This is a genomic window from Enterobacter sp. BIDMC109, from assembly GCF_001037885.1.
GTDB lineage: Bacteria > Pseudomonadota > Gammaproteobacteria > Enterobacterales > Enterobacteriaceae > Enterobacter > Enterobacter hormaechei_C.
On the sequence record NZ_KQ090002.1, the window covers coordinates 211,407 to 303,726 of the forward strand.

Annotated in this window: 113 protein-coding genes (1 of these 113 running past the window's edge); 81 read left to right on the forward strand and 32 right to left on the reverse strand. The window is 54.9% G+C overall.

Annotated features, from left to right (window positions below):
* Positions 1-286, reverse strand: the beginning of a protein-coding gene (gene gntX / locus SK62_RS00930; protein ID WP_047718151.1) for a DNA utilization protein GntX. The gene continues 395 nt to the left of window position 1, outside the view; 286 of the gene's 681 nt are visible here — the first part of the coding sequence; it begins with the start codon at positions 284-286; the stop codon falls past the left edge of the window.
* A 36-nt stretch (positions 287-322) separates the two neighbouring features.
* On the opposite strand from gntX, the gene bioH reads away from it, so the two are divergent.
* Positions 323-1,105 (forward strand): pimeloyl-ACP methyl ester esterase BioH, encoded by a 783-nt coding sequence (bioH, locus tag SK62_RS00935; RefSeq protein WP_039269602.1) that lies wholly within the window; start codon positions 323-325, stop codon positions 1,103-1,105.
* On the opposite strand, the gene feoC is transcribed toward bioH, so the two are convergent.
* The 5 genes from feoC to greB form a co-directional block, all read right to left on the reverse strand.
* Positions 1,080-1,316, reverse strand: coding sequence for a [Fe-S]-dependent transcriptional repressor FeoC (gene feoC / locus SK62_RS00940; RefSeq protein WP_039269603.1), 237 nt, complete (start codon positions 1,314-1,316; stop codon positions 1,080-1,082). The two genes, bioH and feoC, sit on opposite strands and share 26 nt — an antisense overlap.
* Positions 1,317-1,327: 11 nt before the next feature.
* The gene (feoB, locus tag SK62_RS00945) at positions 1,328-3,646 is read right to left on the reverse strand and encodes a Fe(2+) transporter permease subunit FeoB (RefSeq protein WP_045328496.1); all 2,319 of its coding nucleotides are present in this window, start codon (positions 3,644-3,646) and stop codon (positions 1,328-1,330) included.
* Positions 3,647-3,676: 30 nt separating this feature from the next.
* Positions 3,677-3,904: a ferrous iron transporter A gene (feoA, locus tag SK62_RS00950; protein ID WP_015571441.1), complete on the reverse strand. Its 228-nt coding sequence runs from the start codon at positions 3,902-3,904 to the stop codon at positions 3,677-3,679.
* Between the two features lie 319 nt (positions 3,905-4,223).
* The gene (locus SK62_RS00955; RefSeq protein ID WP_047718154.1) at positions 4,224-6,554 is read right to left on the reverse strand and encodes a Tex family protein; all 2,331 of its coding nucleotides are present in this window, start codon (positions 6,552-6,554) and stop codon (positions 4,224-4,226) included.
* 87 nt (positions 6,555-6,641) lie between these two features.
* Positions 6,642-7,115, reverse strand: a complete 474-nt coding sequence (gene greB / locus SK62_RS00960; protein WP_017384149.1) for a transcription elongation factor GreB — start codon at positions 7,113-7,115, stop codon at positions 6,642-6,644.
* A 228-nt stretch (positions 7,116-7,343) separates the two neighbouring features.
* Between greB and ompR the strand changes: the two genes are divergently transcribed.
* The gene (gene ompR, locus SK62_RS00965; RefSeq protein ID WP_001157751.1) at positions 7,344-8,063 is read left to right on the forward strand and encodes an osmolarity response regulator transcription factor OmpR; all 720 of its coding nucleotides are present in this window, start codon (positions 7,344-7,346) and stop codon (positions 8,061-8,063) included.
* On the forward strand, positions 8,060-9,406 hold the full coding sequence (gene envZ / locus SK62_RS00970; RefSeq protein ID WP_003861615.1) for a two-component system sensor histidine kinase EnvZ: 1,347 nt from the start codon (positions 8,060-8,062) through the stop codon (positions 9,404-9,406). Before ompR ends, envZ begins: the two co-directional genes overlap by 4 nt.
* 91 nt (positions 9,407-9,497) lie before the next feature.
* Here envZ and pckA read toward each other — a convergent pair whose 3' ends face one another.
* From pckA to SK62_RS00995, 5 genes are all read right to left on the reverse strand, one after another.
* A complete protein-coding gene (pckA, locus tag SK62_RS00975) occupies positions 9,498-11,114 on the reverse strand; it encodes a phosphoenolpyruvate carboxykinase (ATP) (RefSeq protein ID WP_015571439.1) in 1,617 nt (538 codons plus the stop codon).
* Between the two features lie 379 nt (positions 11,115-11,493).
* Entirely contained in the window at positions 11,494-12,372 is an 879-nt protein-coding gene (gene hslO, locus SK62_RS00980) for an Hsp33 family molecular chaperone HslO (protein WP_023304550.1), read from the reverse strand.
* A gap of 24 nt (positions 12,373-12,396) precedes the next feature.
* The gene (hslR, locus tag SK62_RS00985; protein ID WP_017693863.1) at positions 12,397-12,798 is read right to left on the reverse strand and encodes a ribosome-associated heat shock protein Hsp15; all 402 of its coding nucleotides are present in this window, start codon (positions 12,796-12,798) and stop codon (positions 12,397-12,399) included.
* Positions 12,795-13,478, reverse strand: a complete 684-nt coding sequence (gene yrfG / locus SK62_RS00990; protein WP_000550486.1) for a GMP/IMP nucleotidase — start codon at positions 13,476-13,478, stop codon at positions 12,795-12,797. The genes hslR and yrfG overlap by 4 nt, the downstream gene beginning before the upstream one ends.
* Positions 13,479-13,542: 64 nt before the next feature.
* Positions 13,543-15,681, reverse strand: a complete 2,139-nt coding sequence (locus SK62_RS00995; RefSeq protein WP_047718158.1) for an intracellular growth attenuator family protein — start codon at positions 15,679-15,681, stop codon at positions 13,543-13,545.
* 327 nt (positions 15,682-16,008) lie between these two features.
* On the opposite strand from SK62_RS00995, the gene nudE reads away from it, so the two are divergent.
* Positions 16,009-16,569, forward strand: coding sequence for an ADP compounds hydrolase NudE (gene nudE / locus SK62_RS01005; protein WP_003861622.1), 561 nt, complete (start codon positions 16,009-16,011; stop codon positions 16,567-16,569).
* A 94-nt stretch (positions 16,570-16,663) separates the two neighbouring features.
* Here nudE and mrcA read toward each other — a convergent pair whose 3' ends face one another.
* Entirely contained in the window at positions 16,664-19,216 is a 2,553-nt protein-coding gene (gene mrcA, locus SK62_RS01010; protein WP_017693864.1) for a peptidoglycan glycosyltransferase/peptidoglycan DD-transpeptidase MrcA, read from the reverse strand.
* 120 nt (positions 19,217-19,336) lie between these two features.
* Here mrcA and pilM point away from each other — a divergent pair, with 120 nt between their 5' ends.
* From pilM to trpS, 12 genes are all read left to right on the forward strand, one after another.
* Entirely contained in the window at positions 19,337-20,110 is a 774-nt protein-coding gene (pilM, locus tag SK62_RS01015; protein ID WP_017384153.1) for a pilus assembly protein PilM, read from the forward strand.
* Positions 20,110-20,601, forward strand: coding sequence for a PilN domain-containing protein (locus SK62_RS01020; RefSeq protein ID WP_017384154.1), 492 nt, complete (start codon positions 20,110-20,112; stop codon positions 20,599-20,601). Before pilM ends, SK62_RS01020 begins: the two co-directional genes overlap by 1 nt.
* A 63-nt stretch (positions 20,602-20,664) precedes the next feature.
* The gene (locus tag SK62_RS01025; protein ID WP_176601538.1) at positions 20,665-21,057 is read left to right on the forward strand and encodes a HofO family protein; all 393 of its coding nucleotides are present in this window, start codon (positions 20,665-20,667) and stop codon (positions 21,055-21,057) included.
* Positions 21,047-21,451: a HofP DNA utilization family protein gene (locus SK62_RS01030; protein ID WP_020480530.1), complete on the forward strand. Its 405-nt coding sequence runs from the start codon at positions 21,047-21,049 to the stop codon at positions 21,449-21,451. The genes SK62_RS01025 and SK62_RS01030 overlap by 11 nt, the downstream gene beginning before the upstream one ends.
* On the forward strand, positions 21,363-22,601 hold the full coding sequence (gene hofQ / locus SK62_RS01035) for a DNA uptake porin HofQ (protein ID WP_047718160.1): 1,239 nt from the start codon (positions 21,363-21,365) through the stop codon (positions 22,599-22,601). Before SK62_RS01030 ends, hofQ begins: the two co-directional genes overlap by 89 nt.
* 286 nt (positions 22,602-22,887) lie before the next feature.
* Positions 22,888-23,409 (forward strand): shikimate kinase AroK, encoded by a 522-nt coding sequence (gene aroK / locus SK62_RS01045; protein ID WP_003861630.1) that lies wholly within the window; start codon positions 22,888-22,890, stop codon positions 23,407-23,409.
* 57 nt (positions 23,410-23,466) lie between these two features.
* The gene (aroB, locus tag SK62_RS01050; protein ID WP_017693868.1) at positions 23,467-24,555 is read left to right on the forward strand and encodes a 3-dehydroquinate synthase; all 1,089 of its coding nucleotides are present in this window, start codon (positions 23,467-23,469) and stop codon (positions 24,553-24,555) included.
* A gap of 92 nt (positions 24,556-24,647) precedes the next feature.
* Positions 24,648-25,952 (forward strand): cell division protein DamX, encoded by a 1,305-nt coding sequence (gene damX, locus SK62_RS01055; protein WP_047718162.1) that lies wholly within the window; start codon positions 24,648-24,650, stop codon positions 25,950-25,952.
* 67 nt (positions 25,953-26,019) lie between these two features.
* Positions 26,020-26,832: an adenine-specific DNA-methyltransferase gene (gene dam, locus SK62_RS01060; protein WP_015571432.1), complete on the forward strand. Its 813-nt coding sequence runs from the start codon at positions 26,020-26,022 to the stop codon at positions 26,830-26,832.
* A gap of 39 nt (positions 26,833-26,871) precedes the next feature.
* A complete protein-coding gene (gene rpe / locus SK62_RS01065) occupies positions 26,872-27,549 on the forward strand; it encodes a ribulose-phosphate 3-epimerase (protein ID WP_003861634.1) in 678 nt (225 codons plus the stop codon).
* On the forward strand, positions 27,542-28,303 hold the full coding sequence (gph, locus tag SK62_RS01070; RefSeq protein WP_017384158.1) for a phosphoglycolate phosphatase: 762 nt from the start codon (positions 27,542-27,544) through the stop codon (positions 28,301-28,303). Before rpe ends, gph begins: the two co-directional genes overlap by 8 nt.
* Positions 28,296-29,300 carry a tryptophan--tRNA ligase gene (trpS, locus tag SK62_RS01075; RefSeq protein WP_015571430.1) on the forward strand — a complete coding sequence of 335 codons (1,005 nt, stop codon included), beginning with the start codon at positions 28,296-28,298 and terminating at the stop codon, positions 29,298-29,300. Before gph ends, trpS begins: the two co-directional genes overlap by 8 nt.
* Positions 29,301-29,437: 137 nt before the next feature.
* On the opposite strand, the gene SK62_RS01080 is transcribed toward trpS, so the two are convergent.
* The 5 genes from SK62_RS01080 to tsgA all read right to left on the reverse strand — a co-directional run bounded on the left by SK62_RS01080 (position 29,438) and on the right by tsgA (position 35,571).
* The gene (locus SK62_RS01080) at positions 29,438-29,608 is read right to left on the reverse strand and encodes a YhfL family protein (protein ID WP_008503029.1); all 171 of its coding nucleotides are present in this window, start codon (positions 29,606-29,608) and stop codon (positions 29,438-29,440) included.
* 142 nt (positions 29,609-29,750) lie between these two features.
* Positions 29,751-31,124 carry a siroheme synthase CysG gene (gene cysG, locus SK62_RS01085; RefSeq protein ID WP_045328514.1) on the reverse strand — a complete coding sequence of 458 codons (1,374 nt, stop codon included), beginning with the start codon at positions 31,122-31,124 and terminating at the stop codon, positions 29,751-29,753.
* Between the two features lie 134 nt (positions 31,125-31,258).
* Positions 31,259-31,585 (reverse strand): nitrite reductase small subunit NirD, encoded by a 327-nt coding sequence (nirD, locus tag SK62_RS01090; RefSeq protein ID WP_015571429.1) that lies wholly within the window; start codon positions 31,583-31,585, stop codon positions 31,259-31,261.
* The gene (gene nirB, locus SK62_RS01095) at positions 31,582-34,125 is read right to left on the reverse strand and encodes a nitrite reductase large subunit NirB (protein ID WP_047718164.1); all 2,544 of its coding nucleotides are present in this window, start codon (positions 34,123-34,125) and stop codon (positions 31,582-31,584) included. The genes nirD and nirB overlap by 4 nt, the downstream gene beginning before the upstream one ends.
* Positions 34,126-34,386: 261 nt before the next feature.
* Positions 34,387-35,571 carry an MFS transporter TsgA gene (gene tsgA, locus SK62_RS01100; RefSeq protein ID WP_047718165.1) on the reverse strand — a complete coding sequence of 395 codons (1,185 nt, stop codon included), beginning with the start codon at positions 35,569-35,571 and terminating at the stop codon, positions 34,387-34,389.
* 278 nt (positions 35,572-35,849) lie between these two features.
* On the opposite strand from tsgA, the gene ppiA reads away from it, so the two are divergent.
* The 4 genes from ppiA to SK62_RS01120 all read left to right on the forward strand — a co-directional run bounded on the left by ppiA (position 35,850) and on the right by SK62_RS01120 (position 39,014).
* Entirely contained in the window at positions 35,850-36,422 is a 573-nt protein-coding gene (gene ppiA / locus SK62_RS01105) for a peptidylprolyl isomerase A (protein ID WP_000920483.1), read from the forward strand.
* Between the two features lie 105 nt (positions 36,423-36,527).
* On the forward strand, positions 36,528-37,112 hold the full coding sequence (locus tag SK62_RS01110; RefSeq protein ID WP_026080671.1) for a putative adenosine monophosphate-protein transferase Fic: 585 nt from the start codon (positions 36,528-36,530) through the stop codon (positions 37,110-37,112).
* Positions 37,113-37,142: 30 nt separating this feature from the next.
* Positions 37,143-37,706, forward strand: coding sequence for an aminodeoxychorismate synthase component 2 (gene pabA, locus SK62_RS01115; protein ID WP_017384162.1), 564 nt, complete (start codon positions 37,143-37,145; stop codon positions 37,704-37,706).
* Between the two features lie 87 nt (positions 37,707-37,793).
* Positions 37,794-39,014 carry a bifunctional acetylornithine/succinyldiaminopimelate transaminase gene (locus SK62_RS01120; RefSeq protein WP_023295528.1) on the forward strand — a complete coding sequence of 407 codons (1,221 nt, stop codon included), beginning with the start codon at positions 37,794-37,796 and terminating at the stop codon, positions 39,012-39,014.
* Here the strand turns inward: SK62_RS01120 and SK62_RS01125 are convergent.
* On the reverse strand, positions 39,011-41,098 hold the full coding sequence (locus tag SK62_RS01125) for a YccS/YhfK family putative transporter (protein ID WP_032104001.1): 2,088 nt from the start codon (positions 41,096-41,098) through the stop codon (positions 39,011-39,013). The two genes, SK62_RS01120 and SK62_RS01125, sit on opposite strands and share 4 nt — an antisense overlap.
* A gap of 57 nt (positions 41,099-41,155) precedes the next feature.
* The gene (gene crp, locus SK62_RS01130; protein ID WP_000242758.1) at positions 41,156-41,788 is read right to left on the reverse strand and encodes a cAMP-activated global transcriptional regulator CRP; all 633 of its coding nucleotides are present in this window, start codon (positions 41,786-41,788) and stop codon (positions 41,156-41,158) included.
* A gap of 310 nt (positions 41,789-42,098) precedes the next feature.
* Here crp and SK62_RS01135 point away from each other — a divergent pair, with 310 nt between their 5' ends.
* Positions 42,099-42,503, forward strand: coding sequence for an OsmC family protein (locus SK62_RS01135; protein ID WP_015571423.1), 405 nt, complete (start codon positions 42,099-42,101; stop codon positions 42,501-42,503).
* Between the two features lie 86 nt (positions 42,504-42,589).
* Here SK62_RS01135 and SK62_RS01140 read toward each other — a convergent pair whose 3' ends face one another.
* Genes SK62_RS01140 through SK62_RS01150 form a run of 3 tightly spaced genes read right to left on the reverse strand, consistent with a single transcriptional unit; the run spans position 42,590 to position 44,727 of the window.
* Complete coding sequence (locus SK62_RS01140) at positions 42,590-43,459, reverse strand: phosphoribulokinase (protein ID WP_003861663.1); 870 nt, start codon at positions 43,457-43,459, stop codon at positions 42,590-42,592.
* A 30-nt stretch (positions 43,460-43,489) separates the two neighbouring features.
* The gene (locus SK62_RS01145) at positions 43,490-43,708 is read right to left on the reverse strand and encodes a YheU family protein (RefSeq protein WP_014171926.1); all 219 of its coding nucleotides are present in this window, start codon (positions 43,706-43,708) and stop codon (positions 43,490-43,492) included.
* Positions 43,708-44,727: a hydrolase gene (locus SK62_RS01150; protein ID WP_017693875.1), complete on the reverse strand. Its 1,020-nt coding sequence runs from the start codon at positions 44,725-44,727 to the stop codon at positions 43,708-43,710. Before SK62_RS01150 ends, SK62_RS01145 begins: the two co-directional genes overlap by 1 nt.
* A gap of 228 nt (positions 44,728-44,955) precedes the next feature.
* On the opposite strand from SK62_RS01150, the gene mdcA reads away from it, so the two are divergent.
* The 8 genes from mdcA to mdcH all read left to right on the forward strand — a co-directional run bounded on the left by mdcA (position 44,956) and on the right by mdcH (position 52,002).
* Entirely contained in the window at positions 44,956-46,611 is a 1,656-nt protein-coding gene (gene mdcA / locus SK62_RS01160; RefSeq protein ID WP_015571421.1) for a malonate decarboxylase subunit alpha, read from the forward strand.
* The gene (locus SK62_RS01165; RefSeq protein ID WP_023295527.1) at positions 46,611-47,468 is read left to right on the forward strand and encodes a triphosphoribosyl-dephospho-CoA synthase; all 858 of its coding nucleotides are present in this window, start codon (positions 46,611-46,613) and stop codon (positions 47,466-47,468) included. The genes mdcA and SK62_RS01165 overlap by 1 nt, the downstream gene beginning before the upstream one ends.
* A gap of 9 nt (positions 47,469-47,477) precedes the next feature.
* Complete coding sequence (mdcC, locus tag SK62_RS01170) at positions 47,478-47,777, forward strand: malonate decarboxylase acyl carrier protein (RefSeq protein ID WP_000411786.1); 300 nt, start codon at positions 47,478-47,480, stop codon at positions 47,775-47,777.
* Positions 47,770-48,603, forward strand: coding sequence for a biotin-independent malonate decarboxylase subunit beta (locus SK62_RS01175; RefSeq protein WP_017384167.1), 834 nt, complete (start codon positions 47,770-47,772; stop codon positions 48,601-48,603). The genes mdcC and SK62_RS01175 overlap by 8 nt, the downstream gene beginning before the upstream one ends.
* Positions 48,603-49,403, forward strand: coding sequence for a biotin-independent malonate decarboxylase subunit gamma (gene mdcE / locus SK62_RS01180; protein WP_032620995.1), 801 nt, complete (start codon positions 48,603-48,605; stop codon positions 49,401-49,403). The genes SK62_RS01175 and mdcE overlap by 1 nt, the downstream gene beginning before the upstream one ends.
* Positions 49,404-49,526: 123 nt before the next feature.
* The gene (locus tag SK62_RS01185) at positions 49,527-50,486 is read left to right on the forward strand and encodes an AEC family transporter (protein ID WP_000222846.1); all 960 of its coding nucleotides are present in this window, start codon (positions 49,527-49,529) and stop codon (positions 50,484-50,486) included.
* 2 nt (positions 50,487-50,488) lie between these two features.
* A complete protein-coding gene (locus SK62_RS01190) occupies positions 50,489-51,106 on the forward strand; it encodes a malonate decarboxylase holo-ACP synthase (protein ID WP_017384169.1) in 618 nt (205 codons plus the stop codon).
* The gene (mdcH, locus tag SK62_RS01195) at positions 51,106-52,002 is read left to right on the forward strand and encodes a malonate decarboxylase subunit epsilon (protein WP_017384170.1); all 897 of its coding nucleotides are present in this window, start codon (positions 51,106-51,108) and stop codon (positions 52,000-52,002) included. The genes SK62_RS01190 and mdcH overlap by 1 nt, the downstream gene beginning before the upstream one ends.
* Positions 52,003-52,087: 85 nt before the next feature.
* On the opposite strand, the gene SK62_RS01200 is transcribed toward mdcH, so the two are convergent.
* Both SK62_RS01200 and SK62_RS01205 read right to left on the reverse strand, forming a co-directional pair.
* Positions 52,088-53,020, reverse strand: a complete 933-nt coding sequence (locus SK62_RS01200; RefSeq protein WP_017384171.1) for a LysR substrate-binding domain-containing protein — start codon at positions 53,018-53,020, stop codon at positions 52,088-52,090.
* Between the two features lie 15 nt (positions 53,021-53,035).
* Positions 53,036-54,940 carry an ABC transporter ATP-binding protein gene (locus SK62_RS01205; RefSeq protein WP_045333837.1) on the reverse strand — a complete coding sequence of 635 codons (1,905 nt, stop codon included), beginning with the start codon at positions 54,938-54,940 and terminating at the stop codon, positions 53,036-53,038.
* 132 nt (positions 54,941-55,072) lie between these two features.
* On the opposite strand from SK62_RS01205, the gene kefG reads away from it, so the two are divergent.
* The 4 genes from kefG to slyD all read left to right on the forward strand — a co-directional run bounded on the left by kefG (position 55,073) and on the right by slyD (position 58,328).
* Positions 55,073-55,624 carry a glutathione-regulated potassium-efflux system ancillary protein KefG gene (kefG, locus tag SK62_RS01210; RefSeq protein ID WP_003861686.1) on the forward strand — a complete coding sequence of 184 codons (552 nt, stop codon included), beginning with the start codon at positions 55,073-55,075 and terminating at the stop codon, positions 55,622-55,624.
* The gene (gene kefB / locus SK62_RS01215) at positions 55,624-57,429 is read left to right on the forward strand and encodes a glutathione-regulated potassium-efflux system protein KefB (protein WP_032103994.1); all 1,806 of its coding nucleotides are present in this window, start codon (positions 55,624-55,626) and stop codon (positions 57,427-57,429) included. Before kefG ends, kefB begins: the two co-directional genes overlap by 1 nt.
* Positions 57,430-57,442: 13 nt before the next feature.
* The gene (locus SK62_RS01220) at positions 57,443-57,643 is read left to right on the forward strand and encodes a YheV family putative zinc ribbon protein (RefSeq protein WP_003861689.1); all 201 of its coding nucleotides are present in this window, start codon (positions 57,443-57,445) and stop codon (positions 57,641-57,643) included.
* Positions 57,644-57,737: 94 nt separating this feature from the next.
* Positions 57,738-58,328 carry a peptidylprolyl isomerase gene (slyD, locus tag SK62_RS01225; RefSeq protein ID WP_003861691.1) on the forward strand — a complete coding sequence of 197 codons (591 nt, stop codon included), beginning with the start codon at positions 57,738-57,740 and terminating at the stop codon, positions 58,326-58,328.
* Positions 58,329-58,379: 51 nt separating this feature from the next.
* Here the strand turns inward: slyD and SK62_RS01230 are convergent, their stop codons facing one another.
* Complete coding sequence (locus tag SK62_RS01230; RefSeq protein WP_003861693.1) at positions 58,380-58,598, reverse strand: protein SlyX; 219 nt, start codon at positions 58,596-58,598, stop codon at positions 58,380-58,382.
* Between the two features lie 238 nt (positions 58,599-58,836).
* Between SK62_RS01230 and fkpA the strand changes: the two genes are divergently transcribed.
* The 11 genes from fkpA to bfr all read left to right on the forward strand — a co-directional run bounded on the left by fkpA (position 58,837) and on the right by bfr (position 67,038).
* Entirely contained in the window at positions 58,837-59,655 is an 819-nt protein-coding gene (gene fkpA / locus SK62_RS01235) for an FKBP-type peptidyl-prolyl cis-trans isomerase (protein ID WP_003861695.1), read from the forward strand.
* A 167-nt stretch (positions 59,656-59,822) separates the two neighbouring features.
* A complete protein-coding gene (locus SK62_RS01240) occupies positions 59,823-60,545 on the forward strand; it encodes a helix-turn-helix transcriptional regulator (RefSeq protein ID WP_003861697.1) in 723 nt (240 codons plus the stop codon).
* The gene (tusD, locus tag SK62_RS01245; protein WP_015571410.1) at positions 60,545-60,931 is read left to right on the forward strand and encodes a sulfurtransferase complex subunit TusD; all 387 of its coding nucleotides are present in this window, start codon (positions 60,545-60,547) and stop codon (positions 60,929-60,931) included. The genes SK62_RS01240 and tusD overlap by 1 nt, the downstream gene beginning before the upstream one ends.
* Positions 60,931-61,290, forward strand: a complete 360-nt coding sequence (tusC, locus tag SK62_RS01250) for a sulfurtransferase complex subunit TusC (RefSeq protein ID WP_003861700.1) — start codon at positions 60,931-60,933, stop codon at positions 61,288-61,290. Before tusD ends, tusC begins: the two co-directional genes overlap by 1 nt.
* A gap of 7 nt (positions 61,291-61,297) precedes the next feature.
* Positions 61,298-61,585, forward strand: a complete 288-nt coding sequence (tusB, locus tag SK62_RS01255; protein ID WP_015571409.1) for a sulfurtransferase complex subunit TusB — start codon at positions 61,298-61,300, stop codon at positions 61,583-61,585.
* A gap of 124 nt (positions 61,586-61,709) precedes the next feature.
* Positions 61,710-62,084 carry a 30S ribosomal protein S12 gene (gene rpsL / locus SK62_RS01260; protein WP_000246815.1) on the forward strand — a complete coding sequence of 125 codons (375 nt, stop codon included), beginning with the start codon at positions 61,710-61,712 and terminating at the stop codon, positions 62,082-62,084.
* A gap of 96 nt (positions 62,085-62,180) precedes the next feature.
* Complete coding sequence (rpsG, locus tag SK62_RS01265; protein ID WP_003861706.1) at positions 62,181-62,651, forward strand: 30S ribosomal protein S7; 471 nt, start codon at positions 62,181-62,183, stop codon at positions 62,649-62,651.
* Positions 62,652-62,747: 96 nt separating this feature from the next.
* A complete protein-coding gene (fusA, locus tag SK62_RS01270) occupies positions 62,748-64,862 on the forward strand; it encodes an elongation factor G (protein ID WP_006812195.1) in 2,115 nt (704 codons plus the stop codon).
* Between the two features lie 69 nt (positions 64,863-64,931).
* Positions 64,932-66,116: an elongation factor Tu gene (tuf, locus tag SK62_RS01275; protein WP_017693880.1), complete on the forward strand. Its 1,185-nt coding sequence runs from the start codon at positions 64,932-64,934 to the stop codon at positions 66,114-66,116.
* Between the two features lie 178 nt (positions 66,117-66,294).
* Positions 66,295-66,489: a bacterioferritin-associated ferredoxin gene (bfd, locus tag SK62_RS01280; protein WP_003863268.1), complete on the forward strand. Its 195-nt coding sequence runs from the start codon at positions 66,295-66,297 to the stop codon at positions 66,487-66,489.
* A gap of 72 nt (positions 66,490-66,561) precedes the next feature.
* The gene (gene bfr, locus SK62_RS01285) at positions 66,562-67,038 is read left to right on the forward strand and encodes a bacterioferritin (RefSeq protein WP_003863270.1); all 477 of its coding nucleotides are present in this window, start codon (positions 66,562-66,564) and stop codon (positions 67,036-67,038) included.
* Here bfr and SK62_RS01290 read toward each other — a convergent pair.
* Entirely contained in the window at positions 67,022-67,495 is a 474-nt protein-coding gene (locus tag SK62_RS01290) for a prepilin peptidase (protein ID WP_017693881.1), read from the reverse strand. The genes bfr and SK62_RS01290 overlap by 17 nt on opposite strands.
* Positions 67,496-67,875: 380 nt before the next feature.
* Between SK62_RS01290 and rpsJ the strand changes: the two genes are divergently transcribed.
* The 31 genes from rpsJ (at position 67,876) to SK62_RS01445 (ending at position 82,705) form a co-directional block, all read left to right on the forward strand.
* Positions 67,876-68,187, forward strand: coding sequence for a 30S ribosomal protein S10 (rpsJ, locus tag SK62_RS01295; RefSeq protein WP_001181005.1), 312 nt, complete (start codon positions 67,876-67,878; stop codon positions 68,185-68,187).
* Positions 68,188-68,219: 32 nt separating this feature from the next.
* Positions 68,220-68,849, forward strand: coding sequence for a 50S ribosomal protein L3 (rplC, locus tag SK62_RS01300; protein ID WP_003863274.1), 630 nt, complete (start codon positions 68,220-68,222; stop codon positions 68,847-68,849).
* A 10-nt stretch (positions 68,850-68,859) separates the two neighbouring features.
* Positions 68,860-69,465, forward strand: coding sequence for a 50S ribosomal protein L4 (rplD, locus tag SK62_RS01305; RefSeq protein ID WP_000424395.1), 606 nt, complete (start codon positions 68,860-68,862; stop codon positions 69,463-69,465).
* Positions 69,462-69,764 (forward strand): 50S ribosomal protein L23, encoded by a 303-nt coding sequence (gene rplW / locus SK62_RS01310; protein WP_000617546.1) that lies wholly within the window; start codon positions 69,462-69,464, stop codon positions 69,762-69,764. The genes rplD and rplW overlap by 4 nt, the downstream gene beginning before the upstream one ends.
* Before the next feature lie 17 nt (positions 69,765-69,781).
* Positions 69,782-70,603, forward strand: coding sequence for a 50S ribosomal protein L2 (rplB, locus tag SK62_RS01315; RefSeq protein ID WP_000301859.1), 822 nt, complete (start codon positions 69,782-69,784; stop codon positions 70,601-70,603).
* Positions 70,604-70,619: 16 nt separating this feature from the next.
* Positions 70,620-70,898, forward strand: a complete 279-nt coding sequence (gene rpsS, locus SK62_RS01320) for a 30S ribosomal protein S19 (protein ID WP_001138117.1) — start codon at positions 70,620-70,622, stop codon at positions 70,896-70,898.
* A 14-nt stretch (positions 70,899-70,912) separates the two neighbouring features.
* The gene (gene rplV, locus SK62_RS01325) at positions 70,913-71,245 is read left to right on the forward strand and encodes a 50S ribosomal protein L22 (protein WP_002919773.1); all 333 of its coding nucleotides are present in this window, start codon (positions 70,913-70,915) and stop codon (positions 71,243-71,245) included.
* Between the two features lie 17 nt (positions 71,246-71,262).
* The gene (gene rpsC / locus SK62_RS01330; RefSeq protein ID WP_000529945.1) at positions 71,263-71,964 is read left to right on the forward strand and encodes a 30S ribosomal protein S3; all 702 of its coding nucleotides are present in this window, start codon (positions 71,263-71,265) and stop codon (positions 71,962-71,964) included.
* A gap of 12 nt (positions 71,965-71,976) precedes the next feature.
* Entirely contained in the window at positions 71,977-72,387 is a 411-nt protein-coding gene (rplP, locus tag SK62_RS01335; RefSeq protein WP_002919759.1) for a 50S ribosomal protein L16, read from the forward strand.
* A complete protein-coding gene (rpmC, locus tag SK62_RS01340) occupies positions 72,387-72,578 on the forward strand; it encodes a 50S ribosomal protein L29 (protein ID WP_003863282.1) in 192 nt (63 codons plus the stop codon). Before rplP ends, rpmC begins: the two co-directional genes overlap by 1 nt.
* Entirely contained in the window at positions 72,578-72,832 is a 255-nt protein-coding gene (rpsQ, locus tag SK62_RS01345) for a 30S ribosomal protein S17 (RefSeq protein WP_002438707.1), read from the forward strand. Before rpmC ends, rpsQ begins: the two co-directional genes overlap by 1 nt.
* 166 nt (positions 72,833-72,998) lie before the next feature.
* On the forward strand, positions 72,999-73,370 hold the full coding sequence (gene rplN, locus SK62_RS01350) for a 50S ribosomal protein L14 (RefSeq protein WP_002919748.1): 372 nt from the start codon (positions 72,999-73,001) through the stop codon (positions 73,368-73,370).
* 10 nt (positions 73,371-73,380) lie between these two features.
* Positions 73,381-73,695, forward strand: coding sequence for a 50S ribosomal protein L24 (gene rplX, locus SK62_RS01355; RefSeq protein ID WP_003863287.1), 315 nt, complete (start codon positions 73,381-73,383; stop codon positions 73,693-73,695).
* A 14-nt stretch (positions 73,696-73,709) separates the two neighbouring features.
* On the forward strand, positions 73,710-74,249 hold the full coding sequence (gene rplE, locus SK62_RS01360; protein WP_003863290.1) for a 50S ribosomal protein L5: 540 nt from the start codon (positions 73,710-73,712) through the stop codon (positions 74,247-74,249).
* A 14-nt stretch (positions 74,250-74,263) separates the two neighbouring features.
* Positions 74,264-74,569 carry a 30S ribosomal protein S14 gene (gene rpsN / locus SK62_RS01365; RefSeq protein ID WP_003863291.1) on the forward strand — a complete coding sequence of 102 codons (306 nt, stop codon included), beginning with the start codon at positions 74,264-74,266 and terminating at the stop codon, positions 74,567-74,569.
* A gap of 30 nt (positions 74,570-74,599) precedes the next feature.
* Positions 74,600-74,992 carry a 30S ribosomal protein S8 gene (gene rpsH, locus SK62_RS01370; RefSeq protein ID WP_006178918.1) on the forward strand — a complete coding sequence of 131 codons (393 nt, stop codon included), beginning with the start codon at positions 74,600-74,602 and terminating at the stop codon, positions 74,990-74,992.
* A gap of 12 nt (positions 74,993-75,004) precedes the next feature.
* Positions 75,005-75,538, forward strand: a complete 534-nt coding sequence (gene rplF / locus SK62_RS01375; protein ID WP_006178917.1) for a 50S ribosomal protein L6 — start codon at positions 75,005-75,007, stop codon at positions 75,536-75,538.
* Between the two features lie 9 nt (positions 75,539-75,547).
* Positions 75,548-75,901, forward strand: a complete 354-nt coding sequence (gene rplR, locus SK62_RS01380; protein ID WP_003863297.1) for a 50S ribosomal protein L18 — start codon at positions 75,548-75,550, stop codon at positions 75,899-75,901.
* A gap of 14 nt (positions 75,902-75,915) precedes the next feature.
* The gene (gene rpsE, locus SK62_RS01385) at positions 75,916-76,416 is read left to right on the forward strand and encodes a 30S ribosomal protein S5 (RefSeq protein ID WP_003863299.1); all 501 of its coding nucleotides are present in this window, start codon (positions 75,916-75,918) and stop codon (positions 76,414-76,416) included.
* 6 nt (positions 76,417-76,422) lie between these two features.
* Complete coding sequence (gene rpmD, locus SK62_RS01390; RefSeq protein ID WP_003863301.1) at positions 76,423-76,602, forward strand: 50S ribosomal protein L30; 180 nt, start codon at positions 76,423-76,425, stop codon at positions 76,600-76,602.
* A gap of 3 nt (positions 76,603-76,605) precedes the next feature.
* On the forward strand, positions 76,606-77,040 hold the full coding sequence (gene rplO, locus SK62_RS01395) for a 50S ribosomal protein L15 (RefSeq protein WP_003863304.1): 435 nt from the start codon (positions 76,606-76,608) through the stop codon (positions 77,038-77,040).
* A 7-nt stretch (positions 77,041-77,047) separates the two neighbouring features.
* Positions 77,048-78,379, forward strand: a complete 1,332-nt coding sequence (gene secY / locus SK62_RS01400) for a preprotein translocase subunit SecY (RefSeq protein WP_003863305.1) — start codon at positions 77,048-77,050, stop codon at positions 78,377-78,379.
* Positions 78,380-78,410: 31 nt separating this feature from the next.
* On the forward strand, positions 78,411-78,527 hold the full coding sequence (rpmJ, locus tag SK62_RS01405) for a 50S ribosomal protein L36 (RefSeq protein WP_000868187.1): 117 nt from the start codon (positions 78,411-78,413) through the stop codon (positions 78,525-78,527).
* A 146-nt stretch (positions 78,528-78,673) separates the two neighbouring features.
* Positions 78,674-79,030 carry a 30S ribosomal protein S13 gene (rpsM, locus tag SK62_RS01410; protein WP_003863308.1) on the forward strand — a complete coding sequence of 119 codons (357 nt, stop codon included), beginning with the start codon at positions 78,674-78,676 and terminating at the stop codon, positions 79,028-79,030.
* Positions 79,031-79,046: 16 nt separating this feature from the next.
* Positions 79,047-79,436 (forward strand): 30S ribosomal protein S11, encoded by a 390-nt coding sequence (gene rpsK / locus SK62_RS01415; protein ID WP_003863312.1) that lies wholly within the window; start codon positions 79,047-79,049, stop codon positions 79,434-79,436.
* 32 nt (positions 79,437-79,468) lie between these two features.
* Complete coding sequence (rpsD, locus tag SK62_RS01420; RefSeq protein WP_003863314.1) at positions 79,469-80,089, forward strand: 30S ribosomal protein S4; 621 nt, start codon at positions 79,469-79,471, stop codon at positions 80,087-80,089.
* Positions 80,090-80,114: 25 nt separating this feature from the next.
* Complete coding sequence (gene rpoA / locus SK62_RS01425; RefSeq protein WP_002919219.1) at positions 80,115-81,104, forward strand: DNA-directed RNA polymerase subunit alpha; 990 nt, start codon at positions 80,115-80,117, stop codon at positions 81,102-81,104.
* Positions 81,105-81,144: 40 nt separating this feature from the next.
* Complete coding sequence (rplQ, locus tag SK62_RS01430) at positions 81,145-81,528, forward strand: 50S ribosomal protein L17 (RefSeq protein ID WP_001216368.1); 384 nt, start codon at positions 81,145-81,147, stop codon at positions 81,526-81,528.
* A 107-nt stretch (positions 81,529-81,635) separates the two neighbouring features.
* Positions 81,636-82,004: a DnaJ family domain-containing protein gene (locus SK62_RS01435; protein ID WP_023295520.1), complete on the forward strand. Its 369-nt coding sequence runs from the start codon at positions 81,636-81,638 to the stop codon at positions 82,002-82,004.
* A 2-nt stretch (positions 82,005-82,006) separates the two neighbouring features.
* Positions 82,007-82,432, forward strand: coding sequence for a Zn(2+)-responsive transcriptional regulator (zntR, locus tag SK62_RS01440; protein ID WP_003863328.1), 426 nt, complete (start codon positions 82,007-82,009; stop codon positions 82,430-82,432).
* 57 nt (positions 82,433-82,489) lie between these two features.
* Entirely contained in the window at positions 82,490-82,705 is a 216-nt protein-coding gene (locus SK62_RS01445; RefSeq protein WP_017383729.1) for an alternative ribosome-rescue factor A, read from the forward strand.
* On the opposite strand, the gene mscL is transcribed toward SK62_RS01445, so the two are convergent.
* From mscL to def, 5 genes are all read right to left on the reverse strand, one after another.
* Entirely contained in the window at positions 82,706-83,119 is a 414-nt protein-coding gene (mscL, locus tag SK62_RS01450; protein ID WP_003863335.1) for a large-conductance mechanosensitive channel protein MscL, read from the reverse strand. It abuts the gene before it with no gap.
* Positions 83,120-83,265: 146 nt separating this feature from the next.
* The gene (trkA, locus tag SK62_RS01455) at positions 83,266-84,642 is read right to left on the reverse strand and encodes a Trk system potassium transporter TrkA (protein ID WP_003863337.1); all 1,377 of its coding nucleotides are present in this window, start codon (positions 84,640-84,642) and stop codon (positions 83,266-83,268) included.
* A 22-nt stretch (positions 84,643-84,664) separates the two neighbouring features.
* Complete coding sequence (rsmB, locus tag SK62_RS01460; RefSeq protein ID WP_047718863.1) at positions 84,665-85,951, reverse strand: 16S rRNA (cytosine(967)-C(5))-methyltransferase RsmB; 1,287 nt, start codon at positions 85,949-85,951, stop codon at positions 84,665-84,667.
* Positions 85,952-86,003: 52 nt separating this feature from the next.
* Positions 86,004-86,951 carry a methionyl-tRNA formyltransferase gene (gene fmt / locus SK62_RS01465; RefSeq protein ID WP_047718856.1) on the reverse strand — a complete coding sequence of 316 codons (948 nt, stop codon included), beginning with the start codon at positions 86,949-86,951 and terminating at the stop codon, positions 86,004-86,006.
* A 24-nt stretch (positions 86,952-86,975) separates the two neighbouring features.
* Positions 86,976-87,485 carry a peptide deformylase gene (def, locus tag SK62_RS01470; RefSeq protein ID WP_015571402.1) on the reverse strand — a complete coding sequence of 170 codons (510 nt, stop codon included), beginning with the start codon at positions 87,483-87,485 and terminating at the stop codon, positions 86,976-86,978.
* Positions 87,486-87,612: 127 nt separating this feature from the next.
* Between def and dprA the strand changes: the two genes are divergently transcribed.
* From dprA to SK62_RS01500, 6 genes are read left to right on the forward strand one after another with little or no spacing between them, the layout of a single operon-like run.
* Positions 87,613-88,737 (forward strand): DNA-protecting protein DprA, encoded by a 1,125-nt coding sequence (gene dprA / locus SK62_RS01475; RefSeq protein WP_047718860.1) that lies wholly within the window; start codon positions 87,613-87,615, stop codon positions 88,735-88,737.
* Positions 88,709-89,182 carry a DUF494 family protein Smg gene (gene smg, locus SK62_RS01480; RefSeq protein WP_000460665.1) on the forward strand — a complete coding sequence of 158 codons (474 nt, stop codon included), beginning with the start codon at positions 88,709-88,711 and terminating at the stop codon, positions 89,180-89,182. Before dprA ends, smg begins: the two co-directional genes overlap by 29 nt.
* 26 nt (positions 89,183-89,208) lie before the next feature.
* Positions 89,209-89,763 (forward strand): DNA topoisomerase family protein, encoded by a 555-nt coding sequence (locus tag SK62_RS01485; protein ID WP_017383725.1) that lies wholly within the window; start codon positions 89,209-89,211, stop codon positions 89,761-89,763.
* Positions 89,756-90,328, forward strand: coding sequence for an L-threonylcarbamoyladenylate synthase type 1 TsaC (gene tsaC, locus SK62_RS01490; RefSeq protein WP_017693886.1), 573 nt, complete (start codon positions 89,756-89,758; stop codon positions 90,326-90,328). The genes SK62_RS01485 and tsaC overlap by 8 nt, the downstream gene beginning before the upstream one ends.
* 4 nt (positions 90,329-90,332) lie before the next feature.
* Entirely contained in the window at positions 90,333-91,151 is an 819-nt protein-coding gene (gene aroE / locus SK62_RS01495) for a shikimate dehydrogenase (protein ID WP_032104911.1), read from the forward strand.
* The gene (locus tag SK62_RS01500) at positions 91,148-91,396 is read left to right on the forward strand and encodes a DUF1488 family protein (RefSeq protein WP_015571398.1); all 249 of its coding nucleotides are present in this window, start codon (positions 91,148-91,150) and stop codon (positions 91,394-91,396) included. Before aroE ends, SK62_RS01500 begins: the two co-directional genes overlap by 4 nt.
* Here SK62_RS01500 and SK62_RS01505 read toward each other — a convergent pair.
* The gene (locus tag SK62_RS01505; protein WP_023295516.1) at positions 91,372-91,926 is read right to left on the reverse strand and encodes a gamma carbonic anhydrase family protein; all 555 of its coding nucleotides are present in this window, start codon (positions 91,924-91,926) and stop codon (positions 91,372-91,374) included. The genes SK62_RS01500 and SK62_RS01505 overlap by 25 nt on opposite strands.
* Between the last annotated feature and the right edge of the window lie 394 nt (positions 91,927-92,320).

The window sequence follows — 92,320 nt, forward strand, 5'->3', positions numbered from 1 at the left end:
ACAGGCGTGCCAGGGGCTGCGCCAGTGCAGTCTGGCTGGAAAACTTAAACTGATGAACCAGACGACTCAGCGGCAAAACGTAATCATCCACCGCCACCAGCGCGCTCCACGGCGGCGCTTTTTTCAGGCAACGGCCGCAGGGGAGCGTCTGGCTTACGGCAGGCAAGCCGCATTGCGGACAGCCCTTCAGGTAACCCAGTGCTCGCGTGCAAACGGAACAGACGCCCCACGCGCTCATCGCAAGTGGCATTCGGCATAGCCAGCATAAGCCGGGCACTGTTAGCATACGCAACCTCCATGTGAAAAAAGAGAACGTTAACTGATGAAGACGCTGTGGTGGCAGACCGTTGGGACGGGAAATTGTCATCTTGTGCTGCTGCACGGATGGGGACTGAACGCCGAAGTGTGGCGTTGCATAAGTGAGGAACTGGCCTCGCAATTCACGGTACACCTGGTGGATCTACCGGGCTATGGACGTAGCCACGGCTACGGCGCGATGACGCTCGACGACATGGCGGAGCAGGTTCTGGAGGCGACGCCGCAAAAAGCCGTCTGGCTCGGCTGGAGCCTGGGCGGGCTGGTGGCAAGCCAGATTGCGCTGCGCCATCCTGAACGGGTCCAGGCGCTGATCACCGTTGCCTCATCACCCTGTTTCAGCGCCCGCGAGGCGTGGCCGGGCATCAAACCTGAGGTGCTGGCCGGGTTCCAGCATCAGCTGAGCGAAGACTTCCAGCGGACGGTGGAGCGTTTCCTGGCATTACAGACGATGGGAACAGAAACCGCCCGTCAGGATGCGCGGACGCTGAAGCAGACGGTGCTTTCTCTGCCGATGCCGGAGGTTGAGGTGCTGAACGGAGGGCTGGAAATCCTGAAAACGGCCGATCTGCGCGAGCCGCTGGCGTCGTTAACGGTGCCGCATCTGCGTATTTATGGCTATCTGGATGGACTGGTTCCGCGCAAGGTGGTTCCGCTGCTGGATGCGCTGTGGCCGGAGAGTAAATCAATGGTGGTTGCCAAAGCGGCACATGCGCCGTTCATCTCTCATCCTGCTGAGTTTTGTTCGGCGCTGTCCGGTTTTATCAGCGAAGCGTCCACCACTCCCTGAGACAGGCTTTACCTTCAGGACAACTCTTACAACTGCCGGACAGACAACCGTCCGGCTCTTCCTGGATGCGCACGGCTTTCCCCATCGCCTCCAGCCTTTCCAGCATGGCATCGATCATCGGCTGCGGCGTATGCAGGCTGAGGCTAAGCTGCTTCGCCTCCATTCGTCCCTGTAACGCCAGTAAGTCACGAATCTGAATCAACGATGCCATCTTTCTTCCCCTCAGTGACAGTCGCCCGCAGGGCTGCTACAGCAGGTCGTCGGGGTTTTGCGCGTTGCCAGCAGGTTAACGTCAACGCGGCTACGCGCCCGGCGCAGCAGGCCAATCACCATCACGTTAAACAGGATCACCGCGAGGATACAGACCAGGCTGTAGCGCGGATGCTGGCTGTAATTGACGGCCTGATAAAACACGGTCGCCAGCGAGTAGGCAATGTTCAGCCCCCACAGAATGGAGAAGCCCATCCAGCCGCGGCTGGACTCACGGGCAATGGCGCCCATGACCGAGATGCACGGAATATAGAGCAGGACGAAGATCAGGTAGCTGTAGGCCGCCGACGCGCTGCCAAATTTCTGGCCCATCACGCCCATTGCTCCGGTCGCCATTTCGCCGTCGCCTTTGCTGGCTTCAATCGGGTTCGCCAGTACGCTCAGGCTGAAGGTGTCTTTCAGGCTCTGCCAGGTTTCTTCCACCGCGCCAAGCAGTTCATCGCCGAGGTTGAACGCTGCCGGATTAAATTCCTCTTCCTGGATGTTTTCCGCGGTGTAAAGCGTGTTCAGGGTGCCGACAACCACCTCTTTTGCCATCGCGCCGGTGAACAGGCCCACGGTTGCCTGCCAGTTGTCTTCCTGAACGCCAATCGGTTTGAAGACCGGCGTAATGATCCGGCTGACGGAGGCCAGGGCAGAGTCATTAATGTTGTCCGCGGCCTGGCCGCTCAGAGTGAAGCTGTTCAGGGCGCTCAGGAAAATGCTGACCACCACAATCACCTTACCGGCGCGCAGAACGAAGCCCTTCAGGCGCTGCCATGTCTGAATAATCAGGCTTTTCAGATGCGGAACGTGATAAACCGGCAGTTCCATCACGAACGGCGACGCTTCGCCACGCATGATGGTGTGCTTCAGCATCAGGCCGGTGAGAATAGCCATCACGATACCCAGCACATACAGGGAGAAGACGGCCAGCGCCCCTTCCTGACCAAAGAACGCCGCGGCAAAGACCGCGAAGATCGCCAGCCGCGCGCCGCAGGACATGAACGGCGCCATCATGATGGTCATCAGGCGTTCGCGCGGGGCATCCAGCGTACGCGCGCCCATGACTGACGGCACGTTACAGCCAAAGCCGACAATCAGCGGCACGAAGGATTTGCCCGGCAGCCCCAGCGCCTGCATCAGGCGGTCCATCACGAAGGCGGCGCGCGCCATGTAACCGGAATCCTCAAGGAAGGAGAGGAACAGGTACATCATGCCGATCTGCGGCACCAGCGGCAGGACGGTATTGATCCCGCCGCCGATCCCCTGCGCAAGGAAGATGGTCAACCATTCCGGGAAGTGGAGGGTGTAGCCCAGCCACTGAATACCGTGCACGAAGATAGCGACAGAGCCGCCATCAAAGATAGGTTGTAATGCACCGCCGATGTTAATGGCGAGCAGGAACATCACATACATCACCAGTAAAAAGATCGGCAAACCGAGGAAGCGGTTGAGCACAATCTTATCCACGGCGGCGGTGAAGCGGCTGGGTTCAGCGGTTAATGCATTGCTGACCACGTCACAGATAGCGGCAATGGCCTGATAGCGCGCATCCGCAATGTGCAGGGCCGGGTCATCCAGCTCGTCGCTCAGGCGAGCCTGTGCGACGTCCAGCTTATCCGCCGCATCGCCTGCGTAGGCGCGGCTGTAGATATCACCTTCCAGCATTTGCAGGCCAAGCCACAGACGTTGTCTGGCGGGCATGCTGTTGTCCATCTCCTGCGCCAGCTGCCCGGCTTCGCGCAGCAGCGGCTGGGCGTAGTGCACCAGTTCGACGTCGGCATTGCCCGTGTGGCGGTCAATCGCCAGCTTCAGGGCGTCAATGCCGCGCGCGCGGGTAGAAACCAGCGGAACCACCGGGCAGCCCAGACGGGTGGAGAGGGCATCGACGTCGATGCGCAGCTTTTGCTTCTCCGCGATGTCGAGCATGTTAAGCGCCACGATGCAGGGAATACCCAACTCCAGCAGCTGTAACGTGAGATACAGATTTCGTTCGAGGTTGGAGGCATCCACCACGTTGATAAGCAGATCTGCGTCGCCGCTCAGAATATAGTGGCAGGCAATTTGCTCATCGAGAGAGGTCTGCGATGAAATCGTGGTGAGGGAATAGGTCCCCGGTAAATCAACCAGCGTGACCTGATTATCTGTCGTGGTGAACTGGCCTTCTTTGCGTTCCACCGTCACGCCTGCCCAATTTCCCACACGCTGGCGTGCGCCGGTTAACTGATTAAATAAGGTTGTCTTGCCGGAATTAGGATTGCCAATTAAGCCAATAGTTAATTTTTTCATTGTAGTAGACTCACTGAAACCGCTGGCTTGTTAACGGGATAAAGATTCAATTTCAATTAATGCGAGATCTTTTTTACGCAGAACCAGATTAACGCGTCGGGTTTCGATATGAACTGGATCGCCCAACGGCGCAACGCGCACAACCTGGAATGATGAGCCGGGTAGCATGCCCAGTGACAGGAGCTTCTGCCGATAGGCCGGGCTTATCTCACGGGTAAAACCGATAATTTTCCACGCACTGTCTGGAGTGAATTGCATAGCGCCTGATTCCACGATAGGTTAAATAATCTACACTGCGATGATAATGAGAATAGTTTTTATCAGCAATAATAAAAATGTGACGGGATGTTGTTAATTGTATTAATTTGCGGTCTGCTTGACCTTGCTCAATATTTTCGAAATTGAGGTGAAAATAAAAAGAGGGCTATTTGTTAATGAGGTGATAATTCGTGGTTTAAATATGGATACAACATATTTATTTTAATTCCCTGCGGCCTGCTTGCCGGGCGGCACTGCGTTTGCCCGGCCTACAAAACCGTAGGCCCGGTAAGCGTCGCGCCACCGGGCATTTACAGCATTAGCGTTTCTTACCCATCGCCGCTGCCAGCGCATCCATCATCGCGCTGTTGCCCGCCGGCTGTGCGTCACGTCCGCGTGGCTTCGCGGCTTTCGCTGCCGGACGCTGCTGTTCACGGCCACCGCCATTACCGCCACGGCGCGAGTTAGTGTCGCCCGGCTGCTCGTCCAGACGCATGGTCAGGGCAATACGCTTGCGCTGGAGATCCACTTCCAGCACTTTCACCTTCACGATGTCGCCCGCTTTGACCACGGTGTGCGGATCTTCAACGAACTTGTCGGCGAGGGAAGAGATATGCACCAGACCATCCTGATGCACGCCGATATCCACAAACGCGCCAAAGTTGGTGACGTTGGTTACCGCCCCCTCCAGCACCATGCCCGGCAGCAGGTCGTTCATGGTTTCTACGCCCTCAGCAAAGGTCGCGGTTTTAAACTCAGGGCGCGGATCGCGGCCCGGTTTTTCCAGCTCTTTGATGATGTCAGTGACCGTCGGCACGCCGAACTGTTCGTCGGTGAAATCCACCGCTTTCAGGTTACGCAGCGCGCTGCTGTCGCCCATCAGGTCTTTCAGCGCTTGCCGGGTGGCGGCCAGGATGCGCTCAACAACAGGGTACGCTTCCGGGTGAACGGTAGAGGCATCCAGCGGGTTATCGCCGTGGTTGATGCGCAGGAAGCCCGCGCACTGCTCAAATGCTTTTGGCCCCAGACGGCTCACCTTCAGCAGCTGCTGGCGGTTCTGGAACTGACCGTTTTCATCACGCCAGGCGACGATATTCTGCGCCATCATACGGGTCAGGCCCGCCACGCGGGTCAGCAGGGGCACGGAAGCGGTGTTCAGGTCCACGCCGACGGCGTTAACACAGTCTTCCACCACCGCATCCAGCTTACGCGCCAGCTGCGTCTGGCTCACGTCGTGCTGATACTGGCCCACGCCGATGGATTTCGGGTCAATCTTCACCAGCTCCGCCAGCGGATCCTGCAAACGACGGGCGATAGAGACCGCACCGCGCAGGGAAACGTCCAGATCCGGGAACTCCTGCGCTGCCAGTTCCGAGGCGGAATAGACAGATGCCCCCGCTTCACTGACGATCACTTTCTGCGCCGTCACTTTCGGGAACTGCTTCTGCACGTCGAGATAGAAACGTTCAGTTTCGCGGGACGCCGTACCGTTACCGATGGCAACCAGCTCAACGTTGTACTTCTCGCACAGCGCGGCGACGACGACAGCCGCTTTCGCTGCCTGACCAGTGTGCGGGTAAATGGTGTCGGTGGCAACCAGCTTGCCGGTGCCGTCAACCACGGCCACCTTCACGCCGGTACGCAGACCCGGATCGAGACCCATGGTGGCGCGCAGGCCAGCTGGCGCCGCCATCAGCAGGTCGTGCAGGTTACGGGCGAAGACGTTGATCGCTTCGTCTTCGGCGCGCTCGCGCACGGTGCCCATCAGCTCGGTTTCGAGGTGCATCAGCACCTTGATGCGCCAGGTCCAGCTCACCACGCCTTTGCGCCAGCTGTCCGCCGGGGCGTTGTTCAGGCGCAGGCCCAGATGGTCGATAATGATCTGCTCGCAGTGGCTCTCTTTTGGCGGCTCGTCAAACTGTGGATCGGCATTCAGGGAGAGTTGCAGCACGCCTTCGTTACGGCCGCGGAACATCGCCAGCGCGCGGTGAGACGGCGCGGTAGAAATGGGTTCGTGGTGATCGAAGTAGTCGCGGAATTTCGCGCCTTCTTCCTCTTTGCCGGACACCACGGTGGAGACGATATGCGCGTTCTTCCACAGGTAATCACGCACTTTGGCCAGCAGCGCCGCGTCTTCGGCGAAGCGCTCCATCAGAATGTAGCGAGCGCCGTCCAGCGCGGCTTTGGTGTCTGCTACGCCTTTATCGGCGTCGATAAATTTGGCGGCTTCGGTTTCCGGATCGTGGGACGGTTCGTTCCACAGCAGATCGGCCAGTGGCTCAAGGCCGGCTTCGATCGCAATTTGCCCGCGCGTGCGGCGCTTCGGTTTGTACGGCAGATAGAGGTCTTCGAGCTCGGTTTTACTCAGGGTACCGTTAATGGCTTTTTCCAGGTCACTGGTCAGCTTGCCCTGCTCGCCGATAGATTTGAGGATCGCCTGACGTCGGTCTTCCAGCTCGCGAAGATAGCCCAGACGGGTCTCCAGGTTTCGCAGCTGCGTGTCATCCAGACCGCCGGTGACTTCCTTACGATAACGTGCAATAAACGGCACGGTGTTCCCTTCATCAAGCAGGCGAACGGCAGCTTCTACCTGTTCGGCTCTGGCCTGAAGTTCACCCGCAATAATGCGGCAGAGCGACTCTTTCATCATGGTCAGTTCATCTTGTGGATCGAAAATCAGGGGGATAGTTATACGGGCTGACACCAAAAAATGCCAGCCGGGGAGGGCGCTCTCGGACTATTTAACATACTCGATTTCGTTGACGTACCAGCTTGCTTCACCCGCAGGCGTCTGGACAACGGCTAAATCGCCTACCTCTTTTTTCAGCAGGGCGCGGGCCATGGGTGAGTCGATAGAAATGTAATCCTTACGACCGAAAATTTCATCGTAGCCGACGATACGAAAACGCAGGGTGTCGCCGCTGTCGTTTTCAATTTCGACCCACGCGCCGAAGAAGACTTTACCTTCCTGCTGCGGGGAGTAATCGACAATTTTGAGATTCTCGAGGCACTTCGTCAGGTAGCGTACCCGGCGATCGATTTCGCGCAGCCGCTTTTTATTGTACTGGTAGTCCGCATTCTCGCTGCGGTCGCCCAGGCTTGCTGCCCAGGTGACTTTTTTGGTCACTTCCGGACGCTCTTCGCGCCACAGGTAATCCATCTCTTTTTTGAGTTTCTCGTACCCTTCACGGGTGATCAGAGGCGTTTTCATGGTGCAGCCTTTAATGCCGGTTAACTGTCTTTGCGCACAATACGTAGCGCACAGTGTAACAGACAAGATTAATAATGATTTATGTGATGAAATGAACAGATAAGCTGCTGTTAAATATGCTTTGTAACAATTTCGTCTAGAATTTATACCAGAATTTGCTGGTCGAACCCGTGCACTTTTTTAGAATACGCTGTTCCAGGCTTATCCGAACCTTTGGGAGTACACACAATGCAAGAGAACTACAAAATTCTGGTCGTAGATGACGACATGCGCCTGCGTGCGCTGCTGGAACGTTATCTGACCGAGCAGGGCTTCCAGGTTCGTAGCGTCGCGAACGCGGAACAGATGGATCGTCTGCTGACGCGTGAATCTTTCCACCTGATGGTGTTGGACCTGATGCTGCCTGGCGAAGACGGGCTCTCTATTTGCCGCCGTCTGCGCAGCCAGAGCAACCCGATGCCGATCATCATGGTGACGGCGAAGGGTGAAGAAGTTGACCGCATTGTCGGCCTTGAGATCGGCGCTGATGACTACATTCCAAAGCCGTTCAACCCGCGTGAACTGCTGGCGCGTATTCGCGCCGTGCTGCGTCGTCAGGCGAACGAGCTGCCGGGCGCGCCATCTCAGGAAGAGGCCGTCATTGCATTCGGTAAGTTCAAGCTGAACCTCGGCACCCGTGAAATGTTCCGTGAAGATGAGCCAATGCCGCTCACCAGCGGCGAGTTCGCGGTGCTGAAAGCGCTGGTCAGTCACCCGCGTGAGCCGCTCTCCCGTGACAAGCTGATGAACCTGGCGCGTGGTCGTGAATACTCCGCGATGGAGCGTTCTATCGACGTGCAGATCTCTCGTCTGCGCCGCATGGTGGAAGAAGATCCGGCGCATCCTCGTTATATTCAGACCGTGTGGGGTCTGGGCTACGTGTTTGTTCCGGACGGCTCTAAAGCATGAGGCGAATGCGCTTCTCGCCGCGAAGTTCGTTTGCCCGCACGCTGTTATTGATCGTCACCCTGCTGTTTGTCAGTCTGGTGACGACCTACCTGGTGGTGCTGAACTTTGCAATCCTGCCGAGCCTTCAGCAGTTTAATAAGGTGCTGGCATACGAAGTGCGTATGCTGATGACCGACAAACTGCAACTGGAGGACGGCACGCAGTTGGTTGTTCCCCCGGCGTTCCGTCGGGAAATCTACCGTGAGCTGGGCATTTCTCTCTACTCGAACGAAGCGGCGGAAGATGCCGGCCTGCGCTGGGCGCAGCACTATGAATTCCTTAGCCAGCAGATGGCGCAGCAGCTTGGCGGCCCGACGGAAGTGCGCGTTGAGGTCAATAAAAGCTCGCCGGTTGTCTGGCTGAAAACCTGGCTGTCACCCAACATCTGGGTGCGCGTTCCGCTCACCGAGATTCATCAGGGCGACTTCTCGCCGCTGTTCCGATACACCCTGGCGATCATGCTGCTGGCCATCGGTGGCGCATGGCTGTTTATTCGTATCCAGAACCGACCGCTGGTCGACCTGGAGCATGCGGCATTGCAGGTCGGTAAAGGTATTATCCCACCGCCGCTGCGTGAGTATGGCGCATCGGAAGTGCGCTCGGTAACGCGTGCGTTTAACCACATGGCGGCAGGCGTTAAACAGCTGGCGGACGACCGTACGCTGCTGATGGCGGGGGTCAGCCATGACCTTCGCACCCCGCTGACGCGTATCCGGCTGGCAACAGAGATGATGGGCGAGCAGGATGGTTATCTTGCAGAGTCCATCAACAAGGATATCGAAGAGTGTAACGCCATCATCGAGCAGTTTATCGACTACCTGCGCACCGGGCAGGAGATGCCGATGGAGATGGCGGATCTGAATGCGGTTCTGGGCGAAGTGGTTGCCGCCGAAAGCGGCTACGAACGTGAAATTGCGACCGACCTTCAGGCAGGTGAGATTCAGGTACGTATGCACCCGCTCTCCATTAAACGCGCGGTGGCGAATATGGTGGTCAACGCGGCGCGCTACGGCAACGGCTGGATCAAAGTCAGCAGTGGTACGGAACTCAACCGCGCCTGGTTTCAGGTGGAAGACGATGGTCCGGGCATCAAGCCTGAGCAGCGTAAGCACCTGTTCCAGCCATTTGTGCGCGGCGACAGCGCGCGCAGCACCAGCGGAACCGGCTTAGGCCTGGCGATTGTGCAGCGTATTGTTGATAACCATAACGGACTGCTGGAAATTGGCACCAGCGAGCGGGGCGGTTTGAGCATTCGTGCGTGGTTACCGGTGCCGGTTTTACGGGGGCAGGTGAAAGAGAGTTAAAAAAGGGGGGCCTGATGCCCTCACCCCGGCCCTCTCCCACGGGGAGAGGGAGAAAACATTAAAAAAGGCAACTTTCGTTGCCTTTTTGCTTTTACCTTGGTCCCGCACTCACCAGCGCAGCACCGGCCGGGGTGTCGGTGTACTTCTCGAAGTTTTCGATAAACAGTTTCGCCAGCGATTCAGCCTTCTCACGCCACTGTTCCGGTGAACCGTAGGTGTTACGCGGATCCAGGATACGTGTATCCACGCCCGGCAGCGCTGTTGGGATCGCCAGATCGAACATCGGCAGCGTAAAGGTCTCAGCGTTATCCAGCGAACCATCCAGAATCGCGTCGATGATGGCGCGTGTATCTTTGATGGAGATACGTTTGCCCGTACCGTTCCAGCCGGTGTTCACCAGGTACGCCTGGGCGCCGGATGCCTGCATGCGTTTCACCAGCACTTCCGCGTACTGCGTTGGGTGCAGCGACAGGAACGCCGCGCCGAAGCAGGCGGAGAAGGTTGGGGTTGGCTCGGTCACACCGCGCTCGGTACCCGCCAGTTTAGCGGTAAAGCCGGAGAGGAAATGGTACTGCGTCTGGCTGGCGGTCAGGCGGGAAACCGGTGGCAGCACGCCGAACGCATCCGCGGTCAGGAAAATCACCTTCGTGGCATGACCCGCCTTCGATACCGGCTTGACGATGTTCTCGATGTGGTAGATCGGGTAAGAGACGCGGGTGTTTTCCGTTTTCGAGGCATCGTCGAAGTCGATAGAACCATCAGCACGCACGGTGACGTTTTCCAGCAGCGCATCGCGGCGAATCGCGTGGTAGATATCCGGCTCTGCCTCTTCCGACAGGCGAATGGTCTTCGCGTAGCAGCCGCCTTCAAAGTTAAACACGCCGTCATCATCCCAGCCGTGTTCATCGTCGCCAATCAGACGACGTTTTGGATCGGTGGACAGCGTTGTTTTACCGGTGCCGGAAAGGCCGAAGAACACTGCTACATCGCCTTTTTCCCCGACGTTCGCCGAGCAGTGCATGGAGGCGATACCGCGCAGCGGCAGCAGGTAGTTCATGACCGAGAACATCCCTTTCTTCATTTCGCCGCCGTACCAGGTACCGCCGATCAGCTGGATACGCTCGGTCAGGTTGAAGGCGATGAAGTTTTCGGAGTTCAGACCCTGCTCTTTCCACTGCGGGTTGGTGCATTTCGCGCCGTTCATCACGATAAAGTCAGGGGTGAAGTCTTGCAGTTCTTCATCGGTCGGACGAATGAACATGTTCTTCACGAAATGCGCCTGCCAGGCCACTTCAGTAATGAACCGTACGGAGAGACGGGTGTCGGCGTTAGCGCCGCAGAACGCATCAATAATAAACAGACGCTTGCCGGAAAGCTGATGGGTGACAAGTCCTTTCAGATGCTGCCAGGTTTCCGGGGAGAGCGGTTTGTTATCGTTCTTCCCTTTGCCCTTATCAGCCCACCACAGCGTATCGCGGGTGGTGTCGTCTCGGACGATATACTTATCTTTAGGCGAACGACCGGTAAAAATACCCGTATCGACGGCGATAGCACCCAGGTTCGTCAACACACCGCGCTCGTATCCTTCCAGTGCCGGATTGAGCTCTTCCTGATACAGCGTATCGTAATCGGGGTTGTAGACCACTTCCTGGACGTCGTGAATACCATAAGCCTTGAGATCTTGCGGGGTTAAACCATTAACACGCATATCACTGCTCCTTAGCCAATATGTACTGCCTGAAATTGTAGGGTTTTTCTGGGGATGTTAACCGCGACGGGGCTCATAGATTTACGTATCTGGTCAAAACCCTTACTAACGGAAAACGCTGCGACTCCAGTCACAGGGCGGGCAGATTATCGCAGGAATCGCTTTTTGGATGGGGAAAATGTTCTTAAAAGGTTAATCTCTGGTGAATTTATCCAGAAGAATGTGAATGTAATCGCATACATGTAAGAAAATTACGTAAGGGTTACATTGGGAAAACGATTCAGCTTGGGTGGCGTTTTTTACCCCTCACCCAAAGGGGTGAGGGTGTTCAAGTTCCCTCTCCCCGTTGGGGAGAGGGTTAGGGTGAGGGGAAAGAGGTTTAGTGAACCTGCGGGTCCGCTGGAGAGGCGTTATTGCGGATCTCCGCGATATCCATGGAATTGAACACGTAGTGCGTACCGCAGTAATCACAGTGCATATCGATCTCACCGTCTTCCGCCATGATGCTGTCGATCTCTTCATCCGGCAGCGTTTTCAGGGCGCCAGCACAACGCTCGCGAGAGCAGGTGCACTTAAATTCCACATCCTGCGGATCGTAAACCGTCACTTCTTCTTCGTGGTACAGACGCCACAGCACGTCGGTCGCCGACAGGGTGAACAGCTCTTCCGCTTTGATGGTTTCCGTCAGCGTTGCCAGATGCTCGAAATCATTGGTCTGCGCATCCTGCGCAGGCAGAACCTGAAGCAGCATACCACCGGCAGCAGGCTGACCATCCACTTCACCGGTGCGGATGAACAGGCGGGTTGGCAGCTGTTCGGAACGCATGAAGTAATCTTCCAGGCAGGCGGCAAGCGTGTCGCCTTCCAGACCGACCACGCCCTGATAGCGCTCACCCTCTTCAGGCGAGATCGTGATAACCAGGTAGCCATTTCCGACCAGCGTTTTCAGATCCGCATTTTCAGGAATATCGCCCTGAACGCGCGCCACGCCGCGCATCTGCTGCTGGTTATTGCCGTTGATCACCGCCAGCGACATCGGGCCATCACCCTGCAACTGAACGGTAATATCGCCAGCGAACTTCAGCGTGGCGGTCAGCAGGCTGGTGGCAACCAGCAGTTCGCCCAACAGGGTTTTCACCGGCAGCGGGTAGTTGTGGTTTTCCAGAATCTGTTTCCAGGTTTCGGATACGGTGACCAGCTCGCCGCGCACGGCGAATTGTTCAAACAGATAGCGGTGTAATTGGTCGTGTTGGGCCATTTTCATCTCTCGTGCAGGTGAGGGTTACTCGCTCTCACCGTGTTTAAATTTCATCAGATCGCGGCGCTCTTTTTTATCCGGTCGCCGGTCCGGGTGAGGCATGGTCAGCGCATTCATCTTGCGCGCCAGCGCGGTTTTCTCGCGCTTCTCTATGCTTTCGGCCGTCTCTTCATACAGCAAAACGGCTTCGGTTGCGGGCCGCCGCTGCTCGGTAATGGCTTTCACCACCACCGTTTTCTCATCGTTGCCCTGGCGAAGCGTTAGCGTGGCATTCAGTTCAACCAGCTTGCTCGGTTTGCTGCGCTGACCGTTGTAATGCACCTTTCCGCCATCAACCATTTCACGGGCAAGGGCGCGCGTTTTGTAAAAACGGGCGGCCCACAGCCATTTATCCAGTCTTACCCCATCAGCGGGTTTTTCTTTCATGGCGTCTCCTTCACGGTGAGTGAGGGGATCATCCGGCGATAGTCGTTCAGCCCCGGATGTCGCAGATAGCTTTTTTCAGCCAGGCCGGAATCCGGATTGGTCACGCCCAGACAATAGCGAATGCCAAAAGCGGCCGCAGAATCCAGAATCGGCTCGCTGTCGTCAATAAACAGCGTGCGTTCCGGCTGTAAACCGGTCTCTTCCACCACGGCATGCCACAACCGCTGATCCTCTTTCGGATAACCAAATGTGTGGGTGGAAAGCAATAAATCAAGGTGTGAAGCAAGACCGGTATGTTCCAGCTTCACGGCCAGGTTATGGGGATGCGCATTCGTCAGCAAAATGCGGCGCTTACCGCAGGCTTTCAGCGCATCCAGGAACGGGACCGTATCGTCGCGCAGTACGGCGCGTGCGCCCTGGGCGGTGGTCATGGCACAAATATCCAAACCGAGTCGCTCGCTCCAGTAGTCAAGACAGTACCAGTTTAGCGTATGCTGCACCGCGCTATATTGCGAACGAATGAATTCCTGCGCTTCCGCCGGGGAGATCCCCTGCTGTTCACCGTATGTTTCCGGGACCAGCTTTTGCCAGAAATAGTTATCAAAGGCGAGATCAAGCAGCGTGCCGTCCATATCAAGCAGGACGGTATCGACCGCCTGCCAGTCGATATTAAGATGCATAAGGGGGAACTCCAGCCAGAAGAAACGTGCGCGACAGGGTAGCACAACTTGTCGCGCAGGGACGTTATCCGATCAGGCTCTCGGAAGAGGAGATCAGTTTCGGGTTCAGGCAATTTTCGTAGTAGGCCTGGATTTCTGCCAGCCGCGTGCGGGAACGCTGATAGCGGCGTACGGCCTGATAACCGTTCCAGACAATGCACGCCAGCATTGCAATCAGCAGCAGGGATGTCCCTATATAGCGCCACAGGCCAGCGCTATCCGGCATACGGTGCAGGCCAATATGACGCGTGCCGTTGGCGTCGGTAAAGAGGGTGGTGACGATCCCTTCCGCGCTGAATGGCGTCTGCATCAGCATCTGCGCCAGACGCTGGAATTCGCTCCACTGCTCCTGGGCAGGATAGTCATAGAGCGAAACCTGCGGATAAGGTTGATCCACCAGGTCGCTGCCTTCATCGCTGGCAATCACAAAACCGCCGGGCGCCGGGCTGTTAAGCGCCTGGGCAGCACGGGTGGTTTCACGCATCACGAAGGGGGCGGTAGAGGTCGCCACCAGGTTATCCAGCGACTCGGCGCTGACCGGACGCAGAAGCACGTTCACACCGTCCAGGCGTCCCGCTTCGGCGCGTTTCACCAGCGCGTCCCAGTCTTTGCTGTTGCCGAGGTTGACCAGCGCGTTCTTGAGCCGGATACAGTCATCCTGGGCGGAACAGAGATCCTCTGTTTTCAGGACGATTTCGCCAAAGTCATCCAGCAGTACCATGCCCGACTTCTGAATAGCCGAACGCAGGGCAGGGCTGACGCGAGAATCATCATCCGGTTTTGGATGGAGCTGGCGATTAATCGTCTGGGTGAGCGCAGTGGCCTTGTTGACCACATCCGATTCCGGCAGCGGCAGCGGAGAGGCGTCATTCCAGATGATCTGAGAGCAGTCGAACGGCGCGAACGGCGAGTTCTGGCGCGTGTTCCAAGCGCCCGGCGTGTGGATATTACACATCCCGGTGCCTTTGAGGCGCAACGTATCCCCCACGCGTACACCCGCTTCTTCGAGCTGCTGTACGCTGGTGGCTTCCACAGTTTGCGCCCCTTTGATCCACGACAGGGTAAATTTAATCGGCATATCCAGCGGCACGAAGAGCAGCAGCATGACGAAGATTAACGCGGCACCACCGGCAATCACCGCGCTGCGGAGCCAGTGCTGAAGCGGGAAGTTTTTCACTTCGTCGTGCAGGGATAAGTAGCGCCCCTGGCGTACAACGTGGCGGTCGAGATAGATATCAATATCCGTTTTGTGGCCAAGGTCCTGCGCAATCCACGGCTGCCAGTGGCGCGGATAGATAAGATCGATGATCCCGAGCGAGATATTGTTGATATGTTCCTGATCGTTCTCACCGAACAGTCCCCAGCGTTTTGGGGTTCCGCGCAGGCAGTGAATTTCGCGTAATGACGTTTTTGCCGGCGGAGCAAATATGCCCCACAGCCCGGCGGCCAGAAGCAGTACTGCGCCACCCGCGAGCCACGGAACAAACACGTCCGGCGTCAGCAGGCAGATGAAAAAGAGCAGGAACGAGGCGACAATCAACACCGCTTCGCGAATGCCATCCGGGCGGCTCAGGACGTACTCTTCATGCGTCTCCTGGCGGATGTTCAGCAGTTCGATCTGCTCAGTCTCTTCACCGCGAATAGAGGCCTGCGTTCCGCTTGCGCGTTCCAGCGCAAAGCGTGGCGCTTCCTGAACATATTCGCTCAGAGTATGACCATTGAGGGAGATAACCAGCGGCAGCGTATCGGTATGGATGAGCTCGACGCTGTTTTCGTCGTTAATATACTGCTCCCAGAAGGGAGGCAGGTGCACTTCAACAGAGTCGAGATAGTAACGCCACTTGTTGGGATCGTCGGTTGTAATGCCGTAGCGGGTAATGGAGCGCGTTACGCACAGAACGGTGTCACTTTGGGCGTTCAGGTTGAGCGATACGGGGGCGGCGCTGGCGCCGGTAGGGCCAGGCGAAAGCCGGGATCGATTCAGCGTGTCGAGATACTGCTCAACGGTGCTGCGTTCCTCTGGCGAAAGCTTGCGCGTGTTTGCCCCGGCAAACGCGTTCAAAAAGGGCAGCCGATAACGGCGATGTACGCGGCGCATGAATACCCACACCGCAATCGACGCGCAGGCCAGCACAGCAGCGAGAAAAATCAAAATGGTGCTCATGCTTTCCCCATCTTACTTATCTTCTTACAGGTGTTGTCAGTCGCACCTTTTGTACAATGAATGAGATTCTGTGGTCGGCTATCGGCAAGTATGGAGTCTAACTTGAGCATGTTGACGCGCATCCCAGTGACCGGTAATGATAACAAAGCCTGTTCCGGCGCGATATCAGCAAATTCCTGGAAACATTTCAACCTCTTGACATTTGTTTTGAAATGAGAATCGCCTACAGTTACGTTGCATAAATGTAAATAAAGAGCAATTGACATTGCCGAAACCGTGCGGCGTATCGCACAATAAAGCCAGTTCACCCAGCAAAGACCCGTCAAGATGACCAAACCCTTACAAAAGCCCACCATTCTGAATGTTGAAACCGTCGCGAAATCGCGTCTGTTTAATGTCGAAAGCGTGGATCTGGAGTTCAGCAACGGTGTGCGTCGTGTTTATGAGCGTATGCGCCCCTCCTCGCGTGAAGCGGTGATGATTGTGCCCATCGTCGACGAGCACCTGATCCTCATTCGTGAATACGCCGTGGGCACAGAATCCTACGAGCTGGGCTTCTCCAAAGGACTGATCGACCCGGGTGAAACGGTGTTTGAAGCGGCAAACCGGGAGCTGAAAGAAGAGGTCGGTTTTGGCGCGAAAGAGCTGACGTTCCTGAAAAAGCTGAGCATGGCACCGTCCTATTTCTCCAGCAAAATGAACATCGTTGTCGCGGAAGATCTCTATCCTGAATCGCTGGAAGGAGACGAGCCGGAACCGCTGCCGCAGGTTCGCTGGCCGCTGGCTCATCTGATGGATTTGCTGGAAGATCCTGACTTTAACGAGGCGCGCAACGTGAGCGCACTGTTCCTGGTGCGGGAATGGCTGAAGGGGCAGGGGCGTTTGTAGCGCCACCATTAAAAACGGCAACCGAAGGTTGCCGTTTTGCATTGACGTTGTAGGCCGGGTCAGGCGTAGTCGCCACCCGGCTTTTTTGTTGGCGTCAGAACAGCTCGTGCGTTTCGCCGTTATCAATCAATTCCGTACCCACCTCATGCACTGCCTGCGTGGTTGGCTGAGTGCCCTCGATGAAATACTCGGCACGGCTGTTACCGCCATTCGCGAGCTGTCCGGTACTGCGGTCGATATTCACCGTCACCACGCCCGGTGGAGGCGTTAGCGGCTGCTCTGGTACGCCCTCGAGAACGGCCTTCATGTATGCATCCCAGGCAGGTTGCGCACTCTTCGCGCCGCCTTCGTAACCGGAAATCTGATCTTTAATCGCGCCAGAGGCGGTCGTGCGCCCCAGATCGCGGCGGTGATCGTCAAAACCAATCCAGACGGAGGTGACAACCCCCGGGCCATAACCTGAGAACCAGGCATCTTTTGAACTGTTGGTTGTCCCGGTTTTTCCGCCGATGTCGTGGCGCTGCAAATCGCGGCCCGCTCGCCAGCCGGTGCCTTGCCAGCCCGGTTCACCAAAGATGTTGGTGTTCAGTGCGCTCTTAATCAGGAACGACAGCGGCGTGCTGATCACGTGCGGGGCATACTCCTGCGCGCCACTCTGGGCGACCAGCGCCTGATTGGCCTGTTCCAGCTGCGGCTGCGGCACCGCCAGATTCTGACGTTCCTGAGAGATCGCCACATCTTCCATATCCTTGTTTTCCAGGACATTGGATTTTGGCGTGTCGCCGTAAATCACCGGAATATCGCATTCAGGGCAGGCAATTTTCGGTTTCGCTTCAAACAGTACGCCGCCCTGATCGTTCTCTATTTTGCTGATGAAATACGGATCGACCAGGAAGCCGCCGTTCGCCATCACCGAGTAGCCTCGCGCAACCTGGAGCGGCGTAAAGGACGCGGAGCCGAGCGCCAGAGATTCAGTATGAACGATGTTTTGCGCCGGGAAGCCAAAGCGTTGCAGATACTCTGCCGCATAATCCACGCCCATCGCACGCATCGCGCGAACCATGACCACGTTCTTCGACTGGCCAAGGCCCTGGCGCAGACGGATAGGGCCAGCGTATTGCGCCGGAGAGTTCTTCGGCTGCCAGTCAGAGCCCGCACCGGCATCCCAGCGGGAAATTGGCACGTCGTTGAGAATGCTGGCGAGAGTCAGCCCCTTATCCATCGCCGCGGTATACAGGAACGGTTTGATGTTCGAACCAACCTGACGCAGCGCCTGGGTCGCGCGGTTAAATTTGCTCTGGTTGAAATCGAACCCGCCAACCAGCGCCATCACGGCGCCGTTCTGCGGATTGATGGAGACCAGCGCAGAGTTTACGTCCGGCACCTGCGCCAGCCACCAGGCATCACCGACCTGACGCACCCAGATTTGTTGTCCGGTTTGTACGACATCGGTCACTTTACGTGGCGTAGGCCCCTGAAGGGTGTCAGAACGGTATGGACGCGCCCAGCGGACACCCTCCATGCGCAGCGAAACGGATGTGCCATCGGCCATCATCGCCACTGCTTCCTGTGGATCGGCCTGGGTGACGACCGCCGGACGCAGCGGGCCATAGGTCGGCAGCGCTTTCAGGGAATCCGTGATTTTTTTACTGTCCCATGCGCCTTCACCCACTTTCCACAGCACGTTGGACGGGCCGCGATAGCCGTGACGCATATCGTAATCCATCACGTTATTACGCACCGCCTGCTGGGCAGCCTGCTGCACCTTGCGGGTCACGGTGGTATAGACGCGATAACCATCTTCATACGCTTTATCACCGTAGCGACTCACCATCTCCTGGCGAACCATTTCAGTGAGATACGGTGCAGAGAAAGCAATTTCCGGCGCATGGTAATTGGCGTCAATAACGTCGCTGCGCGCCTTATCGTACTCAGACTGGCTGATATAGCCTTCGCTCAACATACGCGACAGCACCACGTTACGGCGCGCGGTGGCGCGGTCCAGCGAGTAGAGCGGGTTAAACGTGGATGGCGCTTTTGGCAGGCCGGCAATGGTCGCCATTTCGCTCAGCGTGAGCTGATCGATCGGCTTACCAAAATAGACCTGAGCCGCAGCCCCTACGCCATAGGCGCGGTAGCCCAGATAGATCTTGTTGAGGTAAAGCTCAAGGATCTCGTCTTTGCTCAGCAGTTGCTCAATGCGGATCGCGAGGAACACCTCTTTGATCTTACGCATCAGCGTCTTTTCCGGGCTGAGGAAGAAGTTACGCGCCAGCTGCTGGGTAATGGTACTTGCCCCCTGAGAGGCATGACCGGAGAACAGCGCCACGCTTGCCGCACGGAAAATACCGACCGGATCGACACCGTGGTGCTCGTAAAAACGGCTGTCCTCGGTGGCGATAAAAGCCTTCACCATCACGGGTGGAATTTGATTTAAGGTCAGAGGGATACGACGTTTCTCGCCGTATTGCGCCATCAGTTCACCATCGGCGCTATAGACCTGCATAGGGATCTGAAGCCGCACATCACGAAGCGTGGCGACATCAGGGAGTTGCGGCTCGACATATTTGTACAAACCAATAATCGAGCCTGCTCCCAGCAGAATGCAACAGACTGCAAGGATCAATAAATACTTTACGAACTTCACCGGAGATTTCCCATTTGGTTTAGCCTGGGCAGTTTCTAAACAATCGCGCGGTAGTATAAAGGCAAGCCTGATTCATTGATATAGCCGTCACTCCGACGGGCGATAAGGAGATCGTGAAGCATGGCTTTTAAAACGTGGCAAACAGGCGTTCATATTCAACAGGATAAGGTGGTTGCGGTAGCGCTGACCAGAGAGCGGGCCGGATGGCGTTTACGGCGCTGGTGGGCGGTACCGCTGTCGGACGGCGTTATCGGGGAAGGCAAAATACTTAAGCCAGAACAGCTGGTTAACGCATTACGTGGCTGGCGGAAAACATTGCCGCACTCGCATCGGGTATTTCTCTCATTTCCGGCGACGCGCGTTCTGCAACGCGCGTTGCCCCGTCCATCCGTTACCTTGCGTGACAGCGAACAGCTCACCTGGGTAGGCGCCGCATTAGCACGTGAGCTGGAGATGCCCGCCGATACGCTCTGTTTTGACTACGCGCAGGATACGTTCAGCAACACTTTTCAGGTTACCGCAGCGCAAAACAGAGAGGTCGATACCCTGTTGACGCTGGCGAACGCGCTGCGTTTGCGTCTGGCAGCAATCGCCCCGGATGCCGGCGCGCTGGCTAATCTTCTCTCTGCTGTTGCCCCCGCCCGGTGCGTCGCCTGGAGAGATCAACACCAGTGGCTATGGGCGATGCGTCACCAGTGGGGGCGGCGCTACACCACAGAAGCGGCGACGGTGAATGAACTGGCGGCGCTGCTTGCGCTTTCTCCTTCTGATATCGCCGTGTTTGATGCTGCCCGCGATCCCTGGGAAGCGGTGACGCTGTGCCAGCCGCCGCTGCCGGAATGCGGTGCTGATTACACCGTCGCCCTGGCGCTGGCCATGAGCGAGGCGCCGTAATGAGCATGCCCAATCTTTTACCCTGGCGTCGGCAGCAACGTAATCAGCGCCTGCGTTTCTGGGGGCTGCTGTTTGCTGGCTCATGGCTGGTGATGCTGGCGGGGAGTATCAGCCTGCGGGCGACGCAGACTCTCGCATTGCAGGCGTTGCAGAGCGAACTGGCGGGGACACGTGCGGTACAGAAAGTATTGAGAGCCCGTCAGCCGCAGTCAGCGGGGCAGAAAACCCCTTCGCTGCCGTTTGATCCGGCCTGGCAACCTGCGCTGGAGTCCCTTGCCAGCGCAATGCCCCGGCAGGCGTGGCTAACGGCGCTGCGTTATCAGCCACCCTCGCTGACCCTGACCGGCTATACCACCTCACTGCCAGCGCTCACCGCCATGACCGATGCCCTGAAAAGGGTGACGGGATTTAACCCCGGACCGGCAGGCGAAATGCAACAGGATAGCCAGGGGCGATGGATGTTCTCTTTTCAACTGCATAGCCGGAGGTAGCCCGTGGGTATCTGGTATCAACGCTGGACTGATGCACGTCCTTCCCGGCGCGTCCTTTGCTGGTTGATCGCATCGGGGCTTGTTGCGTGGGCAATTTGGGGACTGCTGCTCAGGCCCGCAGCTCTGCGCTACACCGATATTCAGGCGCAGGCCATCAGTGCGAAGCGAATCAACGCCTCGCTGTGGCCAGAGGCCGGACGGCGAGCAGTGGTTACGCAAGTGACGCCCTCGCAGCCCTTTTCTCCCCTGGCTTTTCAGCGTGAGGGCGCAAGGCTGGTGTACTGGAAGCCGCAGCAGAGTGGGGGAGAGCTGGCGCTGGATGCCTCCTGGGGCGCGGTCCCGGCGCTCTTTTCCCGGCTGGCGCTTGAGAACGCGCGGGTGAGCGCGTTTTCCATCACCCCACAGGGCAAACAGTTACGCCTCAGCCTGCAACTGGAGATCGGTCATGCGCAGTAAAGCCCGTTTGCTGATCCTGCTTTCTCCGCTTTTCCTGACCGGGATGCGGGATCCCTTCTCTGTGCCGGAAGAGCGTTGCGCAGCCGGGCAGCTCAGCCAGTGGCGGTATCAGGGGATAGTCAGCGGCAGCAGGGATATCGGCCTTATGCAGGACGGGCAGAAGCGTTGGTACCGGGTAAAAACGCAGGTGCGGTTACCGACAGGCTGGCGGGTGAGCGCGATAGATAAACAACAACTGACCGTTGATGTCGGCGACATGTGCGAGCCGAAGCGATGGACATGGCAACGAGAAGGAACGAAAAAAAGTGAAGATAAGGATAGGACTGTTACTGGCGGCACTCAGCCAGCCCCTGTGGGCCGCGACGCCAAAACCGGTCACCCTGCTGGTGGATGATGTCCCGGTGGTGCAGATATTACAGGCGCTGGTGGCGCAGGAGGATCGCAATCTGGTGGTGTCGCCGGATGTCAGCGGTTCGCTTTCGCTGAATTTAACGCGGGTGCCCTGGAGACAGGCGCTTCAGACAGTAGTGAACAGCGCCGGGCTGGTATTGCGGGAAGAGGGCGGCATTTTTTATGTGCATACGGCGGCCTGGCAACGGGAGCAACAGACGCGTAAAGAGCAGGAGCGGGCCCAGCGTCTGCTCGACGCCCCGCTGCACTCTCACAGCATTCCGTTTGCTTATGCGGATGCGGCCGAATTGCAAAAAGCGGCGGAAAAGCTCTTAAGCCCTAAAGGTAGTCTCTCCGTCGACAAGCGCACCAACCGTTTTCTGGTCAGGGATAACCAGACGGTGGTGGATATGCTCCAGCGCTGGGCTGTGCAGATGGATCTGCCCGTCGAGCAGGTGGAACTGGCGGCGCAGATTGTGACCATCAGTGAAAAAAGCCTGCGTGAACTGGGGGTGAAATGGAATCTCGCTGACGCAACGGAGGCCGGTAAGGTGGGTCAGGTCACGACGCTGGGGGCGGACCTGTCGGTGGCCAGTGCAACCACCCACGCAGGGTTTAACATCGGGCGCATCAACGGCAGGATGCTGGATCTTGAGTTGTCGGCGCTTGAGCAAAAGCAGCAGGTGGATATCATCGCCAGCCCGCGGCTGCTGGCATCGCACATGCAGCCGGCCAGCATCAAGCAGGGCAGCGAAATTCCGTATCAGGTTTCCAGCGGCGAGAGCGGGGCGACATCCGTTGAATTTAAAGAGGCGGTATTAGGCATGGAGGTCACGCCGGTGGTCCTGCCGGGCGGTCGCGTGCGCCTGAAACTGCATATCAGTGAAAATATGCCCGGCCAGGTGCTGCAACAGGCAGACGGCGAAACGCTGGCGATCGATAAGCAGGAGATCGAAACGCAGGTAGAGGTAAAAAGTGGGGAAACGCTCGCGCTGGGCGGGATCTTTTCGCAAAAGAATAAAACCGGACGCGACAGCGTGCCCGTGCTGGGCAACATTCCGTGGCTGGGTCAGCTGTTCCGCCATGAGGGAAAAGATAATGAACGGCGCGAGTTAGTGGTGTTTATCACGCCACGTCTGGTCAGTATTCATTAATGGGTAACGATCCCCGCAATGATTTTGCATTCAGTTTGTTGCAGATGTTTGACGTGGGGCATGAATTAGCATACAAGGAGTACCGATTTGAGTTGGACTTACGTCTTATTTCCTTATGCGCCGGGAACGGTGATTTAATCAGTTGCCAAACAAGCCGGAGTATTGAGATAATTTTTCGTCTGACTCTCGCTCTATTGCAAATGAGGTTTCAGTTCATGTCCTGCTACGCCGGGTGTCTGCGCAGCGGGGATTACCATTAACGAATAGTCTTAGTAGTACCGAAAAAATGGCAGAGAAACGCAATATCTTTCTGGTTGGGCCTATGGGTGCCGGCAAAAGCACTATTGGGCGTCAGTTAGCTCAACAACTCAATATGGAATTTTACGATTCTGATCAAGAGATTGAGAAACGAACCGGAGCGGATGTGGGCTGGGTCTTCGACGTAGAAGGCGAAGAAGGTTTCCGTGACCGAGAAGAAAAAGTGATCAACGAACTCACGGAAAAACAGGGCATTGTGCTGGCAACTGGCGGCGGCTCTGTAAAATCTCGCGAAACCCGCAACCGTCTCTCCGCCCGTGGCGTAGTGGTCTATCTTGAGACGACCATCGAAAAACAGCTGGCACGCACGCAGCGTGATAAAAAGCGCCCGTTGTTGCAGGTTGAAACACCGCCACGTGAAGTTCTGGAAGCTTTGGCCGATGAACGCAATCCTCTGTACGAAGAGATTGCTGATGTGACCATTCGTACTGACGATCAAAGCGCTAAAGTGGTTGCAAACCAGATTATTCATATGCTGGAAAGCAACTGATTCTGGCTTTATATACACTCGCCTGCGGGTAAAAGCATTTAAGGTGGATGTCGCGTCATGGAGAGGATTACAGTTACTCTCGGGGAACGTAGTTACCCTATCACCATCGCGGCTGGTTTGTTTAACGACCCAGCTTCCTTCTTACCACTGAAAGCGGGTGATCAGGCGATGCTGGTCACCAACGAGACGCTGGCTCCGCTTTATCTCGACCGTGTACGTCAGCTGCTTGAGCAGGCGGGCGTGAAGGTCGACAGTGTGATTCTGCCCGATGGCGAGCAGTACAAAAGCCTGACGGTACTGGATACCGTCTTTACCGCACTTCTGCAAAAACCGCACGGTCGTGATACAACACTGCTTGCCCTGGGCGGCGGCGTTGTGGGCGATCTGACCGGTTTTGCAGCCGCCAGCTATCAGCGCGGCGTGCGCTTTATTCAAATTCCAACCACGTTGCTCTCACAGGTCGATTCTTCTGTGGGCGGTAAAACGGCGGTTAACCATCCGCTCGGCAAAAACATGATTGGCGCGTTCTACCAGCCTGCCTCGGTGGTGGTGGATCTCGACTGTCTGAAAACCTTGCCAGCGCGCGAACTGGCGTCCGGCCTTGCAGAAGTGATCAAATACGGCATTATTCTTGACGGGGAGTTCTTCACCTGGCTGGAAGAGAATATGGATGCGCTGCTGCGCCTCGACGGGCAGGCAATGGCCTACTGTATTCGCCGTTGTTGTGAGCTGAAAGCAGAAGTCGTTGCCGCAGATGAGCGTGAAACCGGCTTACGTGCTTTACTGAATCTGGGGCATACGTTTGGTCATGCGATCGAAGCCGAAATGGGCTACGGTAACTGGCTTCACGGTGAAGCTGTCGCTGCCGGAATGGTTATGGCGGCGCGAGCCTCTGAACGTCTGGGGCAGTTCAGGCCGGAAGAGACAGCACGTATCATCGCGTTGCTTAAACGTGCTGGCTTGCCGGTGAGTGGTCCGCAGGAAATGTCTGCGCAGGCGTACCTTCCCCACATGATGCGCGATAAAAAAGTATTGGCAGGTGAGATGCGTCTGGTACTCCCGCTTGCAATAGGGAAAAGTGAAGTGCGCGGCGGAGTGCCGCACGAAGTCGTACTTGGCGCTATTGCTGATTGTCAGCAGGCGTAACAACTAGAAAGGTCAGACCGCTGTAACAGGTGGTCGTTTTAGCTTCAGGTAAATGCAGAGTCGTTGGCAGAAGCCTTTGAGTGGGGTGTTAAATGGATGAATTCAAACCAGAAGACGAGCTGAAACCCGATCCCAGCGATCGTCGTACTGGTCGTTCTCGTCAATCTTCAGAACGTGATAACGAGCCGCAGATCAATTTTGACGATGTCGAACTGGATGCAGACGATCGTCGCCCTTCGCGTAGCCGTAACGCGCGAAATGAGCGAGAAGACGAGGAGTATGAATCCGAAGAAGAGTTAATGGATGAACAGCCTGTTGAACGTCGTCCGCGCAAACGTAAAAAAGCGGTAGCGGCAAAACCGGCCTCCCGTCAGTATATCATGATGGGCCTTGGCGTTCTGGTGCTGGTCTTGCTGATTGTCGGCATTGGGTCCGCGCTAAAAGCACCTTCTACCAATTCTACCGAGCAGACGGCGTCTGCCGAGAAGAGCATCGACCTGTCTGGTAACGATGCGAGCAACCAGGCGAATGGCGCTCAGCCTGCGCCGGGCACCACTTCCGCAGAGCAGACCGCAGGTAACACCAGCGCTGGCCAGGATATCTCTCTGCCGCCTGTCTCTGCGACCCCGACTCAGGGCCAGGCGCCTGCGACGCCTGAAGGCCAGCAGCGTGTTGAAGTTCAGGGCGATCTGAATAACGCGCTGATGCAGTCGCAGAATCAGGAGCAGGTTAACGCTGCCGTGGTGAACTCCACGCTGCCAACTGAACCAGCCACCGTTGCGCCAGTTCATGGCAGCAATGCCCAGCAGCAAACGGCGACAACGGAAACCAAACCGCGCCAGACGCAGACTGCGCCACGCCAGGAGCGTAAGCAGGCTGTGATTGAGCCGAAGCGTGAGACGAAACCGCAAACCGTGGCAAAAGCGCCAGAAACGAAAGCGCCAGCGCAGACCAAACCTGCGGTGAGCCAGCCGGTTAAAGCGCCAACGCCTGCGGCAACCACTGCACCGAAAGCAACGGCGACCACAACCGCGCCTGCTGCAACAACACCTTCTGCAACAACACCTGCGGCTCCCGCAGCCAAAACGGGCGCTGCATCAGGTAAAACGACGGGCAACGTGGGTTCTTTGCAGTCGGCCTCTTCCAGCAACTACACCCTTCAGCTGAGCAGTTCGTCTAACTATGACAACCTCAACGCCTGGGCGAAGAAATCGAATCTGAAAAACTACGTGGTTTATCAGACGACCCGTAACGGTCAACCGTGGTATGTGCTGGTGAGTGGTATTTATGCTTCCAAAGATGAAGCAAAACGTGCCGTTTCCACGCTGCCAGCCGACGTGCAGGCGAAAAACCCGTGGGCGAAGCCGATTCATCAGGTGCAGGCCGATCTGAAGTAATGTTTAAAGCGCAGGATGCTGTCGGAGCTTTCTCCACAGCCGGAGAAGGTGTAATCAGTTAGTCAGCATGAAAAAAAATCGCGCTTTTCTGAAATGGGCAGGGGGGAAATACCCCCTGCTCGACGATATTAAAAAGCACCTGCCGAAAGGCGAGTGTCTTATCGAGCCCTTCGTGGGTGCTGGATCGGTGTTCCTGAATACCGATTTTTCTCGTTATATCCTGGCGGATATCAACAGCGACCTTATCAGCCTCTATAACATCGTCAAACTGCGTACCGATGAGTATGTGGAAGAGGCGCGGAAGCTGTTTACGCCAGAGAACAACAACCCGGACGTCTACTATCAGTTCCGCGCTGAGTTTAATCAAAGCCAGGATCCGTTCCGTCGCGCGCTGTTGTTTCTTTATCTCAATCGCCATGGCTACAACGGCCTGTGCCGGTATAATCTGCGTGGCGAGTTTAACGTGCCGTTTGGCCGCTATAAGCGTCCCTACTTCCCACAGGACGAACTGTATCACTTTGCTGAAAAAGCGCAGAATGCCGAGTTCTACTGTCTCTCCTATGAAGAGTGCATGGATCTGGCGGGCGTAAACTCGGTGGTCTACTGCGACCCGCCTTACGCGCCGCTGTCTGCCACGGCAAATTTCACCGCCTACCACACTAATAGCTTCAGCCCGGCCGAGCAGGCTCGTCTGGCTGAGATGGCGGAAAAGCTGGTCAGCAAAAGAATTCCGGTGTTAATTTCGAATCACGACACGCCTGATACGCGCGAATGGTACAAAGCCGCGAAGCATTTTCAGGTAAAAGTGCGGCGTAGCATTAGCAGCAACGGCGGCACACGTAAAAAGGTGGACGAACTTCTGGCGCTTTATCGACCCTGAGCCTTTGCCCGCCGGTAAACACATTTCAAGGAGATGCGGATGAAACAGTTTTTGATTGCCCCCTCAATTCTGTCGGCCGATTTTGCCCGCCTGGGTGAAGACACTGCCAAAGCTCTCGCGGCTGGCGCGGATGTCGTCCATTTCGACGTTATGGATAACCACTACGTTCCCAACCTGACCATCGGTCCGATGGTGCTTAAAGCACTGCGTAACTACGGGATCACCGCGCCCATTGACGTGCATCTGATGGTGAAACCGGTTGACCGCATCGTGCCTGATTTCGCCGCGGCGGGTGCCAGCATCATCACTTTCCACCCGGAAGCCTCCGAACACGTTGACCGCACGCTACAGCTGATCAAAGAGAACGGCTGTAAGGCGGGACTGGTCTTTAACCCGGCGACCCCGCTGAGCTATCTCGACTACGTGATGGACAAGCTGGACGTGATCCTGCTGATGTCCGTCAACCCGGGCTTTGGTGGTCAGTCATTTATCCCTCAGACCCTCGACAAACTGCGTGAAGTGCGCCGCCGTATTGATGAGTCTGGCTATGATATTCGTCTGGAAGTGGACGGCGGCGTGAAGGTCAATAACATCGGTGAGATTGCGGCGGCAGGAGCGGATATGTTCGTCGCAGGCTCCGCCATCTTCGATCAACCGGATTACAAAAAAGTCATTGATGAAATGCGCCGTGAACTGGCGAAGGTAAGTCATGGATAAATTGCAGGCTATTCGGGGTGTAGCATTTGACCTCGACGGCACGCTGGTCGACAGCGCGCCAGGATTAACCCGCGCCGTCGATCAGGCGCTATATGCCCTTGAACTCCCCGTTGCAGGCGAAGAGCGCGTCGTGACGTGGATTGGTAACGGTGCAGACGTGCTGATGGAGCGCGCGCTGACCTGGGCTCGTCAGGAGCGTGCCTCTCAGCGTTCCGCGCAAGGTAAACCGAGTGTTGACCACGCGGATATTCCCCAGGATGAGCAGCAGCGTATTCTGCGCAAACTGTTCGACCGTTTCTACGAAGAGACCGTCGAAGAGGGCAGCTTCCTGTTCCCGGATGTCGCTGAAACGCTGAGCGCGCTACATGCCAAAGGCATCCCGCTGGGACTGGTGACTAACAAGCCGACACCGTTCGTTGCGCCTCTGCTGGAAGCGCTGGATATCGCGAAATACTTCTCCGTAATTGTGGGCGGCGATGACGTGCAGAATAAAAAGCCGCATCCGGAACCGCTATTGTTGGTGGCAGGAAAATTATCCTTAGCGCCTGCGGAGCTGCTCTTTGTCGGGGATTCCCGCAATGATATTCTGGCTGCCAGAGCGGCAGGTTGCCCGTCGGTTGGGTTGACCTACGGCTACAACTACGGTGAAGCCATTACGCTGAGTGAGCCGGACGTTGTGTTCGACCACTTCAAAGATTTGTTGCCCGCACTCGGGCTCTCGCACAGTGAACATCAGGAATTGAATAATGACTAAGCCCATCGTTTTTAGTGGCGCACAGCCTTCAGGTGAACTGACCATTGGTAACTACATGGGTGCGTTACGTCAGTGGGTGAGCATGCAGGATGACTACCACTGCATTTACTGCATCGTGGATTTGCATGCTATCACCGCGCGTCAGGATCCCGAGAAGCTGCGCAAAGCCACGCTGGACACCCTGGCGCTGTATCTGGCCTGCGGTATCGATCCAGAGAAGAGCACCATTTTCGTTCAGTCTCACGTGCCAGAGCACGCGCAGCTGGGCTGGGCGCTGAACTGCTACACCTATTTCGGCGAGCTGAGCCGCATGACCCAGTTCAAGGATAAGTCTGCCCGCTACTCTGAAAACATCAACGCCGGTCTGTTTGACTATCCGGTGCTGATGGCGGCCGACATTCTGCTGTACCAGACCAACCAGGTGCCGGTGGGTGAAGACCAGAAGCAGCACCTGGAGCTGAGCCGCGATATTGCCCAGCGCTTCAATGCGCTTTACGGTGACGTGTTCAAAGTGCCTGAGCCGTTTATTCCGAAATCCGGCGCGCGCGTGATGTCCCTGCTGGAGCCGACCAAAAAGATGTCCAAGTCTGACGATAACCGCAACAACGTTATCGGCCTGCTGGAAGATCCGAAATCGGTGGTGAAAAAGCTCAAGCGTGCGGTGACCGACTCCGACGAGCCGCCAGTGGTGCGCTACGACGTGCAGAACAAAGCGGGCGTGTCAAACCTGCTGGACATTCTCTCCGGTGTGACCGGACAGAGCATTCCTGAGCTGGAAAAGCACTTTGAAGGCAAGATGTACGGCCACCTGAAAGGCGAAGTGGCAGACGCCGTTTCCGGCATGCTGACCGAGTTGCAGGAGCGCTATCACCGTTACCGTAACGACGAAGCTTTCCTGCAAAAAGTGATGAAAGAGGGCGCGGAAAAAGCCAGCGCGCGCGCCTCCGAAACCCTGAAAGCGGTGTACGACGCGATTGGGTTTGTGGCGAAACCTTAAGCCGCTTTGCCGGGTGGCGCTAACGCTTACCCGGCCTACGGGACTTTGCAGGTCGGGTAAGGCGGAGCCACCACCCGACAAAACTGACGAAACAAAAAAACCGGGACATCCCCGGTTTTTTTACGCCTGAAAAACGCTTACTGCTGTGCCGCCGGGCCGCAACCGCCGATGATCTTCGAAATGGAGATCGCCGGGTGAAGCAGGTAATCGTAGCTGCAATTATTTTTAGTATTTTGAACGTGACCGGTGCAGGCCGTCAGAGTTGATAACAGGCCGACCAGTACGGCAGCTTTTGCCAGTTTGAACATACGCATTCCTTGTCAAAAAATCGAAAATTGGATGTAACACGAGGGAATAAATGGAAAAGTTCCATTATGCGGGCGGTATGTTATCGACTGAGGTAAGAAGGGAGTAGTCCGCTTAAAGACTACTCCCGGGAGAGATTATGCGTTAGTGGCTGGAGAACCAGTTCAGTTTTTCGCGCAGGGCTACCACGCGACCCACCACGATCAGCGCCGGGCTTTCAACCTGCTGCGCCAGCTCGCCCAGCTGCGTCAGCACGCCATCGACCACGCGCTGCGTAATGGCGGTGCCGTTTTCCACCAGCGCGACCGGCATATCTGCTTCCATGCCGTGCTCCAGCAGTTTCGCCTGGATCGTGGCTGCCTGATTTAGCCCCATATAGAACACCAGCGTCTGCTTTTCAGCGGCCAGATTATGCCAGTCCAGTTCGCTGCCGGTTTTCAGGTGGCCCGTCACCAGGCGCACGCTCTGGGCATAGTCGCGATGGGTTAACGGAATGCCGGAATAGGCAGAACAGCCGGACGCCGCCGTAATGCCCGGCACCACGGAGAACGGAATACCCGCGTTGCACAGGGTTTCCAGCTCTTCGCCGCCACGACCAAAGATAAACGGATCGCCACCCTTCAGGCGCACCACGCGCTTTCCTTTTTGCGCTTCCCGCAGCAGGATCTGATTGATCTCCTCCTGCGGCACGCAGTGATAACCTGCCCGTTTGCCGACGAACACGCGGTCAGCATCGCGGCGCACCAGATTCATGATGTCATCAGAGACCAGACGGTCATACACCACGATGTCCGCCTGCTGGATCTGCTGGAGACCCTTCAGCGTCAGCAGGCCCGCATCGCCGGGACCTGCGCCCACCAGCACCACTTCACCGCGATGGTCCAGCGGCTCGCTCAGGAGCTGTTCGGTCGTCTCTTCAACGGCTTTGGTGTCCTGATTGGCAAGGGACTGCGCCAGCCTGTCGTTGACAAAGAACTTCTCCCAGAAGCGACGGCGTTCGCCCACGGTTGCGAAGGTTTGCTTCACGCGGGAGCGCAGCTCTCCGGCGTATTGGGCAATCTGACCAAGATGCTGCGGCAGCACGGCTTCCAGTTTTTCCCGCAGCAGACGGGCAAGAACGGGCGAGCGCCCGCCGGACGACACCGCAATCATCAGCGGTGAACGGTCAATAATCGACGGCATGATAAAGCTCGCCTCTTTCGGCGCATCCACCACGTTACAGAAGATGCGGCGCGCTTCGCAGGCGTCGCTGACGCGCTGGTTAACATCATCGTTATCCGTTGCGGCGATGGTCAGCCAGCAGGTATCCAGCAGGGATTCATCAAATTCGCCCTGCACCTGGGTGAGCATCCCTGCCTGCGCCCAGACGTCAAACTGTGGGGCGAAAGTGAGGGCGTTGACGGTCAGTCGGGCGCCCGCCTCTAACAGCAGGCGTGCCTTGCGTTCAGCCACATCGCCGCCGCCCACGAGCAGGCAGTCGCGGTTGCGTAATTGACAAAAAATCGGCAGGTGATCCACGACGTTACCTCACAGCATTCATGGCGGGGGAAGAATTGACGTCAGGATAACAGCAGGAATCGTACAGAACATACGGTTTTTCCTGCCATTACCCATAAGGGGTCATAAGCCTTTCCTATTGAAAAGGCGAGGGGTTACGCTTTCAACTGCACCTCGCCGTCCTTCACGCGGACGTCGTAGTGTTTGACCGAGAAGCTTTCATCTTCCATGCAGAGTCCGTCGGTTAAGCGGAAGCGCTGCTTTTTCAGCGGGCTGGCAACCCACAGCTCGCCCTGGTGCTCCGCAATCAGACCGCGGGAGAGCACGCTGGCCTCGAAGAACGGGTCGATATTGCTGATGGCATAGACCTGTTCATCGTGGCGAGGGCGGAAAATCGCCACCTGCTCGTTGCCCAGCAGGGCACAGACGCCGGTTGCTGGCAGAATGTCGTTAATATTGCAGATGTTTACCCACTGGCTCATGCGTTTTCCTCCACCAGCATCACCGGAATACGTTCATACGGGGTCGCTGGACGATGCTGTTCGCGCTCCGGTACCACCTGCACGTTCGGGTCGCGCTGGGTGCTGTTGATAAAGTGTTTGAAGCGCGTCTGCGCCGCTGGCGTGTTCACGGTTTCGGTCCACTCGCAGATCACCGCCTCGCGCAGGCGAGTCATCTCGGATTCCAGCTGTTCATTCAGACCCAGCTTGTCGTCGATAATGACCGATTTCAGGTAGTCGATGCCGCCTTCGAGATTATCCAGCCAGGACGCGGTACGGGTCAGCTTATCGGCGGTACGAATGTAGAACATCATGAAGCGGTCGAGGTATTTGATCAGCGTATCGCGATCGAGATCGGCGGCCAGCAGATCCGCGTGGCGAGGTTTCATCCCGCCGTTACCGCACACGTACAGGTTCCAGCCTTTCTCGGTGGCGATGATACCCACGTCTTTCCCCTGGGCTTCCGCACATTCACGGGTACATCCTGACACGCCGAACTTCATTTTGTGCGGCGTACGGATGCCTTTGTAGCGGTTTTCCAGCTCTACGCCAAAGCCCACGCTGTCGCCCACGCCGTAGCGGCACCAGGTGCTGCCCACGCAGGTTTTCGCCATGCGCAGCGCCTTGGCGTACGCGTGACCGGTTTCAAAGCCCGCTTCAATCAGCTGACGCCAGATTTCCGGCAGATCATCTTTCTGCGCACCGAACAGGCCGATACGCTGGGAGCCGGTGATTTTGGTGTACAGGTTAAACTCACGGGCGATACGGCCCACGGCGACCAGCCCTTCCGGGGTGATTTCCCCCCCGGCAGAACGCGGGATCACCGAGTAAGTCCCGTCTTTCTGAATATTGGCCAGGAAGTTATCGTTGGTGTCCTGAAGCGGAGTGTGTTCTGGTTTGAGCACATATTCGTTCCAGCAGGACGCCAGCAGAGAACCGACGGTAGGCTTACATACTTCACAGCCATAGCCCTGGCCGTGTTTCTCCAGCAGTTCGTCGAAGGACTTAATGCCTTCCACGCGGATCAGGTGATACAGCTCCTGGCGAGAGTAAGCGAAGTGCTCGCACAGGTTGTTGTTCACTTCAATGCCCTGTTTTGCCAGCTCGGCGTTCAGCACCTGAGTGACCAGAGGAATACAGCCGCCGCAGCCGGTCCCGGCTTTGGTTTCCGCCTTCAGCGCCGCAACGGTGTGGCAGCCTTTGTTAATGGCGGAGATCAGCATGCCTTTGGTCACGTCGAAGCAGGAACAGATTTGCGCGCTGTCCGGCAGTTTATCCACGCCGATGGACGGCTTACCGCTGGAGGCGTGTGCCGGGAGGATCAGCGCGTCCGGGTTTTCCGGCAGCTCAATGGCGTTCAGCACCAGCTGGAGCAGGTTACCGAAGTCGCTGGTATCACCCACCAGCACCGCCCCGAGCAGGGTTTTGTTGTCCTGGCTGACGATGAGGCGTTTGTAGACTTCTTTGCTTTCGTCCAGATAAACATAGCTGCGGGAGTTCGGGGTGCGGCCATGCGCATCACCAATACCGCCCACGTCCACGCCCAGCAGTTTCAGCTTGGCGCTCATGTCTGCGCCGGTGAAGGCGTTTTCGCTGCCGAGGATATGGTCAACGGCGACCTGCGCCATTTTGTACCCTGGTGCAACCAGACCGTATACGCGGTTATTCCAGCTGGCGCATTCGCCGATGGCGTAGATATCCGGATCGGAGGTCTGGCAGGTATCGTTGATCATGATCCCGCCGCGCTGCGCAACGGCCAGACCGCACTGGGTGGCCAGCTTGTCGCGCGGGCGAATACCGGTGGAGAAGACGATGAAATCCACTTCCAGCTCGCTGCCGTCGGCAAAGCGCATGGTTTTACGCGCTTCGGTGCCTTCCTGCACGATCTCTTTGGTGTTCTTGCTGGTGTGAACCTTCACGCCCATGCTTTCGATTTTACGGCGTAGCTGGTCGCCACCCATATGGTCCAGTTGTTCCGCCATCAGCATCGGGGCAAATTCGATGACGTGGGTTTCAACGCCGAGGTTTTTCAGCGCGCCTGCCGCTTCCAGACCCAGCAGACCACCGCCGACAACCGCGCCGCGTTTGCTTCGACGTGCGCAGGATTCAATGGCGTTGAGGTCTTCAATGGTACGGTAAACGAAGCAATCCTGGGTTTCCGACCCTTTAATAGGCGGGATCCACGGATACGAGCCCGTCGCCATGATCAGCTTATCGTAAAAAACCGTACGTCCGGCGCTGGAGTGGATCACTTTCTCCTGACGGTTGATGGTGATAGCGCGTTCGCCCACCAGCACTTTTACGCCATGCTTCTCGTAGAACCCTTCACGCACCATAGAGAGCTCTTCGGCGGTATGGTGAGAGAAGTAGGAAGACAAGTGCACACGGTCGTACGCCTTGCGGGGTTCTTCACAGAACACGGTAATATCGAACTGCTCAGCATCGGCTTTATCGAGAAGATCCTCAATAAAGCGGTGGCCGACCATGCCGTTACCGATGATAGCGAGTCTGACTTTGCTCATTTTTGCCTCGATTTCTTTTCTATTACTGCCTACCTTAACGATTCAGCAGGGGCACTTATTGATGCAAATCAAATACGCCTTCACCTACCCCTTAGTGGGTATATCTATGATTTGTCAGGATTTTTATAAGTGACGGATATTGTTTGATTTTTGTGCGTGCTTATTTTTTGCACAAATGTAGTGGTGTTTTTTAACCCATTGGCGGGCAGGGCGGGTGAGCAGGGGAAAACCCCTTTGCAGTACGCAAAGGGGTTACGGCGATTAGTGGGTAGCTGTTGCCGGGTTGTGTTGACGGTGACGGGTCACAAAGCCCAGCACGAAGCACATGATGAACACCACGGCGTACAGACCGTTAGCGGTATGCAGCGCCGCCAGCGGGCCGCTGTGCGCAACAATCGGGCCCGTGACCACGAAGGTCAGCATGGTGCCGATGGTGCCGCAGGTCAGCACGAAGTTCACCAGCTTTGGCGAGGCCACTTTGGTCTGAAGAGAGCCAAGGGTGATGATCGAGGTGTAAATCGCACTGGAGAAGAAGCCCAGGGTCAGGATGAACCACGGCATATGCTCCGGGGAACCGTTGATGAACAGATACATCAGCACGGTCGCCAGACCCGCCAGAACGGTCAGGATCCGTTGCAGGTCGAAGAAGCGCAGGATAAAGCTAAACGCCCACATGCCGAACATGTAAGACATCCAGAAATCGCTTACCAGTTTACCCGCGTCGTTCAGGCTCATGCCCAGACCTTTCGCGTATTCAGGAACCCAGGAGATAAAGCCCAGCTGGCCGAGGATGTAACACAGCGCGGCGATGGAGAGGAACAGTACGCCGATACCCCATTTTTCTTTCGCAACCGGCTCGGACGTAGTCTGCGCTTTTTTGCCCAGCACCGGGAACTCGCAGCCGAAGGTGAGAACAAAGATCGCGACATAAACCAGACCAATGCAGTCGTACACCCAGTACCACTCAATGCTGCGCGCCAGAAGATACGCGGCGACCATCGGGAAAATCATCCCGGCCATGCTGAAGAAGGAGTCGGTGAACAGCAGACGCGCGCCGCGCTGGCGGCCTTCATACATGTGCGTAATCAGGAACGTACCGATCGACATGGTGATCCCGCTCACCAGGCCCAGCACGAACATGGCGGCAGAGAAGAGGGCGATGCTGTGGCTCAGCATCAGGCCCGCCACGGCGGCAACCATCAGCGCGAAGCCGAAACGCAGCTGCGTTTTCAGCGGCACGATTTCCATCAGCCAGGCATTAAGGAAAATAGAGATCAGGATCCCCGCGTTCAGGAAGGTGAAGGTGTTACTCATACTGGAAACGGGCAGCTGGAAGTAGTCTGCGATATTTCCCATCACCATCCCGGTGACGATCACCAACGCGCCGGTCAGGGCGTAAGAGAAGAAGCTGATCCATGTGAGCTTGATGCGATTGCTGTTAGTCATGTCTGGCCTGTTAAAAGTAAAGAAAAACGCAATGACTGCGTTTGAGCGGGCAGATTTTAGTCGCGAAAGTGATCTAATTAAATCTTTTCAGAAAATTTTGAGCACAATTGCAGGCTTTAACGTGATGTAGATCACATTGCGTTGCGGGCTGAACAATCGTTTGCGCGGTAATAATTGTTTCAATTTGGTAAAATTAGGTAAAAGACTGGTCTGGGTTCATACTGCTCTTTAGAATCAAGCCATTCGCTTTTTATACTGCGCTTTGTTAAGGAATTCTCATGCTCAAATCAACACTGGCGGCTGTCGCAGCTGTGTTTGCTCTTTCTGCCGTTTCCCCTGCTGCGCTGGCAGCCAAAGGAGACCCCCACGTCCTGCTGACTACCTCTGCGGGGAATATTGAGCTGGAGCTGGATAGCCAGAAAGCCCCTGTTTCGGTGAAAAACTTCCTCGACTACGTGAACAGTGGTTTTTATAACAACACCACGTTCCACCGCGTGATCCCGGGCTTTATGATTCAGGGTGGCGGTTTTAACGAGCAGATGCAGCAGAAACAGCCCAACCCGCCCATCAAAAATGAAGCAGACAACGGCCTGCTGAACAAGCGCGGCACCATCTCCATGGCGCGTACGGCGGACAAAGACAGCGCCACCAGCCAGTTCTTCCTCAACGTGGCTGATAACGCCTTCCTGGACCACGGTCAGCGCGACTTTGGCTACGCGGTGTTTGGCAAAGTGGTGAAAGGCATGGACGTTGCGGATAAGATCTCTCAGGTTCAGACTCACGATGTCGGTCCATACCAGAATGTGCCGTCTAAGCCAGTCGTCATTCTCTCCGCGAAAGTGCTGCCATAATCGTTCCCCCACACGGGCACATCTTGCCCGTGTCTTTCCACCCTCCCTGCGAAAGCGCGTTTTGCTGCTTATACTTGTGGCAAACGGACTATTCAGGGAGGCGTAGTGAAAAAACTCACCGACAAGCAAAAATCCCGTCTCTGGGAGCAACAACGTAAGGTCAATTTTCAGGCCAGCTGCCTCCTTGAAAAAGGTAAGGGTCCCGCTGAACCTGATATCGAGACGCTGGAACTGGGGCCTTCCGCACCGGGTTTACCCCATCTGTGTCTTATTCACCGCCATTTATTCCGCAACGAAATGAAAGGCGCGGGCGAGCTGCGCACCGCCGATATTTCTAAGGGCGACATTCCTTTTTGCCATTTCGAGTACATCGAGAAAGTGGGTAATGAGCTGATGGCTTCGCTGGAAAGTGATAAATATCTGGTGGGCCTTCAGAAAGAAGAGTTTACAGACAGAATCAGTCATTACTACTGTGAAATCAACATGCTACATCCGTTTATGAGCGGTAATGGCGTGGCCCAGCGGATCTTCTTTGAACAACTGGCTATTCATGCGGGCTATGTGCTGAACTGGCAGGGGATCGACCCGAACGACTGGGCAGCCGCCAATCAGAGCGGGGCAATGGGGGATTTGACAGCCCTGAACGCCATCTTTGCCAAAGTTGTGAGCGAAGCGCGGGAATCTGCGTAAAATAGGGCGGCCATTTTTTCAGGAGCCGCCATGATTCTGCTGATTGATAACTACGATTCCTTTACCTGGAACCTTTACCAGTATTTTTGTGAGCTGGGGGCAGAGGTGGTTGTCCGCCGTAACGATGAGATCGCGCTGGCTGACATTGACGCGCTGGCACCCCAGAAAATCGTGATTTCGCCGGGGCCGTGTACCCCTTCGGAGTCCGGTATCTCGCTGGAGGCGATCCGCCATTATGCGGGCAAACTGCCGATTCTGGGCGTCTGCCTGGGTCATCAGGCCATTGCGCAGGTCTTTGGCGCCACCATTGTCCGTGCCGCGAAAGTCATGCACGGCAAAACCTCTCCGGTCACGCACACCGGTACCGGCGTATTTCTGGGGCTAAACAATCCGTTAACCGTGACGCGCTACCATTCTCTGATCATTGATCCGCCGACCCTGCCGGCCTGCTTTGAGGTCACCGCCTGGAGCGAGACGCAGGAGATCATGGGCATTCGTCACCGTGAGTACGATCTGGAAGGCGTGCAGTTCCACCCGGAAAGCATTCTCAGCGAACAGGGGCACGCGCTGCTGGCCAATTTCCTTAATCGCTGAATATCTGTTGCCTTGTTGTGATTTTTTATGCATATTTTGTGATTATATTTTCACAATCAATGTGACATAAAAATGGATGGTCATGACATGGCAACTGAACAACCAGCAATTACCCGCGCGACATTCGATGAAGTGATCCTGCCGATTTATGCACCGGCTGAGTTTATCCCGGTGAAAGGGAGAGGCAGCCGCGTCTGGGATCAGCAGGGCAACGAGTATGTTGATTTCGCAGGCGGTATTGCGGTGACGGCGCTGGGCCATTGCCATCCTGCGCTGGTGGACGCGCTGAAAACGCAGGGCGAAACGCTGTGGCACACCAGCAACGTGTTCACCAACGAACCGGCGCTGCGTCTGGGGCGTAAGATCATCGATGCCACCTTCGCCGAACGCGTGCTGTTTATGAACTCCGGCACCGAAGCCAACGAAACCGCCTTTAAGCTGGCGCGCTACTACGCAACCACGCGTCATAGCCCGTACAAAACCAAAATCATCGCCTTCCATAACGCCTTTCACGGACGCTCCTTCTTTACCGTTTCCGTTGGCGGCCAGCCGAAGTATTCCGACGGCTTTGGTCCGAAACCTGCGGATATCATCCACGTGCCGTTTAACGATCTCCACGCCGTTAAAGCGGTGATGGACGATCACACCTGTGCCGTGGTGGTCGAGCCCATTCAGGGGGAAGGCGGCGTCACGGCGGCCACCCCGGAATTTCTGCAAGGGCTGCGCGAGCTGTGCGACGAGCACCAGGCGCTGCTGGTGTTTGATGAAGTGCAGTGTGGGATGGGGCGTACCGGAGACCTGTTTGCTTATATGCACTACGGCGTAACACCGGATATTCTGACCAGCGCGAAAGCGCTCGGCGGCGGTTTCCCGGTCAGTGCGGTGCTCACCACCCAGGATATCGCTTCCGCATTTCATGTGGGCTCACACGGCTCCACCTACGGCGGTAATCCGCTGGCGTGCGCCGTGGCGGGTGCGGCGTTCGACATCATTAATACGCCGGACGTCCTGAATGGCGTGAATGCGAAACGCGACCTGTTTGTGAAACATCTCCAGCAGATTGACCAACAGTTTGATGTCTTCAGCGACATCCGCGGGATGGGGCTGCTGATCGGCGCCGAACTGAAGCCGCAGTACAAAGGCCGCGCGCGCGATTTCCTGCACGCCGCCGCGCACGAAGGCGTCATGGTGCTCAACGCCGGGCCGGACGTGATGCGCTTTGCGCCATCGCTGGTGGTGGAAGACAAAGACATCGAAGACGGATTAACCCGTTTTGCCGCGGCGGTCGCGAAGATCGTCAGCGGCTAATACGCGGTTCGTTTTAACCGGCGCGTTAACCAAATCCCGTGATGCGGGCGCTGACGCCATGCCACCGACGAAATGGTGTGCATGGTGTTCAGGTGCCCGAGAACGCGCTGTAAATGCTGCTCAAGGGTGCTCATCGGCCCGTGGGTCAGCGTCTCCGGCGCTTCCAGAATGTTCGAATCCCCTGACTCGCCCGGCGCGTCATACTCCAGACGCTGCTGACAGCGCTGCAACGCAATTTCACACGACTGCAAATAGCGCTGCGCCAGATCCGTCGTCAGCATCGTGTGCTCCCGCGCCAGCGTCGTCATGGCATTGATGTGCTCGACGATAAACTGGCTGTGCGTGACCCACAGCTTCATGTCAGCCAGATAGTGCGCGTTAAAGCCCGGCTCCTGCATGGCCTGGTTAAGGGAGTTGAACAGGGCGTTATGCGCCTGGTTGACCTTCATGCGCTCGTAGGCCAGCGGAGAGGGCTGCGGGTCATCGCTCAGAATAAGACGAATGGCCTGCTGGTCAGCTTCGAGCGCGTCGTGGGCGTTCTGCCTGAGCAGCCCGCTTTGCCACTGCGGCCACAGCCAGACCATGCCGCCAAAGGCGATCAGGCAGCCAATTAGCGTATCGACCAGCCGGGCAATAATAAACTGTTCCCCGTTAAGCGTGAGCAGTTGCAGGGTATACACCGCCGTCACCGTAAAGCCCACCATCGCCCAGCCGTAGTTTTTGCGGATGATCAGGTAGCTCACCAGCGTGATTGCCAGCATACCGGCCAGGGTATAGCCTTCCGGCACGTGGAAGTGCAGCGTCACGCCCGCGATAATCAGCCCCGCCATCGTACCGCCCGCCCGATGCAGAATGCGCACCCGCGTGGCGCCATAGCCGTTCTGGGTGACAAACAGCACGGTCATTAAGATCCAGTAGGGTTTCGGCAGGTGCAGGGCCATTCCCATCAGGCTGGCGATGCTCAGCATCACACTGATCCGCGCGGCATTGCGCAGGGCGGAAGATTTCAGTGAAAGATAACTTTTGAGCGCGGGCAGTAGCGGCAGCCGTTTTTGCTTATCGGCCATCAGGTCCCGGGCATAAAGCGGGCGCTGGGTGCGTAACACCCGGGCGATGCGGCTGAAATGCCAGGCAGCAAATTGCCCGACCGGGTTATCCGCGTGCTGACGCGCAATCTTTTCCAGCGCGCCGAGCTGTTTGTCCATGTTAAAGCGCGTCGGGTAGCGGTGATAGAGGATATCGTCAGCCAGCACCCGTAGGCGGGCCGCGACGGTCTGCGCGTTCCAGCGGATCACCGCTTCCGCATGGCTGCGCTCCACCAGCTTTTGCACCTCTTCCGGATTATGAAGGCTGACGGAGATATGCTCCTGCAAATCCAGCCCGACCTGGAAGGTTCGCAGCAGCCGCTTGTATTCATGATTTTTGTTGGCGGCAAGCATGTGCAACTGCTGATAGCACTGGCTGATCAGATCCACCACTTTTTGCTGGCGCGCCAGCAGCGGCGGCAGGGATTTTTCCGGGTCGGTATGTTGAGTGAGCAGGGTGTATTTTGCTTCGCAGTATTCAGCAAGCTGCACGTAGAGCAGGCTCAGGGATTCGCGCAGCGGCTGTTCCCGCCACAGCCAGAACCAGAACCAGTTAAACAGCCCGTACCATAGCGTGCCGAGGGCGTAAATCAGCAATGGCTCCCACACCGGCATATTGCCCGCAAGGCTTAAGGTGAAGATGGCGGCAATCAGCGACGCGGGAAGCAGGCGGGCGTGCAGCGAGCTGATTTCGGCGGTGACGCCGAGCGTCATCGCCAGCACGGTCAGGATCAGCGGCAGAGGAATGTCGCGGGCCAGTAAGAGTTGTACGGCAAGGCTACAGCCGGCAAACAGGCAGCCGCCAATAATCAGACGTTTAAAAAAGCGTTTATGCGGTGTATCCAGACCGGCAATGTTGCAGCAGGCGGGCACAAGAGAAAACAGCAGGCCTTGCTGAAGATGTCCGAGGATCAGGCCCACGGCCACGGGAAGACACAACACCAGCGTTTGTCGCAGTGCGTAGTTAACTTCCGGGTGATAGATCAGCCTGCGCCACATGAGGAGTAGAGACAAAAACGGCGTGCCACCCTGCGGCGGCACGCCGTTTGACCGAAATTAACGGGTTCCGTAGACCACGATAGTTTTACCGTGGGCAGAGATCAGGTTCTGGTCTTCCAGCATCTTCAGGATACGGCCCACTGTTTCACGGGAGCAGCCGACGATCTGACCGATTTCCTGGCGGGTAATTTTAATTTGCATACCGTCAGGGTGGGTCATGGCGTCTGGCTGTTTCGCCAGGTTCAACAGCGTCTGCGCGATACGACCGGTCACGTCCAGGAAGGCGAGGTTACCCACCTTCTCAGAGGTCACTTGCAGACGGCGTGCCATCTGGGAAGAAAGACGCATCAGGATGTCAGGGTTGACCTGAATCAGCTGACGGAATTTCTTGTAAGAAATTTCAGCCACTTCACATGCTGTTTTTGCACGAACCCAGGCGCTACGTTCCTGGCCTTCTTCAAACAGGCCCAGTTCACCGATAAAATCGCCCTGGTTCAGATAAGAAAGGATCATCTCTTTCCCTTCTTCATCTTTGATCAGCACGGCCACCGAGCCTTTAACGATGTAATACAACGTTTCCGCTTTTTCACCCTGGTGAATCAGCGTGCTCTTTGATGGGTACTTATGAATGTGGCAATGAGACAAGAACCATTCGAGAGTCGGGTCTGTTTGCGGTTTGCCAAGCACCATGCGCTGTTATCCTCTGTTATAAGCTGTCACCAGAGTCATAAGATGCATCCGGACTCTGGGGTTGCAATCGAATTCTTACCCATACCTGGGAAGTCGGCTGTCGTAACGTTTCGCAGCCAGTAAAGTTTGATGTCCTCTGCATACATGTGTAACGTCAATGTATTACTGTAGCATCCAGAGTGTTTTAGCATAGCTTTCGCCGCGTGTCTCCTGGTGTCTCGCTTCAGCATGACGCAGGTCGCCTTCCGTTGCGAGAAATGTAACGTACACGTAATCTGTCATAAAAAATGCAACGTTGGAGTGAGTGAATATGCAAGCGCGTGTCAAATGGGTTGAAGGGTTAACGTTCCTGGGCGAGTCTGCTTCCGGGCACCAGGTTTTGATGGATGGCAACTCCGGCGATAAAGCGCCAAGCCCAATGGAAATGGTGCTGATGGCGGCGGGGGGATGCAGCGCGATCGACGTGGTGTCGATCCTGCAAAAAGGCCGTCATGACGTGACCGATTGTGAAGTGAAGCTGACGTCAGAACGTCGCGAAGAGGCGCCACGCCTGTTCACGCATATTAATCTGCACTTTATCGTCACCGGCAAAGAATTGAAGGATGCGGCGGTCTCGCGTGCGGTTGACCTGTCTGCGGAGAAATACTGCTCTGTGGCGCTAATGCTGGAGAAAGCGGTAAAAATCACCCATTCTTATGAAGTAATCGCGGCTTAATTTTTTGGCGGGTGGCGCTTCGCTGACCCGCCCTACAAAAGCACGCCCGTAGGCCCGGTAAGCGCAGCGCCACCGGGCAAAACAATTCACGCAATCTGCTTTCCTTCCATCAGTCGCTGCACCAGCGGTGTCATGATCAGCTCCATTGCCAGCCCCATTTTTCCGCCCGGTACCACTAACGTATTCATGTGCGAAATAAACGAACCCTGTAGCATCGCCAGCAGCCAGGGGTAATCAATGCCTTCCAGGTTGCGGAAGTGGATCACCACAAAGCTCTCGTCCAGCGACGGGATGCTTTTTGCAGCGAACGGGTTGGAGGTGTCCACGGTGGGGACGCGCTGGAAGTTAATGTGGGTTCGGGAGAACTGCGGCGTCAGGAAGTTGATGTAATCTTCCATGGAGCGCACCACCGAGTCCATGACCGCCTCTCGCGAATGGCCGCGCTCGCTCATGTCACGCGTCAGCTTCTGGATCCACTCAAGGTTAACAATCGGCACCACCCCCACCAGCAAATCCACGTGGCGCGCCACGTCGTGCTGAGGCGTCACCACGCCGCCGTGCAATCCTTCGTAAAACAGCACGTCAGTCGGTTCCGGCAGCGGCTGCCAGGGCGTGAACGTGCCGGGGACCTGGTTCCAGGGCACGGCTTCATCGTAGGTGTGGAGATACTTGCGGGACTGCCCGGTACCGCTTTGCCCGTATTCACGGAAGGTTTGCTCCAGCAGGCCGAAGTCATTCGCCTCCGGGCCGAAGTAGCTGATGTGTTTACCCAGATCGCGCGCCTTGCGGATGGCCATATCCATCTCCGGGCGCGTGTAGCGGTGAAAGCTGTCGCCTTCTACCTCTGCCGCCCGTAAGTTAAGCTGGGCGAAGATCTTGCGGAAGGCGAGGCTGGTGGTAGTGGTTCCCGCCCCACTCGAACCCGTAACGGCAATAACCGGATGTCTGGCAGACATAGCAACTCCCTGACTGGAAAAGTGTAAAGATCAGCCGTGAAACGCGTTGCGTGGCATGATATTGACCGTCTCATGCAGTTCGGACCATACCAGCACCACGTCGCCGCTTTTAAGCTGGCGCTTAACATCGTTGACCTTTTGTTCAAGCGAACGTTCATGTTCACCATAATCGGTGCCTTCGCGCAAGACAAAGCTTTCAATCAGATTATCGAGCGTGTCGGGAGAGAGATCCTGCCAGGGAATAATCATTATTTACCGTCCAGATAAGCCGTTAACCAGTCGGGAATACGCGTCTCAAGCCACATTTTTGGCCGACGCAGCGTGCCGCCAACAAAGCCGACGTGTCCGCCGAATTGGGTGAGCTGATACTCCACGTTGGCCGGCAGATGATCGGGTGCCGGAATCGAGTGGTGATCCATAAACGGATCATCTTTGGCGTGGATAATCAGCGTAGGTTTCGTGATTTGGTTCAGTAAAGGCATGGCGCTGCACTGACGGTAATAGTCAATCGCATCGGCAAAGCCGTGAATTTTCGAGGTGATCAAATCATCAAACTCGCGCAGGCGCTTCACGCGTTTGAGCTGTTGCAGCGTCACAGGCAGCGTATCCGGATAGGCCTTCAGCTTGCGCGCGGCGTTGGCTTTCAGCAGGTTGAGCAGGTAGCGCTGGTACACTCGCGAAAACCCCTTTTCCATATGATAGCTGCACTGCTCCAGCATAAAGGGCGCAGAGACGATCACCGCCGCATCCAGCGGTACGGCGTCGCTCTCCTTCGCCAGCAGGCAGGCCAGCATATTGCCGCCCAGCGAATACCCCACCGCTGCCGTTGGCGCCTCGCCGAAATTGTCTCTTAGCCAGCGCAGGAACCAGGTACCGTCCTCGGTTTCACCCGAGTGATAAATACGTTTCTGACGATTAGGCTCGCCGCTGCATCCGCGAAAATGCATCACTACCCCAAGCCAGCCGCGGGCTTTCGCCGCCTCAATGAGACCGTGTGCGTAAGGGCTGTGCAGGCTGCCTTCCAGACCGTGAAACACCACCAGACGGGGTTTATGTCTGGCCCGATCCGGATCTTCGCTCCAGGCGAGATCCAAAAAGTCGCCATCCGGCAAATCCAGGCGTTGCCAGTGCGGGGTGAACTGTACCTTGCGGCGGATCAGGCGCGGCAGCATGGTTTGCAGGTGAGGGTTAGCCACACCGCGCATGGGCACGAACTCTGCGCTCTCTTCGGCTGCAATGTCGAAGTCTGAGGGAATGATTTGGGTCATAAGGGCGATGCTGATTCTTGTCAGAAATTAACTATACCTTCCGAATTGTACCCCGTTTAGCCCGTTTTTCCGAAACATGAACTGATCCCGATCACAAATATTTACCTTGATTATTACTCTCAGGCTAATGATTTGGCTCTACGCTTAATTGATGCCTTTCTCACCAGAGCGCACACTTTACTCAACGTTAAGCAAATCAGAATGATGTGCTGAATCAGGAGGTTAATAATGTTATCTGGGCAAACACCCACCCGGCAATGGAACACCCGACGCAGTGAGAAAGCGCGTCGTCTGGCGTCCGTACCGGTGCAGGGCAAGGTACTGCCAACCGGCGATCTTGTCGCCATGCTGGAAAAACTGATCGCACCAGGCGACAAAGTCGTTCTGGAAGGCAACAACCAGAAGCAGGCGGATTTCCTTTCCCGTTCACTGGCGGAAGTGAACCCGCAAATCGTGCACGATCTGCATATGATCATGCCGAGCGTGGGCCGCAGCGAACATCTGGACATCTTTGAGAAAGGCATCGCCCGCAAGCTGGACTTCTCCTTCTCCGGTACGCAAAGCCTGCGAATCTCCCAACTGCTGGAGGATGGTCAGCTCGAAATCGGGGCGATTCACACCTACATCGAACTCTACTCACGTTTATACGTCGACCTATCGCCAAACGTGGCGCTGATTGCCGGTTTTAAAGCGGACCGCAAAGGCAACCTCTATACCGGGGCGAGTACCGAAGATACTCCGGCGCTGGTGGAAGCCGCCGCGTTCCATGACGGCATCGTCATCGCGCAGGTGAACGAGCTGGTGGACGACGAGTGCGACCTGCCGCGTGTGGATATTCCGGGCTCGTGGATTGATTTTGTGGTGGTTGCCGATAAGCCGTTCTTTATCGAACCGCTCTTCACCCGCGACCCGCGCCTGATCAAACAGGAACACATCCTGATGGCGATGATGGCGATTAAAGGCATCTACGCTGAACACCAGGTGCAGTCCCTGAACCACGGGATTGGCTTTAACACCGCAGCGATCGAGCTGCTGCTGCCAACCTACGGCGAACAGCTCGGACTCAAAGGCAAAATCTGTAAACACTGGACCCTGAACCCGCATCCAACGCTGATCCCGGCCATCGAAAGCGGCTGGGTGGAGAGCGTCCACTGCTTCGGCGGCGAGCTGGGAATGGAAGAGTACATCCGCGCCCGCCCGGACGTGTTCTTTACCGGTGCCGATGGCTCCATGCGTTCTAACCGCGCCTTCTGCCAGCTGGCTGGTCAGTACGCGGTCGATATGTTTATCGGCTCCACGCTACAGGTTGATGGTTACGCTAACTCCTCAACCGTGACCCGCGGCCGTCTTTCCGGCTTCGGCGGCGCGCCAAACATGGGCCACGATCCGCACGGTCGTCGCCACGCCACACCGGCCTGGCTGAACATGATCACCGAGCCTGACCCGATGCAGCGCGGTAAAAAGCTGGTTGTGCAGATGGTGGAAACCTTCCAGGCGGGCGTGAAGCCAACCTTCGTGGAAAAACTCGACGCCGTTGAGGTCGCGAAAGCCTCCGGTATGCCGCTGGCGCCGGTCATGATTTACGGCGATGACGTCACCCACGTGCTGACGGAAGAGGGGATTGCTTACCTCTACCGGGCGAAAGATCTGGAAGAGCGTCGCGCCATGGTCGCCGCCGTGGCGGGTATCACCGATATCGGTCTGGGCGTTGACGCCAAACGCGTGGCGGAACTGCGCCAGAGCGGCAAGGTTGTGTATCCGGAAGATATGGGCATTCGCCGCACCGATGCCACCCGTTCGCTGCTGGCGGCCGGTAGCGTCGCGGACCTGGTGGAATGGTCCGGCGGTCTTTACAACCCACCTGCGAAATTCCGGAGCTGGTAATGAAACTTCTGCCCCAGATCCAGGTTGAAGGCGGTGCCGAATGGCTGGCGCGAACCGCCACGCAGTGTCTGATTGACGAAGCACGTTTAAGCCCGAAGCCCGGTCTGGTGGACAGCCGGGGGAACGGCGCGCACCACGATTTATCGCTTGCGCTGATGGAGCGCTCCGCTCACAGCCTGACCCCCACGTTTCAGGCGCTGGCGCAGCAGAGCTGGCAGCGTCCGGCGGATATTGCCCTCAGGCAAACCGTTGGCCGCCTGGGTCGCGAAGGTGAACGGCAGATGATGGCCGCTACCGACGGCGTGAACACGCACCGTGGCGCGATCTGGGCGCTGGGATTGCTGGTGAGCGCGGTGGCGATGCTGGGCGGCGATGCCCGGGCGCAAATCGTCGCGAACACCGCCGCTCAGCTGGCGAAGCTGCCGGATGACGCGGCGCCGAAAGTGTTCAGCAAGGGGTTACGCGTCACGCACCGCTACCGCGTACCGGGCGCGCGTGAAGAGGCTCAGCAGGCGTTTCCGCACATCATGCAGCGCGCGCTGCCGCAGCTTCGCCTCAGCCGTCTCAACGGCAGCAGCGAAACGCAGGCCAGACTCGACGCGCTGATGGCGATCATGACCTCGCTCACCGACACCTGCGTGCTGTCGCGCGCCGGCATGGAGGGGCTGGACGCCATGCAGAACGGCGCCCGTGCGGTGCTGAACGCCGGAGGATGCGCAACCCTCGCGGGGCAGCAGGCGCTGGCGCGGTTAGACCGTCAGATGCTGGCGCTTAACGCCTCGCCGGGCGGAGCCGCAGACCTGCTTGCCGCCACGCTGTTTCTTGACCGCGCCGAAACGCCCTATTCAAAGCATTAAGAGGATGTTATGGAAAAAATCACATTGACCGTGCCCGCCAGCCGCGAAGTAAGCGGCAGGGCGCTGGCAGGGGTCGTCGGTTCCGGGGATATGGAGGTGCTTTTCACCGCCGAACCGGGCCAGACCTTAACCATTGATATCACCACCTCCGTCGACAACAGCCGCGGGCGCTGGGAGGCATTGTTCAACCGCCTGCAAACCGTCAGCAGCCTGCCCGCAGGTAAGCTGACCATCCACGACTTCGGCGCGACGCCGGGCGTGGCACGCATTCGTATCGAACAGGTTTTTGAAGGGGTGAACCATGCGTGATGACAGCAGCTTTATCGAATTAAAAGCGCGCCAGCGTGCGCAGGCGCTGCTCGACGACGGCAGCTACCGCGAACTGCTGGATCCGTTTGAAGGCATTATCTCTCCGTGGCTTGGGCCACAGGGGATTGTTCCTCAGGCCGATGACGGCATGGTGGTCGCGAAAGGGACCATCAACGGCCAGCCTGCGGTGGTGGTGGCGATTGAAGGCACCTTCCAGGGCGGCAGCATGGGCGAAGTGTCCGGCGCCAAAATGGCGGCAGCGCTGGAGCTGGCGGCGGAAGATAACCGCAACGGCATTCCGACTCAGGCGGTGCTGTGCCTCGAAACCGGCGGCGTACGTTTGCAGGAAGCCAACCTCGGCCTGGCGGCGATTGCCGATATCCACGCCGCGATCGTTGACCTGCGTCGCTATACCCCGGTCGTCGGGATTGTCGCCGGGACCGTGGGCTGCTTCGGTGGGATGTCTATCGCCGCGGCGCTGTGCAGCTACCTGATTGTGACCCGCGAAGCGCGGCTCGGCCTCAACGGTCCGCAGGTTATCGAGCAGGAAGCGGGCATTGAAGAGTATGACTCCCGCGACCGTCCGTTTATCTGGAGCATGACCGGCGGCGAAGTACGCTTTGAAAGCGGGCTGGTGGACGCGCTGGTGGGCGACGGCGTGAACGCGGTGAAAGCCGCGATGAACGAAGCCATCGCCAAAGGCGTACCGGCGAAACATCGCACCGATAACTACGACGATTACCTGAACCGTCTGACGAATTTCGACACCCGCAAACAGGCCGATGCCGAACAGATTAAAGCGCTTTTTGCCCGGGAGGTGAAATGATGACTAACTCAATTAGCCGTGGCGAACTCTGGCTGGAAACTCTGGCCCCGAACGCGAAACGTCTGGAGGGGTTATGCCCGTCCGTGCAGGCCGCAGACGGCGAGCTAAACGGTGAAACGGTGCGTTTTGTTACCGTGGTGCCGGACGCCAACAACCACTTCCCGCGCGCGGCGCAGGGTGAAGTCGGCCTGCTGGAAGGATGGACGCTGGCAAAAGTGGTCAGCGAAACCGTCGCCGCCGACGCAGATAAAGCCGTGAAGCGCCCGATTGTGGCGGTAATCGACGTCCCAAGCCAGGCCTATGGCCGTCGCGAAGAGGCGTTTGGTATCCACCAGGCGCTGGCCGGCGCCGCTGCCGCCTACGCTAATGCGCGGCTGGCGGGTCATCCGGTGATTGGTCTTATCGTCGGTAAGGCCATGTCCGGCGCGTTTCTGGCGCACGGCTACCAGGCTAACCGTCTGATTGCCTTCAACGATAAAGGCGTGCTGATCCATGCCATGGGCAAAGAGTCTGCGGCGCGCATTACGCTGCGTACCGTTGAGGCGCTGGAAAAACTGGCTGCAACCATTCCGCCAATGGCGTATGACATCAGCAACTACGCCACGCTGGGGCTGCTTTCCGACCTGCTGGATATCAGCAATCCGGATGCCCCTACCGAAAGCGATCTGACGCGGGTGAAAACCACCCTGCAACAGGCCATCAGCGACGCTCGTCAGGACACCACGTTGAAAAACCGTCTGGGTGCTGACAACCGCCGCAGCTCGGCGCTCGTACGTGAACGTATGCGAGCCAGCTGGTAAGTAAAAAGAGACCTGCCAGATGCATCACCCCGTGGGCGCGCCCGTTGCGTCCACGCGGGAACCTGCATCCTGAAAATAATAAACATCGCGCCAGTGCTTAAACTTTTTTACTACAGGTGATTTATGACTTACGTAATTGTTCATGCTCTTGCACCGATTTTCGTCATCATGCTGCTGGGATTCTGGGCCGGTAAGGCAAAGATGGTCGATAACAAAAATGTTTCCCTGCTGAATATCTTCGTGATGGATTTTGCACTCCCGGCTGCGCTGTTCAGCGCCACCGTGCAAACCCCGTGGACCGGCATCGTGGCGCAGTCGCCGCTGATCCTGGTGCTCACCCTGGCGATGTGGATCACCTATGCGGTCATCTACTTCCTCGCGACGAAAGTGTTTAAAAAATCCCCGCAGGATGCGGCCGTGCTGACGCTTACCGTCGCCCTGCCAAACTACGCGGCGCTTGGCCTGCCGATTCTGGGCAGCGTGCTGGGCGAAGGCCCTTCAACCTCACTGTCCGTGGCGGTCTCCATCGCCTGTGGTTCAGTGTTGATGACCCCGTTCTGCCTGCTGATTCTGGAGCGTGAGAAAGCCCGCGCCGAAGGCAATAACTCGGGTTCAACGCTTTCCATGCTGCCGGTGCTGATGTGGCGTTCCATTAAAAAACCGATCGTGATGGGCCCGCTGCTGGGTGTGATCCTGTCCGCTATCGGCATCAAAATGCCGGAGCTGGTACTGGCGGCGATTAAACCGCTGGGACTGTCTGCGACCGCTGCGGCGTTGTTCCTGACCGGGGTGATCCTCTCCGCGCGTAAACTTCAGATCAACACCATGGTGATCACTTCCACTATCGCCAAGCTGCTGATCCAGCCAGCGATTGCCTGGGGTATCGTTTTAATCTTCGGTCTGCACGGTTCTGTGGCGATCACCGCCATCCTGATGATTGCGCTGTCCGCGGGCTTCTTTGGCGTGGTGTTCGGTAACCGCTTTGGCGTGCAGTCGCCGGATGCTGAAGCCGTGCTGCTGTTGAGCTCCGTACTGTGTATCCTGTCGCTGCCGCTGTTTATCTCGCTGACTTCAGGAATGTAATCATGACCACAACATTACGCCCACACGACCTCATCTGGCTTACCGCGCGCGACGCCCTGGAAGGGATTACCGAATCCTGGGTGGACGCGGCCTGGCATGCCGGACTACCGGTAGTGGTGCGGCGTGATGTTGATAATGAAGGCCGTATTCCCGTTGGCGTGCGCGGATTGCGCCGCGACCAGCGGGCGGCCGGATGGGTGAAGCCTGAGAACGTGTTGCGCGTGGTGTCGCCCGAAGATTTGAGCGTTGCCGCCGACCTGCTGCGTTCGCCGTTTATCACTCAGCCGCCGGTTCAGGTGGCGCTTCAGCTTGCGCAGCAGTCGTGGACGTGGACGTGGGGGATAACCGGCAGTACGGGGTACGCGCTGGCGACCGGCATTCCGGTGATCCACGCCGACAGCGATCTCGATCTGCTCATCCGCGCCCCGCGTGCCGTTTCCCCTGAGGCGTTTACTGGCTGGCAGGCTCAGCTCAGCCGTGCGTTGTGCCGGGCGGATACGCAGGTGGACACGCCCGAGGGCGGATTCGCGCTGGCGGAATGGTTACGCGACGGCAAAACGCTGCTAAAAACGCAATGTGGACCGCGCCTGGTGGCGGATCCATGGCACAGGGAGGAGTAATGAAAATACTGTTTACCTTTCCGGGGCAGGGCACACAGCATGAAGGTATGCTGCAAAACCTGCCGGGAACGGAGCTGGAGCAGGCCCGTGCTGTGCTGGGGGCGGAAGTTGATACCCTGGACAGCGCATCCTCGTTAACCCACACCCGTGCGGTTCAGCTTTCGCTGTTGATTGCCGGCGTGGCGTGGGCGCGCGAGCTGGAACGTCGCGGCGTGTCGCCGGATATCGTCAGCGGGCTGTCCATTGGCGCTTATCCTGCGGCGGTTATCGCCGGTGCGCTGGACTTTACGGACGCGCTGAAGCTGGTGGCGTTGCGCGGCGATCTGATGGAGCAGGCATACCCGCACGGCTACGGCCTGACGGCGATTATGGGGTTGACCCTGCCCCAGGTGGAAAACCTGCTTCAGGGGACAGGAACCTATATTGCTAACCTGAACGCCGAAACGCAGATCGTGATTGCCGGAACCGATGACGGCATGGCGCAGGTGGCGGAGCGCGCCCTGGCAAAAGGCGCGAGCAAGGCTAAGCGGCTGGCGGTGAGCGTACCGTCGCACTGTGAACTGCTGGCGGAACCGGCGCAGAAGCTGGTGGCAGCATTTAATTCGGTCACGCTTTCACGTCCGCGCTGTGCGTACCTGAGCGGCAGTACCGGACGCGTGCTCTGGCAGCCGGAGAAAATTGCCGACGATCTGGCGATGAATATGGCGCGAACCGTGCGCTGGCAGGAGGCGGTGATTTCCGCTAACGAGCGTGAAGCGCGGCTGGCGATTGAGATGCCGCCAGGGGGCATCCTGACCTGTCTGACGCGGCAGGCGGCGTGGGAAGGTGAATCCATTTCGCTGGAGCGCAGCGGGGTGGACGTGGCGGTGCATCTGGCGGGTCGGCTTCGTGCATGAGTTTTTAGCCCGGTGGCGCTACGCTTACCGGGCCTACAATTCGGGAGTAGGCCCGGTAAGGCGCAGCCGCCACCGGGCAATAACATCAGGCACTATCCTGCAAACTTCTCGCATACATCCGCCCTTCCGCGGCCAATGCCCGCAGGCTCGGATCCTGCTCGCGGTTGCGGGCAAAGACGATCGCAATCAGCTGCTGCATCTGGTACGGCTGCGCCAGCTTCAGTAGCTGTACCGAATTTTCATACACTTTCTTCATCCTGCCCGGCATCAGCGTAAACCCGACCCCCGCCTGCACCAGACTCAGCATCGAGAAGATATCGTTCACGCGCGTCACAATCTCCGGCTCGAAACCGGCGATATGAAACGCTTCCTGAAACCCGGCGTAAGTGGCGAACCCTTCCGCTAGGGCGACAAACTTCTGATCTTTATAATCACGCAGATCGGCGGGGCCGCTGGTATTCAGCGTGGCAGAGGCCGGTGCGGCAAGGAAAATATCGTCATGGAACAGAGGAAGCACTTCGAGGCTGTTACGGTCGATATCGCTTTCGGAAATAGAGATTAAAATCGCATCCAGCGATCCCTCATCCAGCATATGGAGTAGGGTTTCGTTCGAGCCCATCGTCAGATCCATCTCCAGATCCGGACGGCGCAGCTTCATGCCCATTATCAGGCGCGGCACGGTTTCCAGCGTCAGCGAGTAGAGCGTGCCGACGCGCAACCGTCCCTGGCCGATACCGGCGATCTTGCGCGACTCTTCCAGCCCGCGCTCCATCACCTGCATCACCTCCTGACAATACTCCAGCAGCGTCCATGCGGAGGGGAGGGCAATCAGGTTACGCCCTTTGTGAGCAAAGAGCGGGCAGCGGACGTTCTCTTCGAGGGTATGCAGCGCGCGGTGCACGCTGACACCGCTCAGGCCGAGCGTTTCGGCGGTACGTGCGATATTGCCCTTCTCCATGAACGTCATGAAGATGCTGAGCTTACGGAATGTAATCTCGCTCGTGGTATCGAAGCCCATAACCCTCCCGGCGTGTTAGTCGGCTTGCAGCATCGCTTCCAGCTGTTCCTGCGCGTCCAGCCATGCCATTTCGCACTCTTCGAGGCTGGATTTGGCTTTCGCCTGAGTTTGCAGACAGTCCGTCAGCTCCGCTTTGCGGCTCTGATCGTACAGTTCGCTGTCGCCCAGCTTCTCTTCGACGGCAGCAAGCGTGGCGTTGAGCTTTTCCATCTCTTTTTCGAGACGGGCAATCTCTTTACGCAGCGGCTGCGTCTGGGTGCGCAGTTCCGCTTCACGGCGCTTCTGGTCTTTACGCGCCTGGGCGCTGTTGGCGTTGTCTTTCGCTGACTCTTCCGGCTGGTTTTCCTGCTTCTGCACGTCCGTCAGCCACTGCTGGTAATCTTCCAGATCGCCGTCGAACGGCTCCACTTTGCCACCGTGCACCAGGTAGAGATCGTCGGTGGTGGAGCGGATCAGGTGGCGGTCGTGCGATACGACAACCAGCGCCCCTTCGAACTCTATCAGCGCTTCGGTCAGCGCCTGGCGCATGTCGAGATCGAGGTGGTTGGTCGGTTCATCAAGCAGCAGCAGGTTCGGGCGCTGCCAGACGATCAGCGCCAGCACCAGACGGGCTTTTTCGCCCCCGGAGAAGCGCTCGGTGTTTTCAGTCACCTTATCGCCCTGGAAGCCAAAGCCGCCGAGGTAGTCGCGCAGTTTCTGCTCCATCTCCTGCGGCGCCAGGCGCGCCAGGTGCTGGATCGGCGATTCATCCGCGCGTAAAAATTCCAGCTGATGCTGGGCGAAGTAACCAAGCTTGATGCCTTTCGCCAGGCCGATTTCGCCGCTGACCGGGTTAAGCTCGCCCGCCAGCAGCTTGATCAGCGTCGATTTACCGGCGCCGTTACGTCCCAGCAGACCAATGCGTGAACCCGGCACCAGGTTGAGCTTGATAGAGTCCAGGATAATGCGATCGCCATAGCCCGCGCTGACCTTCTCCATCTTCAGCAGCGGGTTAGGCAGGCTTTCAGGCTCGCGGAAGCTGAAGTGGAACGGGTTATCCACGTGCGCCGGGGCGATCATCTCCATGCGTTCCAGCATCTTGATGCGGCTCTGCGCCTGCTTGGCTTTTGACGCCTTGGCCTTGAAGCGATCCACAAAGCTTTGCAGGTGCGCCACGCGCTGCTGCTGGCTTTCATACATCGCCTGCTGCTGGGCAAGGCGCGTCGCGCGCTGGCGCTCGAAAGAGCTGTAGTTGCCGGTGTATTCGAACATGCTTTGCTGTTCGATATGAATGATTTTATCCACTACCGGATCGAGGAAGTCGCGGTCGTGAGAGATCAGAATCAGAGTGCCCTGATAGCTCTTGAGCCACTTCTCCAGCCAAATAACCGCATCAAGATCGAGGTGGTTGGTTGGTTCATCGAGCAGCAAAAGGTCGGAGCGGCAGATCAGCGCCTGGGCCAGGTTAAGGCGCATGCGCCAGCCGCCCGAGAAATCGCTCACCGGGCGTTCAAGCTGTTCGTTGCTGAAACCCAGACCGTGCAGCAGGCTGGAGGCACGGGAGCGAATGGTCCAGGCATCGATGGCGTCCAGCTTGCCGTGGACGGTGGCGATGGCGTGGCCGTCGTTACGTTCGTTGGCGGCGTTGAGCTCCGCTTCGAGCTTACGGTATTCACGATCGCCGTCGATAACATAGTCGAGCGCGGGTTCGCTCAGCGCGGGCGTCTCCTGGTTCACCCAGGCGAGCTGCCAGTTGCCCGGGAAGGTAAAGTTACCGCCATCCGCGCTTATCTCGTTTTTCAGCAGCGCCAGCAGGGTGGATTTACCGCAGCCGTTTTTGCCGACCAGCCCCACTTTCTGGCCCGGGTTGATGGTAGCAGTCGCGTTATCCAGCAGGACGCGCACGCCGCGACGAATTTGTAACGAGGAGAAAACAATCATAGAAGCGCCGTATGTTCCGACTATGTTAATTTGTCATTATGATAATGTAAGGTGTGGGCCATTTTCCCCACCGGGCCGCCATGGTAGCCCAAAACGACAACAATACACAAAAACAGAACCGGGAGGGGAGTGATGTCTCAGACAGCGAAAGTGCTGCTGCTGTATGCCCATCCGGAATCACAGGACTCGGTGGCGAACCGGGTGCTGCTTAAGCCGGCCACACAGCTCAGTAACGTAACGGTGCACGATCTCTACGCGCACTATCCTGATTTTTTTATCGATATTCCTTACGAGCAGGAACTGCTGCGTCAGCACGACGTGATTGTGTTCCAGCATCCGCTTTATACCTACAGCTGTCCGGCGCTGCTCAAAGAGTGGCTGGACCGCGTGCTGAGCCGGGGCTTCTCCAGCGGGGTGGGGGGCAACCAGCTGGCGGGAAAGTACTGGCGGAGTGTCATTACCACCGGTGAGCCGGAAAGCGCTTACCGTCACGACGGGCTGAACCGTTACCCCATGAGCGACATTCTGCGGCCGTTTGAGCTGACGGCGGCGATGTGCCGTATGCACTGGATGAGCCCGATTATTATCTACTGGGCACGGCGGCAGGATCCGAAAGCACTGGCGAGCCATGCCAGGGCCTATGGCGAATGGCTGGCGTCACCGATTCCGGCGGGAGGACGCTAATGGACGGTTCGAATTTACTCCTTGCCGGGGTGCTGTTTTTGTTTGCCGCCGTCGTCGCGGTCCCGCTTGCCGCGCGTCTCGGCATTGGCGCGGTGCTGGGCTATTTGCTGGCGGGGATCGCCATTGGCCCCTGGGGGCTTGGGTTTATCAGCGATGTGGATGAAATTCTCCACTTCTCCGAGCTGGGCGTGGTCTTCCTGATGTTTATCATCGGGCTGGAGCTGAACCCCGCCAAGCTGTGGCAACTGCGGCAATCTATTTTTGGCGTCGGGGCGGCGCAGGTGTTACTCAGCGCGGCCATTCTCGCGGGACTGCTGATGTTGACGCAGTTTTCCTGGCAGGCCGCGGTGATTGGCGGGATCGGTCTTGCGATGTCGTCGACGGCGATGGCGCTTCAGCTGATGCGCGACAAAGGGATGAACCGCAACGAGGCGGGGCAACTGGGTTTTTCGGTGCTGCTGTTCCAGGATTTAGCGGTGATCCCGGCGCTGGCGCTGGTGCCGCTGCTGGCGGGATCCGGAGACGATCATTTCGACTGGATGAAGATCTCCATGAAGGTGCTGGCCTTCGCGGGGATGCTGATCGGCGGACGGTTTTTACTGCGTCCGGTGTTCCGGTTTATTGCGGCATCCGGCGTGCGCGAGGTATTCACCGCCGCAACGCTGCTGCTGGTGCTTGGCTCAGCGCTGTTTATGGATGCGCTGGGGCTGTCGATGGCGCTCGGGACGTTTATCGCCGGGGTGCTGCTTGCGGAAAGCGAGTACCGCCACGAGCTGGAGACCGCCATCGATCCGTTTAAGGGGCTGCTGTTAGGGCTGTTCTTTATCTCGGTAGGTATGGCGCTTAATCTTGGCGTGCTCTATACCCATCTGCTGTGGGTTATTGCGAGTGTCGCCGTGCTGGTGGCGGTCAAAACGCTGGTGCTGTATCTCCTCGCGAGGATTTACGGGCTGCGCAGCTCGGAAAGAATGCAGTTTTCCAGCGTGTTAAGCCAGGGGGGAGAATTTGCGTTCGTGCTGTTTTCCACGGCGTCGTCTCAGAAGCTGTTCAAAGATGACCAGATGGCGCTGCTGCTGGTGACGGTCACGCTGTCGATGATGACCACGCCGCTGCTGATGAAGCTGGTGGACAAACTGCTGTCGCGCCGCCTGAATCCTGCGGACGATGAAGACGAAGCGCCGTGGGTGGAAGATGATAAACCGCAGGTGATCGTCGTGGGCTTTGGCCGCTTCGGACAGGTGATTGGTCGCCTGTTGATGGCGAACAAAATGCGTATTACGGTGCTGGAGCGCGATATCAGCGCCGTCAACCTGATGCGCAAATATGGTTATAAGGTGTACTACGGCGATGCGACGCAGCTTGAGCTGTTGCGCTCGGCGGGGGCAGAGGCTGCGGAGTCCATCGTCATCACCTGCAACGATCCGGAAGACACAATGAAGCTGGTGGAGCTGTGTCAGCAGCATTTCCCGCATCTGCATATTCTGGCGCGTGCGCGCGGACGTGTTGAGGCTCACGAACTTTTGCAGGCGGGTGTGAAACACTTCTCCCGCGAAACCTTCTCCAGCGCGCTGGAGCTGGGACGCAAGGCGCTGGTTTCGCTGGGTATGCATCCTCATCAGGCGCAACGCGCCCAGATGCATTTCCGCCGGCTGGATATGCGAATGCTGCGTGAACTGATGCCCGTGCACAGCGACACGGCGCAGATCTCCCGCGTGCGGGAAGCGCGTCGCGAACTGGAGGAGATCTTCCAGCGTGAGATGCAACAGGAACGACGCCAGCTCGACGGCTGGGATGAATTTGAATAAAGGGTAACGAAAGATGGCTGTACGTAAACGCTTTATCGCGGGCGCAAAATGCCCATCCTGCCAGGCGCAAGATACGCTGGCCATGTGGCGTGAAAATAATATCGATATCGTTGAATGTGTTAAGTGCGGTCACCAGATGCGTGAGGCCGACAAAGAAGCCCGCGATCACGTTCGCAAAGAAGAGCAAGTGATCGGCATTTTTCATCCAGACTAGCGATATGCTCTGAGTTTTTTTAAGCTTAAGGGTACACGGGTGCAGATTTCCGCTACAATCTGCGCCAGCAATTTTCCCACGCTCAGGAGATATCATGAAAGTAGCAAAAGACCTGGTGGTCAGCCTGGCCTATCAGGTACGTACAGAAGACGGTGTGTTGGTTGATGAGTCTCCGGTGAGTGCGCCGCTGGACTACCTGCATGGTCACGGTTCCCTGATTTCCGGCCTGGAAACGGCGCTGGAAGGCCATGAAGTTGGCGACAAATTCGACGTTGCTGTAGGCGCGAACGACGCTTACGGTCAGTATGACGACAACCTGGTTCAGCGCGTTCCTAAAGACGTATTCATGGGCGTTGACGAGTTGCAGGTTGGTATGCGCTTCCTGGCGGAAACTGACCAGGGGCCGGTTCCGGTTGAAATCACTGAAGTTGAAGACGACCACGTTGTGGTTGACGGCAACCACATGCTGGCGGGTCAGAACCTGAAGTTCAACGTAGAAGTTGTTGCGATCCGTGAAGCGACCGAAGAAGAGCTGGCTCATGGCCACGTTCACGGTGCGCACGGTCACGACCATGACCACGATCACGGCCACGACGGCTGCTGCGGTGGTCACGGCCACGACCATGGTCATGACCACGGCCACGGTAAAGGTGGTTGTGGTAACGGCGGCTGCGGTTGCCACTGATTCCGTACTCCGGAAAATAAAAAAGCGGGATAATCCCGCTTTTTTTACGCCTCAATAATGAGGTGGTGGTGTCTCTTCTGACTGAGAGGCAATGTTTGACGGCTGCGTGGCCTTCAGCTTTTCCGTCAGCAGGCGCATGTGATCGCGCAGTTTTGCCATTTCAAGCTCATGGGCCGTCACGGTCTGGTTCAGTTCTTCGATGGTGATGTCCTGAAAAGCCAGGCGGCTTTCCAGCTCAGCCAGTCTCGCTTCGATCGTTGTATCCTTCATCATTCACCTCGTTTATCTCTCATTCGCCATAATGGACCAGCGGCGGCGAAGTTTAGCTGACTTTTTCCTTAAGTACAGTATCCATCTCCCTGACAAGAAACTTATTTAAACAAAAATAGTCTGAAAAGAAGCGACATTCGGGGGAGTCTGTCTGTAGATTTCTTCCGCAACGTTTTATAGTACGTCACTCATTTACGTTTAACACTGGGGTGAGAGACCTCAGGTCCTGGAGATATGGATGAAATCACTGTTTAAAGTTACGCTGCTGGCGACCACTATGGCTGTAGCGCTCAATGCGCCGCTGTCTTTCGCTGCTGATACTGCTGCGAAGCCTGCTGCGACTACAGACAGCAAAGCGGCATTCAAAAATGACGACCAGAAATCCGCCTACGCACTTGGCGCGTCTCTGGGTCGTTACATGGAAAACTCTCTGAAAGAACAAGAGAAACTGGGCATCAAACTGGACAAAAACCAGCTGATCGCAGGGGTTCAGGATGCGTTCGCAGACAAGAGCAAACTGTCTGACCAGGAAATCGAGCAGACTCTGCAAGCGTTTGAAGCGCGCGTGAAAGGCGCCGCTCAGACCAAGATGGAAGCAGACGCTAAAGATAACGAAGCGAAAGGCAAAGCCTACCGCGACAAGTTCGCTAAAGAGAAAGGCGTTAAAACGTCTTCTACTGGCCTGATCTATAAAGTTGAGAAAGAAGGTACCGGCGACGCGCCTAAAGACAGCGACACCGTTGTGGTGAACTACAAAGGTACGCTGATCGACGGTAAAGAGTTCGATAACTCTTATACCCGCGGTGAGCCTCTCTCCTTCCGTCTGGATGGTGTGATCCCGGGCTGGACCGAAGGCCTGAAGAACATCAAGAAAGGCGGTAAAATCAAGCTGGTCATCCCACCGGATCTGGCTTACGGCAAAACCGGCGTTCCGGGTATCCCGGCTAACTCCACGCTGGTATTTGATGTAGAACTGCTGGACATCAAACCGGCGCCGAAAGCGGATGCGAAAACAGACGCACCGGCTGACGACAAAGCCGCAGCAGCTAAGAAGTAATGCTGAAAAAAACCGCCGCCTTTACAGGCGGCGGTTTTTTTATTGTGGGGCAGATATAATTAACACTGGAAAGCGTTATACACGCTGTATTAATTTAGTTGTCCGTGTAGATAATGAGCCTGCCCTGAAAACCTAACGACAGGCTCCTGAAAAGGAGTGTTTTTTTCATGTCCAGGTCGCTTTTAACCAACGAAACCAGTGAACTTGATTTGCTGGATCAACGTCCATTTGACCAGACCGACTTCGATATTCTGAAATCCTACGAAGCGGTAGTGGACGGGTTAGCGATGCTCATTGGTTCCCACTGCGAAATCGTATTGCATTCCCTGCAAGATCTTAAGTGTTCCGCTATCCGCATTGCGAATGGTGAGCACACTGGCCGTAAAATTGGTTCGCCAATAACCGACCTTGCATTGCGTATGTTGCATGACATGACCGGCGCGGACAGCAGCGTCTCAAAATGCTATTTCACCCGCGCCAAAAGTGGCGTGCTGATGAAATCAGAAACGATCGCGATTCGAAATCGCGAACACCGGGTAATCGGTTTGCTGTGCATCAACATGAACCTTGATGTGCCATTCTCGCAAATCATGAGCACCTTCATCCCGCCAGAAACGCCGGACGTGGGCTCATCGGTGAACTTTGCTTCTTCGGTTGAGGATCTCGTGACCCAGACGCTGGAGTTCACCATTGAAGAGGTGAATGCCGATCGCAACGTATCCAACAACGCCAAGAATCGTCAGATCGTCCTGAACCTCTATGAGAAAGGGATTTTTGATATCAAAGATGCCATCAACCAGGTGGCCGATCGCCTGAATATCTCCAAACACACGGTTTACCTCTATATTCGCCAGTTCAAAAGCGGCGACTTCCTGGGACAAGACAAGTAATGCGTTTTGCGTTAATGGTGACGGGCCCGGCGTACGGTACCCAGCAGGCCAGCAGCGCGCTACAGTTTGCCCATGCGCTGCTTGATGCCGGTCATGAACTGGCAAGCGTCTTCTTTTATCGCGAAGGCGTATATAACGCGAACCAGTTTACGTCTCCGGCGAGCGATGAGTTTGACCTCGTGCGCGCCTGGCAAAAATTAAACGAAACGCAGGGCGTTGACCTGCATATCTGCGTCGCGGCGGCACTGCGTCGCGGCGTGACGGATGTGACCGAAGCCGAACGCCTTGGTCTGGCGGGGGCTAACCTGCAACCGGGCTTTTCGCTCAGCGGACTGGGTGCCCTGGCACAGGCGGCGTTGACCTGCGACAGAGTGGTGCAATTTTGATGAAGCGCGTAGCGTTTGTTTTTACTTCTGCGCCGCATGGCAGCGCTTCAGGCCGGGAAGGGCTGGATGCATTGCTCGCGACATCGGCTTTAACCGAAGATATCGGCGTCTTCTTTTTAGGCGATGGCGTATTCCAGCTTCTGGCAGGCCAACAACCGCAGGCCATTCTTGCGCGCGACTACATTGCGACCTTTAAAGTTCTGCCGCTCTATGACATTGAAACCTTCTATGTGTGCGCCGACTCGCTGGCCGCGCGTGGGTTAAACGAGAAAACACCGTTCGTGCTGGACGTGACAATCCTGACATCTGCTGCGCTGCGCGAACAACTCTCTCACTACGATACCGTTCTGACTTTCTGAGGCTGTCATGCTCCATACCCTGAGCCGTTCACCGTGGCAATGCGATATCGACACGTTACTGAGCATGCTGCGCGAAGGTGATGATCTGCTGCTGATTCAGGATGGCGTGCTTGCGGCGCTTGAAGGCAGCCGTTTTGTTGAAATCCTCGCTAATGCCCCCATAACAGTCTCTGCGCTGAAAGAGGATCTGGATGCGCGGGGTCTTTCTGGTCAAATTTCAGCCAAAATTGACGTGGTTGGCTATACTGATTTCGTCAATCTTACTGTGACGCACGCCAGTCAAATGAACTGGTGATTTGAGATCGCTGTATATTTCTTGACACCTTTTCGACGTAGCCCTAAAATTTCGCGTCCTCATATTGTATGAGGTCGTTTTATTACGTGTTTACGAAGCAAAAGCTAAAACCAGGAGCTATTTAATGGCAACAGTTAACCAGCTGGTACGCAAACCACGTGCACGCAAAGTTGCAAAAAGCAACGTGCCTGCGCTGGAAGCCTGCCCGCAGAAACGTGGCGTATGTACTCGTGTATATACCACCACTCCTAAAAAACCAAACTCCGCACTGCGTAAAGTATGCCGTGTGCGTTTGACTAACGGTTTCGAAGTGACTTCCTACATCGGTGGTGAAGGTCACAACCTTCAGGAGCACTCCGTGATCCTGATCCGTGGCGGTCGTGTTAAAGACCTTCCGGGTGTTCGTTACCACACCGTTCGTGGTGCGCTGGACTGCTCAGGTGTTAAAGACCGTAAGCAGGCTCGCTCCAAGTACGGCGTGAAGCGTCCTAAGGCTTAATGGTTCTCCGTTAAGTAAGGCCAAACTGATTTATCTTAATGTCAAACTAAACTCGTAGAGTTTTGGACAATCCTGAATTAACAACGGAGTAATCCCATGCCACGTCGTCGCGTCATTGGTCAGCGTAAAATTCTTCCAGATCCGAAATTCGGATCAGAACTGCTGGCAAAATTTGTAAATATCCTGATGGTAGATGGTAAAAAATCTACCGCAGAAGCAATCGTATACAGCGCGCTGGAGACCCTGGCTCAGCGTTCTGGTAAAAATGAACTGGAAGCCTTCGAAGTCGCTCTCGACAACGTGCGCCCGACTGTAGAAGTTAAGTCTCGCCGCGTTGGTGGTTCTACTTATCAGGTTCCAGTTGAAGTTCGTCCGGTTCGTCGTAATGCTCTGGCAATGCGTTGGATCGTTGAAGCTGCTCGTAAACGCGGTGATAAATCCATGGCTCTGCGTCTGGCGAACGAACTTTCTGATGCTGCGGAAAACAAAGGTACCGCAGTTAAGAAACGTGAAGACGTTCACCGTATGGCAGAAGCCAACAAGGCGTTCGCACACTACCGTTGGTAATCCCTTCGGAGTCGTAGTCACCAGGCGGGCGCTTCAGAGAAGCCGCCCGCTCTGGGTAACTTAACTGAACGCCTAAAGATATAAACGAGGAATCAAATGGCTCGTACAACACCCATCGCACGCTACCGTAACATCGGTATCAGTGCGCACATCGACGCCGGTAAAACCACTACTACCGAACGTATTCTGTTCTACACCGGTGTAAACCATAAAATCGGTGAAGTTCATGACGGCGCAGCCACCATGGACTGGATGGAACAGGAGCAGGAGCGTGGTATTACTATCACCTCCGCAGCGACTACTGCATTCTGGTCAGGTATGGCTAAGCAGTACGAACCGCATCGCGTAAACATCATCGACACCCCAGGGCACGTTGACTTCACCATCGAAGTAGAACGTTCCATGCGTGTTCTTGACGGCGCGGTAATGGTTTATTGCGCAGTTGGTGGTGTTCAGCCACAGTCTGAAACCGTATGGCGTCAGGCAAACAAATATAAAGTTCCACGCATCGCGTTCGTTAACAAAATGGACCGTATGGGTGCTAACTTCCTGAAAGTTGTTGGCCAGATCAAAACCCGTCTGGGCGCGAACCCTGTTCCGCTTCAGCTGGCAATTGGTGCTGAAGAAGGTTTCACCGGCGTTATCGACCTGGTGAAAATGAAAGCCATCAACTGGAACGAAGCAGATGCGGGCGTTACCTTCGAATACGAAGATATCCCGGCAGAGATGCAGGACCTGGCTGACGAATGGCACCAGAACCTGATCGAATCCGCAGCAGAAGCTTCTGAAGAGCTGATGGAGAAATACCTGGGTGGTGAAGAACTGTCTGAGCAAGAGATCAAATCTGCTCTGCGTCAGCGCGTTCTGAACAACGAAATCATCCTGGTAACCTGTGGTTCTGCGTTCAAGAACAAAGGTGTTCAGGCGATGCTGGATGCGGTAGTTGACTACCTGCCATCCCCGGTTGACGTTCCTGCGATCAACGGCATCCTGGACGACGGTAAAGATACTCCGGCTGAGCGTCACGCAAGTGATGACGAGCCGTTCTCTGCACTGGCGTTCAAAATTGCTACCGACCCATTCGTGGGTAACCTGACCTTCTTCCGCGTTTACTCTGGTGTGGTTAACTCCGGTGACACCATCCTGAACTCCGTGAAAGCGGCGCGTGAACGTTTTGGCCGTATCGTACAGATGCACGCTAACAAACGTGAAGAGATCAAAGAAGTTCGTGCGGGCGACATCGCTGCTGCTATCGGTCTGAAAGACGTGACCACTGGTGACACCCTGTGTGACCCGGATCACCCGATCATTCTGGAGCGTATGGAATTCCCTGAGCCGGTAATCTCCATCGCAGTTGAACCAAAAACCAAAGCTGACCAGGAAAAAATGGGTCTGGCTCTGGGCCGTCTGGCGAAAGAAGACCCATCATTCCGCGTATGGACTGATGAAGAATCTAACCAGACCATCATCGCTGGTATGGGTGAACTGCACCTGGACATCATCGTTGACCGTATGAAGCGTGAATTCAACGTTGAAGCGAACGTGGGTAAACCTCAGGTTGCTTACCGCGAAGCGATTCGCGCGAAAGTTACCGATGTTGAAGGTAAACACGCTAAGCAGTCTGGTGGTCGCGGTCAGTACGGTCACGTTGTGATCGACATGTACCCACTGGAGCCGGGCTCTAACCCTAAAGGTTACGAGTTCATCAACGACATCAAAGGTGGTGTAATTCCTGGCGAATACATCCCTGCCGTTGATAAAGGCATCCAGGAGCAGCTGAAAGCTGGTCCTCTGGCTGGTTACCCGGTTGTAGACATGGGTGTTCGTCTGCACTTCGGTTCTTACCACGACGTTGACTCCTCTGAACTGGCGTTTAAACTGGCTGCGTCTATTGCCTTTAAAGAAGGCTTTAAGAAAGCAAAACCAGTTCTGCTTGAGCCGATCATGAAGGTTGAAGTAGAAACTCCTGAAGAGAACACCGGTGACGTTATCGGTGACTTGAGCCGTCGTCGCGGTATGCTGCGTGGTCAGGAATCCGAAGTAACTGGCGTTAAGATCCACGCTGAAGTTCCGCTGTCTGAAATGTTCGGATATGCAACTCAGCTGCGTTCTCTGACCAAAGGTCGTGCATCATACACTATGGAATTCCTGAAGTATGATGATGCGCCGAACAACGTTGCTCAGGCCGTTATCGAAGCCCGTGGTAAGTAATCCACAGGATTAAAACCTAAGTCCCGTGCTCTCTCCGAAGGGGAGAGCACTATAGTAAGGAATATAGCCGTGTCTAAAGAAAAATTTGAACGTACAAAACCGCACGTCAACGTTGGTACTATCGGCCACGTTGACCATGGTAAAACTACCCTGACTGCTGCAATCACCACCGTACTGGCTAAAACCTACGGCGGTGCTGCTCGTGCTTTCGACCAGATCGATAACGCACCAGAAGAAAAAGCTCGTGGTATCACCATCAACACCTCTCACGTTGAGTATGACACCCCGACTCGCCACTACGCACACGTAGACTGCCCAGGCCACGCCGACTATGTTAAAAACATGATCACCGGTGCTGCGCAGATGGACGGCGCGATCCTGGTTGTTGCTGCGACTGACGGCCCTATGCCTCAGACTCGTGAGCACATCCTGCTGGGTCGTCAGGTAGGCGTTCCTTTCATCATCGTGTTCCTGAACAAATGTGACATGGTTGATGACGAAGAGCTGCTGGAACTGGTAGAGATGGAAGTTCGTGAACTGCTGTCTCAGTACGATTTCCCAGGCGACGACACTCCAATCGTTCGTGGTTCCGCGCTGAAAGCGCTGGAAGGCGAAGCAGAGTGGGAAGAGAAAATCATCGAACTGGCTGGCTACCTGGATTCTTACATCCCAGAACCAGAGCGTGCGATTGACAAGCCATTCCTGCTGCCAATCGAAGACGTATTCTCCATCTCCGGTCGTGGTACCGTTGTTACCGGTCGTGTAGAGCGCGGTATCATCAAAGTTGGTGAAGAAGTTGAAATCGTTGGTATCAAAGAGACTGCGAAGTCTACCTGTACTGGCGTTGAAATGTTCCGCAAACTGCTGGACGAAGGCCGTGCTGGTGAGAACGTTGGTGTTCTGCTGCGTGGTATCAAACGTGAAGAAATCGAACGTGGTCAGGTTCTGGCGAAGCCAGGCTCAATCAAGCCACACACCAAGTTCGAATCTGAAGTGTACATTCTGTCCAAAGACGAAGGCGGCCGTCATACTCCGTTCTTCAAAGGCTACCGTCCACAGTTCTACTTCCGTACAACTGACGTGACCGGTACCATCGAACTGCCAGAAGGCGTAGAGATGGTAATGCCAGGCGACAACATCAAGATGGTTGTGACGCTGATCCACCCAATCGCGATGGACGACGGTCTGCGTTTCGCAATCCGTGAAGGCGGCCGTACCGTTGGCGCGGGCGTTGTTGCTAAAGTTCTGGGCTAATTAATTATCCCTGAAATAAAAAGGACGCTCCGGCGTCCTTTTTTGTTTTCTGCCGTTGGGGCATTGTCATAAAAATTCGCATTTTTTGCTTTCTCCCGCCACGTATTCCGACGCCCGCGCTATTGTAATCATAACCATTCTCACTTACACTTTGCGCATATTTTGAACGGGAGTCTTTATGTACGTTTGTTTATGTAATGGTGTAAGCGACAAAAAAATTCGTCAGGCCGTTCGCCAGTTTCAACCACAATCTTTCCAGCAGCTTCGCAAGTTTGTTCCGGTGGGAAATCAATGCGGTAAATGCGTTCGCGCAGCGCGTGAGATCATGCAGGACGAACTGATGCAGATCCCGGAATTCAAAGAGATCGCGTAGGCCTCTATCTTTTTTTTGACATCCCTGTAGCCCGATCTACGCTTCAATGAGTGGAAGCGGAGGGACTATATAATGAAAGGTGATGTTAAAATCATAAGTTATCTCAATAAATTATTGGGAAATGAGCTTGTCGCAATCAATCAGTATTTTCTCCATGCAAGAATGTTTAAAAACTGGGGACTGACTCGCCTCAACGATGTTGAATACCATGAGTCCATTGATGAAATGAAACACGCCGATAAATACATTGAGCGTATTTTATTCCTCGAAGGCATTCCTAACCTACAGGATCTCGGAAAACTGGGCATCGGAGAAGATGTCGAAGAGATGCTGCGTTCTGATCTCCGGCTGGAGCTGGAGGGTGCAAAAGATCTGCGTGAAGCCATTGCCTATGCGGACAGCGTACATGACTACGTCAGCCGCGATATGATGATCCAGATCCTGGCCGATGAAGAAGGGCACATCGACTGGCTTGAGACCGAACTGGATCTCATTAGCAAAATTGGCCTACAGAACTACCTTCAGTCTCAGATCAAAGTGGAAAGTTAATCAGGCTTTCCCAGCCAACGCATAAACCCGCTGCCGCCAGAAATGGCCCAAAAGGCAGTGGGTTTTTTAATGCCTGCTTATCAGGGGTAAACAACGAGAAAGCAACCAGATACAGCAGAGCCATTAACGCGGCCACTAATGCCAGTATTGGTAGTACACACCAGCCATGCCATGCCCCCAGCGCCGCCAGATATTTTATGTCGCCATATCCCATCCCTTCACGTCGGCAGATGAGCCGGTATCCCCAATAGATAATGGCGAATCCGGCGTATCCTGCCATCGCACCCACTACCGCGCTCGGCAAAAAATCAGGATGGAGACAAAGCTGGTAGAGCAGGCCCGTCCATAGCAGCGGGCAAAGAAATTTATCGGGAAGAAGCCCCGTGCGAATATCGGTGCGAACAAGCAAGGCCGATAACGCAAAATAGATCAGCAGAAAGGGGAGGGACAGTAGCATAGCGAGAGCCTCAAAATGGTTTGAGCGCATACTCGTAATAATCTGCATGCCCGGCAATGTGTAAAAACAGCAATTGCGTAGCGGCTTCATACAAAGAGTTGAGAAGGGATACTTTGCATAAAAAATTGCGCGGCCTTACGTATAGTACGTCTTTGGCGCTTAATTTCTAAACGGCGCTTGCGTCTTTCTCTGATTTACGTATAATGCGCGGGCTTGTCGTAATTGACGGCGGGTTCAATCTGAACCAGAGTAGCTCACTTTGTTACTCAACAATGCTCCCAATTGGGGAGCTACGTAAGAACGGTTACACTCTCCCATCAATCGTAATGGGTTTGAGGAGTAATCATTTTCGTTTATAAAATAATTGGAGCTCTGGTCTCATGCAGAACCAAAGAATCCGTATCCGCCTTAAAGCGTTTGATCATCGTCTGATCGATCAATCAACCGCGGAAATCGTCGAGACTGCTAAGCGCACTGGTGCGCAAGTCCGTGGTCCGATCCCGCTGCCGACCCGCAAAGAGCGCTTTACCGTTCTGATCTCTCCGCACGTTAACAAAGATGCGCGTGATCAGTACGAAATCCGCACTCACAAGCGTCTGGTTGACATCGTTGAGCCAACTGAGAAAACCGTTGATGCTCTGATGCGTCTGGATCTGGCTGCCGGTGTAGACGTGCAGATCAGCCTGGGTTAATCAGGTCATCGAGCGATTGAGAGGTTGAAACAATGATTGGTTTAGTCGGTAAAAAAGTGGGTATGACCCGCATCTTCACTGAAGATGGCGTTTCTATCCCAGTAACCGTAATCGAAGTTGAAGCAAACCGCGTTACTCAGGTTAAAGATCTGGCTAACGATGGCTACCGCGCTATTCAGGTTACCACTGGTGCTAAAAAAGCTAACCGTGTAACCAAACCAGAAGCGGGTCACTTCGCTAAAGCTGGCGTTGAAGCTGGCCGTGGTCTGTGGGAATTCCGTCTTGCTGAAGGCGAAGAGTTCACCGTAGGTCAGGACATTAGCGTTGAGCTGTTTGCTGACGTTAAAAAAGTTGACGTAACCGGTACCTCTAAAGGTAAAGGTTTTGCTGGTACCGTTAAGCGCTGGAACTTCCGTACCCAGGACGCTACTCACGGTAACTCCTTGTCTCACCGCGTTCCGGGTTCTATCGGTCAGAACCAGACTCCGGGCAAAGTGTTCAAAGGCAAGAAAATGGCAGGTCAGCTGGGCAACGAACGTGTAACCGTTCAGAGCCTGGACGTAGTACGTGTTGACGCTGAGCGCAACCTGCTGCTGGTTAAAGGTGCGGTCCCGGGTGCAACCGGTAGCGACCTGATCGTTAAACCAGCTGTGAAGGCGTAAGGGGATAGCAATGGAATTAGTATTGAAAGACGCGCAGAGCGCGCTGACTGTTTCCGAAACTACCTTCGGTCGTGATTTCAACGAAGCGCTGGTTCACCAGGTTGTTGTTGCTTATGCAGCTGGTGCTCGTCAGGGTACTCGTGCTCAGAAGACTCGTGCTGAAGTAACTGGTTCAGGCAAAAAGCCATGGCGCCAGAAAGGTACCGGCCGTGCGCGTTCAGGTTCTATCAAGAGCCCGATCTGGCGTTCAGGTGGCGTGACCTTCGCTGCGCGTCCACAGGACCACAGTCAAAAAGTTAACAAAAAGATGTACCGCGGCGCGCTGAAAAGCATTCTGTCCGAACTGGTACGTCAGGATCGTCTGATCGTTGTCGAGAAGTTCTCTGTTGAAGCGCCTAAAACTAAGCTGCTGGCACAGAAACTGAAAGACATGGCTCTGGAAGATGTGCTGATCATCACCGGTGAGCTGGACGAGAACCTGTTCCTGGCCGCGCGTAACCTGCACAAGGTTGACGTACGCGACGCGACTGGTATCGACCCGGTTAGCCTGATCGCCTTCGACAAAGTCGTAATGACTGCTGATGCTGTTAAGCAAGTTGAGGAGATGCTGGCATGATTCGTGAAGAACGTCTGCTGAAGGTGCTGCGCGCACCGCACGTTTCTGAAAAAGCGTCTACTGCGATGGAAAAAACAAACACCATCGTTCTCAAAGTTGCTAAAGACGCGACCAAAGCAGAGATCAAAGCTGCTGTGCAGAAACTGTTTGAAGTCGAAGTCGAAGTCGTTAACACCCTGGTAGTTAAAGGGAAAGTTAAACGTCACGGACAGCGTATCGGTCGTCGTAGCGACTGGAAAAAAGCTTACGTCACCCTGAAAGAAGGCCAGAACCTGGACTTCGTTGGCGGCGCTGAGTAAGTCGGAGGAGTAATACAATGGCAGTTGTTAAATGTAAACCGACATCTCCGGGTCGTCGCCACGTAGTTAAAGTGGTTAACCCTGAGCTGCACAAGGGCAAACCTTTTGCTCCGTTGCTGGAAAAAAACAGCAAATCCGGTGGTCGTAACAACAATGGCCGTATCACCACTCGTCACATCGGTGGTGGCCACAAGCAGGCTTATCGTATTGTTGACTTCAAACGCAACAAAGACGGTATCCCAGCAGTTGTTGAGCGTCTTGAGTACGATCCGAACCGTTCCGCGAACATCGCGCTGGTTCTGTACAAAGATGGCGAACGCCGTTACATCCTGGCCCCTAAAGGCCTGAAAGCTGGCGACCAGATTCAGTCTGGCGTTGATGCTGCAATCAAAGCAGGCAACACCCTGCCGATGCGCAATATCCCGGTTGGTTCTACCGTTCATAACGTAGAAATGAAACCAGGTAAAGGCGGTCAGCTGGCGCGTTCCGCGGGTACTTACGTTCAGATCGTTGCGCGTGACGGTGCTTATGTCACCCTGCGTCTGCGTTCTGGTGAAATGCGTAAAGTCGAAGCAGACTGCCGCGCTACTCTGGGCGAAGTTGGCAATGCTGAGCATATGCTGCGCGTTCTGGGTAAAGCTGGTGCTGCACGCTGGCGTGGTGTTCGTCCTACCGTTCGCGGTACTGCGATGAACCCAGTCGACCACCCACATGGTGGTGGTGAAGGTCGTAACTTTGGTAAGCACCCGGTAACTCCGTGGGGCGTTCAGACCAAAGGTAAGAAGACCCGCAGCAACAAGCGTACTGATAAATTTATCGTACGTCGCCGTAGCAAATAATTTTAGAGGATAAGCCATGCCACGTTCTCTCAAGAAAGGTCCTTTTATTGACCTGCACTTGCTGAAGAAGGTAGAGAAAGCGGTGGAAAGCGGAGACAAGAAGCCCCTGCGCACTTGGTCCCGTCGTTCAACGATCTTTCCTAACATGATCGGTTTGACCATCGCTGTCCATAATGGTCGTCAGCACGTTCCAGTCTTTGTTACCGACGAAATGGTTGGTCACAAACTGGGTGAATTCGCACCGACTCGTACTTATCGCGGCCACGCTGCTGATAAAAAAGCGAAGAAGAAATAAGGTAGGAGGAAGAGATGGAAACTTTAGCTCAACATCGCCATGCTCGTTCTTCTGCACAGAAGGTTCGCCTTGTTGCTGACCTGATTCGCGGTAAGAAAGTGTCGCAGGCCCTGGACATCCTGACCTATACCAACAAGAAAGCTGCGGTATTGGTCAAGAAAGTACTGGAATCTGCCATTGCTAACGCTGAACACAACGATGGCGCTGACATCGACGATCTGAAAGTCGCGAAAATTTTCGTAGATGAAGGCCCAAGCATGAAGCGCATTATGCCGCGTGCGAAAGGTCGTGCAGATCGCATCCTGAAGCGCACCAGCCACATTACTGTGGTTGTGTCCGATCGCTGAGACTCTGGAGACTAGCAATGGGTCAGAAAGTACATCCTAATGGTATTCGCCTGGGTATTGTAAAACCATGGAACTCTACCTGGTTTGCGAACACCAAAGAATTCGCTGACAACCTGGACAGCGATTTTAAAGTACGTCAGTACCTGACTAAGGAACTGGCTAAAGCGTCTGTATCTCGTATCGTTATCGAGCGTCCAGCTAAGAGCATCCGTGTGACTATTCACACTGCTCGCCCTGGCATCGTTATCGGTAAGAAAGGCGAAGACGTAGAAAAACTGCGCAAGGTCGTAGCGGATATCGCTGGCGTTCCTGCACAGATCAATATCGCTGAAGTTCGTAAGCCTGAACTGGACGCTAAATTGGTTGCTGACAGCATCACTTCTCAGCTGGAACGTCGCGTTATGTTCCGTCGTGCTATGAAGCGTGCTGTACAGAACGCAATGCGTCTGGGCGCTAAAGGTATCAAAGTTGAAGTTAGCGGCCGTCTGGGCGGCGCGGAAATCGCACGTACCGAATGGTACCGCGAAGGTCGCGTACCGCTGCACACTCTGCGTGCTGACATCGACTACAACACCTCTGAAGCGCACACCACTTACGGTGTAATCGGCGTTAAGGTATGGATCTTCAAAGGTGAGATCCTGGGTGGTATGGCTGCTGTTGAACAACCGGAAAAACCGGCTGCTCAACCTAAAAAGCAGCAGCGTAAAGGCCGTAAATAAGGAGCGTCGCTGATGTTACAACCAAAGCGTACAAAATTCCGTAAAGTGCACAAAGGCCGCAACCGTGGTCTGGCGCAGGGTACGGATGTTAGCTTCGGCACTTTCGGTCTGAAAGCTGTTGGCCGTGGTCGTCTGACTGCACGTCAGATCGAAGCAGCACGTCGTGCAATGACCCGTGCAGTTAAGCGTCAAGGTAAGATCTGGATCCGTGTATTCCCGGACAAACCGATCACCGAGAAGCCACTGGAAGTTCGTATGGGTAAAGGTAAAGGTAACGTGGAGTACTGGGTTGCCTTGATCCAACCGGGCAAAGTCCTTTATGAAATGGACGGTGTTCCGGAAGAGCTGGCCCGTGAAGCCTTCGGCCTGGCAGCAGCGAAACTGCCTATCAAAACCACCTTTGTAACTAAGACGGTGATGTAATGAAAGCAAAAGAGCTGCGTGAAAAAAGCGTTGAAGAGCTGAACGCTGAGCTGCTGAACCTGCTGCGTGAGCAGTTCAACCTGCGTATGCAGGCTGCAAGTGGCCAGCTGCAACAGACTCACCTGCTGAAGCAAGTGCGTCGCAATGTTGCGCGCGTTAAGACTTTACTGACTCAGAAGGCGGGTGCGTAATGACCGATAAAATCCGTACTCTGCAAGGTCGTGTTGTTAGCGATAAAATGGAGAAATCCATTGTTGTAGCTATCGAACGTTTTGTGAAACACCCGATCTACGGTAAATTCATCAAGCGTACGACCAAACTGCACGTACATGACGAGAACAACGAATGTGGTATCGGCGACAAGGTGGAAATCCGTGAATGCCGTCCACTGTCCAAGACTAAGTCCTGGACGCTGGTTCGCGTTGTAGAGAAAGCGGTTCTGTAATAGAGTACGCATTCTCAATACGAATAAACGGCTCAGCGATGAGCCGTTTATTTTTTCTACCCATATTGCAGAAGCGGTGTTATAATGCCGCGCCCTCGATATGGGGCTTTTTAACGGCTCTGATTTTAGAGTCTCAGGTAGTAGTTGACATTAGCGGAGCACTAAAATGATCCAAGAACAGACTATGCTGAACGTCGCCGACAACTCCGGTGCACGTCGCGTAATGTGTATCAAGGTTCTGGGTGGCTCGCACCGTCGCTACGCAGGCGTAGGCGACATCATCAAGATCACCATCAAGGAAGCAATTCCACGTGGTAAGGTCAAAAAAGGTGATGTGCTGAAGGCGGTAGTGGTGCGCACCAAGAAGGGTGTTCGTCGCCCTGACGGTTCTGTCATTCGCTTCGATGGTAATGCATGCGTTATTTTAAACAATAACAGCGAGCAGCCTATCGGCACGCGTATCTTTGGGCCGGTAACTCGTGAACTTCGTACTGAGAAGTTCATGAAAATTATCTCTCTGGCACCAGAAGTACTCTAAGGAGCGAATCATGGCAGCGAAAATCCGTCGTGATGACGAAGTTATCGTGTTAACCGGTAAAGATAAAGGTAAACGCGGTAAAGTAAAAAATGTTCTGTCTTCCGGCAAACTTGTCGTTGAAGGTATCAACCTGGTTAAGAAACATCAGAAGCCGGTTCCGGCCCTGAACCAACCAGGCGGCATCGTTGAAAAAGAAGCTGCTATTCAGGTTTCTAACGTTGCAATCTTCAATGCGGCTACCGGCAAGGCTGACCGTGTAGGCTTTAGATTCGAAGACGGTAAAAAAGTCCGTTTCTTCAAATCTAACAGCGAAACTATCAAGTAATTTGGAGTAGTACGATGGCGAAACTGCATGATTACTACAAAGACGAAGTAGTTAACAAACTCATGACTGAGTTTAACTACAATTCTGTCATGCAAGTCCCTCGGGTCGAGAAGATCACCCTGAACATGGGTGTTGGTGAAGCGATCGCTGACAAGAAACTGCTGGATAACGCAGCAGCTGACCTGACAGCAATCTCCGGTCAAAAACCGCTGATCACCAAAGCACGCAAATCTGTTGCAGGCTTCAAAATCCGTCAGGGCTATCCGATCGGCTGTAAAGTAACTCTGCGTGGCGAACGCATGTGGGAGTTCCTTGAGCGCCTGATCACTATTGCTGTTCCACGTATCCGTGACTTCCGTGGCTTGTCCGCTAAGTCTTTCGACGGTCGTGGTAACTACAGCATGGGTGTCCGTGAGCAGATCATCTTCCCAGAAATCGACTACGATAAAGTCGACCGCGTGCGTGGTTTGGATATTACCATTACCACTACTGCGAAATCTGATGAAGAAGGCCGTGCTCTGCTGGCTGCCTTTGACTTCCCGTTCCGCAAGTAAGGTAGGGTTACTGAATGGCTAAGCAATCAATGAAAGCACGCGAAGTAAAGCGCGTAGCTTTAGCTGATAAATTCTTCGCTAAACGCGCTGAACTGAAAGCGATCATTTCTGATGTGAACGCTTCCGACGAAGATCGTTGGAATGCGGTTCTCAAGCTGCAGTCTCTGCCGCGTGATTCCAGCCCGTCTCGTCAGCGTAACCGCTGTCGTCAAACAGGTCGTCCACATGGTTATGTGGGCAAGTTTGGGTTGAGCCGTATCAAACTGCGTGAAGCCGCCATGCGCGGTGAAGTGCCAGGCTTGAAAAAGGCTAGCTGGTAATTACCAATTGAATCACGGGAGTAAAGACAGATGAGCATGCAAGATCCGATCGCGGATATGCTGACCCGTATCCGTAACGGTCAGGCCGCGAACAAAGTTGCGGTCACCATGCCTTCCGCCAAGCTGAAAGTGGCAATTGCCAACGTGCTGAAGGAAGAAGGTTTTATCGAAGATTTTAAAGTTGAAGGCGACACCAAGCCGGAACTGGAACTTACTCTCAAGTATTTCCAGGGTAAAGCTGTTGTAGAAAGCATTCAGCGTGTCAGCCGCCCAGGCCTGCGCATCTATAAGAAAAAAGATGAGCTGCCAAAAGTAATGGCTGGTCTTGGTATCGCAGTTGTTTCTACCTCTAAAGGTGTTATGACTGATCGTGCAGCGCGCCAGGCTGGTCTTGGTGGCGAAATTATCTGCTACGTAGCCTAATCGGAGGAAAGAATGTCTCGTGTTGCTAAAGCACCGGTCGTTATTCCTGCCGGCGTTGATGTAAAAATCGACGGTCAGGTTATTACGATCAAAGGTAAAAACGGCGAGCTGACTCGTACCCTCAACAATGCTGTTGAAGTTAAACATGCAGATAACGCTCTGACCTTCGGTCCACGTGATGGTTTCGTGGATGGATGGGCTCAGGCTGGTACCGCGCGTGCCCTGCTGAACTCAATGGTTGTTGGTGTTACCGAAGGCTTCACTAAAAAGCTTCAGCTGGTTGGTGTAGGTTATCGTGCAGCTATCAAAGGGAATGCAGTAGGCCTGTCTCTGGGCTTCTCACACCCTGTTGAGCATCCGCTGCCGGCCGGTATCACTGCAGAATGCCCGACTCAGACTGAAATCGTGCTGAAAGGCGCTGATAAACAGCTGATCGGTCAGGTTGCAGCAGATCTGCGCGCCTACCGTCGTCCTGAGCCTTATAAAGGCAAGGGTGTTCGTTACGCCGACGAAGTCGTGCGTACCAAAGAGGCTAAGAAGAAGTAAGGTAACACTATGGATAAGAAATCTGCTCGTATCCGTCGTGCGACCCGCGCACGCCGCAAGCTCAAAGAGCTGGGTGCAACTCGCCTGGTGGTACATCGTACCCCGCGTCATATTTACGCACAGGTAATTGCACCGAACGGTTCTGAAGTTCTGGTAGCTGCTTCTACTGTAGAAAAAGCTATCTCAGAACAATTGAAGTATACCGGTAACAAAGACGCCGCAGCAGCTGTAGGTAAAGCTGTCGCTGAACGCGCTCTGGAAAAAGGCATCAGCAATGTTTCCTTTGACCGTTCCGGGTTCCAATATCATGGTCGTGTCCAGGCACTGGCAGATGCTGCCCGTGAAGCTGGCCTTCAGTTCTAAGGTAGAGGTGTAAGATGGCTCACATCGAAAAACAGGCTGGCGAACTGCAGGAAAAGCTGATCGCGGTAAACCGCGTATCTAAAACCGTTAAAGGTGGTCGTATTTTCTCCTTCACAGCTCTGACTGTAGTGGGTGATGGTAACGGTCGCGTTGGTTTTGGTTACGGTAAAGCGCGTGAAGTTCCAGCAGCGATCCAGAAAGCGATGGAAAAAGCCCGTCGCAATATGATTAACGTCGCGCTGAACAACGGTACCCTGCAACACCCAGTTAAAGGTGTTCACACGGGTTCTCGTGTATTCATGCAGCCAGCTTCCGAAGGTACCGGTATCATCGCCGGTGGTGCAATGCGCGCCGTTCTGGAAGTTGCTGGAGTTCATAACGTTCTGGCTAAAGCATATGGTTCCACCAACCCGATCAACGTGGTTCGTGCAACTATTGATGGCCTGGAAAATATGAATTCTCCAGAAATGGTCGCTGCCAAGCGTGGTAAATCCGTTGAAGAAATTCTGGGGTAATTGACCATGGCAAAGACTATTAAAATCACTCAAACCCGCAGTGCAATCGGTCGTCTGCCGAAACACAAGGCAACGCTGCTTGGCCTGGGTCTGCGTCGTATTGGTCATACCGTTGAGCGCGAGGATACTCCTGCTGTTCGTGGTATGGTCAACGCGGTTTACTTCATGGTTAAAGTTGAGGAGTAAGAGATGCGTTTAAATACTCTGTCTCCGGCCGAAGGCTCTAAAAAGGCGGGTAAACGCCTGGGTCGTGGTATCGGTTCTGGCCTCGGCAAAACCGGTGGTCGTGGTCACAAAGGTCAGAACTCTCGTTCTGGCGGTGGCGTACGTCGCGGTTTCGAGGGTGGCCAGATGCCACTGTACCGTCGTCTGCCGAAGTTCGGCTTCACCTCTCGCAAAGCAGCGATCACAGCGGAAATCCGTCTGTCTGACCTGGCGAAAGTTGAAGGCGGCGTTGTAGACCTGAACACGCTGAAAGCGGCTAACATTATCGGTATCCAGATCGAGTTCGCGAAAGTGATCCTGGCTGGTGAAGTTTCTACTCCGGTAACTGTTCGTGGCCTGCGTGTTACTAAAGGTGCTCGTGCTGCTATCGAAGCTGCTGGCGGTAAAATTGAGGAATAAGTAGCAGATGGCTAAGCAACCGGGATTAGATTTTCAAAGTGCCAAAGGTGGATTTGGCGAGCTGAAACGCAGACTGCTGTTTGTAATCGGCGCGCTGATTGTGTTCCGTATTGGCTCTTTTATTCCGATCCCTGGTATTGATGCCGCTGTACTTGCCAAACTGCTTGAGCAACAGCGAGGCACCATCATTGAAATGTTCAACATGTTCTCTGGTGGTGCTCTCAGCCGTGCTTCTATTTTCGCACTGGGTATTATGCCGTATATTTCGGCATCGATTATTATCCAGCTGCTGACGGTCGTTCATCCGGCCCTGGCAGAGTTGAAGAAAGAAGGGGAGTCTGGACGTCGTAAGATTAGCCAGTACACCCGTTACGGCACTCTGGTGCTGGCAATATTCCAGTCGATCGGTATTGCTACCGGTCTTCCGAATATGCCTGGTATGCAGGGCCTGGTATTAAACCCAGGCTTTGCATTCTATTTCACCGCTGTTGTAAGTCTGGTCACAGGGACCATGTTCCTGATGTGGCTCGGCGAACAGATTACTGAACGAGGTATCGGTAACGGTATCTCAATCATTATCTTCGCCGGTATCGTTGCGGGTCTCCCGCCGGCCATCGCCCATACTATCGAGCAAGCGCGTCAAGGCGACCTGCACTTCCTCCTGTTGCTGTTGGTTGCAGTATTAGTATTTGCAGTGACGTTCTTTGTTGTCTTCGTTGAACGTGGTCAACGCCGCATTGTGGTGAACTACGCTAAACGTCAGCAGGGTCGTCGTGTCTATGCTGCACAGAGCACACATTTACCGCTGAAAGTGAATATGGCGGGGGTTATCCCGGCTATCTTCGCTTCCAGTATTATTCTGTTCCCGGCAACCATCGCGTCATGGTTCGGGGGCGGTACTGGTTGGAACTGGCTGACAACAATTTCGCTGTATTTGCAGCCTGGGCAACCACTTTATGTGTTACTCTATGCGTCTGCGATCATCTTCTTCTGTTTCTTCTACACGGCGTTGGTCTTCAACCCGCGTGAAACAGCAGATAACCTGAAGAAGTCCGGTGCATTTGTACCAGGAATTCGTCCGGGAGAGCAAACGGCGAAGTATATCGATAAAGTAATGACTCGCCTGACTTTGGTTGGTGCGCTTTATATTACTTTTATCTGCCTGATCCCGGAGTTCATGCGTGATGCAATGAAAGTACCGTTCTACTTCGGTGGGACCTCACTGCTTATCGTTGTTGTCGTGATTATGGACTTTATGGCTCAAGTGCAAACTCTGATGATGTCCAGTCAGTATGAGTCTGCATTGAAGAAGGCGAACCTGAAAGGCTACGGCCGCTAACTGGTCGCCTGAGAAGTTACGGAGAGTAAAAATGAAAGTTCGTGCTTCCGTCAAGAAATTATGCCGTAACTGCAAAATCGTTAAGCGTGATGGTGTCATCCGTGTGATTTGCAGTGCCGAGCCGAAGCATAAACAGCGCCAAGGCTGATTATTTCGCATATTTTTCTTGCAAAGTTGGGTTGAGCTGGCTAGATTAGCCAGCCAATCTTTTGTATGTCTGTACGTTTCCATTTGAGTATCCTGAAAACGGGCTTTTCAGCATGGTGCGTACATATTAAATAGTAGGAGTGCATAGTGGCCCGTATAGCAGGCATTAACATTCCTGATCAGAAACATGCTGTGATCGCATTAACTTCGATCTATGGCGTCGGCAAGACCCGTTCTAAAGCCATTCTGGCTGCAGCGGGTATCGCTGAAGATGTTAAGATCAGTGAGCTGTCTGAAGAACAAATCGACACGCTGCGTGACGAAGTTGCCAAATTTGTCGTTGAAGGTGATCTGCGCCGTGAAATCAGCATGAGCATCAAGCGCCTGATGGATCTTGGTTGCTATCGCGGTTTGCGTCATCGTCGTGGTCTGCCAGTGCGCGGTCAGCGTACTAAGACCAACGCACGTACCCGTAAGGGTCCGCGCAAACCGATCAAGAAATAATCGGGGTGATTGAATAATGGCAAAGGCACCAGTTCGTGCACGTAAACGTGTAAGAAAACAAGTCTCTGACGGCGTGGCTCATATCCATGCTTCTTTCAACAACACCATCGTTACTATTACTGATCGTCAGGGTAACGCATTGGGTTGGGCAACAGCCGGTGGTTCCGGTTTCCGTGGTTCTCGCAAATCCACTCCGTTCGCAGCTCAGGTTGCAGCAGAGCGTTGCGCTGAAGCCGTAAAAGAATACGGCATCAAGAATCTGGAAGTTATGGTTAAAGGTCCGGGTCCGGGTCGTGAATCTACTGTTCGCGCTCTGAACGCCGCTGGTTTCCGCATCACGAATATTACTGATGTGACTCCGATCCCTCATAACGGTTGTCGTCCGCCGAAAAAACGTCGCGTATAACGCTCGTTTTTTAGGTTAGTTGGAGATAGAAAATGGCAAGATATTTGGGTCCTAAGCTCAAGCTGAGCCGTCGTGAGGGCACCGACTTATTCCTTAAGTCTGGCGTTCGCGCGATCGATACCAAGTGTAAAATTGAACAAGCTCCTGGCCAGCACGGTGCGCGTAAACCGCGTCTGTCTGACTATGGTGTGCAGTTGCGTGAAAAGCAAAAAGTTCGCCGTATCTACGGTGTGCTGGAGCGTCAGTTCCGTAACTACTATAAAGAAGCAGCACGTCTGAAAGGCAACACAGGTGAAAACCTGCTGGCTCTGCTGGAAGGTCGTCTGGACAACGTTGTATACCGTATGGGCTTCGGCGCGACTCGTGCTGAATCACGCCAGCTGGTTAGCCATAAAGCAATCATGGTAAACGGTCGTGTTGTTAACATCGCTTCTTATCAGGTTAAAGCGAATGACGTTGTTAGCATTCGTGAGAAAGCGAAAAAGCAATCTCGCGTGAAAGCCGCTCTGGAGCTGGCTGAGCAGCGTGAAAAGCCAACCTGGCTGGAAGTTGATGCTGGCAAGATGGAAGGTACGTTCAAGCGTCAGCCAGAACGTTCTGATCTGTCTGCGGACATTAACGAACACCTGATCGTCGAGCTTTACTCCAAGTAAAGCTTAGTACCAAAGAGAGGACACAATGCAGGGTTCTGTGACAGAGTTTCTAAAACCGCGCCTGGTAGATATCGAGCAAGTGAGTTCGACGCACGCCAAGGTGACCCTTGAGCCTTTAGAGCGTGGCTTTGGCCATACTCTGGGTAACGCACTGCGCCGTATTCTGCTCTCATCGATGCCGGGTTGCGCGGTGACCGAGGTTGAGATTGATGGTGTACTTCATGAGTACAGCACCAAAGAAGGCGTTCAGGAAGATATCCTTGAAATCCTGCTCAACCTGAAAGGGCTGGCGGTGAGAGTTCAGGGTAAAGATGAAGTTATTCTTACTCTGAATAAATCTGGCATTGGCCCTGTGACTGCAGCCGACATCACCCACGACGGTGATGTTGAAATCGTCAAGCCGCAGCACGTGATCTGCCACCTGACCGATGAGAACGCAGCTATTAGCATGCGTATCAAAGTTCAGCGCGGTCGTGGTTATGTGCCGGCTTCTGCCCGAATTCATTCGGAAGAAGATGAGCGCCCAATCGGCCGTCTGCTGGTCGACGCATGTTACAGCCCTGTAGAGCGTATTGCCTACAATGTTGAAGCAGCGCGTGTAGAACAGCGTACCGACCTGGACAAGCTGGTCATCGAAATGGAAACCAATGGCACAATCGATCCTGAAGAGGCGATTCGTCGTGCGGCAACCATCCTGGCAGAACAACTGGAAGCTTTCGTTGACTTACGTGATGTACGTCAGCCGGAAGTGAAAGAAGAGAAACCAGAATTCGATCCGATCCTGCTGCGCCCTGTTGACGATCTGGAATTGACTGTCCGCTCTGCTAACTGCCTCAAGGCAGAAGCTATCCACTATATCGGTGATCTGGTACAGCGTACCGAGGTTGAGTTGCTGAAAACGCCGAACCTGGGTAAAAAATCTCTTACCGAGATTAAAGACGTGCTGGCTTCACGTGGTCTGTCTCTGGGCATGCGCCTGGAAAACTGGCCACCGGCAAGCATTGCTGACGAGTAACCGGATCACAGGTTAAGGTTTTACTGAGAAGGATAAGGTCATGCGCCATCGTAAGAGTGGTCGTCAACTGAACCGCAACAGCAGCCATCGCCAGGCTATGTTCCGCAACATGGCAGGTTCACTGGTTCGTCATGAAATCATCAAGACGACCCTGCCTAAAGCGAAAGAGCTGCGTCGCGTAGTTGAGCCGCTGATTACTCTTGCCAAGACTGACAGCGTTGCTAATCGTCGTCTGGCATTCGCCCGTACTCGTGATAACGAGATCGTGGCAAAACTGTTTAACGAACTGGGCCCGCGTTTCGCGAGCCGTGCCGGTGGTTACACTCGCATTCTGAAGTGTGGCTTCCGTGCAGGCGACAACGCGCCGATGGCTTACATCGAGCTGGTTGATCGTTCAGAGAAAGCAGAAGCTGCTGCAGAGTAATCTGTAGTAACGTAAAAAAACCCGCCTCGGCGGGTTTTTTTATATCCGCAGAATCTCCACTTATCTACAATGTCTGTATCTTTTCTGCTCACCCCCTGGAGTTCATTATGTGGTTGCTCGATCAGTGGGCTGAACGCCATATTTGCGATGCCCAAAACAAAGGCGAGTTCGAAAATCTTCCCGGTAGCGGTGAGCCGCTGATTCTGGACGATGATTCACATATTCCCCCTGAATTACGGGCCGGTTATCGCTTACTGAAAAACGCAGGTTGTTTACCGCCTGAACTTCAGCAACGCAATGAAGCCGTCGAGCTTGCCGATCTGCTTAAAGGCATTCATAAGAATGACCCGCGGTACTCCGAAATCAGTCGTCGGTTGGCGCTCATCGAGCTAAAACTGCGCCAGACGGGAATGAATACTGACTTTTTGCATGGCGAGTACAGTGAAAGGTTAATGCAAAAAATAAACGAGGAGTAGCCATGTACCGCATAGGTGAACTTGCGAAGCTTGCTAACGTAACGCCGGATACTATCCGCTACTACGAAAAGCAGCAGATGATCGATCATGAGGTCAGAACGGAAGGTGGATTTCGCCTTTATACGGATAACGACCTGCAACGCCTTCGTTTTATCCGCTATGCACGGCAACTCGGCTTCACGCTGGAGTCGATCCGTGAACTGCTGTCGATCCGTATCGATCCTGAACATCATACGTGTCAGGAATCTAAAAGCATCGTTCAGGCCCGGCTGGATGAAGTTGAAGGACGCATTCAGGAGCTGCAAGCCATGCAGCGATCTCTGCAAAGGTTAAATGACGCGTGCTGCGGTACCGCTCATAGCAGTGTTTATTGCTCAATACTGGAAGCTCTTGAACAGGGCGCCAGTAGTGAAACTCAGGGTTGTTGATTTTTTATCAGCCAGGGACTAGACTCCCGCCGACATTAACTATGCTCAGGAGAAATGATGAGCCGCTATCAGCATACGAAGGGACAAATTAAGGATAACGCCATTGAGGCATTGCTTCACGACCCGCTTTTCAGACAGCGTGTTGAGAAGAACAAGAAAGGAAAAGGGAGTTATTTACGTAAAGGTAAACATGCACAACGGGGTAACTGGGAGGCCAGTGGCAAGCAAGCTAATCGCTTTTTTACCACTGGCCTTTCTGTTTCTGTCGCCTGATTAAACGCGGTTGTTCTGCTCTTTTAACAGATCGCGAATTTCAGTCAGTAAGACTTCTTCTTTAGTTGGTGCTGGCGGGGCAGCAGCCGGTTCTTCTTTTTTACGGTTAAGTCTGTTGATAAGTTTGATCGCCATGAAAATGGCAAATGCCACGATCACGAAATCAAATACGTTCTGAATGAATACGCCATAGTGCATTACAACCGCAGGGATATCGCCCTGAGCCTCCCGAAGGGTGAAGGCGAACTGTTTGAAATCAATGCCTCCAATCAACAGTCCTAACGGCGGCATAATAATGTCGGCGACTAATGATGAAACGATCTTACCGAACGCCGCACCAATAATGACACCCACAGCCAAATCCACCACATTCCCGCGCATCGCAAATTCGCGAAACTCTTTAATAAAACTCATTATGTTCTCCTTGTGCCAGCTGACGCCTATAAGTTTAACAAATGATTAGCTAATTGCCATTGGGGATAAATAATCGTTATGAAAAATAAAAGGCATGAAAATTAGAAGGTTAATATTTGGGTGCTCTCGTCTGAGCACCCAAATCATTACAGGAAGAACGGGCTTGGCTGGAATAAACGCTCGACGTCGGTAATAAATTTTTTATCGGTCAGGAACATAATAACGTGGTCACCCTGCTCAATACGTAAATTATCATTGGCGATCATGACATCGTTACCTCGTACTACGGCGCCGATAATGGTGCCTGGTGGAAGTTTAATTTCGTCGATCGCGCGACCAACAACGCGCGACGTCGTTTCATCCCCATGAGCGACGGCTTCAATGGCTTCAGCAACACCACGACGAAGAGACGACACGCCGACAATATCCGCTTTACGTACATGGCTTAGCAGGGCAGAAATGGTGGCTTGCTGAGGCGAAATAGCAATATCAATTACGCTACCCTGTACCAGGTCGACATAAGCCTTACGCTGGATAAGCACCATTACTTTTTTCGCCCCCATACGTTTAGCGAGCATGGCGGACATAATATTCGCTTCGTCGTCGTTGGTGACGGCAATAAAAAGATCAACCTGATCGATATGCTCTTCGGCCAGCAATTCCTGATCCGAAGCATCGCCATAAAACACGATAGTATTCTGAAGCTTTTCAGCCAGCTCCGACGCGCGCTGTTGATCTCGTTCGATCAGCTTCACGCTGTAGTCTTTTTCCAGCCGTCTCGCCAGACCTGCGCCAATATTACCGCCGCCAACCAGCATAATACGTTTATACGGTTTTTCGAGACGCTGAAGTTCACTCATCACCGCACGGATATGCTGAGAAGCCGCAATAAAGAAGACTTCATCCCCGGCTTCGACAATGGTGGACCCTTGCGGACGAATAGGTCTGTCGTGACGGAAAATCGCCGCAACACGCGTATCGATATGTGGCATATGCTCGCGCATTGTCGACAGGGCATTACCAATCAGCGGGCCGCCGTAATAAGCCTTCACAACCGCCAGGCTTACTTTTCCTTCCGCAAAGTTCACAACCTGCAACGCGCCCGGGTACTCAATCAGACGATAAATACTGTCGATAACCAGCTGTTCAGGGGCAATAAGATGGTCGATAGGTACTGCTTCGGAATTAAACAGCTTTTCCGCATCCCGGACATAGTCCGGGGAGCGAATGCGGGCGATGCGGTTCGGTGTGTTGAAAAGCGAGTAGGCCACCTGACATGCAACCATGTTGGTTTCATCAGAACTGGTTACTGCAACCAGCATGTCGGCATCGTCCGCGCCCGCCTCCCGAAGCACTCGTGGGTGAGAGCCGTGCCCCTGTACAACACGAAGATCAAACTTGTCCTGCAAAACGCGCAGGCGATCGCCATTGGTATCCACAATGGTGATATCGTTGTTTTCGCCCACGAGATTTTCCGCCAGCGTTCCGCCAACTTGCCCTGCGCCCAGAATGATAATTTTCATCTTTCGTGACCTGTTCTCAACATCACTCTTTGATTAGCTTAGCGTAAAAGAAACCATCACCCTCTTCTGCGCCCGGCAGGTTTTGCAGACCCGGGTGCTCAGGTGTTCCCGTATCATGCAGCGTAGCGTCCGGGGTGCGTTTCAGGAAGGCCGCAATTTGCTGACGGTTCTCTTCCGGGAGAACAGAGCAGGTTGCATACACCAGGGTTCCGCCGGGTTTGAGATGCGGCCAGATGGCATCCAGAATTTCGGATTGCAACTGGGCAAGCTCCTTGATATCACGATCGCGACGCAGCCATTTGATATCGGGATGACGACGAATCACGCCGGTTGCAGAGCAAGGGGCGTCCAGCAAAATACGATCGAACCGGGTATCACCACACCAGTCTGCGGGTTTACGTCCATCGCCTTGCTTAACCTGTGCTTTCATACCCAGACGCTTGAGGTTGTCATAGACGCGTGAAAGACGCTGCTCATCAACATCCACGGCCATCACGCTGGCCTGCGGCGCCACTTCCAGAATATGCGTTGTTTTCCCCCCTGGCGCTGCACAGAGATCAAGGATCTGCTCCCCGTCTTTCGGTTCAAGCCAGGTCATGCAGCCCTGAGCGGATGCGTCCTGTACCGTTACCCAGCCCTCTTCAAAACCGGGTAATGCATGTACCGGTGCAGGGGAGGCTAAACGAACCGCATCAGGATAAGCAGCGTGTGTGAAGCCGCTCATTCCGGCCTCTTCCAGCAGGGCCAGCCATGCGTCGCGGGTATGATGGTTACGATTGACGCGTAACCACATCGGCGGACGTTGGTTATTGGCATCCACAATGTCTTGCCATTGCTGTGGGTAGGCTTTTTTAAGGCGATTCAGCAGCCATTCAGGGTGCAGGAAGCGCGCTTCGCTTTGCGCAAATTCTGCCAGCAGTTCGTCCTGCTGACGCTGGAACTGACGCAGCACGCCGTTAATCAACCCTTTCAGTTGAGGACGTTTAATCGAAACGGCACCCTCCACTGTCTCAGCCAGCGCAGCATGAGGTGGAATGCGGGTATGAAGAAGCTGGTAGAAACCGACCATGATCAAATAATGCACGGTACGCTGCTTGCCGCTCATCGGGCGTGACATCAGCTTATTAATTAACCATTCAAGCTGAGAGAGGGTGCGCAGCACGCCAAAGCACAGCTCCTGAAGCAGTGCTTTGTCTTTATCGGAAACCTTTTGTTGCAGTGGAGGCAGGACATTACTCAGTGACTGGCCCTGCTCGATAACCTGCTCAACGGCCTGAGCCGCCATAGTGCGTAGATTTTGTCTTTTCATAACCGTAAAAATAAAAATGCCCGGAAACACCGGGCCTTAAGAGTAAATTTGTTCAGGCAAGGCGATTGCCAGGGATGAACCATTCACGACGGGAATTTAATAGATCCTGCGCGCTCATTGCCTTTTTACCGGCCGGTTGCAGCGATTCAAGATTCAGGATCCCTTCTCCGGTCGCAACCTGGATACCGTTTTTGCTGGCGTCGATAATCGTACCGGGCTCTGCCGAAGTATTGCCGTTAATAACTGAAGCTTTCCAGACTTTCACTGGCTGCTCATCAATCATCAACCAGCTCATCGGCCATGGATTAAAGGCGCGGATACAGCGTTCGAGTTGAGCTGCTGACAGGGACCAGTCGATCCGGGCTTCTTCTTTACTCAGTTTTTCAGCATAGGTCACCTGTGCCTCATCCTGCACTTCAGGTGACGCTGTATTGTCAGCAAGCTGTTGCAACGTCTCAATCAGCCCCTGCGGACCGAGATCCGCCAGCTTGTCATACAGCGTGGCGCTGGTATCTTCTGCGGTAATGGGACACGCCAGTTTATACAGCATGTCGCCCGTGTCTAAACCTACGTCCATCTTCATGATTGTCACGCCAGTTTCAGCATCGCCTGCCCACAGAGCGCGCTGAATAGGGGCTGCACCACGCCAGCGTGGGAGCAAGGAACCATGAACGTTAACACAGCCCAGGCGGGGCATATCGAGTACCGCTTTCGGCAGAATGAGGCCGTAAGCCACAACTACCATCACGTCAGCGTTCAGGTCTGCCACTAACTGCTGGTTTTCCTGAGGTCGTAATGATGCAGGCTGGAAAAGCGGCAAACCATGCGTTTCTGCCAGCACTTTAACCGGGCCAGGCATCAATTTTTTACCGCGGCCAGCCGGACGATCAGGCTGAGTAAATACGCCAACAATCTGATGACCAGACGATAGCAGCGCGTCGAGATGACGCGCCGCAAAATCAGGGGTACCCGCGAAGATTATACGTAGTGATGTAGACACGTTATTCCTTGTATCCGGGGGGCGTTAAGCGCGAGAACGCAAACGATCCAGTTTCTCAACTTTCTGACGAATACGCTGTTGCTTCAGCGGTGAGAGGTAATCGATAAACAGCTTACCGACCAGGTGATCCATCTCATGCTGAATACAAATCGCCAGCAGATCGTCGGCTTCCAGCTCAAACGGATTGCCGTCACGATCCAGTGCGCGGATTTTAACTTTTTCGGCACGTGGCACCAAAGCGCGCTGTTCAGGGATAGACAGACAGCCTTCCTCAATACCTGTTTCGCCGCTTTTTTCCAGCATCTCAGGGTTGATCAGCACCAGGCGCTCATCACGATTTTCAGAAACGTCGATCACAATAATACGTTTGTGAATGTCTACCTGGGTTGCGGCAAGGCCAATGCCTTCTTCAGCGTACATGGTATCGAACATATCATCGACGATACGCTGAATTTCTGCATTCACTTCTTTAACCGGTTCCGCGACGATGCGAAGGCGCTCGTCAGGAATATGTAACACTTGCAAAACTGCCATAAATTTCCAGAGTCGTGTTCAGGAGTTGATAAGAATATTACTTCTATTCTAGACAAATCCCCGGTCGATTGACAGCATCAGTGACCAATCGCAAAGATTGCTGAGGCTGCTTATGGCAGGGAAAAGGATGACGTCCACAGAGATATGGTTACGGCTTATAAACATCGGGTCGTTATACGGTGACGCGATGCTGGAGATTGCGCAGAGGCTGCTTCGCCAGGCAACCGTCGATGCTGAAGCTGTCAACGCGTCAGGGCTTTCGCCCAAACATGCCGTAAAGTTTTTTTCGTTCAGTGAGAGTGAGCTTGAACGTAGTCTGGAATGGCTGGAACACACCGACAACCACCTTCTCACAGCGGATGATCCTCGCTTTCCGCCATTGTTACGTTCTATACCTGATTTTCCCGGGGCGCTATTTGTGCGAGGCCGCGTTGACGTGCTTAATAGCATGCAGCTTGCGGTTGTGGGCAGCCGTGCGCCCTCGTGGTATGGCGAGCGGTGGGGGAAAATGCTGAGTGAACAGCTGTCCCAATGTGGCTTTACGATCACCAGTGGCCTGGCTTGCGGCATCGATGGTGTGGCACATCATGCGGCGTTGTCAGCAAAAGGGCGAAGTGTCGCCGTGCTTGGCAATGGTCTTTTTAGTCTCTATCCGCGTCGTCATCACACTCTGGCTGAGCAACTTATCGCTTCAGAGGGGGCGATAGTGTCTGAGTTTTCACTTTCGGCATCGCCCAGACCGGGTAACTTTCCACGGCGTAACCGGATCATCAGTGGGTTAAGCCAGGGCGTGCTGGTGGTCGAAGCTGCGATTCGGAGTGGATCGCTGGTTACCGCAAGGTGCGCACTGGAGCAGGGGCGTGAAGTTTTTGCGCTACCCGGCCCGTTGGGGAACCCTGGCTGCGAAGGCCCTCACTGGCTGATAAAACAGGGGGCGACGCTGGTGACCTGTAAAGAGGATATCCTGGAAAATTTGCAATATGGATTGCATTGGTTGCAGGATGATCTCCAAAAGCGACATATTTCATCGGATCAGGAGGCAGTAGCATTGCCATTTCCCAAGCTCCTGGCTAACGTAGGAGATGAGGTAACACCTGTTGACGTTGTCGCTGAACGTGCCGGCCAACCTGTGCCAGTAACGGTAGCACAGCTACTCGAACTGGAGTTAGCAGGGTGGATCGCAGCTGTACCCGGCGGCTATGTCCGATTAAGGAGGGCATGCCATGTTCGACGTACTGATGTATTTGTTTGAGACTTACATCCACAACGAAGCAGAAATGCAGGTGGATCAGGACAAATTAACACGGGATCTGACCGACGCAGGTTTTGAGCGGGAAGATATTTATAATGCGTTGATGTGGCTGGATAAGTTGGCTGATTATCAGGACGGCCTCGCCGAACCGATGCAGCTTGCTTCTGACCCATTGTCTGTGCGCATCTATACAGCTGAAGAGTGTGAAAGGCTGGATGCCAGCTGCCGGGGATTCATTTTATTCCTTGAGCAGATTCAGGTGCTAAACCTCGAAACGAGAGAGATGGTGATAGAGCGCGTCATGGCGCTGGATACTGCTGAATTTGAACTGGAAGATCTCAAATGGGTGATCCTGATGGTTCTGTTCAACATCCCAGGCTGTGAAAATGCCTATCAGCAAATGGAAGAATTACTCTTTGAAGTGAATGAAGGTATGCTGCATTAATTCTATGTGCAGCAACAAGAGTTGTTATGGCCAAATCAGCACTCTTCACGGTGCATAAAAACGAGCCCTGCCCACAGTGTGGGGCTGAACTTGTTATTCGGTCCGGGAAACACGGTCCGTTTCTCGGTTGTTCACACTATCCGGAATGTGATTATGTCCGTCCCCTGAAAAGCCAGGCGGACGGACATATCGTCAAAATTCTGGAGGGACAGCTTTGTCCACTCTGTGGCGGCGAACTGGCGCTGCGGCAGGGGCGGTTCGGGATGTTTATCGGATGCAGCCGCTATCCGGAATGTGAACATACGGAACAAATTGATAAACCAGATGAAACGGCAATTGCCTGCCCTCAGTGCCAGCGTGGTCAATTGGTGCAGCGCCGCTCTCGTTATGGCAAGACCTTCCATTCGTGCGATCGCTATCCTGAATGCCAGTTCGTTATCAATTTCAAACCAGTAGCGGGCGTCTGCCCTCATTGCGATTATCCGTTACTTATAGAAAAGAAAACCGCGCAAGGCTTGAAACGCTTTTGCGCCAGTAAACAATGTGGAAAGCCGGTTTCGGCGGATCAAATCAGTGAATAATAACCTGCCATCAGGCTCCATCGCGCAGGCGGTGGACATCCTGAAAAAAGAAGAAGTCATCGCCTATCCAACAGAAGCCGTTTTCGGGGTCGGGTGCGATCCTGACAGCGAAGTCGCCGTTAACCGTCTGCTGGCGCTAAAACAGCGGCCTGTCGAAAAAGGATTGATTTTGATCGCTGCGAACTACGAGCAGCTTAAGCCTTATATTGATGATTCCATGCTGACGCCTGCACAGCGGGAAACCATTTTCTCTGTGTGGCCAGGTCCCGTTACGTTTGTCTTTCCTGCACAACCGACAACGCCGCGCTGGTTAACCGGGCGTTTCGATTCACTCGCGGTACGCGTTACCGACCATCCCTTGGTGGTGGAGTTATGCCAGGCATTTGGTAAACCCCTGGTTTCAACCAGCGCCAACCTGACCGGGCTTCCCCCTTGTCGGACAACAGAAGAAGTTCTGGCGCAGTTCGGGAATGATTTCCCTGTAGCCGTGGGTGAAACCGGGGGTCGTCTTAACCCGTCAGAAATTCGCGATGCCTTGACCGGCGAACGTTTTCGCCAGGGATAATGTTATGGAAACCTATGCTGTTTTTGGTAACCCGATCGCCCACAGCAAGTCGCCTCTGATCCATCAGCTGTTTGCAGAGCAATTGCAGATAGATCACCCGTATGGTCGGGTTCTTGCGCCTGTTGATGCATTTATACCGACGCTGAATAGCTTTTTTGATGCGGGTGGTAAAGGTGCGAACGTCACGGTGCCTTTTAAAGAAGAGGCTTTCGGGCGTGCGGATGAGCTGACCGAGCGTGCCTCGCTCGCTGGTGCCGTCAATACCCTTAAGCGGCTTGAAGATGGTCGCCTTCTTGGCGATAACACCGATGGCATAGGTTTACTCAGCGATCTGGAGCGATTGTCGTTTATTAAACCAGGCTTTCGGATCCTGCTGATCGGCGCGGGTGGCGCGTCGCGCGGCGTATTGCTTCCTCTTCTTTCGCTGGATTGTGCGGTGACAATCACCAACCGTACCTTCTCCAGAGCAGAAGAGCTGGCGGCGTTGTTCGCACACACAGGCAGCGTAACTGCGGTAGCACTTGACGATCTCGCGAGTCACGAATTTGATCTTGTGATTAATGCCACCTCAAGCGGTATTAATGGAGAGATCCCGGCGATTCCTGCATCCCTGGTTCATTCCCACATCTACGCCTATGACATGTTTTATCAAAAAGGGAAAACGCCATTTCTGACCTGGTGTGAACAACAGGGGGCAAAACACGTGGCTGATGGTCTGGGCATGCTGGTGGGGCAGGCGGCTCATGCGGTGCTACTCTGGCATGGCGTGTTACCTGCTGTAGAACCGGTGATCGAAAAGCTGAAACAGGAACTGATGGCATGAATCAGGCGATTCATTTTCCCGACAGAGAAATCTGGGATGAAAATAAGCAAGCGGTTTGTTTCCCGGTGCTGGTGCATGGAATGCAGCTCACCTGTGCGATTAAAGGGGAGACGTTGCATCAGCGCTTTGGTGGTTCAGATCCGTTAGCGGTCTTTTGCGAAAATCGCTGGGATCTGGAAGAGGAAGCCAGCGATTTGATCCGCGATCAGCAGGAAGACGATCAGGGTTGGGTCTGGTTATCCTGATCCAGATAGTCATTCTTCCATTTAACGTAATTGTTCGCTGAGTATTTCAATCCTTCGATCTCCGCCTCTTTTAGGGGGCGGATCTGTTTAACCGGACTGCCTAAATAGAGATAGCCACTTTCCAGACGTTTGTTTTGCGGAACAAGGCTTCCTGCGCCAATCATTACGTCATCTTCTACTATGACGCCATCCAGCAAAATCGATCCCATCCCAACGAGCACCCTGTTACCGATTGTGCAGCCGTGGAGCATCACTTTATGACCAACGGTGACATCTTCCCCAATGATGAGCGGATTGCCCTCAGGGTTATAAGATGACTTATGAGTCACATGCAGCACGCTGCCGTCCTGAATATTGGTGCGTGCACCGATCGCAACGTAGTTAACATCGCCCCGGATCGCGACGAGTGGCCAGATGCTGACATCCTCGGCCATGCGAACATCACCAATGACCACGCTGCTGGTATCGATCATCACGCGATCGCCTTTTTGGGGGAACAGATCTTTATAAGGACGTAATACTGCAAACATATCTACCTCGATACAGATGAGCGCTATTAAAGAAGACTTTGATCGTATTCCTGGATCGAGGCAAGGCAAAATGCGTCAATTTTTAAGCGGATCGGGTGGGTTTTCAGCGAAAAGAACGGAAAATCATCAGTTGGAAAAAAAGATCTAAAAAATACTTGTGCTAAAAACTGGGATCCCTATAATGCGCCTCCATCGACACGGCGGATATGAATCACTTCACAGATAACCCGGTCGGTTGAAGAGAAAAAATCCTGAAATAACGGGTTGACTCTGAAAGAGGAAAGCGTAATATACGCCACCTCGCGACAGAGCGCCGAAGCGCGTCGCAACTGCTCTTTAACAATTTATCAGACAATCTGTGTGGGCACTCAAAGTGACATGGATTCTTAATGTC

Coding starts and splice junctions, on each gene's coding strand:
- bioH (WP_039269602.1), top strand. CDS start 323: ATGAAGACGCTGTGGTGGCAGACCGTTGGGACGGGAAATTGTCATCTT.
- feoC (WP_039269603.1), bottom strand. CDS start 1,316: ATGGCATCGTTGATTCAGATTCGTGACTTACTGGCGTTACAGGGACGA.
- feoB (WP_045328496.1), bottom strand. CDS start 3,646: ATGAAAAAATTAACTATTGGCTTAATTGGCAATCCTAATTCCGGCAAG.
- feoA (WP_015571441.1), bottom strand. CDS start 3,904: ATGCAATTCACTCCAGACAGTGCGTGGAAAATTATCGGTTTTACCCGT.
- SK62_RS00955 (WP_047718154.1), bottom strand. CDS start 6,554: ATGATGAAAGAGTCGCTCTGCCGCATTATTGCGGGTGAACTTCAGGCC.
- greB (WP_017384149.1), bottom strand. CDS start 7,115: ATGAAAACGCCTCTGATCACCCGTGAAGGGTACGAGAAACTCAAAAAA.
- ompR (WP_001157751.1), top strand. CDS start 7,344: ATGCAAGAGAACTACAAAATTCTGGTCGTAGATGACGACATGCGCCTG.
- envZ (WP_003861615.1), top strand. CDS start 8,060: ATGAGGCGAATGCGCTTCTCGCCGCGAAGTTCGTTTGCCCGCACGCTG.
- pckA (WP_015571439.1), bottom strand. CDS start 11,114: ATGCGTGTTAATGGTTTAACCCCGCAAGATCTCAAGGCTTATGGTATT.
- hslO (WP_023304550.1), bottom strand. CDS start 12,372: ATGGCCCAACACGACCAATTACACCGCTATCTGTTTGAACAATTCGCC.
- hslR (WP_017693863.1), bottom strand. CDS start 12,798: ATGAAAGAAAAACCCGCTGATGGGGTAAGACTGGATAAATGGCTGTGG.
- yrfG (WP_000550486.1), bottom strand. CDS start 13,478: ATGCATCTTAATATCGACTGGCAGGCGGTCGATACCGTCCTGCTTGAT.
- SK62_RS00995 (WP_047718158.1), bottom strand. CDS start 15,681: ATGAGCACCATTTTGATTTTTCTCGCTGCTGTGCTGGCCTGCGCGTCG.
- nudE (WP_003861622.1), top strand. CDS start 16,009: ATGACCAAACCCTTACAAAAGCCCACCATTCTGAATGTTGAAACCGTC.
- pilM (WP_017384153.1), top strand. CDS start 19,337: ATGGCTTTTAAAACGTGGCAAACAGGCGTTCATATTCAACAGGATAAG.
- SK62_RS01020 (WP_017384154.1), top strand. CDS start 20,110: ATGAGCATGCCCAATCTTTTACCCTGGCGTCGGCAGCAACGTAATCAG.
- SK62_RS01030 (WP_020480530.1), top strand. CDS start 21,047: ATGCGCAGTAAAGCCCGTTTGCTGATCCTGCTTTCTCCGCTTTTCCTG.
- aroK (WP_003861630.1), top strand. CDS start 22,888: ATGGCAGAGAAACGCAATATCTTTCTGGTTGGGCCTATGGGTGCCGGC.
- aroB (WP_017693868.1), top strand. CDS start 23,467: ATGGAGAGGATTACAGTTACTCTCGGGGAACGTAGTTACCCTATCACC.
- damX (WP_047718162.1), top strand. CDS start 24,648: ATGGATGAATTCAAACCAGAAGACGAGCTGAAACCCGATCCCAGCGAT.
- dam (WP_015571432.1), top strand. CDS start 26,020: ATGAAAAAAAATCGCGCTTTTCTGAAATGGGCAGGGGGGAAATACCCC.
- rpe (WP_003861634.1), top strand. CDS start 26,872: ATGAAACAGTTTTTGATTGCCCCCTCAATTCTGTCGGCCGATTTTGCC.
- gph (WP_017384158.1), top strand. CDS start 27,542: ATGGATAAATTGCAGGCTATTCGGGGTGTAGCATTTGACCTCGACGGC.
- trpS (WP_015571430.1), top strand. CDS start 28,296: ATGACTAAGCCCATCGTTTTTAGTGGCGCACAGCCTTCAGGTGAACTG.
- SK62_RS01080 (WP_008503029.1), bottom strand. CDS start 29,608: ATGTTCAAACTGGCAAAAGCTGCCGTACTGGTCGGCCTGTTATCAACT.
- nirD (WP_015571429.1), bottom strand. CDS start 31,585: ATGAGCCAGTGGGTAAACATCTGCAATATTAACGACATTCTGCCAGCA.
- nirB (WP_047718164.1), bottom strand. CDS start 34,125: ATGAGCAAAGTCAGACTCGCTATCATCGGTAACGGCATGGTCGGCCAC.
- tsgA (WP_047718165.1), bottom strand. CDS start 35,571: ATGACTAACAGCAATCGCATCAAGCTCACATGGATCAGCTTCTTCTCT.
- ppiA (WP_000920483.1), top strand. CDS start 35,850: ATGCTCAAATCAACACTGGCGGCTGTCGCAGCTGTGTTTGCTCTTTCT.
- pabA (WP_017384162.1), top strand. CDS start 37,143: ATGATTCTGCTGATTGATAACTACGATTCCTTTACCTGGAACCTTTAC.
- SK62_RS01120 (WP_023295528.1), top strand. CDS start 37,794: ATGGCAACTGAACAACCAGCAATTACCCGCGCGACATTCGATGAAGTG.
- SK62_RS01125 (WP_032104001.1), bottom strand. CDS start 41,098: ATGTGGCGCAGGCTGATCTATCACCCGGAAGTTAACTACGCACTGCGA.
- crp (WP_000242758.1), bottom strand. CDS start 41,788: ATGGTGCTTGGCAAACCGCAAACAGACCCGACTCTCGAATGGTTCTTG.
- SK62_RS01135 (WP_015571423.1), top strand. CDS start 42,099: ATGCAAGCGCGTGTCAAATGGGTTGAAGGGTTAACGTTCCTGGGCGAG.
- SK62_RS01140 (WP_003861663.1), bottom strand. CDS start 43,459: ATGTCTGCCAGACATCCGGTTATTGCCGTTACGGGTTCGAGTGGGGCG.
- SK62_RS01145 (WP_014171926.1), bottom strand. CDS start 43,708: ATGATTATTCCCTGGCAGGATCTCTCTCCCGACACGCTCGATAATCTG.
- SK62_RS01150 (WP_017693875.1), bottom strand. CDS start 44,727: ATGACCCAAATCATTCCCTCAGACTTCGACATTGCAGCCGAAGAGAGC.
- mdcA (WP_015571421.1), top strand. CDS start 44,956: ATGTTATCTGGGCAAACACCCACCCGGCAATGGAACACCCGACGCAGT.
- SK62_RS01165 (WP_023295527.1), top strand. CDS start 46,611: ATGAAACTTCTGCCCCAGATCCAGGTTGAAGGCGGTGCCGAATGGCTG.
- mdcC (WP_000411786.1), top strand. CDS start 47,478: ATGGAAAAAATCACATTGACCGTGCCCGCCAGCCGCGAAGTAAGCGGC.
- SK62_RS01175 (WP_017384167.1), top strand. CDS start 47,770: ATGCGTGATGACAGCAGCTTTATCGAATTAAAAGCGCGCCAGCGTGCG.
- mdcE (WP_032620995.1), top strand. CDS start 48,603: ATGACTAACTCAATTAGCCGTGGCGAACTCTGGCTGGAAACTCTGGCC.
- SK62_RS01185 (WP_000222846.1), top strand. CDS start 49,527: ATGACTTACGTAATTGTTCATGCTCTTGCACCGATTTTCGTCATCATG.
- SK62_RS01190 (WP_017384169.1), top strand. CDS start 50,489: ATGACCACAACATTACGCCCACACGACCTCATCTGGCTTACCGCGCGC.
- mdcH (WP_017384170.1), top strand. CDS start 51,106: ATGAAAATACTGTTTACCTTTCCGGGGCAGGGCACACAGCATGAAGGT.
- SK62_RS01200 (WP_017384171.1), bottom strand. CDS start 53,020: ATGGGCTTCGATACCACGAGCGAGATTACATTCCGTAAGCTCAGCATC.
- SK62_RS01205 (WP_045333837.1), bottom strand. CDS start 54,940: ATGATTGTTTTCTCCTCGTTACAAATTCGTCGCGGCGTGCGCGTCCTG.
- kefG (WP_003861686.1), top strand. CDS start 55,073: ATGTCTCAGACAGCGAAAGTGCTGCTGCTGTATGCCCATCCGGAATCA.
- kefB (WP_032103994.1), top strand. CDS start 55,624: ATGGACGGTTCGAATTTACTCCTTGCCGGGGTGCTGTTTTTGTTTGCC.
- SK62_RS01220 (WP_003861689.1), top strand. CDS start 57,443: ATGGCTGTACGTAAACGCTTTATCGCGGGCGCAAAATGCCCATCCTGC.
- slyD (WP_003861691.1), top strand. CDS start 57,738: ATGAAAGTAGCAAAAGACCTGGTGGTCAGCCTGGCCTATCAGGTACGT.
- SK62_RS01230 (WP_003861693.1), bottom strand. CDS start 58,598: ATGAAGGATACAACGATCGAAGCGAGACTGGCTGAGCTGGAAAGCCGC.
- fkpA (WP_003861695.1), top strand. CDS start 58,837: ATGAAATCACTGTTTAAAGTTACGCTGCTGGCGACCACTATGGCTGTA.
- SK62_RS01240 (WP_003861697.1), top strand. CDS start 59,823: ATGTCCAGGTCGCTTTTAACCAACGAAACCAGTGAACTTGATTTGCTG.
- tusD (WP_015571410.1), top strand. CDS start 60,545: ATGCGTTTTGCGTTAATGGTGACGGGCCCGGCGTACGGTACCCAGCAG.
- tusC (WP_003861700.1), top strand. CDS start 60,931: ATGAAGCGCGTAGCGTTTGTTTTTACTTCTGCGCCGCATGGCAGCGCT.
- tusB (WP_015571409.1), top strand. CDS start 61,298: ATGCTCCATACCCTGAGCCGTTCACCGTGGCAATGCGATATCGACACG.
- rpsL (WP_000246815.1), top strand. CDS start 61,710: ATGGCAACAGTTAACCAGCTGGTACGCAAACCACGTGCACGCAAAGTT.
- rpsG (WP_003861706.1), top strand. CDS start 62,181: ATGCCACGTCGTCGCGTCATTGGTCAGCGTAAAATTCTTCCAGATCCG.
- fusA (WP_006812195.1), top strand. CDS start 62,748: ATGGCTCGTACAACACCCATCGCACGCTACCGTAACATCGGTATCAGT.
- bfd (WP_003863268.1), top strand. CDS start 66,295: ATGTACGTTTGTTTATGTAATGGTGTAAGCGACAAAAAAATTCGTCAG.
- bfr (WP_003863270.1), top strand. CDS start 66,562: ATGAAAGGTGATGTTAAAATCATAAGTTATCTCAATAAATTATTGGGA.
- SK62_RS01290 (WP_017693881.1), bottom strand. CDS start 67,495: ATGCTACTGTCCCTCCCCTTTCTGCTGATCTATTTTGCGTTATCGGCC.
- rpsJ (WP_001181005.1), top strand. CDS start 67,876: ATGCAGAACCAAAGAATCCGTATCCGCCTTAAAGCGTTTGATCATCGT.
- rplC (WP_003863274.1), top strand. CDS start 68,220: ATGATTGGTTTAGTCGGTAAAAAAGTGGGTATGACCCGCATCTTCACT.
- rplD (WP_000424395.1), top strand. CDS start 68,860: ATGGAATTAGTATTGAAAGACGCGCAGAGCGCGCTGACTGTTTCCGAA.
- rplW (WP_000617546.1), top strand. CDS start 69,462: ATGATTCGTGAAGAACGTCTGCTGAAGGTGCTGCGCGCACCGCACGTT.
- rplB (WP_000301859.1), top strand. CDS start 69,782: ATGGCAGTTGTTAAATGTAAACCGACATCTCCGGGTCGTCGCCACGTA.
- rpsS (WP_001138117.1), top strand. CDS start 70,620: ATGCCACGTTCTCTCAAGAAAGGTCCTTTTATTGACCTGCACTTGCTG.
- rplV (WP_002919773.1), top strand. CDS start 70,913: ATGGAAACTTTAGCTCAACATCGCCATGCTCGTTCTTCTGCACAGAAG.
- rpsC (WP_000529945.1), top strand. CDS start 71,263: ATGGGTCAGAAAGTACATCCTAATGGTATTCGCCTGGGTATTGTAAAA.
- rplP (WP_002919759.1), top strand. CDS start 71,977: ATGTTACAACCAAAGCGTACAAAATTCCGTAAAGTGCACAAAGGCCGC.
- rpmC (WP_003863282.1), top strand. CDS start 72,387: ATGAAAGCAAAAGAGCTGCGTGAAAAAAGCGTTGAAGAGCTGAACGCT.
- rpsQ (WP_002438707.1), top strand. CDS start 72,578: ATGACCGATAAAATCCGTACTCTGCAAGGTCGTGTTGTTAGCGATAAA.
- rplN (WP_002919748.1), top strand. CDS start 72,999: ATGATCCAAGAACAGACTATGCTGAACGTCGCCGACAACTCCGGTGCA.
- rplX (WP_003863287.1), top strand. CDS start 73,381: ATGGCAGCGAAAATCCGTCGTGATGACGAAGTTATCGTGTTAACCGGT.
- rplE (WP_003863290.1), top strand. CDS start 73,710: ATGGCGAAACTGCATGATTACTACAAAGACGAAGTAGTTAACAAACTC.
- rpsN (WP_003863291.1), top strand. CDS start 74,264: ATGGCTAAGCAATCAATGAAAGCACGCGAAGTAAAGCGCGTAGCTTTA.
- rpsH (WP_006178918.1), top strand. CDS start 74,600: ATGAGCATGCAAGATCCGATCGCGGATATGCTGACCCGTATCCGTAAC.
- rplF (WP_006178917.1), top strand. CDS start 75,005: ATGTCTCGTGTTGCTAAAGCACCGGTCGTTATTCCTGCCGGCGTTGAT.
- rplR (WP_003863297.1), top strand. CDS start 75,548: ATGGATAAGAAATCTGCTCGTATCCGTCGTGCGACCCGCGCACGCCGC.
- rpsE (WP_003863299.1), top strand. CDS start 75,916: ATGGCTCACATCGAAAAACAGGCTGGCGAACTGCAGGAAAAGCTGATC.
- rpmD (WP_003863301.1), top strand. CDS start 76,423: ATGGCAAAGACTATTAAAATCACTCAAACCCGCAGTGCAATCGGTCGT.
- rplO (WP_003863304.1), top strand. CDS start 76,606: ATGCGTTTAAATACTCTGTCTCCGGCCGAAGGCTCTAAAAAGGCGGGT.
- secY (WP_003863305.1), top strand. CDS start 77,048: ATGGCTAAGCAACCGGGATTAGATTTTCAAAGTGCCAAAGGTGGATTT.
- rpmJ (WP_000868187.1), top strand. CDS start 78,411: ATGAAAGTTCGTGCTTCCGTCAAGAAATTATGCCGTAACTGCAAAATC.
- rpsK (WP_003863312.1), top strand. CDS start 79,047: ATGGCAAAGGCACCAGTTCGTGCACGTAAACGTGTAAGAAAACAAGTC.
- rpsD (WP_003863314.1), top strand. CDS start 79,469: ATGGCAAGATATTTGGGTCCTAAGCTCAAGCTGAGCCGTCGTGAGGGC.
- rpoA (WP_002919219.1), top strand. CDS start 80,115: ATGCAGGGTTCTGTGACAGAGTTTCTAAAACCGCGCCTGGTAGATATC.
- rplQ (WP_001216368.1), top strand. CDS start 81,145: ATGCGCCATCGTAAGAGTGGTCGTCAACTGAACCGCAACAGCAGCCAT.
- SK62_RS01435 (WP_023295520.1), top strand. CDS start 81,636: ATGTGGTTGCTCGATCAGTGGGCTGAACGCCATATTTGCGATGCCCAA.
- zntR (WP_003863328.1), top strand. CDS start 82,007: ATGTACCGCATAGGTGAACTTGCGAAGCTTGCTAACGTAACGCCGGAT.
- SK62_RS01445 (WP_017383729.1), top strand. CDS start 82,490: ATGAGCCGCTATCAGCATACGAAGGGACAAATTAAGGATAACGCCATT.
- mscL (WP_003863335.1), bottom strand. CDS start 83,119: ATGAGTTTTATTAAAGAGTTTCGCGAATTTGCGATGCGCGGGAATGTG.
- trkA (WP_003863337.1), bottom strand. CDS start 84,642: ATGAAAATTATCATTCTGGGCGCAGGGCAAGTTGGCGGAACGCTGGCG.
- rsmB (WP_047718863.1), bottom strand. CDS start 85,951: ATGAAAAGACAAAATCTACGCACTATGGCGGCTCAGGCCGTTGAGCAG.
- def (WP_015571402.1), bottom strand. CDS start 87,485: ATGGCAGTTTTGCAAGTGTTACATATTCCTGACGAGCGCCTTCGCATC.
- dprA (WP_047718860.1), top strand. CDS start 87,613: ATGACGTCCACAGAGATATGGTTACGGCTTATAAACATCGGGTCGTTA.
- smg (WP_000460665.1), top strand. CDS start 88,709: ATGTTCGACGTACTGATGTATTTGTTTGAGACTTACATCCACAACGAA.
- SK62_RS01485 (WP_017383725.1), top strand. CDS start 89,209: ATGGCCAAATCAGCACTCTTCACGGTGCATAAAAACGAGCCCTGCCCA.
- aroE (WP_032104911.1), top strand. CDS start 90,333: ATGGAAACCTATGCTGTTTTTGGTAACCCGATCGCCCACAGCAAGTCG.
- SK62_RS01500 (WP_015571398.1), top strand. CDS start 91,148: ATGAATCAGGCGATTCATTTTCCCGACAGAGAAATCTGGGATGAAAAT.
- SK62_RS01505 (WP_023295516.1), bottom strand. CDS start 91,926: ATGTTTGCAGTATTACGTCCTTATAAAGATCTGTTCCCCCAAAAAGGC.